Annotated in this window: 95 protein-coding genes, 1 tRNA gene and 1 riboswitch (2 of these 97 cut by a window edge); of the genes, 50 read left to right on the top strand and 46 right to left on the bottom strand. The window is 51.0% G+C overall.

The window, feature by feature from the left end; translation table 11 throughout:
* Nucleotides 1-542: the end of a hydantoinase B/oxoprolinase family protein gene (locus ACSTTO_RS13175; RefSeq protein ID WP_439273687.1), read on the top strand. The gene continues 3,058 nt to the left of window position 1, outside the view; 542 of the gene's 3,600 nt are visible here — the last part of the coding sequence; the start codon falls outside the window, past its left edge; it ends in the stop codon at nucleotides 540-542.
* A gap of 168 nt (nucleotides 543-710) precedes the next feature.
* Here ACSTTO_RS13175 and ACSTTO_RS13170 read toward each other — a convergent pair whose 3' ends face one another.
* Nucleotides 711-1,670, bottom strand: coding sequence for an NAD(P)H-dependent flavin oxidoreductase (locus ACSTTO_RS13170; protein ID WP_439273686.1), 960 nt, complete (start codon nucleotides 1,668-1,670; stop codon nucleotides 711-713).
* A 382-nt stretch (nucleotides 1,671-2,052) separates the two neighbouring features.
* Here ACSTTO_RS13170 and ACSTTO_RS13165 point away from each other — a divergent pair, with 382 nt between their 5' ends.
* Nucleotides 2,053-3,075 (top strand): hypothetical protein, encoded by a 1,023-nt coding sequence (locus ACSTTO_RS13165; RefSeq protein WP_439273685.1) that lies wholly within the window; start codon nucleotides 2,053-2,055, stop codon nucleotides 3,073-3,075.
* A 110-nt stretch (nucleotides 3,076-3,185) separates the two neighbouring features.
* The gene (locus ACSTTO_RS13160; RefSeq protein WP_439273684.1) at nucleotides 3,186-4,154 is read left to right on the top strand and encodes a class I SAM-dependent DNA methyltransferase; all 969 of its coding nucleotides are present in this window, start codon (nucleotides 3,186-3,188) and stop codon (nucleotides 4,152-4,154) included.
* A gap of 9 nt (nucleotides 4,155-4,163) precedes the next feature.
* Here ACSTTO_RS13160 and ACSTTO_RS13155 read toward each other — a convergent pair whose 3' ends face one another.
* The 4 genes from ACSTTO_RS13155 to ACSTTO_RS13140 form a co-directional block, all read right to left on the bottom strand.
* Nucleotides 4,164-5,015 (bottom strand): TIGR02186 family protein, encoded by an 852-nt coding sequence (locus ACSTTO_RS13155; RefSeq protein ID WP_439273683.1) that lies wholly within the window; start codon nucleotides 5,013-5,015, stop codon nucleotides 4,164-4,166.
* 1 nt (nucleotide 5,016) lies between these two features.
* Nucleotides 5,017-5,898, bottom strand: coding sequence for a sulfite exporter TauE/SafE family protein (locus ACSTTO_RS13150; protein ID WP_439273828.1), 882 nt, complete (start codon nucleotides 5,896-5,898; stop codon nucleotides 5,017-5,019).
* Nucleotides 5,899-6,541: 643 nt separating this feature from the next.
* Complete coding sequence (locus tag ACSTTO_RS13145; RefSeq protein ID WP_439273682.1) at nucleotides 6,542-9,805, bottom strand: peptidoglycan-binding protein; 3,264 nt, start codon at nucleotides 9,803-9,805, stop codon at nucleotides 6,542-6,544.
* A gap of 452 nt (nucleotides 9,806-10,257) precedes the next feature.
* A complete protein-coding gene (locus ACSTTO_RS13140; RefSeq protein ID WP_439273681.1) occupies nucleotides 10,258-11,004 on the bottom strand; it encodes an outer membrane protein in 747 nt (248 codons plus the stop codon).
* An 877-nt stretch (nucleotides 11,005-11,881) separates the two neighbouring features.
* On the opposite strand from ACSTTO_RS13140, the gene ACSTTO_RS13135 reads away from it, so the two are divergent.
* The 4 genes from ACSTTO_RS13135 (at nucleotide 11,882) to ACSTTO_RS13120 (ending at nucleotide 18,477) form a co-directional block, all read left to right on the top strand.
* Nucleotides 11,882-13,675, top strand: a complete 1,794-nt coding sequence (locus ACSTTO_RS13135) for an acyl-CoA dehydrogenase C-terminal domain-containing protein (RefSeq protein WP_439273679.1) — start codon at nucleotides 11,882-11,884, stop codon at nucleotides 13,673-13,675.
* 86 nt (nucleotides 13,676-13,761) lie between these two features.
* Nucleotides 13,762-14,967, top strand: a complete 1,206-nt coding sequence (locus ACSTTO_RS13130) for an acetyl-CoA C-acetyltransferase (RefSeq protein WP_439273677.1) — start codon at nucleotides 13,762-13,764, stop codon at nucleotides 14,965-14,967.
* A 14-nt stretch (nucleotides 14,968-14,981) separates the two neighbouring features.
* Nucleotides 14,982-17,186, top strand: coding sequence for a 3-hydroxyacyl-CoA dehydrogenase NAD-binding domain-containing protein (locus ACSTTO_RS13125; protein WP_439273676.1), 2,205 nt, complete (start codon nucleotides 14,982-14,984; stop codon nucleotides 17,184-17,186).
* Nucleotides 17,187-17,592: 406 nt separating this feature from the next.
* Nucleotides 17,593-18,477, top strand: coding sequence for a thermonuclease family protein (locus tag ACSTTO_RS13120; protein ID WP_439273675.1), 885 nt, complete (start codon nucleotides 17,593-17,595; stop codon nucleotides 18,475-18,477).
* A 61-nt stretch (nucleotides 18,478-18,538) separates the two neighbouring features.
* On the opposite strand, the gene ACSTTO_RS13115 is transcribed toward ACSTTO_RS13120, so the two are convergent.
* Nucleotides 18,539-20,188, bottom strand: coding sequence for a lysine--tRNA ligase (locus tag ACSTTO_RS13115; RefSeq protein WP_439273827.1), 1,650 nt, complete (start codon nucleotides 20,186-20,188; stop codon nucleotides 18,539-18,541).
* Nucleotides 20,189-20,431: 243 nt separating this feature from the next.
* Here ACSTTO_RS13115 and ACSTTO_RS13110 point away from each other — a divergent pair, with 243 nt between their 5' ends.
* A complete protein-coding gene (locus ACSTTO_RS13110) occupies nucleotides 20,432-20,842 on the top strand; it encodes a tellurite resistance TerB family protein (protein WP_439273826.1) in 411 nt (136 codons plus the stop codon).
* 29 nt (nucleotides 20,843-20,871) lie between these two features.
* On the opposite strand, the gene ACSTTO_RS13105 is transcribed toward ACSTTO_RS13110, so the two are convergent.
* Nucleotides 20,872-21,792: a transporter substrate-binding domain-containing protein gene (locus ACSTTO_RS13105; protein WP_439273673.1), complete on the bottom strand. Its 921-nt coding sequence runs from the start codon at nucleotides 21,790-21,792 to the stop codon at nucleotides 20,872-20,874.
* A 421-nt stretch (nucleotides 21,793-22,213) separates the two neighbouring features.
* Here ACSTTO_RS13105 and ACSTTO_RS13100 point away from each other — a divergent pair, with 421 nt between their 5' ends.
* Complete coding sequence (locus ACSTTO_RS13100; protein ID WP_439273671.1) at nucleotides 22,214-24,163, top strand: glycosyltransferase family 2 protein; 1,950 nt, start codon at nucleotides 22,214-22,216, stop codon at nucleotides 24,161-24,163.
* A 298-nt stretch (nucleotides 24,164-24,461) separates the two neighbouring features.
* Nucleotides 24,462-25,742, top strand: coding sequence for an ATP-binding protein (locus tag ACSTTO_RS13095; RefSeq protein ID WP_439273825.1), 1,281 nt, complete (start codon nucleotides 24,462-24,464; stop codon nucleotides 25,740-25,742).
* 35 nt (nucleotides 25,743-25,777) lie between these two features.
* Here the strand turns inward: ACSTTO_RS13095 and ACSTTO_RS13090 are convergent, their stop codons facing one another.
* Nucleotides 25,778-27,049 (bottom strand): GNAT family N-acetyltransferase, encoded by a 1,272-nt coding sequence (locus ACSTTO_RS13090; protein ID WP_439273669.1) that lies wholly within the window; start codon nucleotides 27,047-27,049, stop codon nucleotides 25,778-25,780.
* A gap of 306 nt (nucleotides 27,050-27,355) precedes the next feature.
* Here ACSTTO_RS13090 and ACSTTO_RS13085 point away from each other — a divergent pair, with 306 nt between their 5' ends.
* Nucleotides 27,356-28,363, top strand: a complete 1,008-nt coding sequence (locus ACSTTO_RS13085; RefSeq protein WP_439273668.1) for a glycosyltransferase family 2 protein — start codon at nucleotides 27,356-27,358, stop codon at nucleotides 28,361-28,363.
* A gap of 69 nt (nucleotides 28,364-28,432) precedes the next feature.
* On the opposite strand, the gene ACSTTO_RS13080 is transcribed toward ACSTTO_RS13085, so the two are convergent.
* Complete coding sequence (locus ACSTTO_RS13080; protein ID WP_439273667.1) at nucleotides 28,433-29,728, bottom strand: lipopolysaccharide biosynthesis protein; 1,296 nt, start codon at nucleotides 29,726-29,728, stop codon at nucleotides 28,433-28,435.
* A gap of 343 nt (nucleotides 29,729-30,071) precedes the next feature.
* On the opposite strand from ACSTTO_RS13080, the gene ACSTTO_RS13075 reads away from it, so the two are divergent.
* The 5 genes from ACSTTO_RS13075 to ACSTTO_RS13055 are packed head-to-tail and all read left to right on the top strand — an operon-like array spanning nucleotide 30,072 to nucleotide 36,220.
* Complete coding sequence (locus ACSTTO_RS13075) at nucleotides 30,072-31,634, top strand: GumC family protein (protein WP_439273665.1); 1,563 nt, start codon at nucleotides 30,072-30,074, stop codon at nucleotides 31,632-31,634.
* Nucleotides 31,615-33,030 (top strand): O-antigen ligase family protein, encoded by a 1,416-nt coding sequence (locus tag ACSTTO_RS13070; protein WP_439273664.1) that lies wholly within the window; start codon nucleotides 31,615-31,617, stop codon nucleotides 33,028-33,030. The genes ACSTTO_RS13075 and ACSTTO_RS13070 overlap by 20 nt, the downstream gene beginning before the upstream one ends.
* Complete coding sequence (locus tag ACSTTO_RS13065) at nucleotides 33,027-33,806, top strand: polysaccharide deacetylase family protein (RefSeq protein WP_439273663.1); 780 nt, start codon at nucleotides 33,027-33,029, stop codon at nucleotides 33,804-33,806. The genes ACSTTO_RS13070 and ACSTTO_RS13065 overlap by 4 nt, the downstream gene beginning before the upstream one ends.
* 39 nt (nucleotides 33,807-33,845) lie before the next feature.
* Nucleotides 33,846-35,090 carry a glycosyltransferase family 4 protein gene (locus tag ACSTTO_RS13060; protein WP_439273661.1) on the top strand — a complete coding sequence of 415 codons (1,245 nt, stop codon included), beginning with the start codon at nucleotides 33,846-33,848 and terminating at the stop codon, nucleotides 35,088-35,090.
* On the top strand, nucleotides 35,087-36,220 hold the full coding sequence (locus tag ACSTTO_RS13055) for a glycosyltransferase family 4 protein (RefSeq protein ID WP_439273659.1): 1,134 nt from the start codon (nucleotides 35,087-35,089) through the stop codon (nucleotides 36,218-36,220). Before ACSTTO_RS13060 ends, ACSTTO_RS13055 begins: the two co-directional genes overlap by 4 nt.
* Nucleotides 36,221-36,381: 161 nt before the next feature.
* Here the strand turns inward: ACSTTO_RS13055 and ACSTTO_RS13050 are convergent, their stop codons facing one another.
* Complete coding sequence (locus ACSTTO_RS13050) at nucleotides 36,382-36,939, bottom strand: GcrA family cell cycle regulator (protein ID WP_439273658.1); 558 nt, start codon at nucleotides 36,937-36,939, stop codon at nucleotides 36,382-36,384.
* Between the two features lie 655 nt (nucleotides 36,940-37,594).
* On the opposite strand from ACSTTO_RS13050, the gene ACSTTO_RS13045 reads away from it, so the two are divergent.
* The 3 genes from ACSTTO_RS13045 (at nucleotide 37,595) to ACSTTO_RS13035 (ending at nucleotide 40,896) form a co-directional block, all read left to right on the top strand.
* On the top strand, nucleotides 37,595-38,788 hold the full coding sequence (locus ACSTTO_RS13045; protein ID WP_439273657.1) for an aspartate aminotransferase family protein: 1,194 nt from the start codon (nucleotides 37,595-37,597) through the stop codon (nucleotides 38,786-38,788).
* Between the two features lie 12 nt (nucleotides 38,789-38,800).
* Nucleotides 38,801-39,727, top strand: coding sequence for an ornithine carbamoyltransferase (argF, locus tag ACSTTO_RS13040; protein ID WP_439273655.1), 927 nt, complete (start codon nucleotides 38,801-38,803; stop codon nucleotides 39,725-39,727).
* Between the two features lie 176 nt (nucleotides 39,728-39,903).
* A complete protein-coding gene (locus tag ACSTTO_RS13035; protein WP_439273824.1) occupies nucleotides 39,904-40,896 on the top strand; it encodes an Hsp33 family molecular chaperone in 993 nt (330 codons plus the stop codon).
* Between the two features lie 58 nt (nucleotides 40,897-40,954).
* On the opposite strand, the gene apaG is transcribed toward ACSTTO_RS13035, so the two are convergent.
* Together apaG and ACSTTO_RS13025 are read right to left on the bottom strand one after the other, a co-directional pair.
* Nucleotides 40,955-41,365 (bottom strand): Co2+/Mg2+ efflux facilitator ApaG/CorD, encoded by a 411-nt coding sequence (apaG, locus tag ACSTTO_RS13030; RefSeq protein ID WP_439273653.1) that lies wholly within the window; start codon nucleotides 41,363-41,365, stop codon nucleotides 40,955-40,957.
* 69 nt (nucleotides 41,366-41,434) lie between these two features.
* The gene (locus tag ACSTTO_RS13025; protein ID WP_439273652.1) at nucleotides 41,435-42,631 is read right to left on the bottom strand and encodes an O-succinylhomoserine sulfhydrylase; all 1,197 of its coding nucleotides are present in this window, start codon (nucleotides 42,629-42,631) and stop codon (nucleotides 41,435-41,437) included.
* 99 nt (nucleotides 42,632-42,730) lie between these two features.
* A riboswitch (SAM riboswitch) is annotated at nucleotides 42,731-42,810 on the bottom strand.
* A gap of 199 nt (nucleotides 42,811-43,009) precedes the next feature.
* Between ACSTTO_RS13025 and ACSTTO_RS13020 the strand changes: the two genes are divergently transcribed.
* The 11 genes from ACSTTO_RS13020 to ACSTTO_RS12970 all read left to right on the top strand — a co-directional run bounded on the left by ACSTTO_RS13020 (nucleotide 43,010) and on the right by ACSTTO_RS12970 (nucleotide 52,591).
* Entirely contained in the window at nucleotides 43,010-44,101 is a 1,092-nt protein-coding gene (locus ACSTTO_RS13020) for a 2'-deoxycytidine 5'-triphosphate deaminase (RefSeq protein WP_439273823.1), read from the top strand.
* Between the two features lie 142 nt (nucleotides 44,102-44,243).
* On the top strand, nucleotides 44,244-45,239 hold the full coding sequence (locus tag ACSTTO_RS13015; protein WP_439273650.1) for a GlxA family transcriptional regulator: 996 nt from the start codon (nucleotides 44,244-44,246) through the stop codon (nucleotides 45,237-45,239).
* Between the two features lie 91 nt (nucleotides 45,240-45,330).
* Nucleotides 45,331-45,597: a DUF6460 domain-containing protein gene (locus ACSTTO_RS13010; protein WP_439273649.1), complete on the top strand. Its 267-nt coding sequence runs from the start codon at nucleotides 45,331-45,333 to the stop codon at nucleotides 45,595-45,597.
* 47 nt (nucleotides 45,598-45,644) lie between these two features.
* Nucleotides 45,645-46,118 (top strand): CAP domain-containing protein, encoded by a 474-nt coding sequence (locus ACSTTO_RS13005; RefSeq protein WP_439273648.1) that lies wholly within the window; start codon nucleotides 45,645-45,647, stop codon nucleotides 46,116-46,118.
* A gap of 178 nt (nucleotides 46,119-46,296) precedes the next feature.
* Complete coding sequence (locus ACSTTO_RS13000) at nucleotides 46,297-47,655, top strand: MATE family efflux transporter (protein ID WP_439273647.1); 1,359 nt, start codon at nucleotides 46,297-46,299, stop codon at nucleotides 47,653-47,655.
* A 347-nt stretch (nucleotides 47,656-48,002) separates the two neighbouring features.
* Complete coding sequence (locus tag ACSTTO_RS12995) at nucleotides 48,003-49,301, top strand: cell wall hydrolase (RefSeq protein WP_439273646.1); 1,299 nt, start codon at nucleotides 48,003-48,005, stop codon at nucleotides 49,299-49,301.
* A gap of 211 nt (nucleotides 49,302-49,512) precedes the next feature.
* The gene (locus ACSTTO_RS12990; RefSeq protein WP_439273645.1) at nucleotides 49,513-49,914 is read left to right on the top strand and encodes an AtpZ/AtpI family protein; all 402 of its coding nucleotides are present in this window, start codon (nucleotides 49,513-49,515) and stop codon (nucleotides 49,912-49,914) included.
* 306 nt (nucleotides 49,915-50,220) lie between these two features.
* The gene (locus ACSTTO_RS12985) at nucleotides 50,221-50,970 is read left to right on the top strand and encodes a F0F1 ATP synthase subunit A (RefSeq protein ID WP_439273644.1); all 750 of its coding nucleotides are present in this window, start codon (nucleotides 50,221-50,223) and stop codon (nucleotides 50,968-50,970) included.
* A gap of 182 nt (nucleotides 50,971-51,152) precedes the next feature.
* The gene (locus ACSTTO_RS12980) at nucleotides 51,153-51,380 is read left to right on the top strand and encodes a F0F1 ATP synthase subunit C (protein ID WP_022711131.1); all 228 of its coding nucleotides are present in this window, start codon (nucleotides 51,153-51,155) and stop codon (nucleotides 51,378-51,380) included.
* Nucleotides 51,381-51,488: 108 nt separating this feature from the next.
* Nucleotides 51,489-52,100 (top strand): F0F1 ATP synthase subunit B, encoded by a 612-nt coding sequence (locus ACSTTO_RS12975; RefSeq protein WP_439273642.1) that lies wholly within the window; start codon nucleotides 51,489-51,491, stop codon nucleotides 52,098-52,100.
* 11 nt (nucleotides 52,101-52,111) lie between these two features.
* Complete coding sequence (locus ACSTTO_RS12970; protein ID WP_439273641.1) at nucleotides 52,112-52,591, top strand: F0F1 ATP synthase subunit B; 480 nt, start codon at nucleotides 52,112-52,114, stop codon at nucleotides 52,589-52,591.
* A 256-nt stretch (nucleotides 52,592-52,847) separates the two neighbouring features.
* On the opposite strand, the gene rnhB is transcribed toward ACSTTO_RS12970, so the two are convergent.
* The 8 genes from rnhB to ACSTTO_RS12930 all read right to left on the bottom strand — a co-directional run bounded on the left by rnhB (nucleotide 52,848) and on the right by ACSTTO_RS12930 (nucleotide 60,045).
* Nucleotides 52,848-53,540 (bottom strand): ribonuclease HII, encoded by a 693-nt coding sequence (rnhB, locus tag ACSTTO_RS12965; protein WP_439273822.1) that lies wholly within the window; start codon nucleotides 53,538-53,540, stop codon nucleotides 52,848-52,850.
* Nucleotides 53,541-53,653: 113 nt separating this feature from the next.
* A complete protein-coding gene (locus ACSTTO_RS12960) occupies nucleotides 53,654-54,838 on the bottom strand; it encodes a PA0069 family radical SAM protein (protein WP_439273640.1) in 1,185 nt (394 codons plus the stop codon).
* Between the two features lie 201 nt (nucleotides 54,839-55,039).
* The gene (moaB, locus tag ACSTTO_RS12955) at nucleotides 55,040-55,591 is read right to left on the bottom strand and encodes a molybdenum cofactor biosynthesis protein B (protein ID WP_439273638.1); all 552 of its coding nucleotides are present in this window, start codon (nucleotides 55,589-55,591) and stop codon (nucleotides 55,040-55,042) included.
* A gap of 39 nt (nucleotides 55,592-55,630) precedes the next feature.
* Nucleotides 55,631-56,644: a 4-(cytidine 5'-diphospho)-2-C-methyl-D-erythritol kinase gene (locus ACSTTO_RS12950; RefSeq protein WP_439273821.1), complete on the bottom strand. Its 1,014-nt coding sequence runs from the start codon at nucleotides 56,642-56,644 to the stop codon at nucleotides 55,631-55,633.
* A 19-nt stretch (nucleotides 56,645-56,663) separates the two neighbouring features.
* Entirely contained in the window at nucleotides 56,664-56,852 is a 189-nt protein-coding gene (locus ACSTTO_RS12945; RefSeq protein WP_439273637.1) for a hypothetical protein, read from the bottom strand.
* A 174-nt stretch (nucleotides 56,853-57,026) separates the two neighbouring features.
* Nucleotides 57,027-57,881: a S49 family peptidase gene (locus ACSTTO_RS12940; protein ID WP_439273635.1), complete on the bottom strand. Its 855-nt coding sequence runs from the start codon at nucleotides 57,879-57,881 to the stop codon at nucleotides 57,027-57,029.
* A gap of 79 nt (nucleotides 57,882-57,960) precedes the next feature.
* Nucleotides 57,961-59,142, bottom strand: a complete 1,182-nt coding sequence (gene nhaA / locus ACSTTO_RS12935; RefSeq protein ID WP_439273634.1) for a Na+/H+ antiporter NhaA — start codon at nucleotides 59,140-59,142, stop codon at nucleotides 57,961-57,963.
* 108 nt (nucleotides 59,143-59,250) lie between these two features.
* Nucleotides 59,251-60,045 (bottom strand): tRNA1(Val) (adenine(37)-N6)-methyltransferase, encoded by a 795-nt coding sequence (locus tag ACSTTO_RS12930; RefSeq protein ID WP_439273633.1) that lies wholly within the window; start codon nucleotides 60,043-60,045, stop codon nucleotides 59,251-59,253.
* Between the two features lie 272 nt (nucleotides 60,046-60,317).
* Here ACSTTO_RS12930 and ACSTTO_RS12925 point away from each other — a divergent pair, with 272 nt between their 5' ends.
* The 4 genes from ACSTTO_RS12925 (at nucleotide 60,318) to glyS (ending at nucleotide 66,911) form a co-directional block, all read left to right on the top strand.
* On the top strand, nucleotides 60,318-61,334 hold the full coding sequence (locus ACSTTO_RS12925) for a polyprenyl synthetase family protein (RefSeq protein WP_439273632.1): 1,017 nt from the start codon (nucleotides 60,318-60,320) through the stop codon (nucleotides 61,332-61,334).
* A 230-nt stretch (nucleotides 61,335-61,564) separates the two neighbouring features.
* The gene (locus tag ACSTTO_RS12920) at nucleotides 61,565-63,409 is read left to right on the top strand and encodes a tetratricopeptide repeat protein (protein ID WP_439273631.1); all 1,845 of its coding nucleotides are present in this window, start codon (nucleotides 61,565-61,567) and stop codon (nucleotides 63,407-63,409) included.
* A gap of 269 nt (nucleotides 63,410-63,678) precedes the next feature.
* The gene (locus ACSTTO_RS12915) at nucleotides 63,679-64,740 is read left to right on the top strand and encodes a glycine--tRNA ligase subunit alpha (RefSeq protein ID WP_439273820.1); all 1,062 of its coding nucleotides are present in this window, start codon (nucleotides 63,679-63,681) and stop codon (nucleotides 64,738-64,740) included.
* Complete coding sequence (gene glyS, locus ACSTTO_RS12910) at nucleotides 64,740-66,911, top strand: glycine--tRNA ligase subunit beta (RefSeq protein WP_439273628.1); 2,172 nt, start codon at nucleotides 64,740-64,742, stop codon at nucleotides 66,909-66,911. Before ACSTTO_RS12915 ends, glyS begins: the two co-directional genes overlap by 1 nt.
* A 91-nt stretch (nucleotides 66,912-67,002) precedes the next feature.
* Here glyS and ACSTTO_RS12905 read toward each other — a convergent pair whose 3' ends face one another.
* Nucleotides 67,003-68,097, bottom strand: coding sequence for a quinone-dependent dihydroorotate dehydrogenase (locus ACSTTO_RS12905; protein ID WP_439273626.1), 1,095 nt, complete (start codon nucleotides 68,095-68,097; stop codon nucleotides 67,003-67,005).
* Nucleotides 68,094-68,459 carry a DUF952 domain-containing protein gene (locus tag ACSTTO_RS12900; RefSeq protein WP_439273624.1) on the bottom strand — a complete coding sequence of 122 codons (366 nt, stop codon included), beginning with the start codon at nucleotides 68,457-68,459 and terminating at the stop codon, nucleotides 68,094-68,096. The genes ACSTTO_RS12905 and ACSTTO_RS12900 overlap by 4 nt, the downstream gene beginning before the upstream one ends.
* 298 nt (nucleotides 68,460-68,757) lie before the next feature.
* On the opposite strand from ACSTTO_RS12900, the gene ACSTTO_RS12895 reads away from it, so the two are divergent.
* A complete protein-coding gene (locus ACSTTO_RS12895) occupies nucleotides 68,758-69,234 on the top strand; it encodes a hypothetical protein (protein WP_439273622.1) in 477 nt (158 codons plus the stop codon).
* A gap of 51 nt (nucleotides 69,235-69,285) precedes the next feature.
* Here the strand turns inward: ACSTTO_RS12895 and pip are convergent, their stop codons facing one another.
* The gene (pip, locus tag ACSTTO_RS12890; protein WP_439273620.1) at nucleotides 69,286-70,242 is read right to left on the bottom strand and encodes a prolyl aminopeptidase; all 957 of its coding nucleotides are present in this window, start codon (nucleotides 70,240-70,242) and stop codon (nucleotides 69,286-69,288) included.
* 456 nt (nucleotides 70,243-70,698) lie between these two features.
* Between pip and ACSTTO_RS12885 the strand changes: the two genes are divergently transcribed.
* On the top strand, nucleotides 70,699-71,358 hold the full coding sequence (locus ACSTTO_RS12885; RefSeq protein WP_439273619.1) for a response regulator transcription factor: 660 nt from the start codon (nucleotides 70,699-70,701) through the stop codon (nucleotides 71,356-71,358).
* 86 nt (nucleotides 71,359-71,444) lie between these two features.
* On the opposite strand, the gene ACSTTO_RS12880 is transcribed toward ACSTTO_RS12885, so the two are convergent.
* Complete coding sequence (locus tag ACSTTO_RS12880; protein WP_439273617.1) at nucleotides 71,445-74,942, bottom strand: PAS domain-containing hybrid sensor histidine kinase/response regulator; 3,498 nt, start codon at nucleotides 74,940-74,942, stop codon at nucleotides 71,445-71,447.
* A gap of 323 nt (nucleotides 74,943-75,265) precedes the next feature.
* Between ACSTTO_RS12880 and mscL the strand changes: the two genes are divergently transcribed.
* Together mscL and ACSTTO_RS12870 are read left to right on the top strand one after the other, a co-directional pair.
* Nucleotides 75,266-75,682: a large conductance mechanosensitive channel protein MscL gene (gene mscL / locus ACSTTO_RS12875; protein ID WP_439273616.1), complete on the top strand. Its 417-nt coding sequence runs from the start codon at nucleotides 75,266-75,268 to the stop codon at nucleotides 75,680-75,682.
* Nucleotides 75,683-75,829: 147 nt separating this feature from the next.
* Nucleotides 75,830-76,918 carry an AbrB family transcriptional regulator gene (locus tag ACSTTO_RS12870; protein ID WP_439273615.1) on the top strand — a complete coding sequence of 363 codons (1,089 nt, stop codon included), beginning with the start codon at nucleotides 75,830-75,832 and terminating at the stop codon, nucleotides 76,916-76,918.
* A 33-nt stretch (nucleotides 76,919-76,951) separates the two neighbouring features.
* Here the strand turns inward: ACSTTO_RS12870 and hemA are convergent, their stop codons facing one another.
* On the bottom strand, nucleotides 76,952-78,196 hold the full coding sequence (gene hemA / locus ACSTTO_RS12865) for a 5-aminolevulinate synthase (RefSeq protein ID WP_439273614.1): 1,245 nt from the start codon (nucleotides 78,194-78,196) through the stop codon (nucleotides 76,952-76,954).
* Nucleotides 78,197-78,468: 272 nt separating this feature from the next.
* Here hemA and ACSTTO_RS12860 point away from each other — a divergent pair, with 272 nt between their 5' ends.
* Complete coding sequence (locus ACSTTO_RS12860) at nucleotides 78,469-79,182, top strand: TetR family transcriptional regulator (protein WP_439273613.1); 714 nt, start codon at nucleotides 78,469-78,471, stop codon at nucleotides 79,180-79,182.
* 28 nt (nucleotides 79,183-79,210) lie between these two features.
* On the opposite strand, the gene ACSTTO_RS12855 is transcribed toward ACSTTO_RS12860, so the two are convergent.
* The 5 genes from ACSTTO_RS12855 to proC all read right to left on the bottom strand — a co-directional run bounded on the left by ACSTTO_RS12855 (nucleotide 79,211) and on the right by proC (nucleotide 84,033).
* The gene (locus tag ACSTTO_RS12855) at nucleotides 79,211-80,683 is read right to left on the bottom strand and encodes an FAD/NAD(P)-binding protein (protein ID WP_439273612.1); all 1,473 of its coding nucleotides are present in this window, start codon (nucleotides 80,681-80,683) and stop codon (nucleotides 79,211-79,213) included.
* 103 nt (nucleotides 80,684-80,786) lie between these two features.
* The gene (locus ACSTTO_RS12850) at nucleotides 80,787-81,494 is read right to left on the bottom strand and encodes a polysaccharide deacetylase family protein (RefSeq protein WP_439273611.1); all 708 of its coding nucleotides are present in this window, start codon (nucleotides 81,492-81,494) and stop codon (nucleotides 80,787-80,789) included.
* A complete protein-coding gene (locus tag ACSTTO_RS12845; protein WP_439273609.1) occupies nucleotides 81,491-82,234 on the bottom strand; it encodes a glycosyltransferase family 25 protein in 744 nt (247 codons plus the stop codon). Before ACSTTO_RS12845 ends, ACSTTO_RS12850 begins: the two co-directional genes overlap by 4 nt.
* Nucleotides 82,235-82,415: 181 nt before the next feature.
* Entirely contained in the window at nucleotides 82,416-82,763 is a 348-nt protein-coding gene (locus tag ACSTTO_RS12840) for a BRA0787 family protein (RefSeq protein ID WP_439273608.1), read from the bottom strand.
* 451 nt (nucleotides 82,764-83,214) lie between these two features.
* A complete protein-coding gene (gene proC / locus ACSTTO_RS12835) occupies nucleotides 83,215-84,033 on the bottom strand; it encodes a pyrroline-5-carboxylate reductase (protein ID WP_439273606.1) in 819 nt (272 codons plus the stop codon).
* Between the two features lie 450 nt (nucleotides 84,034-84,483).
* On the opposite strand from proC, the gene ACSTTO_RS12830 reads away from it, so the two are divergent.
* Nucleotides 84,484-85,134, top strand: a complete 651-nt coding sequence (locus ACSTTO_RS12830; RefSeq protein WP_439273604.1) for a hypothetical protein — start codon at nucleotides 84,484-84,486, stop codon at nucleotides 85,132-85,134.
* Between the two features lie 237 nt (nucleotides 85,135-85,371).
* On the top strand, nucleotides 85,372-86,289 hold the full coding sequence (folD, locus tag ACSTTO_RS12825; RefSeq protein WP_439273602.1) for a bifunctional methylenetetrahydrofolate dehydrogenase/methenyltetrahydrofolate cyclohydrolase FolD: 918 nt from the start codon (nucleotides 85,372-85,374) through the stop codon (nucleotides 86,287-86,289).
* Nucleotides 86,290-86,398: 109 nt separating this feature from the next.
* Here folD and edd read toward each other — a convergent pair whose 3' ends face one another.
* From edd to zwf, 3 genes are all read right to left on the bottom strand, one after another.
* A complete protein-coding gene (gene edd, locus ACSTTO_RS12820) occupies nucleotides 86,399-88,213 on the bottom strand; it encodes a phosphogluconate dehydratase (RefSeq protein ID WP_439273601.1) in 1,815 nt (604 codons plus the stop codon).
* A gap of 229 nt (nucleotides 88,214-88,442) precedes the next feature.
* Nucleotides 88,443-89,156: a 6-phosphogluconolactonase gene (gene pgl, locus ACSTTO_RS12815; protein ID WP_439273600.1), complete on the bottom strand. Its 714-nt coding sequence runs from the start codon at nucleotides 89,154-89,156 to the stop codon at nucleotides 88,443-88,445.
* A 260-nt stretch (nucleotides 89,157-89,416) separates the two neighbouring features.
* Nucleotides 89,417-90,892, bottom strand: coding sequence for a glucose-6-phosphate dehydrogenase (zwf, locus tag ACSTTO_RS12810; protein WP_439273599.1), 1,476 nt, complete (start codon nucleotides 90,890-90,892; stop codon nucleotides 89,417-89,419).
* 336 nt (nucleotides 90,893-91,228) lie between these two features.
* On the opposite strand from zwf, the gene ACSTTO_RS12805 reads away from it, so the two are divergent.
* Entirely contained in the window at nucleotides 91,229-91,978 is a 750-nt protein-coding gene (locus ACSTTO_RS12805; protein WP_439273598.1) for a glucose 1-dehydrogenase, read from the top strand.
* Nucleotides 91,979-92,035: 57 nt separating this feature from the next.
* On the opposite strand, the gene ACSTTO_RS12800 is transcribed toward ACSTTO_RS12805, so the two are convergent.
* From ACSTTO_RS12800 to aceA, 4 genes are all read right to left on the bottom strand, one after another.
* A complete protein-coding gene (locus ACSTTO_RS12800) occupies nucleotides 92,036-93,334 on the bottom strand; it encodes an NAD(P)/FAD-dependent oxidoreductase (RefSeq protein ID WP_439273597.1) in 1,299 nt (432 codons plus the stop codon).
* 113 nt (nucleotides 93,335-93,447) lie between these two features.
* Nucleotides 93,448-94,881 carry a glutamine synthetase family protein gene (locus ACSTTO_RS12795; protein WP_439273596.1) on the bottom strand — a complete coding sequence of 478 codons (1,434 nt, stop codon included), beginning with the start codon at nucleotides 94,879-94,881 and terminating at the stop codon, nucleotides 93,448-93,450.
* A gap of 617 nt (nucleotides 94,882-95,498) precedes the next feature.
* The gene (locus ACSTTO_RS12790) at nucleotides 95,499-95,732 is read right to left on the bottom strand and encodes an SMc00767 family acetate metabolism repressor (RefSeq protein ID WP_439273595.1); all 234 of its coding nucleotides are present in this window, start codon (nucleotides 95,730-95,732) and stop codon (nucleotides 95,499-95,501) included.
* Nucleotides 95,733-95,911: 179 nt separating this feature from the next.
* On the bottom strand, nucleotides 95,912-97,201 hold the full coding sequence (gene aceA / locus ACSTTO_RS12785; RefSeq protein WP_439273593.1) for an isocitrate lyase: 1,290 nt from the start codon (nucleotides 97,199-97,201) through the stop codon (nucleotides 95,912-95,914).
* Between the two features lie 273 nt (nucleotides 97,202-97,474).
* On the opposite strand from aceA, the gene ACSTTO_RS12780 reads away from it, so the two are divergent.
* From ACSTTO_RS12780 to ACSTTO_RS12760, 5 genes are all read left to right on the top strand, one after another.
* On the top strand, nucleotides 97,475-98,902 hold the full coding sequence (locus ACSTTO_RS12780) for a helix-turn-helix domain-containing protein (protein ID WP_439273592.1): 1,428 nt from the start codon (nucleotides 97,475-97,477) through the stop codon (nucleotides 98,900-98,902).
* Between the two features lie 324 nt (nucleotides 98,903-99,226).
* Nucleotides 99,227-100,339, top strand: coding sequence for a polyamine ABC transporter substrate-binding protein (locus ACSTTO_RS12775; RefSeq protein WP_439273590.1), 1,113 nt, complete (start codon nucleotides 99,227-99,229; stop codon nucleotides 100,337-100,339).
* Between the two features lie 136 nt (nucleotides 100,340-100,475).
* Nucleotides 100,476-101,621 carry an ABC transporter ATP-binding protein gene (locus ACSTTO_RS12770; protein WP_439273589.1) on the top strand — a complete coding sequence of 382 codons (1,146 nt, stop codon included), beginning with the start codon at nucleotides 100,476-100,478 and terminating at the stop codon, nucleotides 101,619-101,621.
* Nucleotides 101,622-101,649: 28 nt separating this feature from the next.
* Nucleotides 101,650-102,561, top strand: coding sequence for an ABC transporter permease subunit (locus ACSTTO_RS12765; RefSeq protein ID WP_439273587.1), 912 nt, complete (start codon nucleotides 101,650-101,652; stop codon nucleotides 102,559-102,561).
* Nucleotides 102,561-103,385: an ABC transporter permease gene (locus ACSTTO_RS12760; RefSeq protein WP_439273586.1), complete on the top strand. Its 825-nt coding sequence runs from the start codon at nucleotides 102,561-102,563 to the stop codon at nucleotides 103,383-103,385. The genes ACSTTO_RS12765 and ACSTTO_RS12760 overlap by 1 nt, the downstream gene beginning before the upstream one ends.
* A gap of 78 nt (nucleotides 103,386-103,463) precedes the next feature.
* Here ACSTTO_RS12760 and ACSTTO_RS12755 read toward each other — a convergent pair whose 3' ends face one another.
* Together ACSTTO_RS12755 and ACSTTO_RS12750 are read right to left on the bottom strand one after the other, a co-directional pair.
* Complete coding sequence (locus ACSTTO_RS12755) at nucleotides 103,464-105,428, bottom strand: AsmA family protein (RefSeq protein ID WP_439273584.1); 1,965 nt, start codon at nucleotides 105,426-105,428, stop codon at nucleotides 103,464-103,466.
* 231 nt (nucleotides 105,429-105,659) lie between these two features.
* The gene (locus ACSTTO_RS12750; protein WP_439273583.1) at nucleotides 105,660-109,052 is read right to left on the bottom strand and encodes a PAS domain S-box protein; all 3,393 of its coding nucleotides are present in this window, start codon (nucleotides 109,050-109,052) and stop codon (nucleotides 105,660-105,662) included.
* Nucleotides 109,053-109,518: 466 nt separating this feature from the next.
* Between ACSTTO_RS12750 and ACSTTO_RS12745 the strand changes: the two genes are divergently transcribed.
* A tRNA-His gene (locus ACSTTO_RS12745) sits at nucleotides 109,519-109,595 on the top strand.
* Between the two features lie 159 nt (nucleotides 109,596-109,754).
* Complete coding sequence (locus ACSTTO_RS12740; RefSeq protein ID WP_439273582.1) at nucleotides 109,755-111,113, top strand: DUF6538 domain-containing protein; 1,359 nt, start codon at nucleotides 109,755-109,757, stop codon at nucleotides 111,111-111,113.
* Between the two features lie 52 nt (nucleotides 111,114-111,165).
* Here the strand turns inward: ACSTTO_RS12740 and ACSTTO_RS12735 are convergent, their stop codons facing one another.
* A complete protein-coding gene (locus ACSTTO_RS12735) occupies nucleotides 111,166-112,401 on the bottom strand; it encodes a DNA cytosine methyltransferase (protein ID WP_439273580.1) in 1,236 nt (411 codons plus the stop codon).
* Between the two features lie 165 nt (nucleotides 112,402-112,566).
* On the opposite strand from ACSTTO_RS12735, the gene ACSTTO_RS12730 reads away from it, so the two are divergent.
* Nucleotides 112,567-113,268: an Eco47II family restriction endonuclease gene (locus ACSTTO_RS12730; RefSeq protein WP_439273579.1), complete on the top strand. Its 702-nt coding sequence runs from the start codon at nucleotides 112,567-112,569 to the stop codon at nucleotides 113,266-113,268.
* Between the two features lie 413 nt (nucleotides 113,269-113,681).
* Here the strand turns inward: ACSTTO_RS12730 and ACSTTO_RS12725 are convergent, their stop codons facing one another.
* The 6 genes in view from ACSTTO_RS12725 to ACSTTO_RS12700 are tightly spaced (each overlapping or abutting the next) and all read right to left on the bottom strand, a layout consistent with a single transcriptional unit that may run on beyond the window.
* A complete protein-coding gene (locus ACSTTO_RS12725; RefSeq protein WP_439273578.1) occupies nucleotides 113,682-113,963 on the bottom strand; it encodes a hypothetical protein in 282 nt (93 codons plus the stop codon).
* Entirely contained in the window at nucleotides 113,960-114,250 is a 291-nt protein-coding gene (locus ACSTTO_RS12720; RefSeq protein ID WP_439273576.1) for a hypothetical protein, read from the bottom strand. Before ACSTTO_RS12720 ends, ACSTTO_RS12725 begins: the two co-directional genes overlap by 4 nt.
* The gene (locus tag ACSTTO_RS12715) at nucleotides 114,247-114,534 is read right to left on the bottom strand and encodes a hypothetical protein (protein WP_439273574.1); all 288 of its coding nucleotides are present in this window, start codon (nucleotides 114,532-114,534) and stop codon (nucleotides 114,247-114,249) included. The genes ACSTTO_RS12720 and ACSTTO_RS12715 overlap by 4 nt, the downstream gene beginning before the upstream one ends.
* Nucleotides 114,531-114,854: a hypothetical protein gene (locus ACSTTO_RS12710; RefSeq protein ID WP_439273573.1), complete on the bottom strand. Its 324-nt coding sequence runs from the start codon at nucleotides 114,852-114,854 to the stop codon at nucleotides 114,531-114,533. The genes ACSTTO_RS12715 and ACSTTO_RS12710 overlap by 4 nt, the downstream gene beginning before the upstream one ends.
* The gene (locus tag ACSTTO_RS12705; RefSeq protein ID WP_439273572.1) at nucleotides 114,851-115,237 is read right to left on the bottom strand and encodes a hypothetical protein; all 387 of its coding nucleotides are present in this window, start codon (nucleotides 115,235-115,237) and stop codon (nucleotides 114,851-114,853) included. The genes ACSTTO_RS12710 and ACSTTO_RS12705 overlap by 4 nt, the downstream gene beginning before the upstream one ends.
* Nucleotides 115,234-115,343 carry the end of a hypothetical protein gene (locus ACSTTO_RS12700; RefSeq protein WP_439273571.1) on the bottom strand. Its footprint extends 115 nt past the window's final position, so the window shows 110 of its 225 coding nt (coding positions 116-225); the start codon falls outside the window, past its right edge — the gene reads right to left on this strand; it ends in the stop codon at nucleotides 115,234-115,236. The genes ACSTTO_RS12705 and ACSTTO_RS12700 overlap by 4 nt, the downstream gene beginning before the upstream one ends.

Below are 115,343 nucleotides of genomic sequence, written 5' to 3'. Positions count from 1 at the left end.
CTGGCAATGTGGAGGTCAGTCAGGCGGTGACCAATTGCCTGTTTGGTGCAACAGGAGCCATGGCGGCTGCACAGGGCACGATGAATAATCTGACCTTCGGCAATGATCATTATCAATATTATGAAACCATATGCTCGGGCGCACCGGCAGGCCCGGGCTTTAATGGTGCTGATGCGGTTCACACCCATATGACCAATTCGCGCCTTACCGATCCGGAAATTCTGGAGACCCGTTTTCCGGTCATGCTGGAGGATTTTCATATTCGTGAAAATTCCGGCGGGCGCGGCAAATGGTGTGCGGGTAATGGCACCAAACGCACCATTCGTGCGCTGACAGAGCTGGATTTTGCCATTCTTTCCGGCCATCGCCGGGTGCGTCCTTTCGGGCTTGAGGGGGGCGGGGATGGTGAGACCGGACGCAATGAGGTGCGCCGCAAGGATGGCACGGTTGAGGTGTTGAAAGGCTGTGATCAGGTGGTGTTGCAGGCCGGAGAGGCCTTTACGGTGATAACACCGACAGGCGGCGGCTTTGGTGCGCCATAATTATCTGCTGCCATGTTTTGCTTATGTGAGATGACAGGGCAGGGCGCAGCCGGGCAAAATTGTGCGGAGCGGTTGATTGGCAACCGCTCCGTTACAGATATGAACTGCCGTTGTCATTACAGGGCTTTTGCATGCCAGTAAGATGGCAAATGCGTGCCTGAAGCGGTTTTACCCGCAGAGTGCGGCTTTGGCTTGCTTATATTCTTTAGCCCATTTGGCAATAAGCTTTTCTGCCGGCAAAATTTCCTTAACCGCATTGATACCCTGGCCGCATCCCCAGATATCTTTCCAGGCTTTTGCGCCGCTGCTTGCCTTGGCAAAATCCATTTTGCTCGGGTCGGCTTCCGGCAGATTATCGGGATCCATGCCGGCAGCCTCGATTGACGGGCGCAGATAATTGCCGTGAATACCGGTGAAATAATTGGAATAGACAATATCCTTGGCGCTGGATTGGGTGATCATTTCCTTATAGCCATCAACAGCATTGGCCTGGGTGGTGGCAATAAATGGCGAGCCGATATAGGCAAGATCTGCTCCCATAGCCTGCGCCGCAAGAATGGCAGAGCCGCTGGAAATGGCGCCGGATAAGGCAAGCGGCCCTGCAAACCATTCACGGATTTCTGCTATCAGCGCAAAGGGCGACAGGGTTCCGGCATGGCCGCCGGCACCGGCTGCAACGGCAATCAGCCCGTCTGCGCCTTTGCGGATTGCGGAATTGGCATGGCGGTTATTGATCACATCATGCAGCACAATGCCACCATAGGAATGAATGGCAGCATTAACCTCCGGCACGGCGCCGAGGGAAGAAATAACCACCGGCACCTTATATTTTACACAAAGTGCCAGATCCTGCTCAAGCCGCTGATTGGAGCGGTGAACAATCTGATTTACAGCGAAAGGCGCTGCAGGCAGATCAGGATGCGCTGCATTATAATCCCGTAATCCTTCCGTAATTTCTGCCAGCCATTCATCAAGTTGTGCTGTGGTGCGGGCATTGAGTGCCGGAAATGCGCCGATAATACCGCTTTTACATTGCGCCATAACCAGCGCCGGATTGGCAATAATGAAGAGAGGCGCACCAATTGCCGGTAAGCGCAGATGCTGTTTGAGAATGTCGGGAAGAGCCATTGATACAAATCCAAAATTTTGACGTAAACGTAAAAGTCATATTGTTGGAAGCTATGTCCGCTTGTCAAAGGAAAAATGGAAAACCGGCATTGAAATGCTTGCGGCTTGTATGTGTTTTACTAAAAAATTTTGTGAGAAAATATTTTCTATGCTGCTTTTATGCCCTGAAAAGGCTTGGATTTTTTGCAATAAATAATCTGAAAATAACGTAATCGGATGGATTTTTTGTAAAAAATCTATGTGGAACAATATGTTAAAGCTGTTTATAATCTTTTTTCTCACCTGAACGGTTGGGATTTTATAAAGCTTAAAAATCAGTTAATGCGTATATCCGTTAAATTTTCTGCATAAAGCAGAACCGGAAGCCTGGAAAGGATAGTTTTTGCAAGGGATCGAAAGTGCAATACGCAACGCTTTGGCCAAGGCGGATTCGACTGATCCGGCAATGCGCCAGCGGATTTACGAATCTGTCTGGAGTGCGCATGAGCGCGCTATGGCCGCGAATGCGAGGCTTTCCGATCAGCAGCGCACCGAGCGCCGCGACGGTTTGAAAAATGTTATTTCCCGCGTTGAGCAGGAGATGCGGGCGCTTGGCCTGCGCCCTGCCGCGGCAGAAAGTCAGGCCGCACCGCAATATGACGGCGGGCTGGGCATGCCTGATCTTGATCGTGAGGATATCCGTCCCCGAAACAACCAGAAGAAGAATAACCATAAGAAAATGTCACGCCGCCGCGCGCAATCGCACGAGCCTGACCTTGGTTATGAGCCGGATATACAGCCTGCGCCACGAAAAAAGCGCAAAAATTCCCGTTTCCTGTCACTGGTTTTGCCGCTGGGTCTGCTGCTGACAGCGGGTTTTATCGGCTGGTCATTTTATAACAGTTTTGTACCTGTAAGGTCAGGTCCTTTGTCCCGTCCTGCCATCAGTTCCGGGCCTGCCTTGCAGGGTAATGAGGCAGATCGTAAGGACTGGCAGACTTTATTCACCGCCGCTCAGGCGGATCGCATTTCCGTGCAGGGCAGGGCAACGGTAGAAATTGGCGGCTCCGGTAATGCCCGTTATGCGCGTATCAAATCACCAGGTACTGCGGATACGGTCAGTTTTGATATCGGCAAAGGCGTTTTGGATCAGCTTCGCGGTAAACAGGCAACTTTTGAGGTGATCCTGCGCAGTGATGACGGCGGCACCGTGCAGATGTCGGTCAGCTGTGATTTTGGCGCATTGGGCAATTGCGGGCGCAAGCGTTATGATGTGACAGACCAGCAAAGCAGCCTGTTATTTGATATGACAATGCCGGAAACAAAACCAGCCAAAGGCAGCGGGCGCATCATTTTTATCAGCGATATGAGCGGTGCGGGCAAGAGTGTTGATATTTACGCAATCCGGGTAAAAACCACGCCCTGACATAGCCCTTCCTGTGGCAGATTTGTGTAAGTCACAGACATGATAAAAAAACGCTTGTCAAAAGCCGCGTATCACTGCATACCGCCTGCCGCAACATTATGCGGAAAACAATGGCGCGAGCATTTTTATCTTCCGGCGATCTTATAGCGGATCGCCGTGCTCATTATGCGGTCATGATGTCTGAGGCGGGCGACTATGCCGCCGCAGCCGATTTGATGCGTCAGGCGCTTGATTATGCAAATTCCGGCTGCGGGCAATGGCCTGCGGGCATGTTTTTACTCAGCGAAATGTATGAAAAAGCCGGGCAGACCGATGAGGCGGTTGCCTTGTGGCGGCAATTGCTCAAGCTTGATCCGCAAGATCGTTTTGGCGCGGGGCTGAAACTGGCTCAATCGGGTTTGGGCAAAACGCCTGATGCCGCGCCGCCTGCATATATTGAGGCGCTTTTTGATGCTTATGCACCGGATTTTGAACATGCCCTGGTGGAAAAGCTGCATTATTGCGCGCCGCAAAAACTGGCACAACTGATCCGTAAACATTATCCGGAGCGGATTTTTCAGCATATTCTTGATCTTGGTTGCGGTACCGGCTTGATGGGCGGTGAGATATATCGCAGCGCTGATCTTTTAAGCGGCGCCGATCTTTCTGAGGCTATGCTCAAAAAGGCAGAAGAAAAGCAGATTTATGCGCGTTTGATCAAGGCAGATGTCAATCAGTGCCGGTCATCGGATCTTGTTGATGATAATCTGCCCCGGCCTGATATGATTTTGGCTGCGGATGTGTTTATTTATATCGGCCAGCTGGAGCGGGCATTTGCCCTTGCGGCAGAATGTTTGCGCAAGGGAGGGCTATTTGCCTTCTCGGTGGAAACACATGACAGGCCTGATAGCGAAGGTACGGCCGGTTCATGTGAGGATATGATTTTACAGCCTTCACTGCGTTTTACCCATTCTGCCCGTTATATTGAAAATCTTTTACAACAATGTGGTTTTGCCCTGTTAGAACGCCAATTATTTCCGATACGGCTTGATCGGGGGGAATATCTTCCGGCTTATGTTTTTCTGGCGCAAAAATCCTGAAATATTTTATCAGTCATTGCGGAATAAAAGCTGACCGAGCCAGCCGGTGAGACCGGCGAGAAAGACAGCAAACAAACCATAAGCAAGGCTATATTGGTGGGCGGCTTCATAAATCCGTTGTTCAAAGCCGGCCTTGACGATATTAAGATGTGTATTGGCCTCACCAATAAAAACACCATGCCGGAACAAGAGGGCACGTGCCTTGTGGCGGCCGACAGGCACATTGGCTGAAAGCGATAAAGTGGCGCGGAACAAGGTTTGTGATACAAATTCCACCGCGCCGACCTTTTGCGTATAAAGCCCCTGATGTGATTTAATCTCACGCAATTCCTGGCCAAAGCGGGCGGCATTTGGATAATTCAGGGTGCCATATTCCGGATTAAGCGCGAAATAATTAACACCAAGCGATAATTGCCGGTAAGTGCGCTCATCGGTAATATCCTGCAAGGGTCTGGTGGATGCCAGCGAATAGGACAGCGGTACGGAAAGAAAAGTTTCAGAATCCGCATTAACCCAGATGCCGAGATAACGGGATTTTTCACGTACCACAAGATTGCGCTGCGGCCCTTCCAGCACCACAATAATATCATAGCGCCCCTGCCTGCGGATCAGCGGATCAGCATTGTCCAATGCGCCAAAAATTGTAAGATTTGTGCCGCTGAAATTGGAAGCAATGGCGATTGTCTCGGTGGAAAGGCCAATCTCGATCGTTTCCGGCAAGGGCAGCGGTTCCTGTATATTCTTGATATTTGCCAGTTCATATCCGCGCTCCTTGCGCGGGGCGGCAATGCCGGCCTGTGCTGACAGGGCAAAAACCACTATGCCCAGAAGGATGATGGTTTTGTTGAGAGAATGCCGCATCTTATTCATCCGCAAAACCGATGGAGAATACATTATCCGGCTGGATAAACAGGCTGAAAGCCAGCCGCAATGCAACGGCCAGCACCAGCAAAGCCAGCAACATGCGCAATTGCTCACCGCGCAATTTGCGTCCGGCGCGCGCGCCATATTGCGCGCCGATCACGCCGCCGATCATCAGGAGAAATGCCAGCACAATATCAACCGTATGGTTATTGGTTGCCTGCATCACGGTGGTAAAAGCAGTTACGAAAGTGATCTGAAACAGGGATGTTCCGACAACCACATTGGTAGGCACGCGCAAGAGATAAATCAGTGCGGGCACCATGATAAAGCCGCCGCCAACCCCCATAACCGAGGACAGAAGACCAATTGCAAAACCGATTGCAAGCACGGGAATGACGGAAACATAAATCATGGAAGCGCGGAAACGCGCTTTAAACGGCATGCGGTGGATCCAGTTATGTTGCCCCGGGCGGCGGGCATCAGGCGCCTTGCCCTGTTTGCTCTGGCGCAGGGTGTGCCAGCTTTCAACCGCCATCAATCCGCCGACAGAACCAAGCAAAATGACATAAAGCAGCGAAATGATCAGATCGAGCTGCCCCAGATTGCGCAGGAGCGAAAACAGATGAATACCGGCCAGAGAGCCGAGCAAGCCGCCAATAACCAGCAATATGCCAAGCTTGAAATCCAGCGTGCGGCGTTTGAAATGGGAAAGCGCGCCGGAGACAGAAGAGGCAATAACCTGATTGGCGCCGGTTGCAACAGCAATAGCAGGCGGAATATTGTAAAAGATCAGAAGCGGGGTGATGAGAAACCCGCCGCCAACACCAAACAGGCCGGATAAAAACCCGACAGCAGCCCCCATGCCGAGAAGAACCAGCATATTGACTGAAATTTCAGCGATTGGCAGATAAATACCCACGACCGACTACCGTTTATTTGTTGCTGCGGTGGTTATCTCTATAAGCCTTTTGCGGCTTGCGGGGATTGCACCTGCAGGTCTTTCCGAATGCTGTATAAAAGCCTGTCGGCTCTGTGATTATATCGGGTGCCTATCGGCAGACTTTGCAGCTTTTCGATGGCAGTCGCGATGATTATCGGTGAACTGACAGAATTATGAAGACTTGAATACTGATATAGCGTTCAGGTCTTGAAACAGGGAATGCTCAGGCTTTTGCGCTCCAATGGCGGCAACGCATCTATCTTTGCAAAAAACTGTTAATTTTCTGCGCCTTTGCTTGCGCCAAGTCAAACCTTCACTGTGCATAAGATGATGCGAAATAAGTGCAGGCAAAGTAGAGGAGGAAATGTAATGGCACAGTGTTGCATGAAGGACGCAATCTGAACGGTATTTTGCGTAAAATAAAAGCCGCTTACCGGTGTAAAGCCATGTTAAAATTGAATCACAGCCATGGCACAGCCGGCTGGATAATCAGGGCAAAACAAAAGACGGGGCATAAGAGTGAATGCCCCGTCTTGTTAAATTGCTTAGGTTTAGACTGATATGGCTGCAGCCTTGTGGCAAATCAGCTGTTTTTTGCCAGCAAGGCTTCAACCAGACGCTGATCAACCTCACCGGTTGCCTTCATGCCGTTATCTTTCTGGAAAGCGGCAATTGCGTGGCGGGTCTTTGCCCCCATTAACCCATCTGCCGCACCGGTATCATAGCCGTTTTTTTGCAGAATCAGCTGAATATTGCGCACAGCCTTTTTCATATCCACCGAAGCTGTGGTGACGGTTTTTTCATCATTCCAGTCCGCCGGAATTGTTACATTATTGGCTTCCTCAATCAGCGGCTTAGGCTTCCACAGCCTGACGAGTTTGGTGGCACGCTCAAGCTGATCAGGTCTCATGGATTTGGCAATCTGATCACGTTTTTCAGCGGCATCCGCATCGCCGGCATCAGCGGCAAGGGCAAACCATTTATAGCTCTCTTCCAGATTTTGCGGCATGCCAAGGCCTTTGGCAGCAAGAATGCCAAGATTAAACTGGCTGTCTTTTATGCCAAGCTCTGCAGCCTTGAAAAACCATTTTGCCGCTGCCAGATTATCGGCCTTGCCATCTGTGCCCATAGCATGGAGGACTGCAAGATTATGCATGGCACTGGCATTGCCCTGTTTTGCGGCCTGTTCGTAGAAGCCGGCAGCCTTTGCGATATCGCGCGGCATGCCAAGGCCTTTTTCGTTAAAATTACCAAGGCGGTATTGTGCAGGCGCAAAGCCGCGCTCTGCCGATAATTCATACCATTTGGCCGCTTCTGTGAAGTTGCTTGTCACACCAATCCCGTCTGTATAACGCACACCAATTGCGTAGAGGGCACGGGCATCGCCGTTTTCAGCCGCCTTGCGCAGGGCATCAGGGCCGGCTTCCGGCGCAATGGCCGGGATCGGCTTGAGTTTTTCAACAGCGGTCTCAGCTTTTTCTTCTGCCTTTTCCCTCACTTCCGGCTCAGGTGTGGCCGCAGCCGTTTCTTTGGGAGAAATGGCCTGTGTGGTAATATTATCCGGCTTTTGGGCGCTGTCAGGCATCAACACTGCCGGTTGGGCAGGCAATTGTGCAAGTTTTTCCTGTTCAGGCGCGGATGCAATGTCAGGCTTTGCCGGCATTACAGAAAGAGGCTTTGCAGAAAGAGGCTGGGCAGGCAGGGGCTGGCCGCTTTTTTTAGCTGCCGGCTGAGTTATGGCAGGCTGGTTGCGGCTTGCATCCGGCTGTTGTTTTGTCAAAAAACTGTCGCGCTCTGCCAGATATGAATGGCCAAGCTGCAGGCCGGTGCCTGCCATGATGATGGCGCAAATAGCCAGCAGCAGCGGCTTGCGTAAAGAGCGTTTTGGCTTGTTCTGTTCAGCAACCGGCTCTGCGCCTGCACAAAGATCATCCTTGCACGGCGTATTGCCGGTTTCTGCCGGCTCATCCTGATCGCGCAGGCGTCCGGTTTCTTCTGCCGCGGCCTGCAGGGTGCGGCGTGCGGCGCTGATAAGCTCGGCCTTGCCGCCATCTTGTGAAGACATGCCGGCATTACGGCCGCGCTGTTCATCGCGCACACGGCGGATAATGGCATTGAGATCCGGCATGGCAGCCAATGTCTGGGCGGCCGGTATATGTTCTGATTGTTCAGACGTCTTCAAGGGACGGGTTTGGGATAGCAGGCTGCCGGTTCCGGCTTCAGGCTGCAGATCCGCATCGTCAATATAAAAATCATCTGCATCGGCTGAAGGCGCAGCTTCCGGCTTTTTGCCGCGTACAGCCTTTGCAAGCCCGCTCAAAAAGGATTTTTTTTCTGCAGGTGCGGCTTCATCACCTGCGTTGTTGCGAATAAGCGCATTATTAAGACCGGTAAAAGGCGCGCTGTCCTGCTCAGGAAAAGAGAATTGATTGATAAATCGCTCTTTATTTTCCTGTATATTCAGTGATGCAGGGCGCAGATGTGGCGCCTTATGCAGGCTGCCTTTTTCAATTTGCGCCAGACGATCGGCAATCTTCAGCAATGTATCCTGAACGCGCTCAAAGCTACGGCTGTTTTGCGCATTGGTATCGCGCGTCAGTTTTTCCAGTGCTTTGAGGTCATTGGCCAGTTGGCGGGCAAGTTCTGTCTCTTCGGCCGGGCTTTTGTGCACAGCCTGACGAATTGCCTCTTCCGCAGCTTCCCGCGCGGCATTGAGCACCGTATCACGGCTGATATCAATGGACCGCTCAATCTCATCAAGGCGCGGCTTGATTTCCGCCAGTTCCGGCACAAGCCTTTCAGGTTTGCCAAGATGCTCGGTGATAAAGGCAAGCTGTTTTTCCAGATTGCGCAGCAATTGCTGATCTGCAGCCTCTGCAACAGGGGTGTTCTGTATAAAAGCAGTCTGCTCGCTGACCTGACGGGTAATATGATCAAGCCGGTTTTCCAGTGCTTCGATGAAGCGATCATCATTGAGGGCGTTTTTATGCAGGCTGTTTTGATATTGCTCATCAAGATAATCGGTCAATGCTGCAAAGCGGCGGTCCAGTTCTTCAGCAATACGAGCCTCTTCCGCCTGCGGGCGCTGATAGCTGGCGGCAAGGATAGCGCGGCTGATTTCATTCAGCCTTTCATCCAGTTGCTGCAGCGAGCGGTTTTGATCATCCGGCAATTGCACAATCATCCGGCGTATATCTTCCAGCCTTGTGCTGATGGCATCAAGCGCGGGGTCTATAGCCTGCTGCGCCTGCAGTTTTTCTGATTGCTCCTGCGCAAAATTATCAAAACGCTCATCCAGCGCATCCCAGCGGTGGCTCATACGGCGCAAGGTTTCCTCACGCGCCAATGTTTCCACTGTGCGTTTGAGTTCTTCAAAATCACGGCGCATAATCCTGTCCGTATTATCGCTTTGGCTGATATTGCCTGTATAACGGCTGGTGCCTGCAATAAAACGCTCCGCTGAGGAAAGCGGCTGATGGCTGCTGCCGGAGGTTTGCAAATGATCGCTGATAGCAGCGGCCTGTTTTAATTCATCAATTGCGCGCAAACGCTGCAATTCTTCTGCAATTTCAGCAAGGGCATGCTGATGCGGATTATCTGCTGTTGAAGCTTTTTGTGCAGGCTGTGCAGCGTAATCCTGAGGTGAAAAACCGGCCTGATGTTGCAAATCCTGCATTGGTTCTGCGCCGGACTGTGCGGGCAGGGGCGTATTTTCCTCATTATATTTGCGGCTGCGCAAATGATCTTCCAGAGCTGCAAGAGTGCGGTTCAGCTCATCAAGTGATGCAAGCGGGCGGCGCTCGCGGCGCATATTCAGGCTATCGAGGGGGGATTGCTGATTTGTCATCGCCGATTACACTCTTTCAACTGTGCCGCTTTTGATATTTATCTTTAAATATTTATCCAGCGGATGGGTCACATGATGCGTTTATGGCTGTCCGCAATTTTCAGGCCGGCACATAAACGGCGCATAATACGGATTTTGCCGTGCCCCCAATTTTGTCGAAACGTGGTAAATAAGCGGTTAATTTTTGAAATTATTCTTTAACTTTTAAAAAGATTTACGCTTGAGGGTATTAAAATAAGCCTCATTGAAAGCATCCGCATATAGCGCCGGCTTTGTGCGGGGGGGGGTATTGGCAGGAGAAGAATATGCAATATGCCTGAAGTTTAATTTATAAGAGATGCAGCTCTGCAGCTGTTTAAGCAGATTATAGTGCAAAGACTGTAACAGAAAAAAGCCCTGCCTTGGAGAAGACAGGGCTAAAACTTAGACTGTGATCATAAATGGCCGGCAGATCAGAACTTGTAATTTACGCCGAAACGTACTTCGTTGAGGTCTGTCTTGAAACGGCGTTCATTGTATTGGGTCTTATATGGATCGTAAAGTGTTACGTTTTTCTTGCCATAATTGGAGTAGAGATATTCAGCTTTAACTGTCCAGTTGTCTGTAACAGCATATTCTACGCCGGCACCTACAGTATAACCAACGCGGGTTTTGGAGGCTTTATCTTCAAATTTACCGTTATTAGCTTTCCCACCGCAACCGGTTGTGTTCGAAACGCGAGCAACATCACAACCAAGGGTATGTTTTGCTTCGGCAAAAGCAATACCACCGGTTACATATGGCAGGAAACGATCAACTGCATAACCAAGACGGGCACGAACAGTGCCATGTGTGCCGATTTTGTCTTCGCCATAGTAAGAGTCGTATTGGTTGGTGTCTCGTCCATCCCATGACTTTTTGATCTTGCCGAAAGAAACATCGGCTTCTGCACCAAGAACAACATTGTTGTCGAACTGCCAGTTGTAACCAGCCTGAAGACCACCAAAACCACCTTTCGGTTTAACCTTACTGGCTTCCGGATTGTTCACATCATGCATAGAAGCCCAGCCGTAACCGCCATGGGCACCGATATAGCCACCTGTCCAGCTGAAAGCAGGATATTCAACCGGTGCAGGCTCTGGCGCAGAAACAATCGCATCTGCTGCAAAGGCATGGCCGGCAAATACGGTCATTGCGAGAAGGGCTGCAAATTTTTTCATGTCTATAGTCCGTTTGTTACAAAGATTGCTGTAACAATAGCCGTGAAAAAATTAATGAAAAGGCGGAAAATATAGTTCACAAATCCTTAACCATTATATTTAGCGGAACTAAAATATAATTGTTTTACGATAATTTAAGCGGCAAAAATATATTTTGATAAAAATTTTCGCAATAATTCAACATATTACGTTTAATGAGAATTAAAGAATATTGGATGACGCAATAGTCTTTTTATCTAAACCTGCAGATATGATGCAGGTTTTGTGAGCCGGAGAGTGTTGCAAAAATGCCCCGCTTTTCAGGGGGGAGAGGCTCATTTTATCTGTGCAGGCTGAGAAAAGACTCGCTTTTCACGGAATCGCAGCCTTTAATTGCTTTTCAGATCCGGGGTAAAATAATCCGCGCTGATGCCGCGCCGGTTTTCGCTTTTTTATCACTGTGGAAGCGGATTTATACGGTAATCGGTGTTAAAACGGCAGGTTGAAAGGCCCTTCATTATCACAAACCTGCATATAAGTGTTATAAACACGGAAAATTTAAACCTCGGAATTGAATTTTGACGTTTACGGAAACGTCAAAATTGACTAGTCTGCGTTTAACGGGTCAGATTTCTTGTGGTTAAGAGCCGTAAAATGACATCCCTTTATGGGAGGCTGCTGTTTCGGCTTGTGATAAAAAGGCTGTTTGCAGCCGGATACAGGCTGAATGGCTGCCCGGGAGGAGTGGCAAAACCGCAGAAAGTGAATGGCACGGCTGGGTGTTTTTAATGCCCTGATATTGGAAGAATGTAACTTATGCGCAAGCCTTGTTGCAAATTCAGCCTAGGTTTGCCGGGCAGCATCTGCATGATTGCTGCTATAAAACTGGAGGAAGTGCATGCCAATTTATCGCGCACCGGTTCGTGATACGCAGTTTATTCTCAATGATGTGCTGGATATTGCGTCCTGCAAGGACATACCAGCCTATGCTGAAATGAGCGGCGATGTGACAGAGGCGATTTTGCAGGAAGGTGCAAAACTTGCCGAACAGACATTGTTTCCGCTTAACCACAGCGGTGACCGTGAAGGTTGCGAGCGGCTGCCGGATGCCTCCGTTAAGGTTCCGCAGGGCTTTAAGGAAGCCTATGATGAATATTGTGCCGGTGGCTGGGTTGGCCTTGCCGCTCCGGAGGAATTTGGCGGGCAGGGGCTGCCATATTTGTTGCACTCGGCGGTTGGAGAATATATGTCATCAGCCAATATGGCGCTGATGATGTATCCGGGGCTGACGCAGGGCGCAATTGCCGCCATTCTCACCCACGGCACGGATGAACAGAAAAAGACCTATCTGCCAAAGATGATTGAAGGGCGCTGGTCGGGCACGATGAACCTGACCGAGCCGCATTGCGGCACGGATCTTGGCTTGCTGCGCTCGCGGGCTGTGCCGCAGGCTGACGGCTCTTACAAGATTACCGGTTCAAAGATTTTCATCTCTGCCGGTGAACATGGCATGACGGAAAATATTATCCATCTGGTGCTTGCACGTATTGAAGGCGCACCGGAAGGGAACAAGGGTATTTCGCTGTTTATTGTGCCGAAATTCAACCTTGATGCCAATGGTGATGTGGCAGGGCGCAATGGCGTTACCTGCGGCTCCATTGAAGAAAAGATGGGGATTCACGGCAATTCCACCTGCGTGATGAATTATGATGATGCAACAGGCTTCCTCATTGGCGGGGAGAATAAAGGCCTGCGCGCCATGTTCACCATGATGAATGAAGCACGGCTTGGTGTGGCATTGCAGGGGCTTTCAATTTCTGAAACTGCTTATCAGAATGCCGCTGATTATGCGCGTGAGCGCCTCCAGGGCCGTGCGCTCACCGGTGCGGCCTGTCCGGATAAGAAGGCAGATCCGATCATTGTGCATCCGGATATCCGTCGTGCTCTTCTCACCATTCGCGCCTTTAACGAGGCCGGCCGCGCTTTGGTGCTGAGCACTGCCTTGCAGGCAGATATTGCCCATCACTCTTCTGATGAGGCAGCCCGTCAGGCGGCTGATGATTATGTTGGCCTGCTCACACCGGTGCTAAAAGGCGTGCTGACCGATAAGGGCTTTGACCATGCGGTCATGGCGCAGCAGGTTTTTGGCGGCCACGGCTATATTGAAGAAAACGGCATGAGCCAATATGTGCGCGATGCCCGTATCACCATGATTTATGAAGGCGCCAATGGTATTCAGGCGCTGGATCTGGTGGGGCGTAAACTGCCTGCCAATGGCGGCCGTGCCCTTATGGCCTATTTCAAGGAAATCGGCGATTTCTGTGAAGAAAACCGCAGCGATGAAGCCTTGTCCTTCTTCACCAAACATTTGAAAAAAGGCCTGAATGATCTGCAGGGCGCATCTATGTGGCTGATGCAGAATGCCATGGCCAAACCGGATAATGCCGGTGCGGCTTCCACAGATTATATGCATCTTTTCGGTTTGGTGGCGCTTGGCTTTATGTGGGCAAAAATGGCCAAGGCCGCACAGGCCCGTCTGAATGCGGGTGACGGCGACAAGGCCTTCCTTGAAACCAAGCTTGTCACAGCCCGTTTTTATATGGAACGTATTATGCCGGAAACTCAGTTGCGTCTGGCGCGCATTCAGACCGGCGCTGATACGCTGATGGCATTGCCGCAAGATGCGTTTTAAGAACCGCTGAAAGGCTGGTGGCTGTATCAGGAAGCGGCATGGCGCTTTTTGATACAGCACTGTGAGATTTGGGAGTTAAATGAATTATGACCGCTTTTATTTATGATCATGTGCGCACACCGCGCGGGCGCGGCAAAAAGGACGGCAGCCTGCATGAAGTGCCGGCCGTGCGCCTTGGCGCAAAAGTGCTGGAGGCCTTACGCGATCGCAATGGCATTGATACAGCCAAAGTTGACGATATTATCTTTGGCTGTGTTGATCCGGTGGGGGAAGCAGGGGCGGTTATTCCGCGCTCGGCAGCTTTTGAGGCCGGTTACGATTTCAAGGCGCCGGGCATACAGATTTCACGTTTTTGCGCATCCGGCCTTGATGCCATCAATTTTGCCGCAGCCAAGATTGCAGGCGGCAGCGATGAGCTGGTGATTGCCGGTGGTGTGGAGAGCATGTCCCGCGTTGGTATGGGGATGTCCGGCGGCGCATGGTATATGGATCCGTCGGTTGGTTTTCCGGGCTGGTTCATGCCGCAGGGCGTTTCTGCTGATCTTATCGCTACAAAATATGGCTTTACCCGTGAAGATGTGGATTCTTACGCGGTGGAAAGTCAGCGCCGTGCGGCGGAAAGCTGGGCAAAAGGCTATTTTAAAAACTCCGTTATTCCGATCAGGGATATAAACGGCCTGACCATTCTTGATCATGATGAGCATATGCGCCCGGGCACAGATCTTGCGGCTTTGTCGGGTCTTAATCCTTCTTTTGTGATGCCGGGGGAAATGGGCGGCTTTAACGCTGTCGGTATTCAGGCGCATCCGGAGGTTGAGGCTGTCAATCACGTGCATCATGCCGGCAACTCATCGGGTATTGTTGATGGTGCGGCAGCTGTATTGGTTGGTTCCAAACGCGCCGGCAAAATGCTGGATATCAAGCCGCGCGCCCGTATCCGCGCCTTCACCAATATTGGTTCGGATCCGGCATTGATGCTGACAGGCCCCGTGGATGTGACAGAAAAATTGCTGGAACGGGCAAAAATGAAGCTCTCGGATATTGATCTGTTTGAGCTTAATGAAGCTTTTGCGGCTGTGGTGCTGCGCTATATGCAGGCCTTTAATATTCCGCACAGCAAAATCAATGTGAATGGCGGTGCGATTGCCATGGGGCACCCTCTGGGGGCGACCGGCGCAATGATTCTCGGCACTGTGCTTGATGAACTGGAACGGCGCGATCTCAACACGGCACTGGTAACGCTTTGTATCGGTGCGGGTATGGGCACGGCGACCATCATTGAGCGTGTGTGAGGGAGTTGAGACCAATGACAAATTACAAGAATTTTAAAGTTGAAACCGGCGCTGACGGTATTGCCGTTGTCACATGGAATATGCCGGACAAGAGCATGAATGTGCTCACAGAAGAAGTGATGACCGAGCTTGACAGCATCATTGATCAGGTTGTGGCGGATGCTGCGGTCAAAGGTGCGGTAATCACATCGGGCAAGGATACATTCTCCGGTGGGGCTGATCTCACCATGATGCAGAAAATGCTCAGCATTTTCAAAAAGGAACAGAAGCAGGATCCCGATAAAGCTGTTGAGAACCTGTTCAATAATGTTGGCCGGATGACCGGTCTTTACCGCAAGCTTGAAACCTGCGGCAAGCCTTGGGTTGCCGCAATTAACGGCACCTGTATGGGCGGCGCACTGGAATTGTCGCTGGCGTGCCATGGCCGTGTTGTGTCGGATGCGGAAGGCGTTAAACTGGCATTGCCGGAAGTAAAAGTCGGCCTGCTCCCGGGGGCAGGGGGCACGCAGCGTGTGCCGCGTCTGGTTAATCAACAAGACGCATTGCAGATGATGACCACCGGTTCAAGCCTTAATCCGGGACGTGCCAAGGCAATGGGGCTGGTGCATGAAGTGGCTCCGGCTAAAAAACTGCTTGAAACCGCCAAGAAGATGATCCGCAACGGTTTGAAGCCGGTGCAGCCTTGGGATGAAAAAGGCTTCAAACTGCCCGGTGGTGCAATTTATTCTGCAGCCGGCGCCAATCTCTGGCCTGCGGCGACAGCTATTCTGCGCCGTGAAACCTCCGGCAATTATCCGGCAGCTCTCACCATTCTCAAATGCGTTTATGAAGGGCTTCTGGTGCCGTTTGATACCGGCCTGAAGATTGAACAGCGTTATTTCACCCATATTCTGCAGACAACAGAAGCGCAGTCGATGATCCGCTCGCTCTTTGTATCCTTGCAGGAACTGAATAAGGGTGCACGCCGTCCGGAAGGCATCAAGCCGACAAAGTTCGAGAAAATCGGCGTTATTGGTGCCGGTTTCATGGGGGCAGGCATTGCTTATGTAACCGCAAAGGCCGGCATTCCCGTGGTATTGATCGACCGCACATTGGAAGCGGCTGAAAAGGGCAAGGCGCATTCTGCAGATCTCATTGCCAAGGAGATGCAGAAAGGCCGGATGACAGCGGAAGATAAGGACAAGCTTCTGGCGCTTATTACACCATCTGCCGATTATGCGGCGCTTGATGGTGCCGATATGGTGATTGAAGCCGTATTTGAAGACCGCGATGTTAAAAAAGCAGCAACCGAGCAGGCAGAAGCCGTGCTGGGGCAGAATGCAATTTTTGCATCCAATACCTCGACCTTGCCGATTACCGGTCTTGCCAAGGTTTCGCAGCGTCCGAAAAACTTCATCGGCATTCACTTCTTCTCACCGGTTGACAAGATGATGCTGGTGGAAGTGATCATGGGCAAAAAGACCGGCGATAAGGCGCTGGCAATGGCGCTTGATTATGTGCGTGCGATCAAGAAAACACCGATTGTTGTCAATGATACACGCGGTTTCTATGTCAATCGCTGTGTGCTGCGCTATATGTCTGAAGCCTATAATATGCTGGTGGAAGGCGTTCCGCCTGCAATGATTGAAAATGCTGCCAAAATGGCCGGCATGCCGGTCGGGCCGCTGGCGCTTAATGATGAAACAGCAATTGATTTGTCACAAAAAATCCTGAAGGCCACTTTGGCTGATCTGGGTGAAAAAGCTGTTGATCCGCGTCATGTCGAGCTGGTTAATACGCTGGTGGATAAATATGGCCGCCTTGGCCGAAAGAATGGCAAAGGCTTCTATGATTATCCGGCAAAACCTGCCAAGAAATATCTGTGGCCGGAGCTTGCCACGCTTTATCCGCAGCAGGATGCTGATAAAGTGGATGTGGAGGTGCTTAAACAGCGTTTCCTTGTCACGATTGCTTTGGAGGCAGCCCGCGTGATGGAAGAAGGTATTGTGACAGATCCGCGTGAGGCTGATGTCGGCTCTATCCTTGCTTTTGGTTTTGCCCCTTATACCGGCGGCACCCTGTCCTATATTGATGGTATGGGTGCAAAGGCTTTCGTCAAGCTGGCGAAGAAACTGCAGAAAGATTATGGCGCACAGTTTAAGGCACCTAAATTGCTGACCGATATGGCAGAAAATGATGAGACCTTTTACGAGCGTTTTAATCCCTATAAGGCTGCATAAACCGGCATCGGATAAGGCATCTTGCAGCTATGCGGGGCATGCCTTGTGAGAATGCACCAGGTTTTGCAATTGGATATGGCGCGGATATTCTCCGCGCCATATTTATTTCCGGTCATGGCTGATGCCAATATTTTCATATCCTGACATATGTCAGCGATTGACTTGCCGGCAAAGAATGCTCAATTAACACCATCCGGTCCGGCACCCGTGCCGGCTTGATCTCATAATATGCAACAAGTGCGGATATTATGCAGCAGACGGCCGCCCGTTCTGGCCGTCAATACAATCTCTGGCGGGAATTCTTGGACTGGCCGCCACAGATATGCTTACATTTGCGCAAGCTTATAAAGGGCGAAAGGCAATCCGGCATCTCTGCCGCACTGTATGGCAATAAACGGGAGTGATTATGCGTAAACCGGCAACCCTCCGGACAATTTTGCCGCCATTACTTGCTTTTGGTGTTGGCGCAACATTGTTTGCAGCCTATGTCGCGCCGTTTTATGGTGCGCTTGATCACGAGGCTGGCAGTGGTGAAGGCGCTATTATTATTGAAAATTTTGATATGCCGGAAGATATGCAGTTATCCGGCCAATCAGGCGGTCAATCAGGCGGCGATGAAGAAAAGGTGAAAAACCCGCTGCCTGATGCTTCCGGTGCCATGCAGAATAAGCCGCTGGAGCGGATAGAACCGCGCCCGCCCTTAAGTGCTTTGTCACTGGCAACACCGGTGCAGGAAAAGCCTGCTGAAACAGCACCCTCTGAAGAACAGGCGGCAGAGGGCGGTCTGTTTTATCGCCCTGTGGCATTGGCTGCCGGCAGGCTGGCTGTCGGTAGCCGCACAATCGAGCTTAACGGTATTGATATTGTGGAGCCGGACGCAGTTTGTGCAGATATTAACGGCGATATCTGGCAATGCGGAATGCAGGCGCGCACGGCTTTCCGTTCATGGTTACGTGGCCGTGCCGTGGCCTGCAATATGGATGGTGTGGCGCAGGATCAGCCATTGATCCGCACCACCTGTTCATTGGCCGGAACCGATATTGCCCGCTGGCTGGTGGAAAATGGCTGGGCGCGGGCAACTTTTGGCGGCGCCTATACTGAAAGTCAGACACAGGCTGAAAAGAAGCTTCTTGGCGTTTTTGGCCGTAAACCTGCAACGCATATGCCGGAATCCTCCGCCACAGTGCCGGAGGATTCTATGCCGGCTGATCCGGAAAATACTGCCCCTGCACCTTCTATGCCGGCACAGGAGACAGGGTCTGATCTGCCATTTCCGCCTGTCCCGCAATAATGAATGTAAATAAGCCGCGTTTTTTAAAAAACGCGGCTTACTGATTTATAGGCTCCGGTGTTCAGGCGCGTTTTAGCGCCTCAGCAATCAGCCCGCGTGTTTCATCAATGCCGTAAAGCGCAACGAATGAACCAAAACGCGGGCCACGCTCCTGACCGATCAATACTTCATAGAGCATCTGGAAGAAGGAGACAGAAACACCAGGGCCGCCATCGGGGCTCTTCTTATTGTGGTCCTGATAACGCTCAATTACGCGTGCGACATCCAGAATAGCATTCTGGATTGCCGTTCCGTCAGCATTTTTATTCAGAGCATCAAGTGCTGCATCAAGATTATGCAATGCCCCGCATTCAACCTCATCCGGCGCACGGAATTTCTTGGTTGGTTTCACAAAATCATTGAAGTAGCGGATAGCATATTCCACCAGGGCGTTGAGCTCCGGATGTGTTTGCGGTGAGGCTCCTGGTGCATAACGTGAGATAAAGCCCCATAAAGTAGCGGCATTCTCTGCATTGGATGCACTGACAAGATTGAGCAACATGGCAAAAGGCACCGGCAGATCAATCTTTGGCGGGTTGCCGTAATGCAAATGCCAAACCGGATTATTGAGACGGTTGGCCCAGTCTTGTTTTTCATAGGCAGCCAGATAGGAAAAATATTCATCCACGGCTTTGGGAATTACATCAAAATAGAGCTTTTTTGCCGTTCTTGGCTTTTGATACATATAGAGGCCAAGGCTGGTTTCCGGCGCGTATGTGAGCCATTCATCAATGCTGATACCATTGCCTTTTGACTTGGAAATTTTTTGGCCAAGATCATCAAGGAACAGTTCATAAACAAAATGCTCCGGTGCACGGCCACCAAGAATTTCGCAAATGCGGTCATAGATCGCCTGATTGGTCTGGTGATCTTTGCCAAACATTTCAAAATCAACGCCAAGGGCTGCCCAGCGCATGCCAAAATCCGGCTTCCACTGCAGCTTCACATTGCCGCCTGTTACCGGCAGTGTAATTTCAGTGCCGTCTTCATCGTCAAAAGTTATGGTGCCTGCTTTGGCGTCCACCTTTTTCATCGGCACATAAAGCACACGGCCTGTCGTCGGGGAAATTGGTAAAAACGGGCTGTAGGTTGCCTGACGTTCCGCGCCTAATGTTGGCAGCATCACGGCCATAATATCGTCATAACGCTTGGCTGCGCGCAGCAGCACTTCATCAAAACGGCCGGATTTATAATATTCCGTGGCGCTTGCAAATTCATAATCAAAACCGAAAGTGTCCAGAAAGCGGCACAGCATGGTGTTGTTATGATCGGCAAAACTCTTGTAGTCGCCGCCAAAAGGATTAGGCACGGCAGACAATGGCATATGCAGATAAGACTCAAGAAAAGCCCTGTCCGGCACATTATCCGGAATTTTGCGCATGCCATCCATATCATCGGAGAAGCAAATCAGCTTTGACCTGACCTTGCCCTGTGTGAGAATGTGGAAAGCATGGCGCACCATGGATGTGCGCGCAACCTCGCCAAATGTGCCAATATGCGGCAAGCCGGAAGGGCCGTAACCGGTTTCAAAAATCACGGTGTCGGGAAAACCGGTCTTCTCATAGCGTTTTATGATTTTCCGAGCCTCTTCAAAGGGCCACGCTTTCGCCTGTGCTGCTGCCGCAATCAGGTCGGGCGCAAGGTCGGTGTGGTTTGAGCGGTCGGTTATCATCATATCTTTCCTGACAGGAGGGTTGGTTGCAATATCCGCATTTTTAAACGCTGCGGAATATCAGGTCTATGGTGAGATACAGGTTTCGTCAATGATTTGATGTGCTTTCTGGCAGGTGATATGCATCTGGTGTGGAAATTGCACTTCTGTTATGGGAATTTATGCATCGTAAGCAGAATTGAGCACTTGTTAAATCATGGCTGCTAGGGTCTGCATAATGAAAAAGCCGTTGCAGGAGTTCTGATAATGAAAATTACACCGCAGGAAGCTCTGATCTATATTATGGTAACAGTATCAGCTGCAGATACGCGGATGACAGATGCGGAATTATCCTCTATCGGTAATCTTATGCGCCGTCTGCCGGTTTTCACCGGATTTGATGCTGATAAAGTTCCGGAAATTGCAGAGCGATGCTATGAGCTTCTTACAAAGGATGACGGGCTTGACCGCATTCTGGATATTGCTCACCAGGCATTGCCGGAAAAACTCTATGAAACAGCCTATGCGCTGGCGGTAGAGGTGGCTGCGGCTGATTTGCATGTGGAACAGGAAGAGCTGGCTTTTTTGCAATTAATGCGTGATCTGTGGAATCTGGATGAGCTGAGTGTTGCTGCCATTGAGCGCAGCGCACGTGTGCGTTACCGTAAATTGTAATTTTCAGCCTGTTGCAGCCGGTATTATGATTAGTAAAAATCTACCGGAAAATAGCGCAGATATAAATCATCAAGCACGCCCTTGCGCTCCAGCGCATTAAGCGCATTGTTGAAAGCAATGCGCAGATCATCATCCTGTTTGCGCAGCGCAATTGCCATTCCCTTGCCAAGAAATTCCGGCGCCGGATAAGCGCCGCCGACAAAATGACAGCAGGATAAATCCTCTGCTATATCCTTTTCTTTATCGCCTTCAAGCTTGTTGCTGTTCTGTTTTATGCGGGCGGGGTTCATCTGCAGGGAGAGGCTCATAGCATCGCCAAAAATCAATTGCAGCCTGCCATTACGCAGATCGTTATACATCTGCGTTTGGTTTTTATAGGGCACAGCTTTTGCCTTGGGAAAATAGCTCTTCAATAAGGCTTCATGGGCTGTGCCGGCCAAAACACCGGTTGCCTTGGCATCAGGTGAAAAAGCGCTATCTGTCATCTTATTCTGCTTTGGGGCTATAAAGCGGGCAGGCAGGCTGAAATAGGGGCGGGTAAAACTGAAACTTATCCGCTTTTCGCGGTCAGGCATCAGGCCGGCAATCAACGCATCTGCCTCATTATTGCGCAGTGCCGGCAAAAGTTCATCCCAGGGGCGGGCTTCAATCTGGCAACGATTGGTGGCAGATAATTCCTGACAAATTGCGCGAACCAGATCAATATTATAGCCGCTCAGACGCCCCTGACCGGAGAGAGTGTTGAAGGGGAAAAAATCCGTTCCGGTGATAAAACGAATCTGGCTTCTTTGTGAAATATCCGATCTGGCCGGTTTTTGATTGTCACTTGCCAGACGTGGCGGCGCGGCCTGCGCCATCACATTGCTGAGAAGCAATGTGAGTGCAATATATCTTGCATAAATATGCAGGCTTGCAGCTATGCGCCGGAGAGACATGATTCTACGCGCCATCTTTACTAGAGCATTGTGACCTGAAATGTGAAGCGGTTTGGCATTTACCCAATCTGTTAAAACAAATATTTAAGAGCGGTTCCAGCGATTTTATTTAACCGGAGCGGGCAAGGCATTTTTAGCGCGTGATGTGATTATAAATTTTCTTCATTTAAAATAAAATAAATAATATATTATAATAATATACTTTATAATTTTGTTTTAATTTTAATATTGTTGATGTTCAAAGAAGTGTATAATGTATTTTTTACAGTTGATATTTTAATATTTTTAGTATTATTATTAATTTTGCGATAAATGTCGAATTATTATATGTAAAATTAATTAAATTCAGAATCCTTTATAAGAGACGTTCTGAATAGCATGCTGTGTAAAATGCCTGTAGAAATTAAGACCGGCCGGTTATTTCCTGAGGGGCGGAATGACGACCCATATCTTGTTTTCTCAGCCGTCTATAAGGCTTTGCGCTGCTTTTTCTGCGCGGCTGGTTGCGGCCGGAATTTGTAAAAGTGATATTATTGCCGCTTTTTCTGGCGCTGTCAGGCACCACACGTCTTTTAATGACGAGCTGATACATCGCGGAGCCGTGTCGGAAAGGCAGCTTTACAGCTTGTGGGCTGAGGAAACGGGACTGATCTATGATGAGGCGCCACGGGCGGAAAATATATTGCTGCGGCCATTCGACGGGCCTGCGCGTCTTGGCAATATACGCCATGTTCTTGTTGCCGGTGCCGGGGGGCGCAGCCTGCTTTATATGGCGCCGGATATAAAAGAACTGGCGTTGCTGAAACTTTATTTAAAACAATATCCGCAAATGCGTGACCGTTTCAGATTATGTCCGCCGTCAATTCTGGTAGCACTTTTGCATCATCGTTATGGCAAGGCAGCAGCCGGCCATGCGCAGGCCATGACCCCGCAGCATCTTTCTGCGCGTTTTGTGCTCAATGGCTGGCAGGGCTTCTGCTTTGGCTTGTTGCTTGTAGGTCTGTTATGGCTGTTTCTCACACAGGGCGGCGCATATTTTCCATTGCTATATTGGGTACTGACGCCATTTTTTTTCGCCTGTGTGGCAATCCGTTTATGTGCCGCTTTTTGCGCGCGGCCCTTGTATATAGACGCATTACCACTTTACAGCCTGCAGGAGTTGCCGGTCTATACGGTTTTGGTGCCTCTGTATAAAGAGGCTGGCGTGGTACCGCAGATTGTGCGCTCTTTAATGGCGCTTCATTGGCCTGTTACCAAGCTGGATATCAAGCTGGTTTGTGAGGCCGATGACAGTGCCACATTGGCCGCACTGGCCAGACAGAAACTGCCGCCGCATTTTGAGGTTCTCAAAGTACCGGCAATAGGCCCGCGCACCAAGCCCAAAGCCTTGAATTATGCCTTGCAATTTGCCCGTGGTGCCTTTGTTGTTGTGTATGACGCTGAGGACAGGCCGCACCGTGATCAGCTTCTGGAGGCATGGCAGGCATTCAGAAGCGGTTCTGCGCGGCTTGCATGTGTGCAGGCGCCGCTGGTGATCAGTAATTTTCAGGTTAATTATCTGACACGTTATTTTTCATTTGAATATGCCGGTTTGTTTCGCGGGCTTTTGCCATGGTTTGGCCGGCGCGGCGCTGTTATGCCGCTTGGCGGCACATCCAACCATCTGCGCCGGGATGTGTTGCGTAAAGTGGGCGGCTGGGACAGTTTCAATGTCACAGAGGACGCGGATCTGGGGATGCGGCTGGCGCGTTTTGGTTATCAGGTGGGGGTAATCAACCGCCCGACAATTGAAGATGCACCTGAAAACTACAAAGACTGGAAAACACAACGCACGCGCTGGTTTAAAGGCTGGATGCAGACATGGCTTGTGCATATGCGGGCACCGCTAAAAACCTGCCGTCAGATTGGTATGGCACGTTTCAGCCTTTATTTTCTTTATACAACCGGCTTGCTGCTTTCTGCGCTTTTACACCCCTTTATGTTGCTCAGCCTGTTCTGGGGCGGTGTTCTTGTGGCTGAAGATCCTGATAATCAGGCGGCAGCAGCTATGCTGATTTTTAATGGCATGAACTTGATAACAGCCTATCTGGGGTTTCATATTTTATGCCGGAAAACGCTGCGCCATGAAGAAAAACACCGCTATTTTTATCTCTGGGGTGTTCCATTTTATTGGGTATTATTATCTGTGGCGTCATGGCGTGCATTATATCAAATGTTTACAGCGCCGCATCATTGGGAAAAGACACCGCATTTCCCAAGCCGTTTTTTTGAGCCCACACCGGAAAAGCATAAGCTTGCGCCATTTGCTGCCCGTTCTTTAGGGCAATCCTGCTTGAGAAAACAGACATTTTCATCCTTGTCACAAGCCGGTAATGCAAATCACTGATAATTGCTAAAATCTTACCAGTTTGGATTTGGCTTTGCCTCTGTTTCTTATGCGGGAGGGCTGATAGACGGGCGCGATTTTAGCCGGATTTATTTCTTTTGGCGGCAAAATAATCTGGCGTCACAACCAGCCTCGTTATAAGGGATTGAGGCGTAACGCACTGCCTGCATACATGCAAGATGACAAATGTAAGGGCAGGATGGCAGATGTAAGGGCAATTTGCAGATAGATGGCAACAGGTCAAAAACAATATAATGGGCACACTGCGCCTGCAGTGGCAAATATTGGGGACGGGGAAATGCGGCAGGGCAGATTACGCAGCCTTATCAATCATATGCGCCGTTGCGTGCCTTCGCTGTTTATCTTGTTCCCGCTATTATTGTTGTTGCTTTATTGGGGCGTTTCGCTTCTCATTGCGCTGATTATCTGTTGCTTGTTGTATGGAACGCTGGCTGTTGCCATGGGGCTCAGTGCCCCGCAACCGGTTGCTGTTGCCGTTAAAACCGGCAAAGGGGATGGGCCTTTATCACGCCTTTCCGGAGAGCGGCTTGCCGATTTTTTGCCGGATCCACTGGTGCTTTTTGATGCTGATGGCACAATTCTTTACATCAATCATGCTGCGCGGGAGGCTTTTCCGCCGCTTGCACGTGATACATCCTTATATTTGTGTTTTCGTTCACCGGAAATGCATGCGCTTATACAGGGCATTCTTGCGGATGGTCAGGCGCGATCTACAGATTATCTGGAACGCCTGCCGCTGGAGCGCTGGTATCGTGCATCGGTCATGACATTTGAAACGGCTGAGGGCGAAGCGGATTGTTTCATTCTTATATTTCGGGATCAAACAGATCTGCGCCGTATTGACCGGATGCGCGCGGATTTTATTGCCAATGCCAGCCATGAATTGCGCACGCCCCTGGCATCTTTGCGCGGGTTTATCGAGACTTTGCAGGGGGCTGCAAGGGATGATGCTGCTGCACGTGATCGCTTTTTAGGAGTTATGCAAAAGCAGGCAGACCGCATGTCGCGTCTCATTGATGATCTTCTGTCTCTGTCGCGCTTGGAGATGAAAGCGGCTATTCCTTTAAAAGAGCGGGTGGATATTGGTCTGATCCTGAGCCATGTTGTTGAAACACTCTCGCCAATGGCCACTGAGGCTGGTGTGCGCATTGAGTGGACAAAGCCGGATCATCCTGTCTGGCTACCGGGGGATAAGGATGAGCTTATTCAGGTATTTCAAAATTTGATTGAAAATGCCTGCAAATACGGCCAGTCAGGCAAGCGTGTTGTGGTAACGCTGGATGAGTATGACAATAAACCGATACCTAATGAAGCGGAGAATATGCGCGGCTTTTCCGTTCGTGTCGAGGATTTCGGCCCCGGCATTCCCGCGGAGCATATCCCGCGTCTGACTGAGCGTTTTTATCGTGTGGATGTGGACAGCAGCCGCTCTCATAAAGGTACGGGGCTGGGGCTGGCAATTGTCAAACATATCCTTACCCGTCATCGCGGCCGTTTAATTATCCGTTCACAATTGGGGAAGGGTTCGGTCTTTACGGCTGTTTTTACCGGTAATTGAAAACCGGCAATTCCGGCGCAAAATGCAGGGCAAACTCACTTATACTGAAAAAACCGTATGATCCGCCATTTGAACGGCCGTATTTTCTGCCAGAGCGATGTTGCGCGCAGCGCAGCCATAGACCTTTGGCGTATATAATAGATTTTGCCTTTCAAACTGTTGCATAATACCATGCGCATCAGCGGAATAGTCAGATTGCAATTGCGCAATTTCCACTCTTCATCGCCAACACCAAGATCCAGGCAATCATAGCCTTGTTTTTTCAGGTCTTTAAGCAACAAATAATGCAGAATATGACCGGGCGAATATTTGGCCCAGCCTTGCAGATCAGAGGCAATCATAATGCCGTAATAATGCGGGCCGCTGACTAAGCCCCACATAGTGGCAATAATTTCGCCATCCAGTTTGAGTGCCGAGAAATGTAACACGCCGGCATCATGAAAAGCCTGTGTGGCCGCGATGAAATAATGGCGTTTTTCCGGATATTGTTCAAAGCCGGGGACTTGCGTTGCTATAAAACGCTGTTGTTTTGCCTCAAGCATAAAATTCAGGAAATTTTGCCGCTCGGCATCACTTTGTGCCACCACAAATTCACATCGGCCGATTTTTTCAAGATTGCGCAATTTGCGGCGCAGTGCCTTGGGGCGCACAAGGCTTTGTTCAATGCGCTCCCAATCATGGGTCAGAACAGTGGCATGGCTGTTGGCGCCATTATTATGGTTTGCCAATAAGAACAACGGATTATGCAGCTTGCCCAGTTTTTCCGGCATATTATTGAAATCAGCAAAATCAAAAGGCGGCAGGGCTTTGATAATTTGCTGCCACAGATTTTCAGCCTGCAAACGCGTCCATTCTATGCCGCAGGAAAATATAATGGGCGCATTATAATCGGCAACGCCCTGATCGGTGAAGGAAAGTATCTTGACGCCATTGCGTTTAAAAATGGCGAGCGGCAGAAAAATAACCGGCAGGCCATCTTCTGTGCGTACTTCAATAAGGCATAATTGTGCTTTTAGAACAGGTGCATAGGTTTGTTCCCATATTTTCAGAAAAGTTGTGGTCTGAAAAATATGATAATTGGGGCTGGTATGCGTTTGGAGCTTTCCGGGGGCGTCTTTTTGTGCGGAAGGCCATTCGGCAGAAACATCATCCGCCTTGTGATAACAACGGATATTGTAGCGGGTATAAAGCAATACAAGCGGATTGCCGGTTGGAGTGCTGCGGTTTTTCTCAGGCATGCCCATAGCCTTGGTCAGGCTGATATTCATCTCATTAACAAGAAGCCGTGCTGAACCGGAAAATGCCATATTATTTATCCCGCTCCATTGATAATTGAGAAGGCCAAAGCGCCGCAGATACAATCATCCGTCGCGAACAAGGGTACGCTGACGCAATTGTGTAAATAATCTCTTAGAGAAAATTATATATGACATAATTACCTTAATAATTTACAGAAAAGGTAAATCCTGAGTTAATATTTATATATTTTTGCGTGTATATAAGTAAAGTAAAATATTATAGATTTATACTTCCGGTCATTATTAATTGTATTTTATCATTCTTGTGCCTATATGCGGCTGAAAATTGTAATGATCAGGCAGGCAGAGGTTAGAATGACGGTCTCAATCATTATTAAGGCGCTGAATGAAGAGCGGCGGATTGCAGCGGCGATTGAGAGCGCTCTGGCGGCTTTGCCGGACGGGCAGGGCGAGGTTATTCTGGCTGATAGCGGCTCCAGTGACAAAACTGTTGAGATTGCCCGTCAATATCCGATTATCATTGCGCAGATTGAAGCACCGGCAAAGCCCAGTTGCGGGCTGGGGCCGCAATTGGGCTTTCAATATAGCCGCTATCCTTATATTTGCCTGATTGACGGCGATATGGAAATTGCGCCTGATTTTATCAAGCCTGCAATGCAGTTTTTGCAGGAAAATCCGCGTGTTGCCGGTGTTGCCGGCCATGTTGTTGAGCAAAATCAGGACAGTTTGGAATATGTGCGCCGTGATCAGGTGAAGGTGGCCTATAAAGGTGTGGGCGTGGTGGACCGCATCAATTGTGGCGGCCTCTACAGGCGTGAGGCGATTGAGGAAGCAGGATATTTTTCTGATCGTAATCTGCATTCCTATGAGGAATATGATCTTGGGGTGCGTCTGCGCACAAAAGGCTGGACATTATACCGTCTTGACCGGCGCTTTGTTTATCATACCGGTCATGAGGTGAATGCCTATAACCTTCTTGTCAGGCGTTGGCGGTCAAAATATATCCGTGGTATTGGTGAGTTATTGCGTGGCGCTGTCGGCAAGCCATATTTGAAAAATCTTTTTGCTGAATTACCTGAATTGCGCTTGTGGATGATGGTTTATGGCTGGATTTTTGCCATGATCATGGTGCTGGTTCTAATTTCGGATATCAGGCTTGCATTGCTGATTGACCTGTGCTGGCTGATCGGTGCTGTGCTGTTAATGGGTATCAGGCATAAGAATTTGCAAATTGGTCTTTATTCGGTAGTGGCGTGGTTTTTTCATGCCGCCGCCTTGCCGCTGGGTTTCTTTTCACCACGGATTGATCCGGCAGCCACTATTGAAAGCAAGATCATTCATAAGCCGGAACAGGCATCCTGATCAGGGTGAAACCAGCCTGGAAGTGCCGGTTCTGCCACGCATAAGGTTTTGTCAGTCTGTTAAAACATTTTAACGCGCACTTGTTGTTTGCCGGCGGATCAGCCGGCGCAACATCCACCAGACAGCGGCAGCGATTGCAAATTCAATCAGATAGATTGAAATAAATGTACCCTGCGGCGGCATTGCCCATGTGGCAAGCGCCAGAACCGGCGCGCCTAGCAGATTGCCAATATTGAGAATAACCGCGCGATAGCCATGTTCGCCGGCTGCGCCCATGGTTTCAACCCCGATTGACCAGAGCGCATAAGGTATGATTACCCAGCACAGGATCTGTGTGAAATAGACCATCAGCTGATATTCATGACCGAAGATCAGCGGCAGATAAGGGGCAAGGCAGTAAATAACAATTGCGGTAAAAAAGGCGATGCCAAGCGCAATAAACAACGCCTTTTTTGCCAGAGGCCAGGCTTTGTCGATCCCGTTGGCGCTCAGCCGTGCCAGCCGCGGATAAAGCAGCCGGTTCATAGCGTCAATATTAAGATAGCTGCTGTCAACAATGCGCCTTGCAACACCATAACTGCCGATAATGGCAGGGGAGAGCAACAGGCCGAGCAGCAATAAATCTATATTCTGGCGCAGGGAGCGGAAAATAAACGGTGTTGCGAAGAAAATGCCAAGTTTTATCTCTTCCCGCACCAGACGAAATTGCGGTTTGCCAAGGCGCAGTAATATTGCCCAATAGACCAGCAAAACCAGCAAATGGCAGAAAAACTGCCACCATGCCCAGCCATGAATCGTGCTGACACCAAAAACCACGCAACCAAATATTGCCGCCAATGTACGAGCAAAGGCAAAGCCGACAACAGAGAGATTGGCAGCCTTGAAATTGCTGTGGCCGATATAGATTGCCTCTACCAGTAGGATAAGGCGCAGCAATACAATATTGGTAATAAGATAAAGAAACATATCTGTATTGCTGGTAACCGGATCATCAGAAAATGTAATCCAGAAGGGTAAAATAATCATACCGGCAGCCACCAGCAATGCGCCGCTGATCGTGATAAGAATGAGATTATGCCCGAGCATAGCCGGATATATGGCTTTGTTCTGCGCAACACGGCGCAGCAGACATTCCGCCCCGCCCATACCACAGACATGAACTGCTATGCTGGTAACCGCCATGATGGTGATAAACAGGCCAAATTCTGATGCACCGAGAAAGCGCGCAAGTACGGCAAAGGTAACAAGCTGAGCTGCGCTTGCCAAAATCAGGCTGCCGCTGGAGGCCATATAGGAAAGGAGAGAAGGAAGATAATGGCGAACCCGTGCAAGCAAACTGCCATCCTTCAATTCCATATTCTTCATTCTCTTTATGCCCCGTAACCTCTTTGGATATAAACCGCTCTAGAATATTTAGCCGACAATTGAAACCGTTTTACAAAGGTAAATTTTAGAAAAAATATAATATTTACCGCTTATATTACTAATATTTGAATACACATGAAGTAAATTATAAATTCAGGAAAATCCCAATATACCCTATTTGTTAACCATTTTTTTTTAAACATATTATCGGGGCATGCACAGGATTGTGTTGCACTGATCCGCGGTGATTTCGAACCCGTCTGACAGGGCTGGATTCAGGGTAAAATGCTCCGGCAATGATAAATCTGGTAATGTCAAACTGATCACGATAGTGAAGCGCTCTATGTATACTTTGCAAGAACTGGCACAAAAGGCAAAGGCCACCTCCGGCGAGAGTCGGGGCTCTCATCCTGCAGTGCAATCTTATGCAGGTCAGTCGCGGGCTTATACAGCAGCGCAGGCCCGTTCATATGATCAGGTTGAAAGCGTGAATGATCCGGCAGTCATGTTGAGTGAGGGGCTGGCCTCGGTAACATTTACCGCGCTGGTTGGCTGGATATTGCGCTATTGGGTGCTGATTTTGCTTCTGGCTCTTTTAGGTGCCGCGGCCGGTATTGGTTATGGCAAGTTTTCAAAGCCGCGTTTTAGCGCCACAACAGATATTCTGGTTTCTCCTTCCAATCTTCAGGTTGTGCCAAATGATGTATACATGCCCAGCATGCAGGCCGAAAGCCAGTTGATGGATGTGGAAAGTAAATTGCGCATCCTGACAGCCGTCAATGTGCTGCAGCGCGTGGTTGATGAGCTGAAATTGCAGGACGATCCGGAATTTAATGGCACTGAAGCCGGATTTTTGAGCGGAATTTTCGGAGCTTCTTCCAAAACAGATGCTGGTATTGATCCGCAACAGGCGAAAAATATTGCGGCATTGCGTGAATTATCCTCGCGTGTTGACGCGCGTCGTCCGGAGCGCTCTTACTTGATCAATTTAACAGTATGGGCGCATGAGCCTGAAAAGGCAGTTCTGCTGGCCAATGCAATGGCGACAGCCTTTCAGGAGGAGGTGGCGCAGAATGAGCAGGACGGAGCTGCCCGTGCCGCCCGCGCTCTTGCTGAACCGCTGGATGAGCTGAAAAAGGCTGCAACAGAAGCCGAGATGAAAGTGGCGCAATTCCGCAATGCACAGGGGTTGCAGGCCAGCACAAATGGCGAGCTGGTGAGCACGCAGTCTTTGACCCAGATCAATACCCAGCTTATCAGCGCCCTGACACGTCAGGCCGAGGCCAAATCACGCTATGATGAATTGACTGGTGCTAAAAATCAGGCGCTTGACCCGTCAAGCACCCTGCAATCTCCCACACTGACTGCCTTGCGCACACAATATGCAACATTGAAGCAGCGTCTGGATGCAATGGCCATGACTTACGGGCCCCGCTACCCTGAGCTTGTGAGCGCGCAATCCCAATTGGCCGGATTGCAGGCGCAGATCACACAGGAAACAAACCGCATTCTGCGTGCGGCAAAGCTTGATCTTGATCAGGCAAATTCAGTGGTTGAATCGCTGCGCCGCCAGACAGAAGGCGCGCGTTCTGTCGTGTCACTGGATACGGATGCGCAGGTTACGCTGAATGATCTGGAACGGGATCGTCAGGCAAAGACAACGCTTTACCAGACTTATCTGACCCGTGCGCAGGAAATTGCCCAGCGCCAGCAAATTGACGCTACCAATATCCGGATTGTCTCGCCGGCCTTGCCGCCTAAAAGCCGCTCCTGGCCTCCGGGAACGGCACTGCTTGCCATTGGCGGTGCAGTTGCAGGCGGCTGTATTGGTGTTGCCGTGGCTATGATGCTTGGTTTTGCCGGATTGATGCGCGGACAGCGTCGCCATGTCTCTGTTGCAGGTTGATCTTCACTCTAAAAGAGCCGGAAAATTAGCTGATCTGCCGGTATATATGCCCGGTCAGGCTGGCGCTGTGCAGCCGGATATAAAAAATATTCTGGCAGTCATTTTGTTTATGATGCAGTTTTTCTATTTATGGGTGACTGTATCTCCCTATGCACCGGAATCAGCCTCCGCAACGGTTGAGTCAGCGCCTAATCTGCTGAACCAGCTTTTTGCAATTGCTTTGCTTGGCGGTGCGTTTTGTTTTTTTGTTTATAGCCCGCGCAGGGCGTTAATTCTGCAGCCAAGGCTTTTGACAGGGCTGATGCTGGGCTGGCTATTTGTGACGGCGATATTTTCGCCGCAGCCTTTTGATGCTTTCAAGCAATTTGTGCTTTCGGCAATTCTTATGATCAATGCCTCTGTCATGTTATTGCTGCCGCGCTCTGAAGAGCAATTTGCCAAAATGATGATAACAGGCTTGTTTATCATGCTGGGCTTTGCCTATTTTGGTGTTATATTCAAGCCGGCACAGGCAATTCACCAGTTTTCAACACAGCTGGGCGATGAGTTGCTGGGCAATTGGCGCGGCCATTTTATTCATAAAAATGTTGCATCCGCGGCTATGGCTATCAGCGGTTTTTATGCCTTTTACGTGAAGGATAAAGGCTTTCGGCTGGCAGGCTGGCTGATCCTGATTTTATCCGTGTTTTTTTTAACACATACGGGGGGAAAAACCTCCACGGCGATGTTTCCGCTGATATTATTGATTGCATTTGTTTTTGAAAAATTGCGCTGGACACGCTGGCTGATCGTGATTGGCGGTGTGGCTGTGATGAATTTTCTGACTGTCGGGGCAGCATTGCTCCCGCCGGTTTATGATTTTGTGGAATCGCTTGGGGTTGATCCGACCTTTACCAATCGCGCTGATATCTGGCGGCTGGCTGTGCGGCCGATTGCCGACAGGCCTTTTCTGGGGCATGGTCTGCATGGTTACTGGTTATCTGATGCGCTGGTTCATAATGATACGGTTGAAAACTGGGCGCCCACAGCATTTAACGGGCACAATGCCTGGGTTGATGTTTTGATCAACTTGGGAATATTCGGTTTTATCCTGTTATTCTTTCTGGTTCTGTTGATGCCTTTATTTTATATTGGGCGGATAAGCCGGAAAAACGCCTATTCACCCCTTGTGCGGCTTTATGTTCGCATCTGGCTTTACGGATTGTTTGGCAGCGCGCTTGAAAGTGCGTTTTTTGAAACCGGCAGTTTGTTGTGGATGAGCATGATGATGGTTGTCTTCGGCCTTCGGCTGCAAGTGGTGGCAGTGCCGCTTGCTGCAGCAGGCAAGGTGGCAGTGCAACAAAAAAAATCTCAACCGGCTGGATCGGCCTTGGCCGCAAAGGGGCCTGAAACGTGAAGAAAAAATTGCAATATTGGGCAGGGCGAATACAGGCATATGCCATGCGCCGTCTTGCTGCCAGAACATTCAATGTGGCAGCGGATAAACCGGTTGTTTCTTTTACCTTTGATGATGTGCCCGATAGTGCCCTGCACGAGGGGGCTGCGCTTTTGGAAAAATATGGATTGCGCGGCACATTCTATATTGCCGGCGGCCTTGCGGGGCGGGTGGAAACTGACCGCAGCCTGATTGATGAGCAGGGCATCCGCACTTTAGCGCAACGCGGCCATGAAGTGGGGTGTCATAGTTTTGCCCATCGCAATACGGCAAGGCTCAGTCTTGCGCAATTGCAGCAGGATATTGAGCAAAACAAAGCGTTTCTTAACCGTGTTTTGGGCGCTGTGCAAAACGGGCAGGGGCGCAGGCTGAATTTTGCCTATCCCTATAATGCGGTTTCATATTTTGCCCGTGCATGTCTGGCGCGCAATTACCGTTCCTGCCGTGCGGGTGAAAACCGGATCAATCGCGGCGCCGTTAGCCTGCAGATGCTCTATGGTATGGAGATTGGCGGGCCGCAAGAGCAATGCCTGCAATTGAAACAGCAGATTGATGCGCTGAAGGCGCAACCGGGCTGGCTGATTTTTTTCACCCATGATGTGGCGGCAAACCCCACAAGCTATGGCTGTACACCTGAAAATTTTGAAGAGCTTATACGCCATACAGTTGATAGTGGCTGTACGGTTTTAACGGTTGATGAGGCGCTGGATTATTATACGCAGCGGCAACCGGCATAAATATGATGTTTGGCCGCAAGGCTGGTGACAGGATGAGATATGAAAGCTGATCATAAGCCGCAACGTCTGCTGGCTATTAATAATTATTTCTACCGGCGCGGCGGCGCAGAGGCGATTTTTCTTGATCATATCCGTATGTTTGAGGAAATCGGCTGGGATGTTGTGCCTTTTGCCATGCAGCATCCCGATAATCTGCCGTCAGACTGGGCGCGTTATTTTGTATCTGAAATTGAATATGGCCGGCAAAGCTCGGCACTGACAAAACTGCGTCAGGCGGCAAAAATCATTTATTCCCGCGAGGCGCAGCAGAATTTGAGCCGCTTGCTGGAGGTTGCAAGGCCCGATATCGCCCATGCGCATAATGTTTATCACCATTTGTCGCCAGCAATATTTGCCACGCTGAAAGCGCAGAATATTCCGGTGGTGATGACGGTGCATGATCTTAAACTGGCCTGCCCCGCTTATAAGATGCTGGTGGATGGCCATGTGTGTGAGCAATGTAAAGGCGGGCGGATTTACAATGTTGTTGCCAATCGCTGTATCAAGGGTTCGCTGCCTTTAAGCGGTCTGGTGTTTGTTGAAACCGCAATCCACCGCATGCTTGGGCTTTATCGCAATAAGGTTGACCGCTTTGTTGTGCCAAGCCGTTTTTATCGTGAAAAGCTGATTGAATGGGGCTGGCCGCAGGAACAGCTGGTCTATATTCCTAATTTTGTTGAAACCAGGCATTTGCAGCCGGTTTATGAGGCGCAGGATTATTTTCTGTTTGCCGGTCGTCTGGCACCGGAAAAGGGGCTTGGCACATTAATCCGCGCTGCGGCAAAAGCGGGTGTAAAACTGGTGGTCGCAGGCACAGGGCCTGATGAGGCAGAATTGAAGGCGCTGGCTGCAGAGCTTGAGGCGCCGGTTGATTTTGCCGGCTATGTAACCGGTGAAAAACTGCACCGCCTGATCGGCGAGGCAAGGGCGCTGGTGCTGCCGTCTGAATGGTATGAGAACGCGCCGGTCAGTATTCTGGAGGCTTATGCGCTTGGCACACCGGTGATCGGGGCGCGCATTGGCGGTATTCCCGAGATGATCCGGCAAGGGCAAACGGGGCTGATTGCTGAAGCGGGCAATGCGGATGATCTGGCAGATCAATTGCGCCGCATGGCTGCTTTGCCCGATGCGCAGCGCAAGGCCATGGGGCTTACGGGGCGTGAATGGATCTTGAGCGATTTTTCCGCTTCTGCTTATCGCAACCGTATGCTCGAGCTATATGCCTCGCTTGGAGTAGGCGCATGACTGCACACCAAAAACCTAAAGTGATGATGCTGGGGCTGCGCGGCGTGCCGCAAATACAGGGCGGGGTGGAAAAACATGTGGAGGAGCTTGCCCGTGTTTTTGTTGAAAAAGGCTGGGATGTCGAGGTTTTGGCGCGCAAGCCCTATGTGGCGCAAAAGAAACCCTATCAATGGGAGGGCGTGCAGGTAACCCCGCTCTGGGCGCCGGTCTCCGCTAAATTTGAAGCAATCGCCCATACATTTCTTGGCGTGCTGGTGGCGGCTTTCAAAAGGCCGGATATTTTGCATATTCACGCAATCGGCCCTGCTTTGCTCACCCCGTTGGCACGGTTGCTGGGGCTTAAAACTGTCGTCACGCATCATGGGTTTGATTATAACCGTGATAAATGGGGCACCTTGGCGCGCAAAATGCTGAAAACCGGTGAATGGGCGGGCATGCGTTTTGCCGGTGAGCGCATTGCGGTTTCCGGTCATATCGCCAGGGCAATGAGTGATCGTTACCATGTGCCGGTGCAATTTGTGCCCAATGGCGTAACCCTGCGCGCCAATACAGGGCAAAGCAATATATTGCAGAAATTCGGGCTGGAAGCCAAAAAATATGTGATCATGGTGGCACGTATTGTGCCGGAGAAAAACCAGCATGATCTTATTGCTGCCTTTGCTGCCATGCAGGCATCGGGCTTGCACCGGGATAAGAAACTGGTGCTTGTCGGTGCGGCAGATCATCAATCGCCCTATGCCCGGCAGGTGGAAAAACTTGCACATGATACACCCGGTGTGGTGTTAACCGGCGTGCAGCGGGGCGATGATCTGGCGGCGTTGTTTGGCCATGCGGCTTTATTTGTGCTGCCATCAAGCCATGAGGGAATGCCCATTGCCCTGATGGAAGCCATGGGATACGGGCTGCCGGTGCTGGCCAGCAATATCACTGCCAATCTGGAAGTTGGATTGCCAAAAGCGGATTATTTTACTTTAGGTGATGTTGAGGCGCTCGCAACACAAGTGGCGGGCAAGCTTGACCAGCCTTTCAGCGCCGAACAGGCTGCACAGCAAAGTGCGGATGTGGCTAAAACCTATGGCTGGGCAGGAATTGCCGATCAGACTTTGGCGGTTTATCGGCGTCTGCTCTGAATTTTACCTGTATACTTCTTACAAGTTTTGTGAATTCAGGCTTTGGCTTTTTATCAGGGCGGCTCCGGTTGAAATGAAACGCCGGAGCCGCTTTGACAATTTTATTCTCTCGCATCAGCGCGCAAAGGCGCGGCATATTTTCAGGTGCCGTAAATATTGCCTTAGCGGGCGCGGCGGCGCTCCGCTGTCGGCTGGAATGCAAGCTTGGAATGATAGCTGCAATAGGGGCTGGATTCTCCGGATTCATGGCCGCAAAAATGAAAATCTTCATGCAGCGGGTCACCGATCGGCCATTTGCAGGTGCGCTCGGTAAGTTGCAGCAGGGTCAGGTGGCGGGAGATTGGCACAACCACATTTTCATTTGGCAGGATAGCCGGTTCGGCAACGGCATCCGCCAGAACCTCGGCCTGCAATGCTGCAGCACCTGCCGTTTTCATCACGGTGGCGCGCATAGCAGGCTGTGGCGCGGCGCTGGCATTGCCGGAAGGGGCGCTGGCGGTATTGGCCGCACGTGGTGCTGCAACCGGTGCTGCTGCGGTTTTTTTGCTGCGCGGTGCGGCAGTTGTGGTTTTGCCGCGTCCGGAAAGTTTAAGCCGGTGCACTTTGCCAATCACCGCATTGCGGCTCACACCGCCCAGCTGGGCTGCGATCTGGCTTGCACTCAGCCCCTCACTCCACAACTTCTTGAGAAGCTCGACGCGTTCATCTGTCCAGTTCATTGTGGCTCAGGCTCCGTTCTTTATAATCTTTATAGCGTCCGGCTGACATTTTTCAGCGCCTGATCAAACAGGCGTCATATGTACCGGACAGCTGGCGCTGTCGCACTTAATCTAGTCTTGCTTTAATATGAAACTACCTTAAGCAAGGACGCAGTGACAAGCACGGCATCCGGTGCTGAAATGGTTTTCCCCAACCTTGGGGGTCAGCGGGCATTTAATAGGCCGGTTTTTTTAAAATACAAGGTTTTCGTGCAACACTGGCAGGTTTATTTTATATCTATGCCTCTGAACGGCTAATGTGAAGGGGGGATATGCTGAAAGCCTGATCTTTTAACCGTGCCATGGTTGCAAGGGCGGTTTTGTACTATGTGCAAAATACGTAATATGTATAAAATACAGGGGCAGCGTCATTTTGCGCCGCCCGATATTGTATTTTCAGGTAAATGAAACAGCGTCTTTTGATTGACATTTAATTCATGCCGAACAATAGTGCATTGTCGAGCCGCCCCGAGGGCGGCTTTTTGATTTCATTTGCGCACAACATCACACCTCCCCGCGGGATCTGCCACATGGCAGTTTTTAAAAATTTTTGGAGAACGGGGATGGCTGGTGGTGCTGCCGCTTCAATTTTAAAGGCTTTGGAGGCCTTATTGGCATGACGACTGCGACTGTGCACCCGCTTTACGACACCTATAATCGTGCAGCGTTGCGCTTTGAGCGAGGGGAAGGCGTTTGGCTGATTACCGAGGAGGGGGATCGCTATCTGGATTTTGCAGCGGGCATTGCTGTTAACTCCCTTGGCCACAGCCATCCGCATCTGGTAAAGACATTGCAGGAGCAGGCTGCAAAATTGTGGCATTTGTCCAATGTCTATGAGGTGCCGGGGCAGGAACGTTTGGGTAAGCGCCTTGTTGAGAATACTTTTGCCGATAAGGTATTTTTCACCAATTCCGGTGCAGAAGCACTGGAATGCGCCATCAAAACCGCCCGCCGCTATCATTATGCCAATGGAGAGGCAGGGCGCTACCGCATCATTACTTTTGAAGGCGCGTTTCATGGCCGCACCCTTGCAACCATCGCAGCCGGCGGTCAGGCCAAATATCTGGAGGGCTTTGGCCCTAAGGTTGATGGTTTTGATCAGGTGCCGTTTGGTGATGAGGCTGCCCTGCGTGCCGCAATCACAACTGAAACCGCAGCTATCCTGCTGGAACCGGTGCAGGGGGAGGGTGGTCTGCGCGTTTTCCCGAATGAGTTTCTGCGTCTTATTCGTCAGATCTGTGATGAAAACGGCTTGTTGCTGATTTTGGATGAAGTGCAGACCGGCGTTGGCCGCACCGGCAAATTCTATGCCTATGAATGGGCGGGCATTGAGCCTGATATTCTGGCAACTGCCAAGGGTATTGGCGGCGGCTTTCCTATGGGGGCCTGCCTTGCAACGGCAGAGGCAGCCAAGGGCATGGTTGCCGGTGTTCACGGCACCACTTATGGCGGCAACCCGCTGGCAATGGCTGTTGGTGAGGCGGTGCTTGATGTGATGCTGGCAGACGGCTTTTTTGAACATGTCAATGAAGTGGCCTCGCAGTTCCGGCAGGGCATGGCGTCAATCATCGACCGCTATCCGGATGTGTTTACGGAAGTGCGCGGGCGCGGCCTGATGATCGGCCTCAAATGTGCCGTGCCCAATACAGATGTTATTACCGGTCTGCGTGCAGAGAAAATGCTCAGCGTTGGTGCGGGTGATAATGTTGTGCGCCTGTTGCCGCCGCTCACAGTAACGGCGGATGATATGCGTGAGGCACTGAACCGGATTGAAAATGTCGCAGCCAAGCTTTCCAAAGCTGCTGCGTAAACGGTGATAATAATGACAAGTGACAAGACTTTAAGGCATTTTACCGATCTCTCAGCAGTAAGCCCGCAGGATCTGCGCTTTATTCTGGATGAGGCGCGCGCCCGCAAGGAACGTTTGAAAGCCGGTGAGCGTGACAAGCCGCTGGAAGGCAAGGTTCTGGCGATGATTTTTGAAAAACCGTCAACCCGCACCCGCGTATCCTTTGATGTGGGCATGCGTCAGCTCGGCGGTGAAACAATCATGCTGACCGGTTCGGAAATGCAGCTTGGCCGCAGTGAAACCATTGCGGATACGGCAAAAGTCCTGTCACGCTTTGTTGATGCTATCATGATCCGCACCACCTCGCATGATCGCATGCTGGAGCTGGCTGAACATGCGAGTGTGCCGGTGATCAACGCATTGACGGATGATACCCATCCCTGCCAGATCATGGCCGATATTCTTACCTTTGAAGAGCATCGCGGCCCGATCAAAGGCCGCACTGTTACCTGGAGCGGTGATGGCAATAATGTGCTGCACTCCTTTATTGAGGCGGCGGCACAGTTTGATTTTCGTCTGAATATTGCCACCCCCGCCGGCAGCGAGCCCTTGCCGCATTTTCTTGACTGGGCAAAAACACGCGGTGCAAAAATCTTCTCCACCACCAATGCGCAGGAAGCGGCTGCCAATGCTGATTGTGTGGTAACGGATACATGGGTCTCTATGGGGCAGGAAGATAATGCCCGCGGGAACAATGTTTTCATGCCTTATCAGGTTAATGCCGCCTTGATGGCCAAGGCCAGTCCGGATGCCCTGTTCATGCATTGCTTGCCGGCGCATCGTGGTGAGGAAGTCACCGATGAAGTGATTGACGGCCCGCAATCGGTTGTGTTTGACGAGGCGGAAAACCGGCTTCATGCACAAAAGGCGATTTTGACCTGGTGCCTTGAAGGACGCTGATCCTTCCCTATCTATAAACCAACTTGACAGCCGGCATGGTGCCGGTTTGGGTTGCACGCATTTGCGGCTTGCAGTTTGGTGAACACCCTGCAGGCCGCCTGCCATTTTGCGGGGCGGATTTGCTGCCTGTATAAAGAGATGTAAAGATGAACCACCAGACCAGCACAGACCAGATAATGCTAAAGCCGATGCCCGATCCTGTTTCCCTGTCCGGTGATGATGTTGTTGTGCCGTTTCAGGTTGAGGGGCTGGATGTGCGTGGCCGCACCGTTCAGCTCGGGCAGGCGCTTGACAGTATTTTGAAGCGCCATAACTATCCGGAAGTTGTCTCCCGTCTGCTTGGTGAAGCTGTTGTTTTAACAGTCTTGCTTGGCACATCGCTGAAATTTGAGGGTAAATTCATTTTTCAGACCCGCTCTGACGGCCCTGTGGATATGCTGGTGGTGGATTTTCGCACGCCGGATGCAATCCGCGCCTATGCCCGTTTTGATGAATCTCGTGTGAGTGAATTTGTGGCTTCGGGAAAAACCAGACCTGAAGATATGCTCGGGAAGGGCACATTGGCGCTTACCGTTGATCAGGGGGAGTTTACCCAGCGTTATCAGGGGATTGTTGCGCTGGACGGCTCATCGCTGGAAGATATTGCCCGCAATTATTTTATGCAATCGGAGCAGATTGCAACGGAAGTGCAGCTGGCTGTTGCGCGTTTGCTGGAGCGCGGTGCTGACGGCAAGCCAACGGAACAATGGCGCGCAGGCGGGCTGATGGTGCAGTTTTTGCCGCAATCCGAATTACGCGCCCGCCAGCGTGATCTGGATGGCGGCGATAATCCGGACGGCTCTGCGACAACACAGGCGAGGGTTGAGGATGAGTGGCAGGAAGCCCGTTCATTGGTTGCAACCATTGAGGATTCTGAATTGACTGATCCGCAGGTGCCGTCAGAACGCCTGCTGTACCGGTTGTTTCATGAGCGCGGCGTGCGTGTCTATGAGGGCACCAAAGTGGCAGATCGCTGTGCCTGCTCGCGGGACAAGATTTTTGGCGTGCTGAAAGGTTTTTCGGCAGAGGAACTTGAACACAGCACGGAAAACGGCAAAATCTCGGTGACCTGCGAATTCTGCTCCACACACTATGATTTTGATCCGGCAGAAATCACCGCCGCACAATGACAGGACAATATAAAAACAGTGCCTGCCGGATCCGGCAGGCACTTGCCATCCGTATATTTTAGTTCAGGACGGGTTTATACCCCGGCATATCGAGTGAAAATGCGGGAATGGTAATGGGAAATAATTTTCCCTCATCTGTACTGCCGGCCTCATGATTTTGCATCATATAGCTGCCGGACATCATGCCGGAAGATGTTGTGAGCGGGCATCCGGATGAATATTGATAGCTGTCACCCGGTTTCAAAAACGGTTCCTCACCCACAACGCCTGGGCCGTGCACTTCTTCCGTGCGGCCATTGGCATCGGTGATTTTCCATGAGCGCGAGCGCAATTGCACCGCAATATCAGAATGATTGATAATGGTAACGCGATAAGCCCAGACAAACCGCTGTTCATCCGGAGAAGATTGCTCTTCCAGATAAAACGGCTCAACAATAACCTCAATATTATGCGTAACCGCGCGATACATGGGCAACCAGCCGTAAAATCATCAGATTAAGGTAAGAGGCTGCGGATTATCCCGCAACCCCGTGATCTTTTAGCCTTGAGCGGCCTTCAGCGCAAAGTCAATATCCTCCAGCAGATCTTCTGTATCTTCAAGGCCAATGGAAAGTCGCAATAAGCCATCAGTAATGCCAAGTTCAGCTTTGGCCTCATCGCTTAAGTTTTTATGTGTGGATGTGGCCGGATGGGTGATCAGGCTTTTTGCATCACCAAGATTATTGGAAATGCGAATGACTTCCAGCGCATTTTCAAAGGCAAAAGCTGCTTTTTTGCCGCCCTTGAGCTCCAGCGCAATCATGGTGGAGCCGCCGCTCATCTGCTTGGCAATAATATCGGCCTGCGGATGGTCTTTGCGTCCGGGATAAATCACGCGGGCAACGGCATTTTGTTGCGCCAGAAAATCGGCAATCTGTGTAGCTGAGCGGGTCTGTGCTTCTACGCGCACCGGTAAGGTTTCCAGCCCTTTCAGCATCGCCCATGCATTGAACGGGCTAAGCCCCGGGCCGGTATGGCGGAAATAATCCTGCAGCACTTCTGTTGTCCATTCACGGTCGGAGAGAATAACCCCGCCAAGACAGCGCCCCTGACCGTCAATATGTTTGGTAGCAGAATAAACCACAATATGGGCGCCCAGTTGCAGCGGCTTTTGATAGAGCGGTGTGGCAAACACATTATCCACAATCAGCCTTGCGCCGATTTGATTGGCAAGTACCGCAATTTTTGCAATATCCATCACTTCCAGTGTCGGGTTGGTCGGGCTTTCCAGAAACATGACTTTGGTATTGGGGCGGACGGCATTTTCCCAGTTTTCAAATTTCACGCCGTCAATCAGGGTAAATTCCACACCATATTTGGGCAGCAGGGTTTCAATAATATAGCGGCATGAGCCGAACATGGCCTTGGCAGCCAGCACATGATCACCTGTTTTTACCTGACAAAGAATGGCCGCGGCAACTGCTGCCATGCCGGAAGCGGTGGCGCGGGCTTCTTCAGCGCCTTCAATAGCGCACATGCGTTTTTCAAACATATCGGTGGTTGGATTAGCATAGCGCGAATAGATAAAGCCGGGATCCTCACCGGTAAAACGGGCTTCACAGGCCTCGGCACTGTCATAAACAAAGCCCTGTGTTAAAAATAATGCCTCTGATGTCTCGCCATATGGGGTGCGGGTTGTGCCGCTATGGACAAGCTGAGTTGCGGGGCGGAATGTGCGGATATGTTTCTTTGTCATCGGTCCAACCTGTAATAAGGCCATATGCAGGATAACCGGCAGGGTGCGGAGCGCACTGGCCAATAAAAAACCGGCCTTTGCCCGAATACGCAAAAAGACCGGTTATGAACCGCGGCCATATTTAGCGAATTCTTTAACGTGGCTGCAAGCCGGCCGGCCAAATCACCACGGTAATTTTGTAAGACTATTGCGTTTATGCTGTCAAGAGCGGCATTTTGCCCGAAAATTTAAAAATGCGTATGGATGATCTGCAAAAAGCTGAATTTATGGTAGTTGTCTTTTAACTGTTAAAGGCTATGGAACAGAGAATGCCGCAGCCCGCCCGCCTGAAAAAGGGGTGCGTTTTTGCTGCGGATTCTTTGTGCAGGACTGGACAAAATAATGACCCGAGATAGCGGAATATTGGCAGACAGCGATATTGCAGCCTTGTTTGAAACAGGGGCGCTTAAGGCCGGACGCGCGCTTGATTCTGATCAGATACAGCCTGCAAGCCTTGATCTGCGGCTTGGTGCCAAAGCCTATCGGGTACGTGCTTCTTTTATGCCGGGGCCCGATACGCCGGTGATGGATAAGCTGGAGCGGCTGAAACTGCACGAGATTGATCTGCGTGAGGGGGCAGTGCTGGAAACCGGCTGTGTTTATATCGTGCCGCTTCTGGAAAGTCTGGCACTGCCGGCAGAACTTTCGGCTTCTGCCAATCCTAAAAGCTCGACAGGGCGACTTGATATTTTCACACGTGTTATCACCGATAATGCGCAGGAATTTGACAAGGTCTCTGCCGGTTATCACGGGCCGCTTTATCTGGAGGTCAGCCCGCGCACATTTCCCATTGTGGCACGTACCGGCTCCCGCCTGTCACAAATTCGTTTTCGCAAGGGCTCGTCTTTGCTGGGTGAGGAGCAACTGGCCGCATTGCATGCGCAGGAAATATTGGTTGCTTCCGCAATGCCGAATATATCCAATGGTGGTATTGCCCTGTCAATTGATCTTCAGGGGCAGGAAAACGGCCTGATCGGCTATCGTGGCAAACATCATACATCGGTTGTTGATGTGGATAAGCGTGCGCAGCATGATGTGCTGGATTTCTGGGAGCCGATTTATGATCGGGGCACGCATGAGCTGGTGCTTGATCCGGATGAGTTCTACATTCTTGTTTCGCAGGAGGCGGTGCATGTGCCGCCGCTTTATGCGGCAGAGATGACCCCGTTTGACCCGCTGGTGGGTGAGTTCCGTGTGCATTATGCCGGTTTCTTTGATCCGGGCTTTGGTAATGTTGCAGCAGGCGGCAAAGGCAGCCGCGCGGTGCTGGAGGTGCGAAGCCATGAGGTGCCGTTCATACTTGAACATGGCCAGATTGTCGGCCGCCTGATTTATGAACATATGCTCAAGCGGCCAAAGGCGCTTTATGGCAGTGATCTTGGTTCCCATTATCAGGCGCAGGGTTTGAAGCTTTCCAAGCATTTTCGCTGAATATTGGCGCATTCAGGCCGCAAGGTGCGGAAATATTCGCAAAGTCTTTACAAAAGCCGCGGCGGACTTTATCGCTCAAAATGCATCTGTCCTTTAAGGATAGGCGGATTTATGCGTTTTTGGGGGAGTGCTGCGCAAAATCATGGTAACAGAAACACACCGCACAATAAAAACCGCAGGGAGTGAGCCTCACCGGCTGATGCTGGGTATTATTGTGTTGCCGGGTTTCACTTTATCTGCGCTTAGTCTGTTTCTTGATCCTTTTCGTCTGGCCGCTGATGACAAAGACAAAAGCAGACAGATCCGTTGTGGCTGGAAAATCTGCACCTTGACCGGCCTGCCTGTCGTTTCAAGCTCTGGCCTTGCAGTTGAGCCGACCGCACCGATCGGCGCACTTGATGATTGTGATTATATTGTGGTGGTTGGTGGTGTTTTGCCCCATTACCGGCCGGGGCAAAACAGGCTGATTGAGCTGTTGCGCCGTATGGACAGGCAGCGCAAAAATGTGGTCGGGCTTTGTACGGCTGCCTTTATTGTGGCAGAGGCCGGCTTGCTGGAGGACAGAAAGTGCTGCGTCAACTGGTTTCATAAAGAAGATTTTCTGCAATTATTTGATGGTTTTACCGCTGATACCACGAGCCAGTTTCATCGCAGCGGCGCGCATTTTACCTGTGCAGGCGGTTTGGGGGCGGCATCTTTGGCGTTGTCGATTATTCAGGTGGAAATATCCGAGGAAATGGCGCGCAAAAGTGCATCAATCCTGATGTTTCCTTATGAATTATTATCTTCCGAGCAGCCGGCGCTGAGTTTTAATGGCGTTCGCTCGCCGATGATCCGCAAGGCCATTCGTATTTTTGAAGAAACACTGGAAGAGCCGCTGGCCATGGCCGATGTGGCACGCAGGCTTGGTATTTCAACACGCCAGATGGAGCGGGGGTTTAAAACCGGACTTGGTAAAACCGCTTTTCAGGTGCGCGAGGAATTGCGGGTGCAACGTGCCAAGGAATTGCTGATGGCGGGCGGGTCGTCTCTGCTTGAGGTGGCCGTTGCCAGTGGTTTCACGGATACGCGCAGCATGAACCGTTCTTTTCTGCGTCAGAAGCAGAGCTTGCCACGCACTTATAAAACCGGACGCTGAAGCTTTCAGTCTGGTTTTAGGCAGCGGTTGCAAGGCTTGTCATTGGTCATATTCGTGCTTATTTGTTGTTTTTAACAAAGGAGTTCTGTTTATGTCGGATCGTGCTACCCGTTTTCTGGGCGATACGCCGGGGCGTGTTCTCATCAAGCTGATTGTGATTTCGCTGGTTGTCGGTGTGGTTATGCACGCTTTTAACTGGACGCCTTATGATATTTTGCTCAATATTCGCGATTTTTTTGTAAGCCTCTGGAATATGGGCTTTTCTGCCTTGTCACGCTTTGCGGATTATTTGTTGCTTGGCGCGGCGGTTGTTGTGCCTGCCTTTATTCTGCTCAGAATTATCAGTTATAGAAAATAGCTGACTTTGTGCAGCCTCTGTGTTCTGCTTTCTCATTGATGGTTTGGATGACTGATCGTTTTTTGCTCACGCGCCGTTATCTTCTGGCTGGTGGCGGCGCATTTTTATTGTCGCCGTCCGGCTTGGGCATTTCATCTGCCTTTGCCGCAACAGATGTGACAATACAGATAAACAGGCTGCGCAAAAACTATGGCGTGCCGCCATTGCAACCTGATGAAAGGCTGGATAAAGCAGCACTTTATCAGGCAAAATTGATGGCCGAATATGGCAAAATCGGCCACAATATCGGCTGGAGTAACACATTTACAGCGCGGTTGAAACAGGCGGGCATTCGCGGCCCTGCTGCTGAAAATGTGGCATCAGGCCAGAAAGATGTGGCCTCAGTACTGGATGCATGGCTGAAATCAGCCGGCCACCGGCGCAATCTTCTTGATCCGCTTTTTACCCGTTTTGGCCTTGCCTATGCCTTTCGTGAGGATAAACCGCATTATCTTTACTGGGCAATGCTCTATGGTGTGTAATCCTTGAAAAGGGAACGGAATATAATTTCCGGTCAATAGCAGAATCCAGCTGACCGGCGGGGAAAAACAGGCTATAAATCAGCAGGATTTTCTGCGCCGCTGAGAATATATTTGCTAAGAGTAATCGGGGAACGGGCAGTAAAAACACGCTTAATATATCTCAAATCTGTGTGGTGTTATGTTTAAGCCCGATAGTGATGCGCTTGCGCAGTCTCTCATCCGTCCGTTTGATGTCACGCATCGCATGGTGTTGTCCATCGCCGTGCCGATGACACTTGCCGGCATGACAACACCTTTGCTGGGGCTGGTTGATACCGGCGTGATCGGTCAGCTTGGCAATGCGGGCATGCTGGGCGGACTGGCCATGGGGGCGCTGGTTTTTGACTGTTTGTTTTCGATATTCGGGTTTTTGCGTTCGGGCACAACCGGCCTGGTGGCGCAGGCTATGGGACGCGGTGATACGGAAGAGGAGCTTGTTGTTTTCTGGCGCGCGGTGATTGTGGCGCTGATGGCAGGCCTTTTGATGATTGCCTGTTTGCCGTTCACACTTTATGCCGCCAATGATATTCTTAAACCCGCCTCGGATACCGCAAAAGCACTCAATGAATATGTTTCAATCCGCATGATTTCAGCGCCGATGGCTCTGGTCAATTTTGCAGTACTTGGCCTGTTGCTGGGGCGGGGCAGGGGCATATTCGGGCTGGCACTGCAGTTTTTGCTCAATGGGATTAATATTATTCTCGCACTTGTTCTCGGCCTTGGTCTTGGCTGGGAAGTATCAGGCGTGGCATGGGCAACAGTGGCGGGCGAGACGATTGCCGCATTGGCCGGCATGGGGCTTCTTATCTGGCGCGGCGGCGCGCTGCACCGGCTTGATATGACCCGCCTGCTAGATAAAGCCGGCCTTTGGCGGATGATTGTTATCAGCCGTGATATTATGATCCGCTCCTTGTTGTTGATGTCGACTTATGTGTTTTTTGCCCGCGTGGGCAATGAACTTGGCACAATCACACTGGCGGCCAATGCCGTATTGATGAATTTTTATCTGGTTGTGGGCTTTTTTCTTGATGGCGTAACCATAGCCGCCGAACAATTGGCGGGACGGGCATTGGGCGCACGCTACAGCCCTGCATTCCGCCGCTCCATTCAGCTTACATTCTTATGGGGGCTGATTATGGCGCTGGTTATGGGGGCAGGCTTCCTGCTGTTTGGTGAGTGGCTGATTAATGTTCTGACCACCGAGCCGCATGTGCAGACCATGGCGCTTTACTATTTGCCATGGGTGTCACTCACGGCCTTGACCGGCCTCTATGCTTTCCAGATGGACAGTATTTTCATCGGCGCATCCTGGTCAAAAGATATGCGCAATATGATGTTTTTGTCACTGTTTGTTTTCTTTGGCGTGCTCTACGGCACACGCGACTGGCTTGGCAATCACAGCCTGTGGCTGGCGCTGAATATGTTCCTGCTTATTCGCGGCATCACTTTATCGGCAATGCTGCCGCGGCGTTATCGTGGTGAATTTCCATTGGCCTGAGCAGCGTTTCAAAGACAGAGCTTTTAGTTAACGTTTGTTGATTTTCACCCGTCATGCTTGTGCTGCATGGCGGACGGATGTGGTTTATCTGCGGAAAAGACAATAATTTTTGACCGGCTTGAATAATATTTTTCTTACAAAGGCGTTGGGTTTTACAGAAAAATGCACGGGAAAGGCGCCGGATTATCAAGCAAAAACAAGGGGGATAAGATTGGGCTTGATTGCGGTATTAATTTAAAATTAACGAATAAAATCAATGCATAAACTTATTTCATGTTAACGAAGCATCAAGGTTAATAGACCATTATTTGCGCATAGTCATTTTATTGATTGAGTGGAGTGTTCCGGTGCGTAGTGTAGCTTTGCGGGCCCTGTTTGGCCGTTCCGGCAATGAGCCAGCACAGGTCTGGTATTATCCTTCTGAAGGATATTGCCCGCAGGACGGGCGCTATTATCCTGTTGCAGTCACACTGAAACAAAAACGTAAATCTGCAACCCTGCCCGTGCTTTTTGCCGGAGTAGGATTATTTTTCTATTCAAGCAATGTCATCGCCTATCAGGATATGGCCAGCATGATGAGCGCGGCGGAAAATCCGGAACACCGCTGGATGGCCTATATGGTTGATGCTCCTGCCGGTTCTGTGCACAAGGCGGAGATGCCTTTTATAGATTCATCCGTGATAACCGGCAGCCTGAGCGCGGCGGCCGATATTAACGGTGTGGGCCGCGTGGTGATAAGCGGCAGAACAGCGGGCGGCAAACGCGGGGTTGATGATCCTGATCCGGATGAAAATCGCATCAGCCGCGCTGATAAGCAGGGGCGTCTGGTATCGGTGCAGACCAGGGCGCCGGCGCGGATGTTTAATGCCGGCTCGCTTGCCGGGCAGGTTTCATCGGTGAGTCCCAGGCTGCTGCAACCGGTAGCCGGTAAAAAAGATATAAAGACCGCATTTGTAAAAGGTCCGATTCGCGGCAAGGAAGTTGAAATTACGCTGGCCTTCCATCGTCCGGAGGTGAAACCCGCTATTGCGGTGCCAACGGCACTGGCATCATTGATTACCAATGACAAGCCGGATGTATTGGCGCTTGGCTATGCGCCATCAAAGCCGGATTATGCCAAGACCTCACCTTTTGAGAGTATTCTGACGCCTGAGAAAAACAGCGGCCGGTTTATTCCGCCCATCAGCACGCGCGATCATAATTGGGCGGCAACGCCTCTGCCGCCTGCTGTTTTTAGTGCGGCTGAGCAAAAATGCCTTGCAGAAGGCATTTATTTTGAAGCGCGCGGCGAGCCGTTGAAAGGGCAGGCGGCTGTGGGGCAGGTTATTCTTAACCGTGTGCGCAATCCGGCCTATCCGTCAACAATTTGTGGTGTGGTCTATCAGAACAGGGATTGGCGCAATGCTTGCCAGTTTTCCTTTGCCTGCGACGGGCAGAAGCACCGTGTCACTGAAGCCGGTCACTGGCGTATTGCACAACAAGTGGCCAAGGCGGTAACCGCAGGGCAGATCTGGCTGCCGGAAGTGGGCTCTGCAACGCATTATCACGCTGTTTATGTGCGTCCTCGCTGGGCTTCCACTATGGAAAAAGTCAAAAAAATTGGCCTGCATATTTTCTATCGCACTTATGGCGGTGGCTGGAGCTGAATGGACAGGGATTCGGCGCTTTGATGGCAGGTGAAAGGCGGCATTTAGGCGCTGCATGTGTTGTGCTTATGTTAAGTATATGATTTAACAATGCAAAAAACCTTCAACTTCTATGCAGACAGTGCCTTGACGAATGGGCTGCCTGTTAATATGTTGCGGCCGACTTCACAGTAGGGTGAAAACGACCGTTTTCTTGCCAGAGGAGGCATGAATGGCCGCCGGGAATATGCCCGAAAAGCCACAGCAATCCGATAAAGCGGCAAGCAAGGCCGATGATCCTGCTCGGGCAAGTCTGGATGATCGTTTACGCAAGCTTGAGAGCCATCTGGCGGCCAAGGGCGTGGGTGAAAAATCTGCAAATGGCAAACAGGCCGCAAATGGCTCAACTCAGATGGGGCAGGCTGTCAAGCTTTCCAGTGAGTTTATTGCCGGCATTGTGGCGGGCGCTGGTTTGGGATGGTTTATTGATCAGGTGGCAGGCACAACGCCGTGGGGCTTGATCATTTTTCTCTTCCTTGGTTTTGGCGCCGGTATTCTCAATGTTTTGCGTTCCGCAGGTTATGTCGCAGAAAACGGCAATAATGTGGGCGGAAAGCAACAGAAAGAAAAATAATGTGCATAAAGGTGTCTGCCTGAATGCATCATGTTCAATAAGCCTGTAAAGGCAAAGGGGCGCTTGAGGCAGGAAATGCTTATTAAGTGCCGTAAAACTTATATATGCGGCTGCTCTGCGCTTGAGGCTGCGGGCGGCTGCGGAAATAAACGGGGTGGCTGTGCATATATGGTTTTCTCCGGCCTGTTGGGGTTCCCCCTGCGGTTAATTTGCCTTCGGGCATGGACAAATTGCCTTCGGGCATCAAAAATCGCCTTCGGGCATGAATGAAACGCCTTCGGGCACGCGTTGACAGGTGAGGTTAAGGTGGCAAACGATCCGATCCATCAGTTTGAGGTTTCCAGATGGATTCCTATCGATGTCGGCGGTGTCGATCTGTCGTTTACGAATGTTTCCGCCTTTATGGTGCTGACTGTCGTAACCGCTTCCGCTTTTCTGTTTCTGACATCAGCAGGGCGCGGCATTGTTCCGACACGTCTGCAGTCAGTTTCTGAGATGGCCTATGAATTTGTGGCGGGATCGCTGAGAGATTCCGCCGGTTCACAAGGTATGAAATTTTTTCCGTTTGTGTTCTCATTGTTCACATTCATCCTTGTGGCAAATTTTATCGGCCTGTTTCCGTATTTTTATACGGTAACCAGTCAGATCATTGTCACTTTTGCTCTGGCGCTGCTCGTTATCGCTATTGTAATCATCTATGGTTTCTTCAAACACGGTTTCGGCTTCCTCAGGCTGTTTGTGCCAAGTGGCGTGCCGGGCATTATTGTGCCGCTGGTTGTTGCTATTGAAATCATCTCTTTCCTGTCGCGTCCGATCAGTCTTTCTGTGCGTCTTTTTGCTAACATGCTTGCCGGCCATATCACACTGAAAGTGTTTGCAGGCTTTGTCGTGTCTATGGCTTCAATGGGTGCGCTTGGTGTTGGTGGTGCTGTGTTGCCGCTGATCATGACTGTTGCGATTACGGCTCTGGAATTCCTGGTGGCATTCCTGCAGGCCTATGTGTTCACCGTTTTGACCTGCATGTATATCAATGATGCGGTTCATCCGGGGCACTGACCACTGAATTGGCTGCTGCCCGATATCCGGACGGCAGCCTGTCTATCCTACAAATCAGGCTCTGCATCTTAGATGAACTGTGCGCAACACATCATTTGATTTACAGGTCGCTCTGAAATATCGCCGGCGGGTTTCCGCCAGAACTGAAATCCGCATTTATATCAATCCAGAAGGAGCTTATCATGGAAGCGGAAGCAGCAAAGTACATCGGTGCAGGTCTGGCCTGTTTCGGTATGGCCGGTACGGCTCTCGGCCTTGGCAACATTTTCGGTAGCTTTCTTTCGGGTGCACTGCGTAATCCGTCTGCCGCTGACAGCCAGTTCGGCCGTCTGGTATTCGGCTTCGCTGTGACAGAAGCTCTGGGCATCTTCTCGCTGCTCATCGCGCTTCTTCTCCTGTTCGCAGTTTAATTTTAAGCTGCCGGATTCAACCGGCCGCATATGTTTGTCTTTATAAAGATATGCGGCATATGCGGCTGGTTCTCGTTTATTAAGCCTGACTTATAAGGGGAAAATTGGATGTTCGTGTCCACGGCATTTGCCCAAACCGCTACCGATTCTCAGCCGGCGCCTGTGTCGGGAACTGACAGTGGCAGCCCTGTGGTGCACACCGAAACAGGTGTGGCGCACGAAGCCGGTAAAGGCGTGTTTCCACCATTTGATTCCACCCATTATGCATCGCAGCTGCTTTGGCTTGCGATTACTTTCGGGCTGTTCTATCTGTTTATGTCGCGCGTTGTGCTGCCACGTATTGGCGGTGTGATTGAAACCCGCCGCGACCGTATTGCCCAGGATCTGGAACAGGCTGCACGCCTGAAAACCGATGCGGACAATGCTATAGCCGCCTATGAGCAGGAACTGGCAGAAGCACGTAAGCGCGCTGTGATTATTGGCCAGGAAGCCCGCGACAAGGCAAAAGCTGATATTGAGGCTGAACGTAAAACTGCCGAAGCATCGCTTGAAAAGAAATTAGCCGAGGCTGAGACCCATATCGCTGCCATAAAAAACAAGGCAATGAATGATCTGAGCGCGATTGCTGAAGATACAGCGGCAGAAATCGTTGAGAAATTGCTCGGCGTCAAAACTGACAAGGCTGAAATCACAGCTTCAGTTAAAGCTGTCAGCGCGTAAGGGAGACCATTATGGATGCAACATTTTGGGCCTTTATTGGTCTGGTTATTTTCCTGGCGCTGCTGGCTTATCTTAAAGTTCCGGGCATGATTGGCCGCTCGCTGGATGAGCGTGCAGCAAATATTGCCAAAGAGCTGGATGAAGCGCGCACCTTGCGCGAAGAGGCGCAGGCACTTTTGGCGGAATATCACCGCAAGCGCAAGGAAGCCGAAAAAGAAGCCGGTGAGATTGTTGCAAGTGCACAGCGTGAGGCTGCCGCTCTTCTGAGCGATGCAAAGGCAAAATCTGAGGAATATATTGCCCGCCGCAACAAGCTTGCTGAACAGAAAATTGCGCAGGCTGAAAGTGATGCGGTTAATCAGGTGCGTGCATCGGCTGTTGAAATTGCTGTTGCCGCTGCAAGTACATTGATTGCCACTAAGGTTGATGCAAAAACCGCAGGTACCTTGTTCAAGTCCTCATTGGAACAGGTTAAGGAAAACTTCAATTAAGTTTCTGTCAGAGTTTCTAACAGACTATAATTTATTGAAACGCCGCATTCAGCGGCGTTTTTTATTTCAAGCCCAATGTCGGTGAAGCATAGTCTCTATGCTCTGTTTTGCGCTCAGGATGAGATAAAACGCTATGCGCCGGCACACCCTGCCTGCCATTGTTGATTATATGAAAACTTGCAAGGCGGCAGATGTTTTGGCAGCAGTTGATATCGGTACAGGGCAATACACTTATGCATAGTGTTGGTCAGCAGGGTTAACCTTTCAGCCAGCGGCCCTTGATCGGTGCAAAACTATAGCGATGCAGCCCGTTTACAGGTCCGAGATCTTCAATGGCTGCCCTGTGTGCCGCAGTGCCGTAGCCGGCATGTTTGCCGAGCCCGTAAGCAGGATGAACCAGGCCGGCACGCTCCATCATCCGGTCACGTGTAACCTTGGCAATAATCGATGCTGCCGCAATTGTCAGTGAGCGTTGATCACCTTTCACCAATGTGTGTGCAGGGCAGGGCAGGGCTTCAGGTATTTTATTGCCGTCAATCAATGCATAATCCGGTTTGATCGCCAGCGCATCTGTGCAGCGTTTCATTGCCAGCAGTGAGGCGGCAAGAATATTGCTACGGTCAATGGTATCGGCACACAGGCTGCACAGGCTGACAGCCACTGCCTGTTGCATAATATGATCAAACAGCTGATTGCGTTTTGCGGCAGACAACCGCTTGGAATCATCAAGCCCTTGCGGCAGGTTATCCGCATTCAGTATCACGCAGGCCGCAACCACAGGACCGGCCAGCGGGCCGCGGCCGGCTTCATCCAGCCCTGCGATTAATTTGTATCCTGCAGCCTGTAATTGCTGTTCATGATAATAATCCGGCGTAAACTGATCAGGCTTGTGGCCGGATTTTGAATGCTTTTTTGAAAAAAGCGGAGAATCAGAAGGTGCTTTGCTCATAAAGCGAGATTGCATTCTTGCTGATTCTCCGCAAGGCCACATTGCAAAGGGATGGAACAATGTGGCTGCTGCCGGTAAAATAAAGGCGGCGTTTACCGGCATTTTGCTAGGCGTCAAAACAGTGAAAGCTGGGTGCCGTTTGGTTGTGGCGGTGTGAAAAGATCACAGCGCAGGCGGTATTTATGCATATTGAGCCCAAGTTTTTTGCAGCTGATTTCAAAGCGGCGGCCAATCTGCCACGCATAGGGGCCTTCACCGCGCATGCGCTTGCTCCATTCCGCATCATAATCCTTGCCCCCGCGCATAGAGCGCAGCAAAGACATGACATGACGGTAACGGTCGGGAAAATAGCGCAGCAACCAGTCCTTGAATAAGGGTGCCACTTCATAGGGCAGGCGCAGCAGCACATAGCCTGCTTCACGCGCGCCCATAGCGTGGGCACATTCCAATATGCGCTCAATTTCATGATCATTAATTCCGGGAATAACAGGGCCAAGCATAACCGAAACAGGAATGCCGGCTTCGCTCAATTGCCGCACGGTTTGTAGCCGCAGCCCCGGTGTGGCGGCACGTGGCTCCATTTGGCGCGCAAGTTTTGCATCCAGCGTGGTGATTGAAATGGCAACTTTGGCAAGACCGCGCTCTGCCATGGATTGCAGAATATCCAGATCCCGTATCACAAGGGCGGATTTGGTGACAATGCCGACAGGATGATTGGCACCATCCAGCACATGGAGAATGTCGCGCATAATACGCCATTTTTTCTCTATCGGCTGATAGGGATCAGTATTGGTGCCAATGGCAATGGTTTTCGGGGTATAGCCTGATTTTGCAAGCTCCTTTTCCAAAAGCCTTGCAGCGTCCGGCTTGGCAAACAGCCTGGTCTCAAAATCCAGACCGGTTGAAAGCCCCATATAGCTGTGCGATGGGCGGGCAAAGCAATAAATGCAGCCATGCTCACAACCGCGATAGGGGTTAACAGAACGGTCAAAATGAATATCAGGCGAGTCATTGCGGGTGATAATGCTGCGCGGCTTTTCAATCTGAACCTCGGTTTTAAAAGGTTCGAGCTCTTCAAGGGTATTCCAGCCGTCATCATCGGCAAGGCGGGTCTGGTTTTCAAAACGTCCGGAGGGGTTAATGCCGGCGCCGCGGCCTCTGCGGCGGCTGTGGTCAATCCGCAAGCCGGAAGCCTCAATAATTGCATTGGCCTGATCTGTGCGCTCTGCGCCAAAAACGGCGGAGCGGGAGAAAACGGCCTGATCAGCCGGTTCGAAAACCTCCTGTAAAATTGCCATAGCTTTCTCCTTGCCGGCCAAGACTTAAAAAGACCTGACCGGAGCCCAAAATAAAACCGTGCTTAATGTGAGCGGTGCCTGCGACTCGGTTGCACCATGAATGCGTTAAAATCTAACCGCAAAAATAGAACAAATCAAGAACTATTTGGTGGCAGTTATAAGTGGCAGTTATAAAAGGAGCCATATGCTTGAAGATAAAGCTCATTTATTCTTGCGTTTCAAATGCTCATCAAGACGGGGCATTATCTCAACAAAATTGCACGGACGATGGCGATAATCGAGCTGTTGGGCGAGAATGCCGTTCCATGCATCGCGGCAGGCGCCGCCTGAGCCTGGCAGCACAAAAATGAAGGTCTGGTTGAGCATTCCGGCTGTTGCGCGGGATTGAATGGTAGATGTGCCGATATTTGCAAATGATATCTGGTGGAAAATTGCTGAGAACCCGTCCATCTTCTTATCAAAAAGCGGCTCCAGCGCATCCGGCGTAACATCGCGGCCAGTAAAACCGGTGCCGCCGGTGGTGATAATCACATCAATGGCAGGGTCTTTTGACCAATGCACAACCTGATCGCGGATTTTTTGCACATCATCAGGCACGATTTTCCGGTCGCAAAGCCGGTGGCCTGCTTCTTCGATACGGGCGCAGAGATAGGCGCCGGAAGTATCTGTTTGCAGGATCCGGCTGTCTGAAACCGTGAGAACAGCAATGCCAACCGGAATGAATGGGCGTTCATTTTGAGAGACTGCAGACATAATCACGGCTCCTTCAAAATCAGGGCTTTGCCGCCTTTGTTATTGACGACCGCCCGGGCTGGCTTGTTGGCTGGCCTGTCCGGCAAGCCCTGTTCGGATTGGCTTGTCCGGCAAGCCCTGTCCGGAATGTTCAGGATGAGATGATAATGTGTTTGTATAGCAGATAAACCAGTGCGGATAATGCTCATGCAAAAATACCGCTGCCTGTTGCGCTGCGGTCTGTGTAGCATAAATTCCGAAACATGTGGCACCGGAACCGGACATCTGCGCCAATAAGGCACCGCTTTGGCGCAGCAATTGCAAAATTTGCGGCAATTGCGGAGCCAGCCTCATAGCCGGTTCAAAAAGATCATTGCGTGTGGATGCAAGATAGTTGCACAGATCCGTATGATTGCGGACAGAGTGCAAATCCGGCAATGGCGGATTATCGCGTTTTTGCAATTGCTGAAAAATCTGCGGCGTGGCGATGGCAGTGCCGTCATTGACAAGCACCAGCGGCAGTGCCGGCAGGTCGGGAATTGCCTGTAGCTCCTCGCCGATACCGCGCGCAATCACGCCGCCGCCGTAAAGCTGACCATGCAAACACATTGGCACATCAGCGCCAAGCTGCAGGCAGATATGTTGCAGAGTGGCCGGATCCGGCCTGATGTTCCACAGGCGCAGCAACAATGTCAAAACAGCCGCGGCATCACCGGAGCCGCTGCCTATGCCGGAGGCAACGGGCAGTTTTTTTTCCAGATGAATGGCAACAGCCGGCGCCTGATGGGGATAATATGCGCGCAATAGATCGCGGGCTTTGATGGCAAGATTCTTGCCATCAACCGGCAGATTTTGCCCGAACCGGCCGCAAAGGGTAAAATTGTCTTTTTCTGCTAAGCGCACTGAGATTGCATCACCGTAATCTGCAAAAGCGACCAGGCTGTCCAGCAGGTGATAGCCATCTGCCCGCCTGCCGGTAACATGCAGCGCAAGGTTTAGTTTGGCATAGGCCGTGGCATGCAGTGTGGGGGCTTCATCAGTGTCGTTCAGAGCGCCGGCATGTTGGGTGGGCATATCTGGCATGGTGAAGAGATCAGTCTTTGTTTGCCGGGCGGTAAACACCGGTTTCAGGATCCTGCACAAGGGTGCCGCTCGCACCTGTTCTGGCCTCCTGTTCGGCCTGACGCACACGCCGGGAAACACGTTCCGCCTCACGTTTGAATGAGCGATAGCCGTAGATTGCCGCCGCAACAAGAAGGATCAGAAAAATCAGCTGTGGCATGGCCGGCTCCTTTGAGAGCATATCCTGAAAAATACCAAATGATTTTCAGACAGAATATGCATAATAACCAAAAGCTGGAGCACCATTATATTTCAGGCATAAACTGATAATGCTCCGGCAGAGAGGCAGAATTTCCTGAAATTTAATCAGCATGCAGTGATATTTCAAGCAATACTACAGCCCGTAGCGCGACCACAGGGCTTTTTCTTCCATTGCCGTTATCAGGCCGGAGCCGGCCTCGCCAAGCATCCGGCCATAGGCAATGCCGCCGCTATTTTTGCGCCCCAGCAGGCCGCGTGGTGCCTGTATCAGTTTAAGGCTGGTTTTTTCACCGTAGATTTGCCGCAGATGTGCCCGCATATCGCCAAGCCCGTCAATCAGCCCCAGTTTTAATGCGGTTATGCCTGTCCAGAACTGGCCGGTAAAAATATCTTCATGATCGCTGAGTTTTGCGCCGCGCCTTTCTTTAACCATAGCGATGAATGTTTCATGGATTTCCAGTTGCAAAGCCTTGATATGTTCAATATCAGCGGGCTTTTCCGGCTGAAACGGATCCATGGATACCTTGTTTTTGCCTGCCGTATGCACGCGGCGTTCAACGCCGATTTTCCTGATCAGTTCAGTAAAGCCGAAAGAAGCAGAAACCACACCGATTGAGCCCAGTATTGAAGAGGGATCAGCAATAATTTCATCACCGGCAATGGCTATCATATAGCCGCCCGAGGCTGCGACATCCTCAACAAATACATGAACCTTCTTGTTTTTCTCCTGTGCCAGATCGCGGATGCGCTTATAGATCAGCCGCGATTGCACCGGTGAGCCGCCAGGCGAATTAATGCTAAGCGCCACGGCAGGGCTGTGTTTGAGGGCAAAAGCCTTATCAAGCTGCTGTGCGATCCCCTCCAGCGAGAGCGCCTGCCGCAGCGGGCTGTTGCTGCTCATAATTGCACCGGAAAGCCGGACAACCGGAATTTCAACCTGAGAAGATCTGAAACGGCGCGGAATGAAGCGGTCAATGCAGGTCGGCACAATAAATCTCCGTAGGAAGACTGGGTATAAAAATGTTTTCACCCGCTGTTATAGCGATAGCGGGTGAAAACTGAACCTGTTATTTTGCTGCGCGCTCACGGGTGGTGATGTGCAGCAGAAGCCAGCCGCAAAGCGCCGATATGCTGGAGCCGAGCAGGACGCCGATTTTGGTTTCATTATGCAAAAGCACATTGTCGAAAGACAACAGGCCGATAAACAGGCTCATGGTAAAGCCGATACCGCATAAAAGCGCCACGCCGTAAAGCTGCGACCAGCTTGCCCCCATCGGCTTTGCGGCAATGCCGGCACGGATCGCCAGCCATGCCGCGCCAAAAACGCCAAATTGCTTGCCCAGAAACAGGCCAAGCGCAATGCCAAGTGTGAGTGTATCGCCAAGAATGGACGGGCTCATGCCAGAAAAAGACACGCCTGCATTGGCAAAGCCAAAAATCGGCACGATAACAAAACCAACCCATTTGGCCAGCGCATGCTCAAGAATATGCAGCGGCGAGCTCATATCATCGGGGCGGCCGAGTGCTGGCTTGATCGGAATGGTCATGGCTGTGAGCACACCTGCAACAGTGGCGTGAACCCCTGACCGCAGCACAAAGAACCACAGCACAAAACCAAGGATAAGATAAGGCGCAAGCCGCATCACGCCTGCCTTGTTAAGGATGAACATCAGCACAAAAATGCCCGCCGCACCGGCAAGATAGAGCGTGGAAATCTCGGATGTGTAAAAGACGGCAATAATTGCCACCGCCGCCAGATCATCAAGAATGGCAAGTGTTGCCAGAAATACTTTAAGGCTGGTCGGAACACGCGGCCCGAGCAGGGAGAGCACGCCCAGCGCAAAGGCAATATCCGTGGCAGATGGAATGGCCCAGCCGCGGATGGTATCCGGATTAGACCAGTTGAAACCGGAAAAGATCAGTGCAGGAACAATCACCCCGCCGGCGGCCGCAATGCCGGGCAGGGCTCGGTTAGACCAGCTTGCCAGCTGACCATCGAGAAATTCTCGTTTAATTTCCAGTCCGACAAGCAGAAAAAACACAGCCATCAAGGCATCATTAACCCAATGCAGCACGCTCATGGGGCCTATTTTGCTTTCCATAATGTTGAAATAACTTTCAGCAAGCGGTGAATTGGCAACAATCAGCGCAAGGGCTGCAGCAATCATTAAAACAATACCGCTCGCGGATTCACTGTCCAGCCAATGTCGGAGCGTTGAGAAGGGGCGCTTGGTCTGGCTTTGTGTCATGCGATATTGCCTTTTCATTACAGGTCATCAAGCCTGACCGGTCTGCCTTCTTGATGACATTAAAAATTTCTGATTTCTGGAAATGCGCTTGCGCATAACAGAAACCGGCTATTGCAGGCCGGAACATCCGTTAATGACGCTTTGAGCGCGCAGGGTGAATTCATGGCCGGAACTTTTATGCAAAATTAATGCCGGCGCAAGGAAAACCGGTGCCCGACTGCCTTTTATTCCCGTAATTACCACGCGAATGGCCGTTTCTTCAGGCCTTGCATGCACAGGCAGGATGGTTATGTGCCCGAAACGGCGCTCAAGAGACGCGAATATATCCCCCAGATTGTCGGGGCGGGCAATGATGGCAATCTGCCCGCGCGGGCGCAAAATGCCGGAAGCCGTGCGTATCCAGCTCTCAAACATCCCTTCATGCATGATATGAGCCTGGGCTTTCAACGTATCAGGTGTTGCACGGTCGCGCGGATTGTTGAAAGGCGGGTTCATAATAACAAAATCAAAGCTGTTATCGGCAAGTCCTGCGGCGTGGCGGGCAGGGCGGGGCATTGTTACATCTGCCTGCAGCCATGCAAGGCGCGGGCGCAAATGCGCATTTTCAGGCAGGGTGCAGGATTTTTCCGCATAGAGCAGCATGTCTGCCGAGCGTTCAATCAGGGTTACTTCAGCCTTGCTGCAACGGGCGGCAACGGCCAGTCCGGCAGCGCCGGCGCCGGCGCCAAGATCGGCAACACGGCCGCTGAAACCATCCGGCACGGCTGCGGCCAGAATCATGGCGTCAATGCCGGAGCGATGTCCTTTCAGTGCAGGCTGTATCAGCCGGAACGCACCGCGGTGAAAGGCATCTGAAGTTTCGCCATAGGGCAGTTGCCTGTCATGAGGGGGCGTTGCGGGCATAAAATATTACTTTCTGACTTTTTAAAAGAGCGGCTCAGGGCTTTTTTAGCTGATTCTGTAATATGGTCGTGAAGCTGCCATTTTACTATATACTGGGGATTTGAACTCTTTTTACTGCGTTAAAGTGCTTTATTGTGCCGCGCTGTTTTGTGCAACACTTGCCTTTGTCAGGTCTTTTGGTGCATTTGTTGCTTGAGCATAGGGGCGGCCTTGAATAATGTGCATTACAGAACGGGTCGCAAGGTTCGGCCGCGTGAACTGGAGATAAAGCATTGGGTGTGGTTCTCAATCTCGATGAGAAAAAAAATCAGCAGGCGTCCATTCAGAAGCTGATTGATCTGACAAGAGCGGATATGGGACGTGTCAATGCGCTTATCCTGTCCAAGGCCGGCTCCGATGTCGAAATGATACCGGAAGTGGCCAATCATCTTATCTCATCCGGCGGCAAGCGTTTGCGCCCGATGATGACACTCGCAGCCGCCAAAATGTTCGGCTATGAGGGTGAGGGTCATGTGCAGCTCGCCACAAGTGTGGAATTTATGCATACGGCAACATTGCTGCATGATGATGTGGTGGATGAGAGCGATCTGCGCCGCGGCAAAAGCACGGCACGCATGATCTGGGGCAATCAGGCAAGCGTTTTGGTCGGCGATTTTCTGCTTGGTCAGGCTTTTAAAATGATGGTTGATGTCGGTTCGCTGGAGGCGCTGGACGTGCTGGCAACATCTGCTGCCGTGATTGCTGAAGGCGAGGTGATGCAGCTTGCCGCAGCCAAAAACATGGAAACCACGGAAGATGAATATCTGGCCGTGATCAAGGCTAAGACGGCGGCGCTGTTCTCGGCTGCGGCAGAAGTAGGGCCGATTATCGCCGGTGCCGGCCGTTCGGATCGTTCAGGTCTGCGTTCCTACGGGCTTAACCTTGGCCTTGCATTTCAATTGATTGATGATGCGCTGGATTATGGCGGTACTGCAGCCGATCTTGGCAAGAATGTCGGCGATGATTTCCGCGAGGGTAAAATCACCATGCCGCTCTTGCTGAGTTATCGGCGCGGCTCTGATGAGGAGCGCGCTTTCTGGAAATCTGCCATTGAACAAGGCAATAATGATGATGAAGCCTTGCAAAAGGCCATCGGCCTGATGACCAGACATGGCGCGATTGCTGATACGGTGCAGCGTGCCCGTCATTTTGGCGAGATTGCCCGCGATGCATTGGCGCCATTGCCGCAAACAGCACAAAAAGATGCATTGATTGACGTGATTGATTTTTGCATCAGCCGTGTAAACTGATTATTGACCGGTGCGGGCGCATGGTTCCGCTGCCGGTCTTTTAAAAAAAGACTGTCTCTTCTCCGGCCATATAAAAAACACGCCTTTGCCGGATATTTCGTCCGGTTCAGTGGCGGCTTGCGGCAGACATCATGAAATTTTGTCGCAAACCGCATTTAATCAAAGGACAGGGCGGCATTTTTGCCGGTAAAGCCGGCAGCTCTGGAAACGTAATGCAAGGGGACGCGCCTATGCGGCGGAATATAGTTAAGGCTCAAACCCTGGTTCTGGCTTTGATGGCAGGAGCAGCCTTTGGCGCGGTCATGCCGGCCGCAGCCAAAAGCACAGCAGAAAAGCCGGCACAAACGCAGGCAGCGCCTGTGATTGTGCCGCATGCAAGCTCATTCCCTGGTGCCTATCTTGCCGGGCGTATTGCCGAGATCGACAATAATCTTCCCGTTGCCATTGCCTATTATCGTCAGGCGCTGGTGTTTGATCCGTTTAACCAGTCGATGAAGCGTGATCTGTTATTGTCCTATCTTACCGATGGCCAGCTGGATGAAGCGCTGCCCTTTGCGCGCGCTTTGAAAAATGTGCCGGAAGTGGAGCGTTTTTCACGTATTGTTTTAGCGATTGAAGCATTTAACAATAAGCATTACCGCACAGCCCGCACTAACCTGAACCTTAGTCAGCAATCGGAAATGGATCGTCTGGCAACCGGATTGATGGGCGCGTGGACATTCTTGGGTGAGGGGCGGCCAAAAGATGCGCTTTCTGCCATTACCAAACTGGACGGGCCGGTTTGGTATGATTTGTTTAAAACCTATATATCAGCCCTGATTGCTGACAGTGCGGGGCAGCCCAAAACCGCTGATAAATTTTATGCACAGGCTGTTGCTGATAAAGAGGGCGGCAGCGCCGCGCCGGATACATATGAGCGTATCATTTATGCCTATGCGGATTTTAAACAGCGCCAGGGGGATAAGGCTGGCGCTATCAGGCTGGTGGAAGAGGCCGAGCAAATTCTCAGCGGCCGTGTGATTCTGCGTGAGGTGCGTACAAAGCTGGAAAAGGGTGAAAAGCTTGAGCCGCAATTGCGCAGCCCCCAACAGGGGGCGGCAGAGGTGCTGTATTCTCTCGGCACAGCTATCAATCGGGGCGGGGCAGAGGCTTTTGCCACGCTTTATCTGCAGATGGCCGGCGGTTTGCGTAAAAACCATGATGCGACATTGTTCCAGCTTGGTGATATTGCCGCCAAATTGCGCCAGCCGGAAAAGGCAATTCAATATTATAGCCGCGTTGCGGATAAATCTCCGTATAAACGTGATGCGGAAATGCAATTGGCGCTTAATCTGGCCGAGATCGGCAAAACCGATGAGGCGATTGAGCATTTGAAAAATAACTTGCGTGAAAATGATAAGGATAACCGTTCTTATCTCGCGCTTGGCGGTGTTTATGCACAAAAGGAAGACTGGGCAAATGCAGCCAGAACCTATGATCAGGCTGTGGCGGAAATTAAAACACCGGAACGGTCGGACTGGTCGGTCTTTTATCAGCGCGGCATTGCCTATGAGCGCCTGAAGGAGTGGGACAAGGCTGAGCCGAATTTCCGTAAAGCGCTGGAATTGTTTCCAAACCAGCCGCAGGTGATGAATTATCTTGGCTATTCATGGGTTGATCGGGGTGAAAATCTGCAGGAGGCTTTGCAGATGATCCGCAAGGCTGTCGAGATGCGCCCGCAGGATGGTTATATTGTCGATTCCCTTGGCTGGGCCTATTATAAGCTTGGGCGTTATCAGGATGCGGTTGCGGAACTGGAAAAGGCCGTGAAGCTGCGCCCTGAAGACCCGACAATTAACGATCATCTTGGGGATGCCTATTGGCAGACGGGGCGTGGTCTTGAGGCTACATTCCAGTGGAATCACGCCATTGCCGGCAAGCCGGAACCGGCAGACCTTGCAAGGATTGAAAAAAAGCTGAAAACCGGACTGACACAGACCGCCAAGGCCGATGTGAAAGCGCCGGATGCTGCGCCGGAAAATCAGCCAAAATCTGACAATTCGCCTCAGCCAGGCAGCCCTGCTGCAAAGCCGTGACAATGCACAATGATAATGAAAGTATGTTACCGGCAATGATTGGCTGTAAGATGCGTTTCAAGCCTTGACCGTTTAATGCGGAATAATTAGGACAAACTATCTGTTTTCGGCGGGCTGGGCTGGCAGGCTCAGTTCCCACCGTTTTATCTATGCATAATCTGCGGGGCTTATCAGCCTGCCTGATCGGCTGCCCTGATCTGCCGTTTGCGTGAAATGCTTTTATGAGGCCGCCCGTGACTCGTATCATGACCAGCACATTGCCTGACCATTTGCACCCGACCCGCTCTTTTCAGGGCTTTATTATGGCGCTCCAACATTATTGGGCAAGCCATGGCTGCACTATTTTGCAGCCTTACGACATGGAAGTCGGGGCAGGGACACTGCATCCATCCACCACTTTGCGCGCATTGGGGCCAAAGCCCTGGAATGTTGCCTATGTGCAACCTTCGCGCCGCCCGAAAGATGGCCGCTATGGTGAAAATCCAAACCGTTTGCAGCATTATTATCAGTATCAGGTTTTGCTCAAGCCAAGCCCGCCCAATTTGCAGGAACTTTATCTTGGCTCGCTGAAAGCCATTGGCATTGATACGGATTTGCATGATATCCGCTTTGTTGAGGATGACTGGGAAAACCCGACCACCGGCTCTTGGGGGCTTGGCTGGGAATGCTGGTGTGACGGGATGGAAATCTCGCAATTTACTTATTTTCAGCAGGTCTGCGGGATTGAGTGTTCGCCGGTAGCTGGTGAACTGACCTATGGGCTGGAGCGTCTTGCCATGTATGTGCAGGGCGTGGACAATGTTTATGATCTGAATTTTAACGGTCTGGAAGGGGCAGACAAGGTTACCTATGGCGATGTTTTCTTGCAGACCGAGCAGGAATATTCGCGCTATAATTTTGAGCTTGCCAATACGGATATGCTGCATCAGCATTTTATTGACGCGGAGGCAGAGTGTAAGGCTGTGCTCGCTGCTGGTGCAGTAAAACAAGAGGCGTGGAGCGCCGCAGGCGCGAGCGGGAACAAAAAACAAGAGGCGCGGAGCGCCGCAGGCGCGACAGGGAGCAAACAAGAGGCGGCGAGTGCCGCAGGCACGAGCGGGGGATTACACAAATGCGTGTTTCCGGCTTATGACTATGCAATCAAGGCATCGCATATTTTCAACCTGATGGATGCGCGTGGTGTTATTTCGGTGACCGAGCGCCAGAGTTATATTTTGCGTGTTCGCAATCTGGCGCGCCAATGTGGTGAAGCCTTTTTGCTGACGGATGCCGGTGGCGTAAATTATAAGCCTGATGCCGCTAGCACTAATCATAAGAATGAGACACGCTGATGCCTGATTTATTATTAGAACTTTTCTCCGAGGAAATTCCGGCACGCATGCAGCGTAAGGCAGCGGGTGATTTGAAGAAGATGATCACCGATGGTTTGGTGGAGGCTGGTTTAACCTATGAGGCGGCAACGCCTTATTGGACGCCGCGCCGCCTGACTTTGGATATTCGCGGGCTGACTGTGCGTTCAAAAGATGTGCATGAAGAGATCAAGGGGCCGTCTGTTTCAGCGCCTGATGCTGCTGTTCAGGGCTTTTTGCGCAAAGCGGGTTTGAGTGATGTCAGTGAAGCGCATGTGCATAATGATCCGAAAAAGGGTGATTTTTACGTTGCCCGTATCACCAGATCCGGCCGTCTTGCTGAAGAGATTATTGCCGAACTGGTGCCTGATGTAATTCAGAATTTCCCGTGGCCGAAATCCATGCGCTGGGGCAAGGCTTCGGCTAAAGCCGGCGCCTTGCGCTGGGTGCGGCCGCTGAAATCTATTGTCTGCCTGTTTGGCCCTGAGACGGAAGAAACCGTGGTGGTGGATTTTGAAGTGGGTGGTGTGCGCTCCGGCAATGTCACCTACGGGCATCGTTTTATGAGCGATGGCCAGCCGATTACGGTGCGCCGTTTTGATGATTATGTTGAAAAGCTGGAAAAAGCTTTTGTGGTGCTTGATGCCGAGCGCCGTAAAGAGATTATTCTCACCGATGCGCGCAATCTAAGTTTTGCCTCAGGTCTGGAACTGGTTGAGGATGAAGGCCTGCTGGAAGAAGTGTGCGGTCTGGTTGAATGGCCGGTGGTTTTGATGGGGGAATTTGAGGAAGAATTTCTCTCCATTCCGCCGGAGGTTATCCGGCTGACCATTCGCGCCAATCAAAAATGTTTTGTCACCCGCAAGCAGGGTGAAACAGAGGCGCTGTCCAATAAATTTATTCTGGTTTCCAATATTGCAGCCTGTGACGGCGGCAGGGAAATTGCTTTTGGTAATGGCAAGGTGGTGCGCGCACGCTTGTCGGATGCCTTGTATTTCTGGCATACGGATCAGGCGGATCTGCCCGATCTTGATAAATTGGGCGCTTCTGCGCAAAAATTTGATCTTGACCTGAAAAAACCGCTTGATCAGCGCATGGCACGTCTGGATGCGCTGATTGTTACCTTCCATGCCAAGCTTGGCACGCAAGGCGAGCGTGTGGCGCGTATCACGACATTGGCAGCATTTATCGCACCGCTGGTTGGCGCGGATGTGGCACTGACAAAACGTGCGGCCACCTTGGCAAAGGCTGATTTGCAGACGGAAGTTGTTGGAGAATTTCCTGAATTGCAAGGCGCAATGGGGCATAAATATGCGCTTCTTCAGGGGGAGAATTCTGGCGTTGCGCAGGCTCTGGAAGATCATTACAAGCCGCAAGGCCCGTCTGATCGCGTGCCGCGCGATCCGGTTTCTGTTGCTGTGGCGCTTGCCGATAAGATCGACACACTCGCCGGTTTCTGGGCGATTGATGAAAAGCCGACCGGCTCGAAAGATCCTTATGCCCTGCGTCGTGCGGCACTGGGGGTTATCCGCCTGATTTTGGAAAATGATGTCAGGGCAGAATTGAAGACATTGATTGCGCAGGCTGAAAAGCCGATGGCGGCAATTGCGGGGCTTTCAGCAAAAGATGTCGGGGCGGATCTGCTTTCCTTCTTCCATGATCGTTTCAAGGTCTATTTGAAGGATGAAGGGGCGCGTCATGATGCGATTGATGCGGTTTTATCGGCTGATGCTGATAATCTGCTGCTTGTTGCCCGCCGCCTTGAGGCGCTGATTGTTTTCATCAATACGGAAGATGGCAAAAACCTGCTGGCTGGCACTAAGCGCGCTGCCAATATTCTGGCGGCGGAAGAGAAAAAAGGCGCTGTTATCGGCGCTGATATTGATGCCGCACTCTTCAATACAGATGAGGAGAGGGCTCTGTTTGCGGCAGTGCAATCGGCAGAAGTGAAAGCGGCTGAAGCCATTGCGAAGGAAGATTTTGGCGGTGCCATGTCAGCTATGGCTGAATTGCGTGCGCCGGTTGATGCTTTCTTTGATAAGGTGATGGTCAATGATGATGATCAGGCCGTCCGGGGCAATCGTTTGGGCTTGCTGGCCAAAATCCGTTTTGTTACCGGACAGGTTGCGGATTTTTCAAAGATCAGTGCGTGAGTGCTGAGAGATAATGCGTGCTGATAGATAAAAAGAAAAGCCGGCGCGGTGAGAACTGCTCCGGCTTTTTTTATTTGGCTTTTAAAAAAGATTATGCCGGAATATCTTTAGCCGCCCAGATGGCTGTATCACTGTCGCGCAGCTCAGAAATATTGGCAACACCTGCCTGTTTCACCAATCCGGAAAGCTCTTTAACAATTGCCCTTGGCGCAGCAGGGCCGCGATAGATCATGCCGGTATAAAGCTGCACCAGATCCGCGCCGGCTCTGATTTTGGCAAGCGCGCCGGCGCCGCTGTCCACCCCCCCGACGCCGATAATCGGCATGGCTTTGCCAATGCGCTGGCGCATTTTGGCAAGCACAATGGTTGAGCGTTCAAAAAGCGGTGCGCCGGAAAGGCCGCCGGCCTCTCTGGCTTGCGTTTGATTGATCAGATTGGCGCGCGATAAGGTTGTGTTGGAGATAATCAGCCCGTCCAGCGGGTGGGCAAGCACGGTTTTGGCAATATCATCGAGGCCGCCTTCTGTAAGATCGGGTGCGATCTTTAAGAATACAGGACGTTTCAGTGTGTATTTTTCTGCCTGTCTGTCGCGGGCTTCCAGTATTTTTTCGAGCAGAATATGCAGGCTGTCCTTTGCCTGAAGATCGCGCAGGCCCGGCGTATTGGGCGAGGAAATATTGGCGGTGAAATATTTGGCCACACTGTAGAAACGCTCAATACCGGCCACATAGTCAGCCACACGGTCCTGTGCATCTTTATTGGCGCCTATATTGACGCCAACAATGCCATTGCAGCTGTTGCGCTGGCTAAGGCGCTTATAAGCCGCTTCATGCCCCTCATTGTTGAAGCCAAGACGATTGATGACCGCGCGGTCTTCCGTAAGGCGGAAAATACGCGGCTTAGGATTGCCTGCCTGCGGGCGCGGGGTGATTGTGCCAACTTCTGCAAAACCAAAACCAAGTTTCAAAAGCGCATCCGGTACTTCTGCATTCTTGTCAAAACCCGCAGCCATGCCAAGCGGATTGCGGAATTTGAGTCCGGCAATACATTGTTGCAAGGCAGGGTCATCCGGTGCGGAGCAGGAGAAAATGCCGGTCTTGAGCGCGGCAACGGACAAGCCATGTGCCTGTTCGCCGTCCAGTGTAAAAAGAGCGCGACGGGCAATATTTTCAAAAAAACCGCTCATTGTTCCAACTCCGGAAATTGATGTTTGCCGCCGCCCCCAAGAGGCAAATCTTTTACCCAGCGCACTGCCGTGAGCGGGAGATTGGCATAAAGATGCGGAAAGGCAAGGCCGCCGCGGGAGATTTCATAACGTAAATTATCGCCAAGCTGTGCTGCATCCACCGCAATCAAAAGCAGATCCGTCTGGCCTGCAAAATGTTTGGCAGCCGTTTCCGCAACAGTTTCCGCTGTGGAAAAATGGATATAACCATCCTGCAGATCCACAGGCGCTCCGGTGAAGTGGCCGGTTTTTTCTGCTCCGGCCCATTGGGCGCGGGTGGTGATTTTATAGATAATGTGATGAGCGGTATTATTGTTTGGCATTAAAACGCTATATTTGTGGACGGATGATACAGATGCGCATCAATATGCATTTCCGGCAAAAGATTAATCCGGCTGCTTTTACGGCAAAATCAGGCTGCAGGCCAGCTTAAATTTTTAACAAGGTGTTAACCTGCCGGCTTAACCTTCCTGAATAAGCCTTATTTTTGCCCTGAACAGGCTGGAAACTGCCATTTGCAGCCCCATATATTATGAACAGTTTATAAGATAGGCCTGAAAATAAGAACCGGAATTTGTCTGTCTTTCAGATCTGGTTGCCATGCTGCGAGGGAGTAGACCAATGCAAAAACAATCCGCAATTGCGCTGTCTGTTGCCAGAGAAGACAGATCGGCATTTGTGCTGCGCAGTGCTGTGCTCTCGGCTTTGACAGGGCTTGCATTGATGCTGGGTTTTGGCGCAACACCTGCTCCCGCACAGGATACGCAGCGTTATTCTATGGAGAAGACGCAATCGGGCATTGTGCGGCTTGATCGCCAGACCGGTGAATTTGTGCTGTGCAAGGAGCAGGCGGGCAAGATTGATTGTGCCCAAGGCAATCTTGCAGGCCTGAGCGATAATGAGCGTATTAAAATTCTGGAAAAACAGGTGGCTGATTTGACGGCCCGCATCACAAAACTTGAAAAGACAGGGACGGAAAACAGCGCGTTGCCAAGTGAGGAAGAGTTTGAAAAAGGCCTGAGTTATATGGAGCGTTTTATGCGCTCTTTTATGGGTGTTGCAAAAAGCCTTGATGAGCCGGCTCCCAACCGCACTTAAGATTATATTGAAAAAAGCGCCTTTTGAGGCGCTTTTTTATTCTGTAAAATATCAGCCGATACCTGCATAGCGCCGCGTGGCGGCGATCAGTTCATGAATAATGCCGGGCTCCGTCACAGCATGGCCTGCATCTTCCACAATGCGCAAATCCGCTTCCGGCCAGACTTTTTTCAAATGCCAGGCATTAATAAACGGCGTACACATATCATAGCGGCCATGGATGATAACGCCCGGAATATGGCGGATGCGATCGGCATGGCGCAGCAACTGGTCATCGGTTTCAAAAAAGCCGCGATTTTGAAAATAGTGGCATTCAATACGGGCAAAAGCGATGGCAAAGTGATCCTGGGCAAAGGCATTTTCCCGCTCCGGATCAGGCAGCAGAGAAATGGCAGAGCCTTCCCAGCGTGCCCAGTGCCGTGCGGCCTCAATCTGCACTTGCGGGTTTGGATCCGTCAGACGGCGGTAATAGGCACCCACCATATCGCCGCGCTCTGCTTCCGGAATATGCAGCTGATAGGCTTCAAAACGATCCGGATAGATAATGGACGCACCATTGGTATAGAGCCACTCCACCTCAAAGCGGCGCGCCATGAAAATACCGCGCAATACCAGCTCGCTCACACGCTCAGGATGTGTTTGCGCATAGGCAAGGCCAAGTGTGGAGCCCCATGAGCCGCCGAAAACCTGCCATTTTTCAATGCCGAGATGGGCGCGAAGATGCTCCATATCCGCCACCAGATCCCAGGTGGTATTTTCCCGCAATTCCGCATGGGGGGTGGAGCGGCCGCAACCGCGCTGGTCAAACAGGATAATACGATAGGCAGAGGGATCATGCAGGCGGCGCATGGTTGGCGAAATGCCGCCGCCCGGGCCGCCATGCAGCATGATAACCGGTTTGCCATTGGGGTTTCCGCATTCCTCAAAATAAATCCGGTGCAGTGGCGAAACCTGCAGCATCTCTTCCCGATAGGGGGTAATTTCCGGATAGAGGCTGTGGCGTGTCATGGATTATCCTTTTTACTTATTATAAGATCAACACAGGCTGCATATTCACTTTTGGTGAAACCGGCCTGATTATTGCGGCAATTTATCCGGCTATGTCAGAAACGCTATAACAGCGCCCTTTCACGGCCTTGAAAATTTTACTTGCATATAAAGCAGGCATCACCGTAACTGACAATACGGCACCTTCACGGCAAAAATGAAAAAACACCGGCATTATTGCCCGTTTTATTGCTGTAATACGTAAAAAATGTTTGTCATCTGCACTAGGGCAGGCTTTATTGCACTTTTATTACAAAAATTGCCCCCTGATCTTATATTTATAGCGTGATAAATTGGGCAGATCAAAGGAGGGAGGGCAATATTCCGGCTTAATCATTCCTGTTTGCCTTAAAGAACAGGGGCGGGAGATATTTTGCATGAACTGTACTGAGGGAGCAGGTAAGGGGTAATGCATATATGAGTGTGAATTTTATCATTGCTGATGATCATCCTCTGTTTCGTGGCGCATTACGGCAGATATTGCAGGATGGCTTTCAGCCGGACACAATTGCAGAGGCAGACAGCTATCAGCAATTGCAGGATGTTGTGGCAAAGGCGCAGGATATTGATCTGTTGTTTCTGGATCTTACCATGCCCGGTGTGAGCGGTCTTTCCGGCCTGATCAATCTTAAAGCGCAATATCCTGAATTACCGGTGATGATTGTTTCGGCAACGGATGATGTGGCAACAATACGCCGCGCAATGGAGTTTGGCGCTTCCGGATTCGTATCAAAATCAGCCGGCATGGAGGAGATAGGGCTTGCCGTGCGCACAGTGCTGGCTGGCGGTGAGTGGATATCCGGTGATCTGGAGCTTGGCGCGGAAAATGATGAGGAGATTGCCGATCTTATTACCCGTATCCGCGCGCTTACTCCGCAGCAGACCCGCGTTCTCTCCATGCTTGGGCAGGGGCTGCTTAATAAACAACTGGCTTATGAACTGAATATTTCCGAGGCAACGGTGAAGGCGCATGTTTCTGCCGTGTTGCAAAAACTTGGTGTCGACAGCCGCACACAGGCGGTTATCCTGCTTTCCAGACTGGGTTCGGGTTTTACCCTGCTTGATACTGCGCATTGATATGCGCTATCCGTTGATCTGTTCCGGAAATTTCTGGATGCCGGGGCAAAATATTGTTCTGCCCAGGCCTGCACATCCGGGCAATGCTAGCGCAAATGATAATGCGCCAGCATTGCCCGCAGGGCTGCAGGCTTGAGCGGCTTGTGCAAAACATGGATATTATCTTCATGCGCCCGCAGTTTTACCTCCTTTGAGCGGTCTGCCGTTACCAGAACGGCTGGTATCTGCCGGCCAAGCGTCTCACGTATATAGCCGATCATATCCAGCCCGTTTTCACGGTTGAGATGGTAATCGGCAAGAATAATATCAGGCATGGTTTTTACTGCCGCAGCCGAGCGCAGATATGTGCTGCACCATTCTTTCAGCTGCGTGCCATCGCGTATCAGGGTTATATCGCAGCCCCATCCGCTTAGTAAAATGCGCATACCGTCCAGTATGAGCGGATCATTATCAATGCAGAGAACACGCATATTCTCAAGCGCGGCGCTGCGGCGGCGGGCGGGCATGTGGTTATGGGCAGTCTCGCCCGCACTTTCCTGTGAGACAGGTATAATCAGGCTGAAACAGGTGCCTTTGCCATGTTCAGAGCGCAGGTGAATAGACAGGCCGAGCACACGCACAATCCTGTCCACGATGGAGAGCCCAAGCCCGAGCCCCTCTGCCTGATTTATCCCCTCATCAAGGCGGTAGAATTCACGAAATACCAGTTTTTGCTTTTCTGGCGCAATGCCAATACCGGTATCTGCCACTTTAAGTTCAAGATTGGCGCCGCGCCGGCGCGCACCAAGCAGGATTTTTCCGCTGCGGCTATATTTGATGGAATTGGAAATCAGATTTTGTAATACACGGCGCAGCAGATTGCGGTCACTGCGGATGGTGAGGGAGCAGGGCACCACACGCAATTGCAGGCCTTTGGCCGCAGCAAGCGGAGTAAAATCCGTGGCCACCTGCTGCAACAGCCGGTCAAGGCGAAACAGTGATAATTCCGGCTTGAGCGTGCCGGTATCAAGGCGGGAAATATCCAGAAGCGCACCCAGAATACCTTCAACAGCCTCCAGTGAGGAATCAATATTGCGGGCAAGTTGCGCCTCTGCCGTGCCAAGCCGCTCGCTCAGGGCGGTGCTGTAAAGACGGGCGGCATTGAGCGGCTGCAAAATATCGTGGCCGGCGGCGGCCAGAAAACGGGTTTTACCAAGATTGGCTTCTTCTGCCAGTTTTTGCGCCTGCACAAGCTGCTTGTTAACTTCCATCAATTCTGTGGTGCGGTCGATAACCCGCTGTTCCAGCGTTTCGTTCAGCCGTTTCATGGCATTATCCGCCTCAACCGCGGCTGTAATATCCGTATAGCTGGCCACAATGCCGCCATCGGGCATTGGATTGGCGGAGACTTCAATAATTTTGCAGCTTGAGAGCAACAATACCCTGCAGGGTGTATGGGCATGTTCCAGCGCGCGCATCATGGCTGTGGCATCGGTCTCATGAATTTCGCCCTGATTTTGCAACCGGTCAAGCACATCGGAAATCGGCGTGCCAACCTGTGTGAATGTATCCGGCAGTTGCAGCATATGGCGGAACTGGCGGTTCCAGCATGTCAGGCGAAAATCCTTGTCCAGAACAGTAATACCCTGTTCCATCTGATCCAGTGCTGTTTGCAGCAGGTCGCGGTTATGTTGCAGGGCTTCAGAAGCATCATCAAGCAGGCGCAGCGTATCGGGGGCGGTGTTATCCTGCCGCTGTAAAAGCAGGGATAAAACCAGACGCGCCGAGGATGAGCCAATGGCACTGCCGAGAATCTGCTCGGCAAAACGTATCAGCTGCACATCGGCCACAGCGTGGTTATCCAGCGGTTGCTCACCATTATGCTCATAACGGCTGAAAGCCTGTGCCACGCGCTCTTCGCCAAGATAACGGGCAATTGTGCGTTTGATCTCGCCCACGGTTACACTGGTGCGAAAACGGCGCAATGCGGGCACGGTTTTCAGATTGCGTGGAATGAAAGTGCTGGCCTGAATGCGCTCAAGCGGGGTGGAGGGGCGTGAAAGTGAGCCGATAATAAACAGGATGGCATTGATGCTCAGGCTCCATAATGCGCCATGGGTGAGGGGCAATGCCTCGCTGCCAAACAGGGCTTGCGGGCGCAAATAGGGCAGGCCGAACAGCCCTTGCTGCAAAATCGGCGCATCGGGATGGGATAAGGTTGGCAGCAGCAACGTATAGGCCCACACGGCAAAGCCGCCGAGCATTCCTGCAACCGCACCGCGTGCATTGGCATTGCGCCAGATCAGCCCGCCGATGAGCGGCGGGGCAAATTGCGCAATGGCGGCAAAAGAAACAAGACCGATGGAAGCCAGCCCGAAACTGCTGGAACTGGCACGGTAATAGCTGAATGTGACCGCCAGAATGACAATAATGGTTGCGCGGCGTGTATAGAGAATATGGCGTGATAAATCACGTTGCTGATGTTTGTTACGGCGGAAAACATAGCGGATAAGCAAAGGCAGCAGCAAATGATTGGAGATCATAACCGAAAGCGCCACACAGGCGACAATCACCATGGCTGTTGCGGCAGAAAGGCCGCCTACAAAAGCCAGCATTGCAAGAAAATGCGAGCCCGCAGCAAGCGGCAGCGCCAAAACATAAAGATCTGCATTGGCTGATGAACCGAGATTGAGAATGCCCTGCAGGGCAACAGGCAGGACAAAAAGATTGATCAGGATAAGATAGACGGGAAACAGCCAGCGGGCGGTGCGCAGTTCTTTTTCGCTGCGGTTTTCAACAACGGTAACGTGAAACTGCCGCGGCAGCATCAATACGGCAGCAGCACTTAAAACAGTATGAATAACCCATGTGCTGGGGCTGGTTTGCGAGATCAGCGCGGTTAAGTGAATATTGTGGCCGGCAAGTGCCTGCGGCAAGGCAAAAGGCGAGCCGAACAGAAAAAATGTGGTTGCAATGCCGACAATCAGAAAAGCAGCAATTTTAATAACCGATTCCAGGGCAATTGCCAGAATAAGGCCATCCTGATGCTCTGTTGCATCTGTGTGGCGGGTGCCGAATAAAATGGCAAAGACCGCCAGCAGCGCGGTGACAAATAATGAAATATCACCAAAAATATAAACAATCGGCTCATAGGTGACCTGATATTGCGCCAGCACCATATCAACACTGCCGGAAATGGCCTTGAGTTGCAGGGCAATATAGGGCATGGAGCCCACCAAAGCGATACAGGTGCCAATGGTGGCGACACTGGTGCTTTTGCCGTAACGGGCAGCCAGAAAATCGGCAATGGAAGTGATGCGCTCTGCCTTGGCAAGCCGGACAATATGGCGCAGAAACGTGTTGCCGAGTGTAAAAACAAGGACAGGCCCGATATAAATGCCAAGAAATTCCAGCCCGCGTTCTGCCGCCAGCCCGACCGAGCCGAAAAACGTCCATGACGTACAGTAAACAGCAAGGCTGAAGGCGTAAATATAGGGCCTTGGCTTACTGCTCCAGAAGGCCGCTCTGCGATCGCCGATACTGGCTACGGCAAAGAGCAGGATCAGATAGAGAAATGCTGTGCCGATAATGATCCAGCCGTACATATCTGCCTTTCCCCATATTGCGGCTTGCCGATTGCATCATAATAAAAAAACTGTATATGGGCGCAAACCATGCCGGTTTCGGCCCGTGGATTTATATCTCTGCTATGCCACAGAATGAAGCCGGAACATATCCTGAATACCTTTGAATAGTGTTGTATGATACTGAATATTGCAAAAGAACCTTATGTTTTCCTGTAATGCTATATGATTATAAGGTAATATGCTGTCTTGTGATCTTGAGCATATAATATTCTCTGTTAGCTTTATTCCTGTGCCTGCAATAAAACTGAAACAAGCGCCTCCATTATCAAAAAGGATAATCCATGCTAAAAGAATTTCGCGAATTTGCACTTAAAGGCAATATGGTAGATCTGGCAATCGGCGTCATTATTGGCGGCGCATTCGGCGGTCTGGTCAATTCTGTTGTCAATGATATTATCATGCCGGTGATTGGCCTTATCACAGGCGGCATTGATTTCTCCAATATGTATATCCAGCTCGCCGGTGATCCCAAGTCCACACTGGCCGCCGCGCGTGAAGCCGGCGCAACAATCGCCTATGGTAACTTTATCACGCTGCTGATCAATTTCCTGATCATTGCATGGGTTCTGTTTATTGTTGTTAAGGCTATGAACCGTATGAAGAAACAGGAAGAAGCCAAGCCGGAGCCAGAGGCTGAGATTCCGGCAGATCAGCAATTGCTGACAGAAATCCGCGATCTTCTGGCAAAGAAAGCCTGATCGGATTGTAAAGAAAAGACCGGCTCCTTGCGGAGCCGGTTTTGCATACAGAGCCTGTTTTTATCCGGCTTTTTCAAGAGTTGATCCTGTATTGCAGAGATACTCTTCTGTTGCCGGATATAGCGGCGATTTTTTTAAGACCTCGTCATGCCGGATGTAACATTCTCCATGCTGAAAACCAGCCCGATATCTTTTATTGTAACATTTGCAATTGCCGGTTCCGGCGCGGCAACGGCTTATTTCGCAGGTTTTCCCATTCCTTTTCTTCTGGGGTCAATGGCTGCAATTACGATTGCATCTTTATGCGGTCTGCATATTTTTCTGCCGTCATGGCTGCGCAATGCGGTTTTTATCATGCTCGGCGTGCAGGCAGGATCCGGTGTGCGGCCTGAAACACTGAACCAGATTGGTGAATGGCCGTTAAGTTTTGCGTTATTATTTGTTATGCTGGTTGCAGTCACCGGCTTCACCTTCATATTGTTGCGCTATGTATTTCGCTGGGAGGCGCAAACGGCATTTTTCTCATCGCTTCCCGGTGCTTTATCCTTTGTTATGGCGGCCGCCAGTGAAACCCGCGCTGATCTGGTCAAAATTACTATTATCCAGACTGTGCGCCTGTTGCTTTTGATCGGGCTTTTGGCGCCGGTGCTTAATGTGCTGGGGCAGTCTGCGCCGCATATTGATGTGGCGGTCTCGCACACGCAGCAGCAGGCAGATTGGCTGTTGTTGCTTGTTGCAGGCAGTGCGGGGGCGCTTGCCGGTCATTACAGCCGCCTGCCGGGCGGCATGATGCTGGGTGCCCTGCTTGCCAGTGCGCTGATTTATGGCACAGGCTTTGTAACCGTGCAGATACCACCGGAAATGGCGGATTTGGGCATGGTTGTTCTTGGTGTGCTGATTGGCTCGCGGGTGGGGGCGCAGCATCGCGGTGCGATTATCCGCTATTTGCCGGTGGCATTATCTGCTTTTGTTATAGGGACAGGCACGGCGGCCATTGTCAGCGCGCTGGCATGGCTTGCCACAGGTTTGCATCCGGCGCAAATTGCCCTGGCTTTTGCGCCGGGGGCGCTGGAAGCATTGACGGTTATTGCTTTTTCTCTTGGGGTTGATCCTGCCTATGTTGCCTCTCATCATGTGGTGCGTTTTATGATGATTGCGCTTTTTGTGCCGTTTGTTGCGCGGGCGTTGAAAAAAACGGATGCGCAAAAGCAATCAGCCGCCCGGGCAGAAGCTTAGACGGCTGATGATGAGGTGACTATAAGTGCCGGATCAGGCGGTTTGTTTCAGCGGCTGGCCGGTAAAATCGGTGGCATAGGGAATATTCAGCGTTTGCCAGACTTCCAAAAGGGCCTCTTTTAACCTGTTGATCAGCTCTTCACCATGCACAGGTGTTGGCGTGATGCGCAAACGCTCTGTGCCGCGCGGAACCGTTGGGAAATTGATCGGCTGGATGTAAATGCCGTGTACTTCCAGCAAACGGTCGCTTGCTTTTTTGCAAAGGTCGGCATTGCCGACAAAAAGCGGAACAATATGCGTATCGGTGGGCATAACCGGCAGACCTGCACGCCTCAAGGTATCTTTGGTCAATTGCGCATTTTTTTGCTGCAGTTCCCGTTCACGGTTGGAGGTTTTTAAATGGCGGATAGCCGCAACCGTGGCGCTGGCCAGAGCCGGCGGCAATGCCGAAGTAAAGATAAAACCTGGCGCATAGGAGCGCACAGCATCAATCACAATGCCGGAACCGGTAATATAGCCGCCAAGTGTGCCGAAAGATTTGGCCAGCGTGCCTTCAATAATATCAATGCGGTGGCTCAGCCCCTCCCGTTCGGAAATGCCGCCGCCGCGCGCGCCGTACATGCCCACGGCATGCACTTCATCCAGATAGGTCATGGCATTATATTTTTCGGCCAGTTCAACAATCTGTTTAAGCGGTGCCACATCGCCATCCATGGAATAGATGGATTCAAAGACAATCAGCTTGGCGCGCTCTTTGCCTGCTTGCTGCAGCAATTCTTCAAGGTGGCGCACATCATTGTGACGGAAAATCTTTTTCTCCGCACCGGAATGGCGGATACCGGCAATCATTGAAGCATGGTTCAGCTCATCAGACAGAATGAGGCAATCCGGCAACAATTTGGCAATTGTGGAGATAGAGGCATCATTGGAAACAAAGCCGGAGGTAAAAACCAGCCCCGCCTCCTTGCCGTGCAGATCGGCAAGCTCATGTTCCAGCTCGACAACCGGATGATTGTTTCCGGAAATATTGCGCGTACCACCTGCACCGGAGCCCTGCTTGAGTGCAGCCTGCGCCATAGCGTTCAGCACATCCGGATTTTGCCCCATACCCAGATAGTCATTGGAGCACCAGACAGTAATTTCACGCACCTGCCCCTGATGGCGCCAGATTGCCTGCGGAAAGCGGCCGACAATGCGCTCAAGGTCAGCAAAGACACGGTAACGATTTTCAGTGTGAAGGCGGTCAATGGCCGCTTCAAAAAACCGGCTATAGTCCATAGGGTATATTCCTTTTCTTCACCGTTACCTAATCCTTTCATGCGCAAAGGTCTATAAGAATGCCTGCGGTAAATAGACCTAGGGGCGGCATCTTGCATTGATTTTGGTCAATTCCGGCAGGTTTTATTGTTTGCAAAGGAAGAATATGATGAAAAAACAGTTTGTTTGCTTTATTTGAAACAATTTGTTGCAAATTTTTTAAACACGTTTTAGTGAAATATATGACTTAAGTTTGTTTTCCTCCACAGGGCAGAAAGCGGAGACAGGTTGAGATGACAAAGAACAGTACAGGCACGGTAGCTGTTGCGGGGGCATGCCGCGCCGGAAGGCCGGCGCGTATCTCGCTTGAGGATATTGCCCGTGTTGCACTGGAGATCGGCCTTGATGATGTGACAATGATTGCCGTAGGCCAGGCGCTGGGCGTTGATCACTCATCGCTTTATCGCCATGTCAAAGGGCGCAAGGATTTGCTGCTTGCTGCTGTGGATCTGGCTATTGCGGAGCTGGATTGGCGCAGCAACACACCGCATTGGCGTGAATTTGCGCTGGTGGTTGCCAATGCTGCATGGGAGCTGTTTGACCGGCATCAGGGGCTGGCCGATGCCATGCGGGAACTGGATGTTTCACCATCATCGGGCATTCGCTCTTTTGCGGAAATTGCCATTCGTTTCGAGGAATACGGCTTTTCTGCCGATGAAGCAGTGTTATTGCTCGATAGTATTTTTGACATGACGCTTGATTTTTTCACAGGCTGGCGCAGGGCTTATCGCAGCAAGCGTATCGGGGAGCGCGGCATAGAAAATGTTGTGCGTTCATGGCAGGCAGAGGCAGATCGCAATCCTGATGCTGTGCGCCCGATTGCGATTATGACCGCCATGATGACCGATGATCCGCGCAATTGGTGGGACAGAAAGATGTTTTTATTGCTTGAGGGCGCGCAGGCAATTTTTGACCGCCGCCAGATGATCTATGAGGCGGCAGAATAAGGCAGGATAAACAAGACTGAAAATTATGTCAGGTTTTTGTGCCTGATAAAGCCTGTTTTATCACTTCGGCCAGCCTTTGGGTGTAGCGCGCCACTTCAGGCGCGCCCATCAATTCGCCGAATGTGCCGCGTGCCAGCGGCCCTGCAATAAACAGATCTTGCTGAACTTTGCCGCTGCATGTAACCGCCCGCATTATAATATCTGTATGCAGGCCAAGCCCTGTGGGATCCATGGCTATCAATCCGGCTTCATGCAGGCTGGCAAGCGGCGGACATTGGCTGATAATATCGCCATGTGCCGGACCGGTTGTGATAATCACTGCACCAAAATGCTCTTTTATATGCTGCTCTTGCCCGCGTTTGCGGTAGCTGATGAGAAATCCGTCACCATCTGTTACAGCCTCGCAGACATGAGCCGCAATAAAACACAGCCTGTTTTCACGGCTTCGCTGTTCCAGAATATTATCGGTTTGTATGGCCAGCCGGAAACGATGCGCATCCCAATAGGTGCGCAAATGCCGCACAATACGCTGTTTTTCACACAATGGCAGCGCCTGCCATATTATGCTGCCCTGATCGCGCAGGGCATCAATCACCGCTTGCCATGGTATGGAGTGGTTTGCGGCCTCGCGGATGGTTTTCCGGATTTTATGCAGCAATTGCGTGGCAGATTGCAGCGGCGGATTGATAAAATCGCCATAAAGGCGCGGCGCGGCAACCCCGCCACTCCGGCGGCGTATATTGGGACGCGAGCGCAGGCCATGGCGGGATAAAACCGTGATCTTGCCGCTATGGCCATGAGCACTGAGGCCGGCAACCATATCGGCAGAGGTCAGGCCGGCGCCAATAATGAGAACAGGCGCTTTTGCCCCCTTTTCTGCAATGAGCCGTTCCAGCGCGCAAGCCTGATAGGGATTCCTGATCAGGCCGGCAGTATTTGCGGGTAATTTGCGCAAACCTGCGGGCAGGGCAGGCAGGGGGTGGGAAGCAGCAATCACCAGATAATCGGCCTTGATGAGCTGTCCGTCCTCTGTGTTCACCAGATAGCTGCCATCATCATCTTTTCCGGCATTAATGGCTTTTGTCTGCAGATGCCGCACGCGCCCGCTATCGAGTAAAGGTTGCAACTGATCGGCCATATATCTGCCGAACAGGGAGCGGCGGGCATAAATGCCGTTTTCAGTCATCGCCTGCGGGTCATTTGCAAATGCGTTATTTGCTTCCGCCCAACGGGCAAAATGCGCTTTATCATGATAAAAAATGCTCATCCGCTCTGACAAGACATTGAGCCGGAAACTATCTTCATCCGTGGAATAAGCGAGCCCCGCACCAAGTGTTTCACGCGGTTCAATAAGTATAATCTGCACTTGCTGCGCATCGGTGATGGCGGCAAGGTGATAGGCAAGCGTTGCTCCGGAAAAACCGCCGCCAATAATGACAACGGATCGGGGCAGTTTATCGGGCCTTGAAAAACCGGCGCTGGAAAATGGTAATGCGTACAAAATACAAATATCCGGCTTGATGTATTGCCACGAAAGACAGGCTTTTTATGGCAATAAAATCTGTTTGTGCCAGTAATAGGATAAAAATATTCCTGATCGCAAGTCATCGGGCGAGGAGTTTTTTCAGAAACAGCAATCCATTATCCGTGCGGCGGATAAAGCGCCGCGGCAGGCCAAAAGGGTCATCGCCGGTTCTGGCGCGCCCGCGTTTGGTGGTTGTGGCATATTGATAGCCTGCTTCACGCACAATTTCGCGGATTTGTGCGTTTTCACCGCCATAGGGGTAACAAAAATTGAGAATCTCCGTACCCAGTATTTCTTCCAGCCGGGTCTTGCTTCCGGCAATCTGCCGCTCGGCCTCTTGCTTTGTGGCATCGGGCAGGTAGATGTGATCCAGCGTATGAGCGCCAACCTCATGGCCGTTGGCCGCCCAGTCCCGCAATTGCTCTGCGGTCATACAGGGAATTTCAACGGCGCCATGGGGGATGTCCCATTCATTGCGTCCGCCGATCTGATTGGCAACAAAATAATTGGTAGCCGTAAAGCCGAATTCACGCAGCACCGGCAAGGCATGGTGGTAAACATTATAAAATCCGTCATCAAAGGTGATAACGGCAATTTTGCCCTGCTTTTTCCCCTCAAGATATGGGCGTGCATCGCGCATGGACAAACCCTGGTAGCCTAAACGTTTCAGCCATTTCATCTGCCTGCGAAAATCTTCCGGATGCACATGCAGGCTGCGAAAAGGCTTATCGCGCGATGGCGGCACATCAACAGAGTGATAAATCAGGATAGGTACAGAGGAGGTCATTTAGGCAATCCGTTTTTACGGGAATAGACAGTAACGTTGCGCCGGTAAAAAGGCCGCATCAGTTCTCTGTGCAGTTTATGCGTTAAAGAGCGGCGCTGTTTCAAGGTGCTGCCGCCTAAATTGGACGAAATTTCCTGCACGCCGCCGGGAATAACGGATAAGGGATGCAGGCCGGTGATCCAGGTCATCTGGGCAAAAGTATCCACAGGCCTGTCAAAATAGCGGGTTTTTTCCAACAGAATGCTTGCAGCATCACGGCTGATCAATTGAGCGACCATGCCAAGCCCTGCAGGCACAGGGCGTATGATTTTTGTGGAGCGGTTCTGATATATGGTTTTTCCTGTTTCACGGTCTGCACGAAAGGGCAGGCGTATGAGCTTGCCCTGATCAAGCGTATCAAGAGCCGCGGCAAATGCATCCGGAAAATCATCTGTCAAAGCCACATCATCTTCAAACACAAATGCGCCGTCCAGATTCTGATCTATAATAGCCTGCCAGCTTTTGCGGTGGGAGAGAAAACAGGCAATCTCACTGCGGCTGAGACGAAAGGGGTAATAGGGCTTGTGCAGGCGTGGCTTGTAGACGGCGGCGATGTCATCATCGCTTAAATTTTGCGCATCAACAGCATTGATAATGTGTGCAGGCAGCGGCAATTGCGCTTGCAATGCTTCAACCTGCCGGCGGCGCTCTGAGGCGCGCTCCAGATGAATGATAAATGCCTTGATCTGCCGTTGTTGCATAGAGGAACCCTTGCCGTATATTTGCGGATTTTACAGGTTCCGTATAGGCTGTGAAAATGCAGTCCGCCGGACAGATCCTGAAAGAGTAAAATACTCTGAAGACAGCCTATATAGCATATATGTATGAAAACAGAGCAAAAATGTAAGGCAGGCATATAAGCCTGCCTTTTTATTGCTGTTGTTAATTATAAACAGGATGAGCCGGCAGATATCGGGTATGATTACGCATTGCGAGGCGCAATAATCCTGCGGCTTGTGCGTAAGTTGTCGGAAAATCCTCTGGCTGATATTGCATAATATGAGGAATTGCGGCGTGCAGCGCCTGTAAAACATGTTGCGGCAGCTGGTCTGTGCACTGGGCAAGGCGGCGGAAAACCACACTGATACGCACAGATTTTCCGTAAATCGTCACTTGCGGCTCTTGCCCGCGCAAGTCCCAGTCTTCATAGGCATTCAAGGCTTCATAAAAACCGTTCAACAAATAGATGGATGCATGCCCATTATATAGCGGCGGCAGTAAACTTGACATTCCTGTCTCCTCCGTGGGTGCGTTGCCGCATTTTGCATTTGTAAAAGATGCGGCAATGAATGAAAAATTTGTGCATCGCCAAAACAGACGATGCTTTTAAAAGGGATGTTTCAGGCTGATCTTTTTTTAAAATGAACCTGAAGAACATTGCCTGTTGTGAGCGGAGAGCCGGATTATCGCAAAATTATATGACAATTTTATAATATGTGCGTATTTATAATATGTGCGTAACCGGCCGGTGTCCGACCCTGAAAGTGATTTAAAAAATATCACTGTCCTTAAGAGTACCGCAAAATATGCTGTGGTAAATACATATGCTACGGATCTTTCAGATATATCGATAAAAGAGAAAAATATTTTAACATGCTTTGCACAAAAGGTTTATAAGCCTATATATGCTTTGACTGATAAATTAAAATTCGGGCTAAGAACTTGTTATTTTTGCCCGGTTTCAGCTTTTGCCAAGCTCGGCAGAGCGTTGTTTGGCGGCATTAACCGCATCGGTAATAAGCGTTTGCAGGCGGTTCTCTCCCATCAACACATCCAGTGCAGCGGCGGTTGTGCCATTGGGGCTGGTGACATTGATACGCAGTTGTGAGGGGCTTTGTGTGCTTTCCTGCGCAAGGCATGCAGCACCATAAACCGTTTGCATGGCCAGCATCGCGGCAATATCCTGCGGCAGGCCTGCCTGAATTCCCGCTTCGGTCAAACATTCGATGAAGTGAAACACATAAGCAGGGCCGGAGCCGGAAACCGCGGTGACCGCATCCATGAGATTTTCCGTTGCAATTCGTGCAACCCTGCCGCTGGTTTGCAGCAATTCTTCGGCAAAGGCGAGGTCTTTTGCCTGAACATTGCTATTGGCAAAAGTTACCATCATGCCTTTGCCGATTGCTGCCGGCGTGTTTGGCATGCAGCGGATAACAGCGCAATTTATGCCAAGCAGGCTCTCAAATTTCTCTACCGGTATCCCAGCAGCAACGCTGACAAAAGTGGCCCTGGCAGCATAGGCTTGATAAGCCGGCAGAACAGTCTGAATAATTTGTGGTTTAACAGCAATAATAATCAGGCGCGGGCAAAGGGAGGCGGGGATTTGTTTATGATCCTCCAGAGTGCGCACACCAAGCCCGCAAGCGCGCTCACGCAAGGCTTGCGCCGGTTCAACAACAGTCACATCATCAGGCTGTAATTTGCCGGCTGCCAGCCAACCTTGCAGCATTGCATAGCCCATATTACCGCAACCGACCAGAATTACGCTGTTTGTGCTCATTGTCTGTCCCTCATCTGATTTGCACATTCATAGTCGGTTTTTGCCGGAAATGGCAATATAGCACGCCTGACTGGTGTGAAATTGCAGGATTATAAAATTTATTTTGCCGCAGCAGTTGCCAGAAGCGTTAAGGTTTTGTTAACCATATGACAGAGTGATTTGCACAGGCCTCGGCCGCGCTGCAAAGGCGTACAGGGTTGACGTAATTTACGTGTAAATGCGTTGTGTCCGGCATGTCGCTTATCTGCGGATAGTTTGAAGAGTTTTATGACCGGTTCTGATGTTAATCAAGGTCGGTCAAACCTTACCGGCTTCTGTTTTCAGGGCTGGCAAGGGCTTCAGCTGTGTTTGCAAATATCATTTTGCGGTCTTTCGGTTTCTGCCGGTGGCCTATGTGTAGATTTTATGAATTGCTGTGTGGATAATTTAAAACAACGGGACGGCAGCGTTATGGAAGATGATCGTAAATATTCCGGAACATTACCGCTCTTGGCTTATGCTCCGCAGGATTTTGGCTTGCAGGCGCAGCACTCCCGCGCCTATCGCGCACGGGCTGCAATGGGGCGCACCGGGGTGCAGCCCTTGCGCAGCCATCTGCAGGCGCCGCACAAACCGGTTGTGGCAGAGCTTGAAGCTGAAACAGTATCATCTTCCGCCATGTTTCTCAAAAATTTATGGCAGCGTGTCAGCAGCCTGTTCAGGCAGAGCGTAAAACAGGCCGATAAGCAGCAAGCCAACCGGCAGCCGGTTGATGCCCGGCAGGCGGGGTCAGCACGTGCCATTGGCCGTGATATGCAGCCTGTGCGCACCATGGCCTTGCAGGAAGGAACAGAAAAACGCCCGCAGTCAGCGGCGGCGGTTTCCGTCCGGCATGGGGAAATGGCTGAGGCAGCTAACGAGCGCCATCCGGTTTCCAAAACCTATGCGGCGATGCGCAAGGCCAGTGCGGATATTCCTGCGGAGGAAATTTCTGCTGATGTGCAAGCCATTCCTCAGGCGCCTGATCTGGCACATGCATTGGCTGAAGTGCGCCAGTTATTGCATGAACATGAGAGGCTGGCCAAGGCCAGACAAAATGATGCGGGGGCTTTCCGCGGGTAAGACTGTTTTAAAAACAAGCCGGCAAAACAACGCAGCCATAGCGTTTTTTCATGGCGAGCAAAGTGTTTTTTCATGACGGAATAATTGTCTTTTTATGGCGGAATGAAGATAGTGTGATCGTTTTTTGATTGTCATCATCCTGCGGGCGCAGTAATGCGGGGCAGGGATGCATGGCGCACTGTTTACAGACGGCAGGAGCGTAGGTTTGCACAGATTGTTGTCTGGCGGAGTTAGGAAATGACAACTGAGACGAACGGCGCAGAAATAATCGACGGTAAATTATTGGCAGAAGATGTGGTTGCGCGGGTTAAAACCGCAACCGGTGATCTTTTATCGGCCACCGGTATTCAGCCCGGTATTGCTGTGATTATTGTCGGGGAAGATCCGGCCAGTCAGGTTTATGTTGCTTCCAAAGGCCGCAAGGCGCGGGAATGCGGTTTTCATTCCGTGCAGCACACGCTGGACGCGGAAACATCCGAGGCGGATTTGCTGGCGCTGATCGGAAAACTTAATAATGATGCTGCCATTCATGGTATTCTGGTGCAATTGCCACTGCCAGGACATATTGATGAGGGGCGCATTATTCAGGCAATCGCACCGGAAAAGGATGTGGACGGTTTCCACTATATCAATGTTGGCAAGCTTGGCACCGGTGCGCTGGACAGTGCCTTTGTGCCCTGCACGCCTGCCGGTTGCATGATCATGATTGAGCGCCGGTTGGGGCACGATTTGTCCGGCCTGTCTGCCGTGGTTGTGGGGCGCTCCAATATTGTCGGCAAGCCGATGGCCAATCTGCTTTTGGCAGCCAATGCCACTGTAACAATTGCTCATAGCCGCACCAGAGATTTGCCGGCGCTGGCACGCACAGCCGATATTCTGGTGGCAGCGGTTGGCCGTCCGCAAATGATCAGGGGCGATTGGATCAAGCCTGGCGCAACCGTAATTGATGTGGGCATTAACCGCATTGCCGCACCGGAAAAGGGTGAGGGCAAAACCCGCCTTGTCGGTGATGTGAATTTTGACGAGGCTGTAAAGATTGCCGGTGCGATCACGCCGGTACCGGGCGGCGTGGGGCCGATGACAATTGCCATGTTGATGGCCAATACGCTGGTGGCAGCCTGCCGTAAAGCCGGTGTGAATCCGCCAAAATTCTGATCAGCCTGATCTGTTGCGGAATTCAGAGCGGCTGCGGCCGTTCTGTTCTGACCGTAATCTTTGATTTTAAAAAAAACGGCGCTGCCTTATGGCATGCGCCGTCTGGTTTTTAAAACACGGATGCTCCCTGATCGGCATGGCCTGCAATCTGCCGGAAGGCAGAAAACAACTCCCGTCCCGTGCCATAATGATTGCGGCTCAGATCCGGCATAGGGACAATGCGGTTTTGCAATTCCTCATCACTGACCAGAAGGTGCAATATGCCTTTTGTGGCATCAAGGCGGATAAGATCGCCTTCCTGAATTTTAGCAATTATGCCATGATCCAGCGCCTCCGGTGTAACGTGGATGGCAGAAGGCACCTTGCCGGATGCACCGGAAAGGCGGCCATCGGTAACAAGTGCCACTTTCTGACCGCGATCCTGCAAAATACCAAGCACGGTCATCAGCTTGTGCAGTTCCGGCATGCCGTTGGCTTTGGGGCCCTGATAGCGCACAACAGCGATAAAATCGCCCTCCAGCAAGCCGGCCTTAAAAGCATCCTGCAATTCAGCCTGATCGTGAAAAATTTTCGCCGGCGCCTCAATTATATGGCGTTCCGGCTTCACGGCTGAAATTTTGATAATGGCCTTACCAATATTGCCGGTCAGCAGTTTAATGCCGCCATCTGCCTGAAAAGGCGCCTCTGCCGCGGCAAGGATTTTGGGGTCGCCGCTGACCTGCGGCGCTGGCTTGCGAATAACCGTGCCGTTCTCGCCAAGATAGGGCTCAATAGCATAATCATGCAGCCCTTCGCCCCATACTGTGCGCACATTTTCATGCAGCAAACCGGCGGTAAGCAATTCGCGGATAAGATAGCCCATGCCGCCGGCTGCGTGGAAATGATTTACATCAGCAAGGCCATTGGGATAAACGCGGGCAAGGAGCGGCACAATGGCGGAAATTTCCGCAATATCATGCCATGTCAGCTTGATACCCGCTGCCGCAGCCATGGCAATAAGATGAATTGTGTGATTGGTGGAACCGCCGGTTGCATTCAGACCGACAATCGCATTCACAAAAGAGCGCTCATCCAGCATGGCGCCCACAGGCGTATAGGCGTTGCCGCAGGCGGTGATTTGCAAAGCGCGCTTTGTGGCTTCCCTGGTCATGGCATCACGCAGCGGCGTGTTGGGGTTGATAAAAGAACTGCCCGGAATATGCAGCCCCATAATTTCCATCAGCATTTGATTGGAATTAGCCGTGCCGTAAAAAGTGCAGGTGCCGGGGCCATGATAGGATCTGGATTCAGATTCCAGAAGTTGCGCGCGGCTCACCTTGCCCTCTGCATAAAGCTGGCGGATACGTGCTTTTTCATCATTGGGCAGGCCGGATGTCATGGGGCCTGCCGGAATGAATATTGCCGGAAGATGGCCAAAAGTGAGTGCGCCGATGACCAGCCCCGGCACGATCTTATCGCACACACCGAGATAAACAGCAGCATCAAACATATCATGTGAAAGACCGACAGCCGTAGCCATGGCAATGACATCGCGCGAGAACAGCGATAATTCCATGCCCGCAAAACCCTGCGTTACGCCGTCACACATAGCCGGCACGCCGCCTGCCACCTGTGCAACGCCGCCTGCCTCACGCGCAGCCTGTTTGATAAGCTGCGGAAAGGTCTCAAAAGGCTGATGTGCCGAGAGCATATCATTATAGGCTGTAATTATGCCGATATTGAGTTGCTCATCACCGGCAAGGCTTGCCTTATCCGGTGCATTGCAGGCAGCAAAACCATGGGCAAGATTGGCGCAACCAAGCATTGTGCGCACAGGTTTGCGGCTTGCAGCTTCACCGATCCGCTCAAGATAGGCCTCGCGGGTGGCACGCGAGCGTTCTGTTATGCGTGCTGTAACATCCTTGAGGGTTTGATTGACGGTCATTTCAGTCTCCCGCGCCGGTCAGACCGGCAATATTTAATCACTTTATTTAGTTTTTTAAACCGATTTAATACACCTGAACAGATGTGAGCGGAAGAGGCGGCAGGGGCAGATGCGTCTATAAAACGCACGACACAGACAGGCCGGCTGAAAGGCGTGAAAAGAATTGTCAGGCCTTATTTCTTACCCTGAAACTGGCGGAATACAGTGATCAGGGTAAGGCGTTTTGTGTTCATGGTGCCCAATAGAGCTGAAGCGGATGTTTTGCATGGGCAAAAATGGCCCGCACAGGCATGGCCATAATATCATCTCCGGCAAGGGCTTCTTCCAGAATGTTGAGTTTTTGCTGCCCTTCAATATGGAGGATCAGCAAATCTGCGCCCGCAATAACCGGTAATGTCAGGGTCAGGCGTGGTTCGCCTGCGCCTTCTGCCTGCATTGGCAGCACAACCGCGCGGGTTTGCGGATCAAGCGCCTGATCCAGCCTGCTGCCGCCCCGGAAAAAAGAGGCCGTATGGCCGTCTGTCCCCATGCCAAGCACCACCACATCAAAAGGTTTTGGCAGGGCATCAATGCGGTTTGCTGCGGTAACAGCGGCAACGCTTGCAGTTTGTGCCGGCCCGTAAAGCCCCACAAAGGCAGCTTGCGCGGCACTGTTTTGCAAGAGATGGTCGCGCACCAGCTTTTCATTGGAACGCGCATGATCAGGGGCTACAAAACGCTCATCAACAAGCGTGATCGTGACCTGTTTCCACGCCACATTCTGCATGGAAAGCGCTTCAAACAAATGAACCGGCGTGGTGCCGCCGGATACTGCGAGAACGGCCTGTCCTTTAGCCGCTATCGCTTGATTGAGTTGATCCGCAATCGTCTCGGCTAATTGCAGCGCCAGGGCGGAAGGGTCTGCAAATTCATGCCGTTCAAGAGTGGTTATGTCATTCTCCATCAGTCTTGCTGCATATAGATTACATTATAAAAATCCTATGCAAAACATTATTTTATCTCTTTAACAGAATAAGCCCCCCGCATGGGATTTTATTTTGTTTTTTGAGAGGCGGTTATATTTTTATTTTGCCTGTTGCTGTGGTCGTGCCCGTCTGATTTTTTTAACGCATATCTTTATCTCAAAACCGGTTCCCACTTTTGAGAGATATGCTTCAGAGACTGTCGTGCCCGTCTCGTCAGAGACTGTCGTGCCCCGTCTCGTCAGAGACTGTCGTGCCAAGTGCGGCCGTCACGCTCGATCAGGGCAATGGAGCCGGAAGGCCCCCATGTGCCTGATGTATAGCCCTGCACCTTTTGTTCATTGGCCTCCCAGGCGGCAAGGATCGGATCAATCCAGCGCCATGCAGCCTCCACCTCATCGCGGCGCATAAACAAGGTCTGGTTGCCGCGCACCACATCCATGATCAGGCGTTCATAGGCATCGGGATTGCGCCCGTCAAAAGAGGCGGCAAAACTCATATCCAGCGGAATATGGCGCAGACGCATACCGCCGGGGCCGGGATCCTTGATCATGATCCATTGTTTCACACCCTCATCGGGCTGCAGGCGGATAACCAGCTGATTGGCAACAATATGTCCGGCGCTGTTTTCAAAAATTGAATGGGGGATGGGTTTGAATGTAACCACAATTTCTGAAACACGTGTGGCAAGCCTTTTGCCGGTGCGCAAATAGAACGGCACATTCGCCCAGCGCCAATTGCCGATCTCTGCTTTGAGCGCCACAAAAGTTTCTGTATTACTGGTGCTGTTTTCCAGATCTTCCAGATAACCCTTTACAGGTCCGCCGGCAGAAGCGCCGGCGCGATATTGGCCGCGCACTGTGTTTTCCTGTGCGTTCTCCTCATTAATAGGAATGAGCGAGCGCAGCACCTTGACCTTTTCATCATGAACAGCATCGGCTTCCAGCGAGGCCGGCGGCTCCATGGCCACGAGGCAGAGCAATTGCAGCATATGGTTCTGCACCATATCACGCAATGCGCCTGCAGTGTCATAATAGCCGGCGCGCCCTTCAAGCCCCACCGATTCCGCAACAGTAATCTGCACATGGTCGATATGGGCAGAGTTCCACAGCGGTTCATAAAGCGCATTGGCAAAGCGCAGCGCCATCAGGTTTTGCACCGTTTCCTTGCCCAGATAATGATCAATACGGAAAATCTGGTCTTCACGGAACACGCTGCCGATTGTGTCATTCAGCAGGCGGGCAGAGGCCAGATCACGGCCGATCGGTTTTTCAACCACAATACGGCTATGTTCGCTCACCAGATCATAGGCCTGCAAACGCTGGGCAATATCGCCAAACAGGCTGGGGCTGACGGCGAGATAAAAGGCGCGGATATCTGCCGGTTTGCTGTTGATCAGTTTTTTGAGTGCCGCCCAGCCAAGATCAGATCTCGCATCTACCGCAACATAGGAAATGCGCTTGAGAAACTCCTCAATCTGCGCTTCATCAATCTCGTCCTTTTTGACATGGGCATTGATCGCATTGCGGGCAAAATCCTTATATTGCGCATCACTCATCTCACTGCGCGAGACACCGATAATGCGCGTAGGCTCAACAAACTGGCCGGCTCGCTGGCGCTGATAAAGGGCAGGGATCAGCTTGCGTTCAGTAAGATCGCCTGAGCCGCCGAAAACGATACAGTCAAAAGGGTCTACCGGAATGATCTGGCTGGTCATAAACCTGTCTCTTATTCGCTTGGTTGAGGTGTGCCGGTGCGGCAGGGTAAGAAGAGAAAGTGTCGGGATTGCGCCGCTTGCCCGAATGATGGTGAAAAGTGATTTGTCTATATTCTAGCGAAATACGGCGCTTGACAAGAGTGGTTTGTTAAATCGATTTAAATTATATTTGAAGCGGATTGAATTTTGGTTTTGGCAGGCCTGTTACAAATGATTGATCTGCCTCAAGGAGAACCGGTTATTCCCCTTGGCGCGTAAATATTCTAAGCATGAGCAGTGATTTGCCGGCCTGATATGTTTGCAGGCTTTTTTTCATGAAGAATTCTGGAGAAGATGATGGCGCGTTTGAAAGATAAGATTGCAATTGTTACCGGTGCCGGTTCCGGCTTTGGGGCGGCTATTGCGCGTCGTTTTGCCCAGGAAGGTGCAAAGGTAGTGGTTGCTGATATTAATTCAAAACGCGCCAATGATGTGGCTTCGGCAATTGGCCAGCATGCGGTTGCACTTGCCGCGGATGTATCGCGCAAGGATGATATGGAGCGGCTTGTCGGTAGCACTTTGCAGCATTTCGGCCGGCTGGATATTATGGTCAATAATGCCGGCTTTGCCTATAAATCCATGCCGTTAACCGATGTGCCGGAGGATAGTTTTGATCTTATTAATGCTGTGAATATGAAGGCACTTTACTTTTCGTCACTCGCAGTTGTGCCGGTTATGCGCAAATCGGGCGGCGGCTCGATTATCAATATGGCATCCATCAGCGCCAAGCATCCGCGTAAAGGGCTGACATGGTTTAACGCCTCCAAGGGCTGGGTGCTGAGCGCCACCAAATCCATGGCGCTGGAGCTGGCAGAGCATAAAATCCGCGTCAATGCCATTTGTCCGGTGGAAAGTGAAACGGAAACCCTGAAAATCGTTTTGGGGCTTGATACGCAGGAAGCGCGTGAGGAGATCCGCAGTTCTATTCCGTTAGGGCGCCTTTCCAGCCCGGAAGATGTTGCCAATGCCGCCTTGTGGCTGGCCGGCGATGAGGCTGCCTTTGTAACGGGCACCTCTGTGGATATTGATGGCGGCTACAGTATCTGAACACCGTCCGCATTGCGGGATGAGGAACATTTCATCATTTCATAAAACTGAAATATCCTAAATCCGATCCATCATTGCAAACCATGACAAAGCAAGAAAGAGCATGGGCGCACGCAATGTGCGCCCGCCGGGAAAAGGCGGCACTTTGAGAATTTCAAACTGGCGCAGCCTCTCGCGGTTGCCTGTTGCCGCTTCGGCATAAAGCTTGCCCATGAAATGGCTGAGCATAACACCATGGCCGGAATAGCCGCCGGCACTGATGACATTGGGCATAACCTCGCGCACAAAAGGCTGGCGCGGCATGGTGATGCCAACCGAACCGCCCCATGAATGGGTAATCTCAATATCTTTGAGCTGCGGATAGATTTCCGCAATCTGGCGGCGGATATGTTTGGCAATGTCGCGCGGATTATCTGCCGTATAGGCCTCGCGCCCGCCAAATAACAGGCGCCCGTCTACAGAGCGGCGGAAATAGCGCACCACAAAACGGGAATCATCAACCGCTTCCCCGCCCGGTAAAACACCGTAATCAGCATCCAGCGGCACCGTAGCGCCGATAAAGGAGCGGATTGGCATCACATGGGCGGCGCTCACCGGTTCCAGATCGCCGCCATAGGCATTAACGGCAATCAGCGCCTTCTGAGCATTGATAAGGCCGCGCGTGGTTTTGACAATAACGCGGCCATTGGCAGAGGTAATGCCGGTGGCCTTGCTGTTTTCAAACAATCTGGCGCCGGCTTGTGCTGCGGTTTTTGCAAGGCCAACCAAAAGTTTCAATGGATGGATATGGCCGGTGCCACTGTCATAAGTGCCGGCATAATAGCGGTGCGAGCCAAGTTTCTCGGCCACTTCCTCACGCTCCATAAACCGCATATGCGGATAGTTGAAACGCGAGGCGATCAGTTCGCAATGCTGCCTGTAGTGTTTTTCATAGCGTTGTTTATGCGCAACAGAAATCTGCCCGGCTCTGTAATCCATATCAATCTTATGGTGCGCGGAAAACGTCATAAGATGATGTTTTGCCTCTTCCGCCAGATCAAACAGGGCTTTGGCATGGTCAAAACCATATTGTTTTTCAAGGTCTTCCGCCCATGTTCGCTGGCCGGTATTGAGCTGGCCGCCATTGCGTCCGGATGCACCGTCGCCAAAGCGTGCACCGTCAACAAGCACCACGTCAATGCCTTGAACAGCCAGATGATAGGCCGCTGAAAGACCGGTATAACCGCCGCCGATAATCACGATATCGGCTTGTTGCGAGCCGTCAAAGGCCGGATAGGCCGGTCTTTCAGGAATGCTGGTTTCATACCATGACAGTCCGGGCGAAATCGGGCTTTGATAATGCGATGACTGTTGCATGGGCTGCCTTGAAAATGCCGTTACAGGGGCTGCGAGTCGAAAAAATCGCATTGCCTCTCACGTTGTATCAACTTGATGATTGTGGCAATGCGACCAAATAAATGGGGGGGGATTTATACGTTGAGCAGCAAATATTCCCGCTCCCACGGGCTGATCACTTCCATAAAGGTTTCAAACTCAGCGCGTTTGATTGCCGCATAGGTGGTGGCAAAGCTCTCTCCCAGCAAGGCTTTAAGCTCTGCATCCTGCTCAAACAGTGTGACAGCCTCAATCAGGCCGCGCGGCAGTTCCACCTCATTGCGGTTAACCGATGTTGCAACCGGCGCATCGGGCATAATCTTGTTTCGCAGGCCAATCAGCCCGCAGGCAAGTGATGCGGCAAGCGCCAGATAGGGATTGGCATCGGAGGAGGGGATGCGGTTTTCCACGCGCCGGGCCTGAGGATCAGAGCGCGGCACGCGCAATGCCGTGGTGCGGTTGTCATAGCCCCATTTTACATTAACCGGTGCCGAGGCATCCGGTGTGAGGCGGCGATAGGAATTCACATAAGGGGCAAACATCACCAGCGCATTGGGAATGTGGCGCTGCATACCGCCGATAAAATGCCGGAAAGCCTCGCTTTCGCTGCCATCCTCATTGCTGAAAATATTTTTGCCGGTTTTTTTATCAACAATGGATTGATGAATATGCATGGCAGAGCCCGGCTGCCCCTGAATGGGTTTGGCCATAAAAGTTGCATACATATCATGTTTAAGCGCGGCTTCACGAATGGTGCGCTTAAACATGAAAGCCTGATCGGCAAGCTCCAGCGGATCGCCGTGGCGCAGATTGATTTCCAGCTGACCTGCGCCTTCTTCATGAATAAGCGTATCAATTTCCAGTCCCTGCGCTTCAGAGAAATGGTAAATATCGTCGATTAATTCGTCAAATTCGTTAACGCCGGCAATGGAGTAGCCCTGTCCGCCGCCAATGGCGCGGCCTGAGCGGCCAACCGGCGGGGTGAGCGGATAATCCGGATCAGGGTTTTTTCGCACCAGATAAAATTCAATTTCCGGCGCGACAACCGGCCTGAGGCCAAGCCTGGCATATTCATCGACCACGCGTTTGAGCACATTGCGCGGAGTAAATTCTGCCACGCGCCCGTCCTGATAAACGAGATCGCACAGGACCTGTGCCGTTGGATCGGTTTCCCACGGCACAACAGTGAGTGTGGAGAGATCTGCAACAAGGCGCAGATCGCCGTCATCTTCCGGATAGACAAAACCATGGCCGTCATCGGGATAATCGCCGGAAATTGTAACCATAAAAACCGCAGATGGCAGTGCCAGTGTGGAATTGGAGATAAATTTCTTTGACGGCATCATCTTGCCGCGGGCAACACCGGCCTGATCCGGCGTGATACATTCGATATCTTCAATATCGCGCCATGCCAGCCATTCAGATGCTTCTTTCCAGTTTTTGACACCGCGCAGGGATTTAACATAGGCAGGTGTGCCGCGGCGTACAGGTTTACGCGTTTTCTTCTTCTCGGGTGTGGTGGCAGGCATTAATCACCAGATGGCTGTTTGCGATAAAGCTATATATAGCCCTATCACAGCTTTTTGACAAACCGGCTAAATTTTCCCCCTGTGAGGCAGGTTTTGGTTTTGAAATGTTTTTTATAATTTTATTGTCCGCATTTAGCGGAAAGCAGACTGCCTGAGCCGCACTCCGGTTTCTTTTAAAACCATGCGTGACGGCTGGTCATGATATCAGGCAGCCTGCTTATTGTGCGGCTCTGAAAATTACCCTTGAGGAAATGCAAAAAAAGGGTAACGGGGAGACAGAACCGGATCTGGAATATGAAACCTGCCTTGCCGCTGGTTGAACCGGCAAGACAGGCACGGCACGAGCCAGAGTGGCTGCATCTGTGCCGTTGAGAGCATGTTGCGGAGTTATAGATGGTTTTGTTTTTTGTTTTATGGTGTTTTTTAAAATTTACCCCGCAAACTTGAGGTTTAATTTCGTGTTACGGTAACGGGCATTAAAAGGTCTCCCCACTGGCCTGCGCCGTCCCGCATTGCGTAGCATGCAAACTAAAAACCGCATTGCGTAGCATGCAAACTAAAAACCGCATTGCGCAGCATGCAAAGTGCCAAAATACATGGCGGCGCAGGCTTGAAGTTTAATTTCTTGTTACGATAACGGGCGTTAAAAGGTCTCCCCACTGGCCTGCGCCGCCATGATGGCGGGCAGAGCGCACCAGCTCAACAGATACTCCGGCATCAACCGCTTTCATAACTGCGTGGTTGAGGCGATGAAGATCATTGGCGAGCATGCGGATTGCGGCCTTCTGGTCTTCTGTCATAGCCGAAGCTTGTTCTTCGGCCCGTTCTTTAACCTGTGGCTTGGTCATCATGGTTTTTATCCTTTGGTTATGATCAGGTGTTGAGCTGAAGTCGCGGGTTAAGTGAATCCGTAGCCGATGGGTGAAGGAGGGGATACGGCTACGGATTGGTTTGGCCGTTCAGGGCCGGGTGTTACAGAGCCGGTGATGCAGGAAGTGACTGGAGTCCGGCTCTGTTTTCCTCCTGCTGCTTATTCGGCAGCAGGGCGGAACTGGTCATGCTCTGTTGATTCAGCCATAGCGGTTGTTGAAGACTGGCCGCCGGTGATCGCCATGGAGACGGCATCGAAATAGCCGGTGCCAACCTCACGCTGGTGTTTGGTTGCTGTATAGCCTTGTGCCTCTGCGGCAAATTCGGCCTGTTGCAGCTCGGAATAGGCTGCCATCTGGCGGTCTTTATAGCCGCGCGCCAGTTCAAACATGCCGTAATTGAGCTGGTGGAAGCCGGCAAGCGTGATGAACTGGAATTTATAGCCCATCGCTCCCAGTTCACGCTGGAATTTGGCAATGGTTGCATCATCAAGATTGGCTTTCCAGTTGAAAGACGGCGAGCAGTTATAGGCCAGAAGCTTGCCCGGATGTACTTTGTGCACACCTTCAGCAAATTTGCGTGCCTGTTCCAGATCAGGTTTTGAAGTTTCACACCAGATCAGGTCGCAATGCGGCGCATAGGCAACGGCACGGGCAATGCATGGCTCAAGACCGTTCTTCACATGGTAGAAACCTTCAACTGTGCGCCCCTTGTCATAATCAACAAATGGCTGGTCGCGCTCATCAATATCCGAGGTCAAAAGCTTGGCGGCTTCCGCATCGGTGCGGGCAATAACCAGTGTTGGCACGCCCATAATATCAGCGGCAAGGCGTGCGGCATTGAGGTTGCGGATATGCGCAGCCGTCGGGATGAGAACCTTGCCGCCCAGATGGCCGCATTTCTTTTCTGAAGCCAATTGATCTTCAAAATGCACACCGGCAGCACCGGCCTCAATAAAGGCTTTCATGATTTCAAAAGCGTTGAGCGGGCCGCCAAAACCGGCCTCAGCATCCGCAACGATCGGCGCAAACCATGTATCAACGGATAAGCCTTTGCCCTCGGCGGTTTCAATCTGATCAGCGCGTTGCAGGGTGCGGTTGATGCGCTTTGCCAGTTCAGGCGCTGCATTGGCCGGATAAAGTGACTGATCCGGATACATGGCGGAAGCTGTGTTGGCATCGGCTGCAACCTGCCAGCCAGAGAGGTAGATGGCCTTGAGGCCGGCGCGCACCATCTGCATGGCCTGATTGCCGGAGAGCGCACCCAGCGCATTGACGAAATTTTCCTCATGAATGAGTTTCCACAGGCGGTTGGCGCCATTTTCAGCCAGCGAATATTTGATTTCTACCGAACCGCGCAGCCGCTTTACATCTTCAACAGTATGTGAACGCTGCAAACCGTCGAAACGGCCTTTTGGAGCGGAGGGAACCAGATCGTAAAAATCAGTCATAATCAGACATCCTGTAAAAATTTGTCATGAGACAAGAGAGTGAAGTGTATTTCAGAGATGAATACGTGTTTTATCTGTTACCAGATTTACAGGTTTGAAGTTGATTTGCGAGAAAATTGCGAATTCAAGGCAAAATATTCAGGTTATGCTGTGTTGTTTTGACAAGTTGGTTCTGTAAATTTGTAAGTTATGTAAATTTGACAAATGCGAAAAATTAGTCAAATTCTTTACAAGGTGGGAAATATTGAGTGAGTCACAAAAAAGGTGAGGCCAGTGGCGGAACGCAAGATTTTTGCCGGAGCACGTATCCGGCGTATCCGTAATGAGCGCGGGTTGACACAGGTGGCCATGGCCGAGGGGCTGGATATTTCTCCCTCTTATCTCAACCTTATTGAGCGCAATCAACGCCCGCTCACAGTGCAATTGCTTCTGAAACTGGCCTCTGTCTATAAGGTTGATCTTGATCAGTTGCAGGAGGAAACCGGCTCGGCGCTGGCCGGGTTGAAAGAGGTTTTTTCTGAACCCTTGCTGGCAGGGGAACTTCCGGGAGATCAGGAACTGATTGATATTTGTGAATCTGCTCCCAATGCGGCTGCGGGCATTGTCAAGCTGTTCCGCGCTTATCGTGAGCAGCAGCAGCGGCTTAGTGATCTCTCGGATATGATGGCGCGGGAGGGCAAGGCGCTGGCGCTGGCGCCTGCACGCCTGCCGCTGGATGAGGTGCGCGATGTGCTGGCAAGAAAAGCGAATTATTTCGAGCGGATCGAAGCTGAGGCGGATAGTTTTTCGCGTCTTTTAAAATCGGAAGATGGTTTGCTGCCGGCGCTCAAACAATGGCTGAAGCGTGAACAATCGGTGACAGTGCGCACATTGCCGGCCGCAACCATGCCAAATTGGCGGCGGCGCTATGACCGGCATTCGCTGCGCCTGTTTATATCTGAGCGTTTATCTGTTTTCGATCAAATCCGCGAAGTGGCGATGGAGGCGGCTTCCATTCGTATGCAGGTGGTGATTGGTGCGGAGCTGGAAGATCTGAAATTGAGCTCTGCGGAGGCAAAACGTATCGCCCGCACAGAGCTTTTACGTTATGCCGCCCATGCTTTGATGATGCCTTATACGGCTTTCAGGGAGGCGGCGCAGCGGGCAAAATATGATCTGGATGTGTTGCGTTCCCGTTTTAATGTTTCCTATGAGCAGGCGGCCTGCCGTTTAACCACATTGCAGCGGCAGGGATCTGCGGGAATACCGTTTTTTCTGCAGGAGATTGATCAGGCCGGCCACAGGCTGCGTATTATGGGTGCGCAGGGCTTTCCGCAGGCGCGCTTTGGCGGAAATTGCCCTAAATTGCAGATTTACAATGCTTTTTCACATCCGCAGCAATTGCTGGTAGAGCAGGTGGAACTGCCGGACGGGATGCAATATCTCACCATCAGCCGCACGATTGAAGGGCCGCAGGCAGGCTTTGGCGAGCAGCCGCGCCGCACGGCGCTGATGCTCGCTTGTGAGGCATCATTGGCACAGGATACGGTCTATGGCGCTTATCTGGCGGGTGTTTCCTCCGGTAGCGGGGTTAATCCCGTAGGCACTGTCTGCCGTTTATGTGAGCGGCAGGCCTGCCTTGCCCGTGCCGAGCCGCTGCTCACCCGCCCTTTGGCGCTGGATGAAATGGTATCCGGCTTTTCTGCCTATGATTTTCAGTAACAGTCAGTTTTCGTTATGGAAGGATAAAGATTCGCACAAACAGTCCGTGGCCTGCAAATGATGCATATGATTGATTCATAAAATATAAATTCTTGCCTTTACAGCTGGATTATTTTGCAGGCTTGCGCGATTTTTGCGCTTTCAGGGACACACAAAGTTTAAAATTGTGTTTATATAATTCAAAAAATTCATGCTTTGGCCGTTAAGCGTCATCTTTCCGTTGACGAAGCGCAATTAATCTCAAAAGGTAACAGGAATGCACATTGACGGGCAATGTGCACGGGACATCTTCTGCCTGTTGGGCTTTTGTGTACGGAGTGACTGATGAAGATCAAAGCTCATTTGCTTTCCTATGTATCGGCCGGTTGTGTGGCGCTTGCTGCATTGCTGCCTGCACTTCCTGCCTCCGCGCAGGAGCGGGTGCTGAATATTTACAACTGGTCTGATTATATTGATGATTCCATCCTGAAGGATTTTGAGAAGGAAACCGGCATCAAGATCGTTTACGATGTCTATGATTCCAATGAGATCCTTGAGACAAAGCTGCTCGCCGGCAGTTCAGGCTATGATATTGTTGTGCCGTCTGCCGAGTTTCTCGGCCGTCAGATTCCTGCCGGCGTGTTCCAGAAGCTGGATAAGGAAAAACTCCCTAACCTGAAAAATATGTGGGATGAAATCTCCTCCCGCACCGAGGTTTACGATCCTGGCAATGAATATTCGATCAATTATATGTGGGGCACAACGGGCATTGGCTATAATAAGGCCAAGATCAAGGAAGTGCTCGGCACGGATGAAATTGACAGTTGGGATGTTCTGTTCAAGCCGGAAATTTCTGCCAAGCTGAAAGATTGCGGCATTTATCTGTTGGATTCAGGCAGTGAAATGCTGCGTCCGGCCATGCATTATCTGGGCTTTGACAGCAATAAGCCAACCGCGGAAAGCTTTGCCAAGGCGGAAGAGCTTTACCTTGCCATCCGCCCGAATATCCGCAAATTCCACTCGTCAGAATATATTAATGCGCTGGCCAATGGCGATATCTGTATGGCAGTTGGTTATTCCGGCGATATTTTTCAGGCGCGTGAACGTGCGGAGGAAGCCAAGAACGGTGTGGAAATCGGCTATGCCATCCCTAAGGAAGGCGCGCTGATGTGGTTTGACCAGATGGCCATTCCTGCTGATGCCAAACATGTTGAGGAAGCGCATGAATTTATCAATTATATCATGCGTCCGGAGGTGATTGCCAAGGCTTCCGATTTTGTGTTCTACGCCAATGGTAACAAGGCTTCACAGCAATTTATTGATAAGGATTTGTTGAATGATCCGGAGGTCTATCCCGGAGAGGATGTGATGAAGCAATTGTTTGTGCCATTGCCATATCCGCCTAAAATCAACCAGATGGCCACCCGCGCATGGACCAAAATTGTAACAGGTCATTAATTCAGGCAAGGAGACAAACGGGGCATCTGCCCCGTTTGTTTTAGAGCATTTTCAAGCCAAAAGTGCAAAGCGGTTTTGTGTCTGGATAATGCGCTGGAATATGCATGTTCAAGACCCGCAATATGAGGGGAAGAGAATGAAATCTTTTGGCAGTTTTCGCCGCAAATTTGCACCCTGGAATGATCCGGCGGCAAAGCCCTTTATTTCATTTGAGAATATTGTCAAAAAATTTGACGATGTGACAGTGATTGACAATTTGTCACTGAATATTTTTAACCGCGAGTTTTTTGCCCTGCTTGGTGCATCCGGCAGCGGCAAGTCTACCCTGATGCGCATGCTGGCCGGTTTTGAAGAACCAACCAGTGGCCGCATCATGCTGGACGGGCAGGATCTGCGCGGTATTCCGCCCTATAAGCGCCCGGTGAATATGATGTTTCAGTCTTATGCGCTGTTTCCGCATATGAATGTTGAGCAGAATATTGCCTTTGGCCTGAAACAGGATGGCATGGCCAAATCGGAAATGGCAGACCGTGTGAATGATATGCTGAAACTGGTGAAGCTGGAGAAATATTCCAGACGCAAGCCGCATCAGCTTTCCGGCGGCCAGCGCCAGCGTGTGGCTTTGGCGCGTGCGGTTGCCAAGCGCCCGAAAGTGCTGCTTTTGGATGAGCCTTTGGGTGCGCTGGATAAAAAGCTGCGTGAGGAGACACAGTTTGAGCTGATGGATCTGCAGATGAATCTCGGTCTTACTTTTCTGATTGTGACCCATGATCAGGAAGAGGCCATGACCATGGCTGACCGTATTGCCGTGCTGGATAAGGGGCAGATTATGCAGGTTGCCACGCCGGCTGAGGTTTATGAGGCGCCGAGCAATAAATTTGTTGCTGATTTTATCGGTAATATTAATCTGCTTGAGGGGGAGGTGGCGCATTGCGCCAATGGGCTGGCCCAAATTGACAGTGTTGCCAATAATCTGACAATCCGCACCAAAACCACCAGAGAGCTCACCAAAGGGCAGAAAGTCTGGTACGCAATTCGCCCGGAGAAGATTACCCTCAGCCGTGAAAAGCCGGAAGACGCATCGGTCAATGCCCTGCAGGGGGAATTGTGGGATATCGCATATTTTGGCGATATGAACGTGTTTCATGTCCGTTTGCCCAATGGCCGCACCATCAAGGCTTCAAGCATGAATGCGGTGCGCCGCACAGATGATCCGCTGGGTTATGATGAACAGGTCTGGGTCTCTTTTGAGGATGATGCCGGCATGGTTCTGGTTGCCTGATCACCCATTGCAGACATAGGGGTAGTCCATGCAAAAAATTATTGCAGCTATTGCTTCCAGAGCGGTGATCGCCGTGCCCTATATATGGCTTGGCCTGTTTTTTCTGATCCCGTTTTTTATTGTTTTCAAAATCTCCTTGTCGGAAGTGGCAATGGCTATTCCGGCTTATGATCCGCGTTTTTTCTGGAGCGACGGCCTTGCCGGTATCTGGCAGAAAATACAGCAATTCTCTGTTGATAATTATATCTGGCTGACCGAGGATTCACTCTATTACAAGGCTTATCTCTCCAGTTTATGGATTGCCCTTGTCTCTACATTCCTGACCCTGTTAATTGGTTTTCCGCTGGCTTACGGTATGGCGCGGGCACCGCTGACACTGCGTCCGACCCTGCTGATGCTGGTAATCCTGCCGTTCTGGACCTCGTTCCTGATCCGTGTCTATGCGTGGATTGCTATTTTAAAACCGGAGGGCTTGCTCAATCAGCTGCTTTTATGGGCTCATATTATTGATAGCCCGCTGACAATTCTCAATACCGATACAGCCGTTTATATCGGCATTGTCTATTCTTACCTGCCTTTTATGGTGCTGCCGATCTATTCCGCATTGGAAAAAATGGATTATTCGCTGATTGAAGCCGCGCAGGATCTGGGCTGCACACCGCTGAAAGCTTTCTGGAAAATCACTTTTCCGCTGGCGCTTCCCGGTGTTGTTGCCGGTTCCATGCTGGTGTTTATTCCGGCCATCGGTGAGTTTGTGATTCCGGATCTTCTTGGCGGTTCCGGCACATTGATGATCGGGAAAACCTTGTGGAGCGAGTTTTTCTCCAACCGTAACTGGCCGCTTTCTGCCGCGGTTGCAGTGGTGCTTTTGGCAATTCTGGTAATACCGATTGTTCTGTTCCAGAAAATGCAGGCACGGGCGCAGGAAGGGGGTAAATAATGCAATCTTCATCCTGGTCACGTTTTAATATCGTCTCGGTGGTTCTGGGTTTTGCCTTTCTCTATTTGCCGATTGTGTTACTGGTGATTTATTCTTTCAATGAATCGCGTCTGGTTACAGTCTGGTCAGGCTTTTCAGTGAAATGGTATATTGAGCTGTTTAAAAATCAGGGGCTCAAGGATGCCGCATGGGTTACTGTGCGGGTCGGGATATTATCGGCAACAATTGCAACGGTACTTGGCACATTGGGCGCTCTGGCACTGACACGCTATACGCGCTTTCGCGGGCGTACGCTGTTTTCAGGTATGATTTATGCGCCGCTGGTGATGCCGGAAGTGATTACCGGCCTGTCGCTGCTGCTGTTGTTCGTGGCGGTTGGCTTTGACCGTGGTTTCTGGACGGTGACACTGGCGCATATCACTTTTGCCATGTGTTTTGTGGCGGTGGTGGTGCAGTCGCGTCTGGTAAGTTTTGACCGCTCGCTGGAGGAGGCGGCAATGGATCTGGGTGCGCCGCCGGTCACAACCTTTATGAAAATCACGCTGCCGATTATTCTGCCTGCTGTGGTCTCCGGCTGGATGCTGGCCTTTACCCTGTCGCTGGATGATCTGGTGATTGCAAGTTTTACCTCAGGGCCGGGAGCAACCACATTGCCGATGAAAATCTACAGTCAGGTGCGCCTTGGTGTAACACCGGAGATTAATGCGGTCTGCACCCTTTTGATTGCGCTGGTGGCAACGGGGGTTATTATAGCTTCCGTTATCAATAAGCGCCGCGTTGTGCAGCGCATGCGTGATGAACAGGCAGCCTTCCGCCAAAGTTAAAGATCCGGCTTTTCCGCTTAAAGGCTTGTGAAAAGCCGGATTTTTGAAAAACTGTTTTGGCCTGGCGTCTTGTTTCTTTTACCGTGTGGAAGAGATAAACGGCCTGTCCCACGAGCCGCCAACAAAGAAATGCAGATTTTCTGCCGGCAATATTTGTGGTGCAGGTTCCGGTTCTATCGGTTCGGCCGGTTGCGGCGCGGCTTCTTCGTGATTGGCAGGGTTCTCTGTATTTTGCGGCAGGGTCAGCGTGCCGGATAGTGCAAGGCTGCGATCGGTGAGAGGAATAATGCCTGAGAGGGAGAGGGTGCCTTGCGCGGTTTCCGTTCTGGCATTTTCCAGTGTTGCGGCGCCTTCGCCAAGCATAGCCTTGACCTGAAATTTCTTAAAATCAAGGCTGACCTTGTCGCGCCGCTGCAGGGCAAAAAAGCCCTCACTTCTCAGCTTGTCGATAAAGTCATTAAGATCAAAACCCAGCAGGCGGCCATTGTTTAAATTAAAGCTTATCTGTCCGCGGGCATTCTGCACCATGCTTTGCAGGCTGCGGGGAATGGTCTCTACATTGAGCGAGAGATTGCCATGCCCGCTCAAAATAGGATCATTGAGGCCGATAGCCACAAGAAATGCATGACTGTCAATATTGGCAGTATTCAGCCGCAAGGTGATTTTATCTTGTCCCTGATCTGTTTGCGCAAGATGGATATTGGCCTGTAGTGATCCTTTAAAAGCCTTGGCATCGCCAATATCAAAAATGGCTTCACCATTGCGGATTTGCAGGGCTGCGGCAAGGCCGGTCATTTGTGCCGTGCCGATGGTGGCATCCTGTGCCGAAAGCCGGATATCCAGATCAGCACTGTTCAAAAGGGCAGTATCAATCATACGTTGCGGGCCATAATACCGCAGCGGAATGCTCTTTGGCTGATCATCTTCACGCACTTTGGTAACAAGCGTGGTGACAGTGCGGATAAATGAAGCGGCCTCCAAAGTCTGAAAAGCCAGCGTGCCGGTAATCATCGGGCGTTCCTTGCCAAGGCTGATTTCCGCAGCGCCTTTGGCAGGCATATTATTGAGGTTAAGAGCAATATCTTCCAGCTTTATGCGCTGTGGTGTGGCACTGATATTGGTCTCAATGCTGAAAGCATCCTGAGGGGTGGTTTGCCCCTCATTGCCGGCATTATATCCTGCGGTATAGCTGGCATCAGAAGAAAGACCAAGCCAATGCAGGCTTTTAATAAGTGAAGGGCTTTTCAGGCTGAAAGCCCCCTCGCTGAACAGGTTTTCGGCAATATTGGTGCGGCCGTTAAAGCTGATATTTAAAGGTTTGGAATTGATCTGGGCGCTGATCTGGCTCATACCATTTGCCATAAGCGGTAATGGCTGGGCAATATTGAGCGTATAATTCAGTGTCTCCCCGTGCCAAACTGCATCCCCTTTTATAATTGCATTATTGGTGGTTTGCGGCCAGTCAATGCTGGCATTAATGGCGCTGACAGTTTGCTGCGGTTCTCTCTTACGGGTTGAAAAACCAATACTGCTGTTTTCAAAAACAAGTCTGCCAAAAGGAATGCTGAGAAGTCTCTTGTCATCAGGATTGCCGGTGCTGATACTGCGCGCTTGCCGGATGGCAGCACCAAGCCGGCCGGAGGAGGAAGCCAGCGTATCAATAAATTGCGGCAGGTCTTCAACCGGTTCACTTAAATTGAAATGGGCATTGATCAGGCGGGTTTCTGAAAAAGCCACACGGCCAAACAGGGCATTGAGTGGTGATATTTCTGCTTCAATGCGTTCTGCCACCATAAAGGGCGCAACGGCTTCACCCGTTTTACTCAGCGTGACATCACTGAGCGAGGCACGCAGAACCGGAAAAAACCGCAATTGCGGCGGTTGACGGATTTCCACACTATAGCCGGTCCAGGCACTGATATTTTGTGCCAGATGCAGGCGGATGGCATCCGTTGAAACAATATAAGGCAGTGCCGCAAGCGCGCCGGTAAACACCAAGGCCAAAATAAAAATAACCGCCAGTACAGGACGTATCAGTTTCATTGTGTTCCGATCATGGCTTGGGCAGCAGATTTGTCCGGCACGGCCGTTTATGCAAGTGGTAAAATGGCTTATAGTTCATAGATGCACCAACAATAGAGCGCATTGTGAAAACTGTGAAGCGTCTGTGTAAAAAAACACTCTGGAAGACCGGTTTCTGATCCGGTCTTTGGCATAACCCGCGCATCAATGATACAGATTAATATATCAATGATGCGCAAAGATTTTAAAACCTTAGCTGGCCAGCACGCGGGTTGGCGGAAAAATGATTTCCGCTGTTGTACCCTGACCGGGGCTTGATTCAATGACAAATTGTGCGCGATTGGCTTCTACCATTGCTTTGGTCAGCGGCAGGCCAAGGCCTGTGCCCTGTTGCCGCCAGTCCCTGATATCTGCATCATAGTGGCTTTGCACATTATGATGGCTCACCTGACGAAACGGCTTCAGCGCCTGTTCAAGCTCGCTTTGGCTCATGCCGATACCGGTATCGCGCACCCGCATCACCACATTGCCATCTGCTTCATAACTGGTGGAAACAATAACCTGCCCGCCCTGACCGGTAAAACGGATGGCATTGGAGAGAAGATTGAGCGCAACCTGACGAATAGAACGGGCATCAGCCACAATATCCGGCAAGACGGCAGAAAAACTGGAGCGGATAATCACACGCTCACGGTTGGCCTGCGGCTGCATCAGAGCCACAGCTTCAGCCAGTGCATCATTGAGTGCCACAGCTTCAAATTCCAGATCAAGCGCACCCGCCTCGATCTTGGAAATATCGAGAAGATCATTCACCAATGCCAGCACATGATTGCCGGAACGGTGAATATCCCGCAAATATTCACGGTAGCGTTCATTGCCGATCGGGCCGAATTTTTCTTCGGCCATTAATTCGGAAAAACCGATAATCGCATTGAGCGGGGTGCGGATTTCATGGCTGATACGCGCCAGAAACTCAGTTTTATGGCTTGAGGCGCGCTCAGCTTCCTGGCGGGCAGAGGTCAGCTCCTCTTCAGCACGTTTCCACTGGGTAATATCGCGCATAACTGCGCAATAGCCCTTGGAGGCCGGCAGTTTGCCAATGGTCATAAACAGCGGAATAAAGCGCCCCTGTGCTTCGCGGCCGATAACCTCGCGCCCGTCATTAAGCAGGCTGGCCACGCCATCGCCTGACAGGCCATGAATATAGTCAATCGCGGCACGCTGGCTTTCAATCGCAAACAGAACAGCAAAGGATTTGCCCGTTAATTCATTGATATCATAGCCAAACAAGGCGGCTGCAGACTGATTGAGCGAGCGGATTTTTCCATCCTGCCCGATAATCACCACGCCATCAGTTGCGGTATCAAGAATGGAGGTTAATTCATCAATCTGGGTTTGCAATGCCTGAAAATCCGGCTGCATTGGCTGATCTGCCGTTTTATTTTCAACCATTTGCGGCGCATTTTCATTGCGTGATTTGGCGGCTGAATCATCGCCCTCATTATCGGTTTCATCTTCGGGGGCGTGCAGCGCCAGTTCCGTTTGTAACTGATGCACCGGATTTTCAGTTTTAACCGCAGAGAGAAAGGCCGGGCGGCTTTTTGTCTGTCCGGCATGGTCATCATTATCGGCCTGCAAAATGCGCTCCGGCAAAAGGCTCAGCATCAATGCACGGTTACCCTGCCATGGCACTGATTGCAAATGGGCTTCAACCACCTTGTGGCCGCCATCGGCAAGGCACAGGATCATGCCGTTGATATTGCTGTCATCAGGCTGTGCAAACAGGGCATCAATGCCACCTGCATGGCGCAGATCATCCAGCGATGTATAGCCTGTCATGTCAAAAAATGCCTGATTGGCAAAATGCAGGCGATCGGCATTATGTATCAGCACCGGCACCGGCAAGCCGCTCAGCACATGGAGGTCTTCCTCATCCTGCCGCGCAGATGGGAGGGAGGCTGCTATATCGCCATTTTGTGCGCCGGTTTGGCTGGTTTGATTGTGATTGGCCGGCGGCATATCATGCGGATAGGGGATATCCTCTGTTTGCTTTTCCGGAACCTGCCGGCCATTAACAGGCGCTGCTTTGGTGTGTTCAATGCCGGTATCATCAGCGGTGGCAGCTTGGGCAATTTGCGAATTGTCTTCACTTGTGTTGCTTGCGGGTGCTTTTTGCAAAACTTCACGACGCAGGCGCTCGGCAATCTCACGAAATGCGTTGCGCTCTGTTTGTGATAAGCCGCTGGCAGGGCGTGCAGGGTGAATTTCCGCTGCCGGGGCAGGTTTGCTGTTCTGCTCCGCAGGGGCAGCACTGTTGTGCCCGCGTGTCTGCGAGGCGCGCAATGCTTCCATCAGAATGATTCTTTCGCTGGTCAGCGGTTTTTCCGGTGCTTTGCGGTTGCTATCCGGCTGCGCATTCTCGGCATCAGCCGGCTTATCCGCTTCAGATATATCCTGCAAGAGAGGACTGCCCGCAGCATCGGGCTCAGTTTTGGCCTGAACTGTCTTATCCTGAACTGTTTTATCCGGGGCAGTCTGGATAAGTTCCGGGTAAATCACGCCAAAACCGCTGAAGCCGCTAAATGTTCTGTCTCGGCTGAAAATTGGCAGTGCCGCCAGATCCACGGCAATGCGCTGATTTGTGCCTTCAACCGGCCAGAAAACTCTTTTGCCAGACCATGTTTCCTGTTTTTCCAGCAAGGCAGAGATTGCGCCATCATCATCAAAGCCTAAATTTTCCGCAACATCAGAAAATTTTTTGCCAAGAATATCTGCCATATGCTTTCCAACAATATTGGCAAGCTCCGGTGAAATCTCACTAAACCGCCCCTGCGCATCAACCTGCCACACAAAATGCGCTTGCGCAGCATTCTCTGCCGGTTCCTGTGCCGTTGCCTGAATTGTTGTTTGTCTTGTCTGCGGTGCTATTGCCGGTGTTTTCGCCCCATTGGCTGGCGGCAATTCTGCTGCAAGGGCAGACTTGTCTTCACTATTGGCCTGTTCAATACTGGCTGGCAGGGTCGTTTTTTCTGCGATGAAGAGATAGGCGGCTTTTTCATCTTGCCTGTTCAGCCTGATCATTGCCGCAGGTATTGTGGTTTGCCCGGCGCGAACCCGCCGTTGTATAAAACCTTCCTGCTCGTTTTGCACTTCAATTATCAGGTCTGCAATCGTGTTGCGGCTGACATCAAGCGCGGCAAATTCCGCATCTGTAGAAATGATTGTGCCATCAATGCCGATTTTTGCCATGTGATAACAAGGCAAGGCAGGCGGCGTTTCATCCTGTGCGGTTACCGGTGTTGTCATCAGCAAAGCCGGCTTTTCTGCTGCCGGAATGATCAGGCGGCTTATAGTATATGGCAGCAATCTCTGTTGCAGGCCGCCGGCAAGGCGCAGCATAATTTTGTGTGCGGCATCATCTTGCAGCTCAAGGGCTGCGATCTGGCGCCGTGTCTGCATAGTGAATTGCGCATCGCTGCCGGCTATATTGGCAATATTATCTATGCCGAGCAATTGCGCTGCTGCTGCATTGCCCCACAGGATTGTTTCAAGGTTTTCAGACAAAACAAATATTGCGTCTTCTCTTGCGAGCGCCGCACGAAATTCGGAAAGAGGGATCAGCTCCATTAAATCCAGATGCTGCATAGATTATACCCTTATCCGGCAGATATTATAGGTCTTTAACCGTATTTATTGCCTGTTTTAAAACATTTATCTGTAAACGGCAATTATGCCCATGCCTCAGATATTGCTGCTGATATCACCACAAATAGGGAGGGGATGACAAATATTTTCTTAATTTTTAGTTAATGTCCCCAGTTTCAAATATGCCATATTTATCTCTGTTTACGCTATGGGAGAACAGTTCTTTTGCCACTCTGTTTTAAATTTACCATTAGTCAATAAAGCGTCTCCGTGGCATAATAATGATACCGGTCATTTGATGTATATTGCTTGCCGGTTAAGAGAGGGCTGTAAGGGCTGTGTGCCGGATGTTTGTGCAGATGCCTATATTTTCACAAAGTTTTTGTGATAGGTGCTTGCAATATGCTTTGAATTTACGTATCTGAGCCCTGTCAGCATTTAAGATGATTCATTGCTGAATTGGTACGCGGTCGTAGCTCAGTTGGTTAGAGCGCAGGATTGTGGCTCCTGAGGTCAGTGGTTCAACTCCACTCGACCGTACCATTTAAATCATGAAAATATCCCGTAACATGTTGAATTTGCAGCGTAATTTAAATTGCTTGCGCCAGGCGGATTGCTGTCGTCTCATTTTCAGGCTACATATGAATGCACAAACGGGTGCACATATCGGTGCACATATGCTCAAAATATGTGGTTTTCAACATGGGTCGCCGAATTGATGACAGCAGTCCTGACCGCCATTTAACGCTGATCAGGGGTATTTATTATTACAGGCGGCGCGTGCCAGCCAGTGTTGCCGCGCGTGATAAGCGCGCGCCAGTTGTCAAGCAATCCTTGACAACAACTGATCTTGTGGTTGCCCGTGCAAAGCGTGATTTGCTGGAAAAGGCTGACGGGGAGCTTTGGGCTTCTCTTGTGGTGGGTGGTGATGCCACTGCAGCCAGAGCAAAATATGATGCCGCCGTGAAGCGGGTTGAGGCGCTTGGCTTCACATTCCACACGGCAAGAGAGATAGCCTCTGAACCGCTGGATGCAATTTTGAAGCGCATTGAAGCATTGCTTGCGCCGCCCAATATGCAGGGCACTGTTGCATCTGCTGTTCTTGGCTCGGTGGATGAGCCTAAAATAACCCTGTCAAAAGCGTTTCATATATACCGCTCGCAGATTGCGGCCGATCAATTGCGCGATAAAAGTGAAGCGCAGCGGCGCAAATGGCAGCAACAAAAACAATCTGCGGTTAATTATTTTATCGAGATCAATGAAGATAAGCCGATTGATGATATAACCCGTGCAGATGCACTTAAACTGTATAATTTCTGGCTGCAGCGCATTGCGCCGGAAAAGGGTGAGGCAACACATTCGGCAACGGCCGGCAATCGTATTATCTCTGATCTGCGCATTATCTATGGCCGCTATTATACGCATATCGGTAAAAAAGACCGTGATAACCCGTTTGCCGATCTTGGCTATGTTGAGAAAAAGAAATCGCGGCCGCCATTTACTGCCGCCTGGATCAGGGAGAAAATTCTTATAAAAGGTGCCTTGGCAGGCATGAATGATGAGGCGCGCGGGGTTGTGCTGGCCTTGATTGAAACCGGCGCGCGGCCAAGTGAGATATGCAATCTCTTGCCGGAGCATATTCATGCCAATGCTGAAGTGCCCTATATTGAAATTACATCGGTTGATGAGGGGGAGGGCAAACGCGAAATCAAGACAGAATCTTCAAAACGCCAGATCCCGCTTGTTGGTGTTGCGGTGGAAGTCTTTAAAAAGCATCCGAACGGTTTCCCGCGTTATCGGCATAAAGAAACGCATATGTCGAATACGCTGAATAAATATTTCAAAAACAATGATTTGTTTCCAACTGAAAAGCACAAGATTTATTCATTCCGGCATGCGTTTGAAGACAGGATGAAAGAGGCCGGCCTTGATGCGGAACTGCGCCGCCTGCTGATGGGGCACACAATAGACAGGCCGAATTACGGGGCGGGCGGCTCGCTCCATTGGCGGCATGCGGAATTAAGCAAGATTGCGCTTCCGTTTGATAGTGAGATTGTTTGATACGGTGCAGGCCTAACTACTGATGCATTTAGATCCGGTCGGGGCACTACAATTAAATATTTTCTATTTGATTTAGCAGTCTCACCGCTGCGCGTCCTACCGCATATGCGAGGTTTACGGGCACTGCATTTCCAATTTGTTTATACTGCGCAGTCACAGTACCTTCAAATTTCCATTCATCTGGAAAAGTTTGAATGCGCGCATATTCGCGCACTGTAAGCGGCCGTGTTTCTTCTGGATGGCAACGTTCAGTCTGTTTTTGTGCTGGAGCTGTCGTTAGTGTCAGGCTCGGTTCGTCCCATGATAGACGGCGTGCCATCCCTGTTTTCCCGCCTCCGAGATAAAAGCTTTTCTGCATGTATTCTTTTTGAAGGTCGATGGGCAGATCACGCCAGTAACCGCCAGATGGCACCTTCGACATGATTTCTTGTTTTCTCGCCGGGTATTTTTGTCCCTCTGATGGCGGTACATCGCACGGGTAAAGCTCTCCTGCTTTAAGGGCATCCTTCATGGTCATGATGCGCTTGTATGGAGACGGCCATTTAAACTCGACTTTTTTAGCTAAATCTTTGCGGATTCCAATTAAGAATAGGCGCTCTCTTTTTTGAGGAACTTGATAGAAGATAGCTTTTAAGACGCGCGGCTCAACAAGCTCATAGCCGAGCTCATTGATAACATCCTTAATTGCTGCAAGGGTTTTACCATCTTCGTGGTTTAAAAGGCCGCGAACGTTCTCAGCGATGAATACTTTCGGGTTGGTTTCTTTTACTGCTCGGGCAAATTCAAAAAAAAGGGTTCCGCGAGTGTCCTCAAATCCGAGCTTCTTTCCGGCATAAGAAAACGCTTGGCATGGAAAGCCGCCAGTCAAAATATCGACTTTGTCTTTGAACTCTGTGAAGTCTACCTGTGAAACATCTCCTTCAACAACATTCCACCCAGGGCGGTTTTTGCGAAGAGTTTTGCAAGCATGTGGGTCGATTTCATTTAATAGGACGGATTCAAAACCAGCCTTTTCCATACCCAATGCCAAGCCACCACAGCCGGCAAACAACTCTACAAGTTTATAATGCCGGATTGGTTTTGTTTTGAATTCTTCGTCCCAGCGGCTGTTAAAGAGCATCTGGACAGGTTCCAGATGCTCAATTTGGTCTCTATGATAGACTCTGTAATTATTCTCCGGATGGCGCTGAGGGACAAGAAGTCCTTTAGTATCCCACCGTCGCAGCGTGTCTTTAGAAACACCCATAATATCAGCGACTTGAGCCAGTGTATAATAATTAGAATCCATTTGTAACCATCCAAACCTTATGCATGGTTATCTTTATGTGCGTGGTGCGTAATTGTCAACGGTTATGGTCATCAGCACAAGCTAATGTTTTTATTGAATTTTTTTATTGGTTATTAATTAACAATTCAAAAATAAGAATACTTAAAATGTATCTTGGAGGTAGTTTTGAGTAAACTTGCTTATATTTCTGATCAAAATTTAGATGCAGCACTTAAAAAATTATATGATAGAGCGCAGGCTGGTTTAAAGCGCGCAAAAGATGATTTTGATAGAAATGTTATTGATCCATTTTCATTAATATTCGAAATGGATCAGTTTGGTATTGCCACGCCAAATGACTGGGTGCGTTTTGAAGAAAGACGTCAAGCGCAAAAAAATTTAGTGCAAGCTGTAGGTAATTTTCATCAAGATATTTTGGGGTCGGTAGAGGGTTGGATTAATACAGGACATGGTGGTGGCGTTGATTTAATATCAGAAGAAAATAGAATTCTTGCAGAGGTTAAAAATAAACATAATACAATCAAAGGGTCAGATAGAACGGGGCTATATGATAGTTTAGCCGATGAGGTTTTGCCTAAAAACTCTAAATACCACGGATATACGGCTTACTATGTTGAAATAATCCCAAAAGGTGAAAAGCGCTTCGATAAACCGTTCACGCCTTCAACAAGACAAACTGGGCTGCAAAAACCAGCTAATGATAAGATCAGAACGATAGATGGAGCAAGCTTTTATAAACTGGTTACCGGTCGCGACCATGCTTTGAAGGAATTATTTGAAGTTTTGATGACTGATTTATCTAATAAATATAATTTAGATAAAGCCAAGAAAGATGTAATTTATAGCTATTTTAATAAGGCATTTTAATTGTAGAGGTTCCGACTTGATCTGACAGTTATCCGTTTTGTGGTGGCGTCTGTCAGGTTAAATTCAGCCTAGGAATTTTTCCTGCCAGATTGCTATATAGTTGATCATTGTATTAAGCGGTGCATCCTTGCCAGTTCTCATCTGTCAGTTCCGGGCTGTTTACGGCATCCCAGTCTTCTTTTGTGTAGCTCTGTCCGGTAGTGAATTCTTTCTGCAGGATCGCGTACATTTCACATTGGAAGCTATGTAGTCTAGTGCGGGTGTGATTTATCAGGCCGTGCACTTATAAACTGGACTTGAGAATTGGTTTGATTCCACCGATTTCGAGTGGGACATTATTCAACCTTGTTGCCGAATAATGCAGCGCTGCCGCTGTGAGTGGCGTTATCCCTTCCGCCATGCGGTTCTTGTGGTTACCTGCGCAGTTGCGGCTGCTGGCTGGCGGCGCTCATTGCTTTTCGCGGTATTATTTTGTTGTTTGGGTTTTCCTTCAGCTGGCGGGCGCGTTCAAAAACCTCTTCCATTTTGGCTTCGGTCTTCTTGCGCTGTTCCAGCTCTGTTTCCAGCCGCTCATATATCGGCAGGCATTTTTTGCCCTCTTCGCCAAGCTCAATCATCCAATAAGCAAGAACATCCATCGCACGTTCAATGCGCGCTATGGTTATCTTCTCATCCTGGGCGTGGCGGCCTGTCATTTGCCGGCTCCCGCAGTGGTGCCGCCGCTCAAAATCTTGTCGGTCAGCTTGCCGCCTTTTGCAATATGCGCACGGGCAATCTCTACCGCTTCTTTAAAGGTCTTGAGCTCGCCATCATTGTTTAAAAAATCTCCCGGCACATTCAGCATGTCATCATAGGTTGGTGCGCAGGCAGCACATAAAAAGCATTCATAGCCCACATGGCGCGGCGCTTCAGGGGCAATAGCAGCCGCACATTCTTCACATTGAACTGTATCGGGGTAAAAATCTGCCTCTGGCTTGTTCATACCGCGCCTCCTGTGCAGCCTGATGATTTCAGCGCACGCACCGCGCCTGCAATCACTCTGCACGCATGCCTCTCTGAAAATGAGCTAAGCGGCTGGCCTGTGGCATATTGCGGGGATAGAAACTCATCCTGTATCCGCTCTATCTCTTTAAGCACCTCATTAAATGCTTGAATTCGAGCCGCGGCAGCCCCATCATCAGCCTCCTCGCACTCTAAGGCAGGCCGGCTTTGATTGGCGGCATTTTCTTTGTTGTGTGCAGATGAAGTTGATGGCAGAGTTTTCATACCGCGCCTCCTGTTGGTGTTTGAAAAAATAACGGTGGCGAACCGCAGGGGGATTGTGGGGGCAAACACGATCCGCCACCTCTCACTCCTTCATGGGAACGACACAAAGGAATGATTTGAATGGGGGCAAATTTACACTTGCGCCTTATCGCAGTCAGGCGGTGCGCATGATACATGTTGGTTGGAAATACGAAACGAGATGGGGTGTGGTTGCGATAATCAAGCGTGATCAGGGCTACGAAATTATCTTCGATGGTGACAGTCTTGGTGCTGGTTACAGGAATGCGCTGATGGCGATGGATGATCTTGTGGGTGGTCATACCTTCCTCCCATCTTGTGGACGCGATACTTCATCTATGGGAATACCTGATGATTTCTCATACTGGGAGCGGGTATTCGTTAGAAGATAATTAGCAAGTATATTTTGCAGTAATCTCGCCTCTTCCTGCTTCATTTGTATTCGGATGATTTCTCCATTTTGAGAATGGAAGGAGAGGGAGAGCATGCTTCTGTCGGCAGGGTAATTTGAGCCGCGAATTATAACCGGCTCTCCTAAACGTCGGACTAATTCTTCATTAGTGTATGTGTCGGCGCAACCGATGAAAGTTTCGCCGTGCGCGGCTGTAGTCTCCACAGGGGCTGTTACTAGAGGATTTTCTAGCAACGTGTCGCATAATGGGGCGGTCTCATTGCGTGCAGTCATGACAGCACCGTTTTGACAGCGCGCGCACGGGCAATGTGTGCAGCTTTGAGCCCGTAGCGGGTGATATCTTCGGAGGAATAGCCGCGCAGTTTGAGATTGTCCGGTG

Origin of the sequence: Pseudochrobactrum albidum (genome assembly GCF_051851455.1) — a bacterium.
In the GTDB taxonomy this organism is placed as follows: domain Bacteria; phylum Pseudomonadota; class Alphaproteobacteria; order Rhizobiales; family Rhizobiaceae; genus Pseudochrobactrum.
The sequence above is the reverse complement of the archived record's forward strand: the minus strand, read 5'-3'. Positions and strand labels throughout refer to the sequence as shown.

Excerpts from the sequence above, each read along its gene's own strand:
- ACSTTO_RS13135 (WP_439273679.1), top strand. The coding sequence starts at position 11,882 with ATGCCAATTTATCGCGCACCGGTTCGTGATACGCAGTTTATTCTCAAT.
- ACSTTO_RS12980 (WP_022711131.1), top strand. The coding sequence starts at position 51,153 with ATGGAAGCGGAAGCAGCAAAGTACATCGGTGCAGGTCTGGCCTGTTTC.
- ACSTTO_RS13170 (WP_439273686.1), bottom strand. The coding sequence starts at position 1,670 with ATGGCTCTTCCCGACATTCTCAAACAGCATCTGCGCTTACCGGCAATT.
- ACSTTO_RS12755 (WP_439273584.1), bottom strand. The coding sequence starts at position 105,428 with ATGAAACTGATACGTCCTGTACTGGCGGTTATTTTTATTTTGGCCTTG.
- ACSTTO_RS12975 (WP_439273642.1), top strand. The coding sequence starts at position 51,489 with ATGTTCGTGTCCACGGCATTTGCCCAAACCGCTACCGATTCTCAGCCG.
- ACSTTO_RS12775 (WP_439273590.1), top strand. The coding sequence starts at position 99,227 with ATGAAGATCAAAGCTCATTTGCTTTCCTATGTATCGGCCGGTTGTGTG.
- edd (WP_439273601.1), bottom strand. The coding sequence starts at position 88,213 with ATGACCGTCAATCAAACCCTCAAGGATGTTACAGCACGCATAACAGAA.
- zwf (WP_439273599.1), bottom strand. The coding sequence starts at position 90,892 with ATGACCAGCCAGATCATTCCGGTAGACCCTTTTGACTGTATCGTTTTC.
- ACSTTO_RS12870 (WP_439273615.1), top strand. The coding sequence starts at position 75,830 with ATGCCGGATGTAACATTCTCCATGCTGAAAACCAGCCCGATATCTTTT.
- ACSTTO_RS12895 (WP_439273622.1), top strand. The coding sequence starts at position 68,758 with ATGCAAAAACAATCCGCAATTGCGCTGTCTGTTGCCAGAGAAGACAGA.
- ACSTTO_RS12720 (WP_439273576.1), bottom strand. The coding sequence starts at position 114,250 with ATGAACAAGCCAGAGGCAGATTTTTACCCCGATACAGTTCAATGTGAA.
- ACSTTO_RS13150 (WP_439273828.1), bottom strand. The coding sequence starts at position 5,898 with ATGCTGGTTCTTCTCGGCATGGGGGCTGCTGTCGGGTTTTTATCCGGC.
- ACSTTO_RS12990 (WP_439273645.1), top strand. The coding sequence starts at position 49,513 with ATGGCCGCCGGGAATATGCCCGAAAAGCCACAGCAATCCGATAAAGCG.
- ACSTTO_RS13120 (WP_439273675.1), top strand. The coding sequence starts at position 17,593 with ATGCGTAAACCGGCAACCCTCCGGACAATTTTGCCGCCATTACTTGCT.
- ACSTTO_RS13010 (WP_439273649.1), top strand. The coding sequence starts at position 45,331 with ATGTCGGATCGTGCTACCCGTTTTCTGGGCGATACGCCGGGGCGTGTT.
- ACSTTO_RS12945 (WP_439273637.1), bottom strand. The coding sequence starts at position 56,852 with ATGCCACAGCTGATTTTTCTGATCCTTCTTGTTGCGGCGGCAATCTAC.
- ACSTTO_RS13125 (WP_439273676.1), top strand. The coding sequence starts at position 14,982 with ATGACAAATTACAAGAATTTTAAAGTTGAAACCGGCGCTGACGGTATT.
- mscL (WP_439273616.1), top strand. The coding sequence starts at position 75,266 with ATGCTAAAAGAATTTCGCGAATTTGCACTTAAAGGCAATATGGTAGAT.
- ACSTTO_RS13105 (WP_439273673.1), bottom strand. The coding sequence starts at position 21,792 with ATGGCGCGTAGAATCATGTCTCTCCGGCGCATAGCTGCAAGCCTGCAT.
- proC (WP_439273606.1), bottom strand. The coding sequence starts at position 84,033 with ATGAGCACAAACAGCGTAATTCTGGTCGGTTGCGGTAATATGGGCTAT.
- ACSTTO_RS12840 (WP_439273608.1), bottom strand. The coding sequence starts at position 82,763 with ATGTCAAGTTTACTGCCGCCGCTATATAATGGGCATGCATCCATCTAT.
- ACSTTO_RS12770 (WP_439273589.1), top strand. The coding sequence starts at position 100,476 with ATGAAATCTTTTGGCAGTTTTCGCCGCAAATTTGCACCCTGGAATGAT.
- ACSTTO_RS13130 (WP_439273677.1), top strand. The coding sequence starts at position 13,762 with ATGACCGCTTTTATTTATGATCATGTGCGCACACCGCGCGGGCGCGGC.
- ACSTTO_RS13000 (WP_439273647.1), top strand. The coding sequence starts at position 46,297 with ATGTTTAAGCCCGATAGTGATGCGCTTGCGCAGTCTCTCATCCGTCCG.
- ACSTTO_RS12790 (WP_439273595.1), bottom strand. The coding sequence starts at position 95,732 with ATGATGACCAAGCCACAGGTTAAAGAACGGGCCGAAGAACAAGCTTCG.
- ACSTTO_RS12845 (WP_439273609.1), bottom strand. The coding sequence starts at position 82,234 with ATGCAACAACGGCAGATCAAGGCATTTATCATTCATCTGGAGCGCGCC.
- pip (WP_439273620.1), bottom strand. The coding sequence starts at position 70,242 with ATGACACGCCACAGCCTCTATCCGGAAATTACCCCCTATCGGGAAGAG.
- moaB (WP_439273638.1), bottom strand. The coding sequence starts at position 55,591 with ATGTCTGCAGTCTCTCAAAATGAACGCCCATTCATTCCGGTTGGCATT.
- rnhB (WP_439273822.1), bottom strand. The coding sequence starts at position 53,540 with ATGAGCAAAGCACCTTCTGATTCTCCGCTTTTTTCAAAAAAGCATTCA.
- ACSTTO_RS13155 (WP_439273683.1), bottom strand. The coding sequence starts at position 5,015 with ATGCGGCATTCTCTCAACAAAACCATCATCCTTCTGGGCATAGTGGTT.
- ACSTTO_RS12880 (WP_439273617.1), bottom strand. The coding sequence starts at position 74,942 with ATGTACGGCTGGATCATTATCGGCACAGCATTTCTCTATCTGATCCTG.
- ACSTTO_RS13090 (WP_439273669.1), bottom strand. The coding sequence starts at position 27,049 with ATGGCATTTTCCGGTTCAGCACGGCTTCTTGTTAATGAGATGAATATC.
- ACSTTO_RS13015 (WP_439273650.1), top strand. The coding sequence starts at position 44,244 with ATGGTAACAGAAACACACCGCACAATAAAAACCGCAGGGAGTGAGCCT.
- ACSTTO_RS13075 (WP_439273665.1), top strand. The coding sequence starts at position 30,072 with ATGTATACTTTGCAAGAACTGGCACAAAAGGCAAAGGCCACCTCCGGC.
- pgl (WP_439273600.1), bottom strand. The coding sequence starts at position 89,156 with ATGGAGAATGACATAACCACTCTTGAACGGCATGAATTTGCAGACCCT.
- ACSTTO_RS12970 (WP_439273641.1), top strand. The coding sequence starts at position 52,112 with ATGGATGCAACATTTTGGGCCTTTATTGGTCTGGTTATTTTCCTGGCG.
- aceA (WP_439273593.1), bottom strand. The coding sequence starts at position 97,201 with ATGACTGATTTTTACGATCTGGTTCCCTCCGCTCCAAAAGGCCGTTTC.
- ACSTTO_RS12710 (WP_439273573.1), bottom strand. The coding sequence starts at position 114,854 with ATGACCACCCACAAGATCATCCATCGCCATCAGCGCATTCCTGTAACC.
- argF (WP_439273655.1), top strand. The coding sequence starts at position 38,801 with ATGACAAGTGACAAGACTTTAAGGCATTTTACCGATCTCTCAGCAGTA.
- ACSTTO_RS12905 (WP_439273626.1), bottom strand. The coding sequence starts at position 68,097 with ATGAGCGGTTTTTTTGAAAATATTGCCCGTCGCGCTCTTTTTACACTG.
- ACSTTO_RS13080 (WP_439273667.1), bottom strand. The coding sequence starts at position 29,728 with ATGAAGAATATGGAATTGAAGGATGGCAGTTTGCTTGCACGGGTTCGC.
- ACSTTO_RS12795 (WP_439273596.1), bottom strand. The coding sequence starts at position 94,881 with ATGCCTGCCACCACACCCGAGAAGAAGAAAACGCGTAAACCTGTACGC.
- nhaA (WP_439273634.1), bottom strand. The coding sequence starts at position 59,142 with ATGACACAAAGCCAGACCAAGCGCCCCTTCTCAACGCTCCGACATTGG.
- ACSTTO_RS12765 (WP_439273587.1), top strand. The coding sequence starts at position 101,650 with ATGCAAAAAATTATTGCAGCTATTGCTTCCAGAGCGGTGATCGCCGTG.
- ACSTTO_RS12885 (WP_439273619.1), top strand. The coding sequence starts at position 70,699 with ATGAGTGTGAATTTTATCATTGCTGATGATCATCCTCTGTTTCGTGGC.
- ACSTTO_RS12725 (WP_439273578.1), bottom strand. The coding sequence starts at position 113,963 with ATGACAGGCCGCCACGCCCAGGATGAGAAGATAACCATAGCGCGCATT.
- ACSTTO_RS13095 (WP_439273825.1), top strand. The coding sequence starts at position 24,462 with ATGCGGCAGGGCAGATTACGCAGCCTTATCAATCATATGCGCCGTTGC.
- ACSTTO_RS12705 (WP_439273572.1), bottom strand. The coding sequence starts at position 115,237 with ATGACTGCACGCAATGAGACCGCCCCATTATGCGACACGTTGCTAGAA.
- ACSTTO_RS12950 (WP_439273821.1), bottom strand. The coding sequence starts at position 56,644 with ATGCCCACCCAACATGCCGGCGCTCTGAACGACACTGATGAAGCCCCC.
- ACSTTO_RS12800 (WP_439273597.1), bottom strand. The coding sequence starts at position 93,334 with ATGCAACAGTCATCGCATTATCAAAGCCCGATTTCGCCCGGACTGTCA.
- ACSTTO_RS12735 (WP_439273580.1), bottom strand. The coding sequence starts at position 112,401 with ATGGATTCTAATTATTATACACTGGCTCAAGTCGCTGATATTATGGGT.
- glyS (WP_439273628.1), top strand. The coding sequence starts at position 64,740 with ATGCCTGATTTATTATTAGAACTTTTCTCCGAGGAAATTCCGGCACGC.
- ACSTTO_RS12760 (WP_439273586.1), top strand. The coding sequence starts at position 102,561 with ATGCAATCTTCATCCTGGTCACGTTTTAATATCGTCTCGGTGGTTCTG.
- ACSTTO_RS13035 (WP_439273824.1), top strand. The coding sequence starts at position 39,904 with ATGCTAAAGCCGATGCCCGATCCTGTTTCCCTGTCCGGTGATGATGTT.
- ACSTTO_RS13100 (WP_439273671.1), top strand. The coding sequence starts at position 22,214 with ATGACGACCCATATCTTGTTTTCTCAGCCGTCTATAAGGCTTTGCGCT.
- ACSTTO_RS12900 (WP_439273624.1), bottom strand. The coding sequence starts at position 68,459 with ATGCCAAACAATAATACCGCTCATCACATTATCTATAAAATCACCACC.
- ACSTTO_RS12715 (WP_439273574.1), bottom strand. The coding sequence starts at position 114,534 with ATGAAAACTCTGCCATCAACTTCATCTGCACACAACAAAGAAAATGCC.
- ACSTTO_RS13070 (WP_439273664.1), top strand. The coding sequence starts at position 31,615 with ATGTCTCTGTTGCAGGTTGATCTTCACTCTAAAAGAGCCGGAAAATTA.
- ACSTTO_RS13045 (WP_439273657.1), top strand. The coding sequence starts at position 37,595 with ATGACGACTGCGACTGTGCACCCGCTTTACGACACCTATAATCGTGCA.
- ACSTTO_RS13060 (WP_439273661.1), top strand. The coding sequence starts at position 33,846 with ATGAAAGCTGATCATAAGCCGCAACGTCTGCTGGCTATTAATAATTAT.
- ACSTTO_RS13160 (WP_439273684.1), top strand. The coding sequence starts at position 3,186 with ATGGCGCGAGCATTTTTATCTTCCGGCGATCTTATAGCGGATCGCCGT.
- ACSTTO_RS13025 (WP_439273652.1), bottom strand. The coding sequence starts at position 42,631 with ATGACAAAGAAACATATCCGCACATTCCGCCCCGCAACTCAGCTTGTC.
- apaG (WP_439273653.1), bottom strand. The coding sequence starts at position 41,365 with ATGTATCGCGCGGTTACGCATAATATTGAGGTTATTGTTGAGCCGTTT.
- ACSTTO_RS13050 (WP_439273658.1), bottom strand. The coding sequence starts at position 36,939 with ATGAACTGGACAGATGAACGCGTCGAGCTTCTCAAGAAGTTGTGGAGT.
- ACSTTO_RS13085 (WP_439273668.1), top strand. The coding sequence starts at position 27,356 with ATGACGGTCTCAATCATTATTAAGGCGCTGAATGAAGAGCGGCGGATT.
- ACSTTO_RS12830 (WP_439273604.1), top strand. The coding sequence starts at position 84,484 with ATGGAAGATGATCGTAAATATTCCGGAACATTACCGCTCTTGGCTTAT.
- ACSTTO_RS13005 (WP_439273648.1), top strand. The coding sequence starts at position 45,645 with ATGACTGATCGTTTTTTGCTCACGCGCCGTTATCTTCTGGCTGGTGGC.
- ACSTTO_RS13115 (WP_439273827.1), bottom strand. The coding sequence starts at position 20,188 with ATGATAACCGACCGCTCAAACCACACCGACCTTGCGCCCGACCTGATT.
- hemA (WP_439273614.1), bottom strand. The coding sequence starts at position 78,196 with ATGGACTATAGCCGGTTTTTTGAAGCGGCCATTGACCGCCTTCACACT.
- ACSTTO_RS12960 (WP_439273640.1), bottom strand. The coding sequence starts at position 54,838 with ATGGCAATTTTACAGGAGGTTTTCGAACCGGCTGATCAGGCCGTTTTC.
- ACSTTO_RS13145 (WP_439273682.1), bottom strand. The coding sequence starts at position 9,805 with ATGACAAATCAGCAATCCCCCCTCGATAGCCTGAATATGCGCCGCGAG.
- ACSTTO_RS13140 (WP_439273681.1), bottom strand. The coding sequence starts at position 11,004 with ATGAAAAAATTTGCAGCCCTTCTCGCAATGACCGTATTTGCCGGCCAT.
- ACSTTO_RS12920 (WP_439273631.1), top strand. The coding sequence starts at position 61,565 with ATGCGGCGGAATATAGTTAAGGCTCAAACCCTGGTTCTGGCTTTGATG.
- folD (WP_439273602.1), top strand. The coding sequence starts at position 85,372 with ATGACAACTGAGACGAACGGCGCAGAAATAATCGACGGTAAATTATTG.
- ACSTTO_RS12860 (WP_439273613.1), top strand. The coding sequence starts at position 78,469 with ATGACAAAGAACAGTACAGGCACGGTAGCTGTTGCGGGGGCATGCCGC.
- ACSTTO_RS12750 (WP_439273583.1), bottom strand. The coding sequence starts at position 109,052 with ATGCAGCATCTGGATTTAATGGAGCTGATCCCTCTTTCCGAATTTCGT.
- ACSTTO_RS12930 (WP_439273633.1), bottom strand. The coding sequence starts at position 60,045 with ATGCCCGCAACGCCCCCTCATGACAGGCAACTGCCCTATGGCGAAACT.
- ACSTTO_RS12805 (WP_439273598.1), top strand. The coding sequence starts at position 91,229 with ATGGCGCGTTTGAAAGATAAGATTGCAATTGTTACCGGTGCCGGTTCC.
- ACSTTO_RS13055 (WP_439273659.1), top strand. The coding sequence starts at position 35,087 with ATGACTGCACACCAAAAACCTAAAGTGATGATGCTGGGGCTGCGCGGC.
- ACSTTO_RS12740 (WP_439273582.1), top strand. The coding sequence starts at position 109,755 with ATGGGTCGCCGAATTGATGACAGCAGTCCTGACCGCCATTTAACGCTG.
- ACSTTO_RS12850 (WP_439273611.1), bottom strand. The coding sequence starts at position 81,494 with ATGACCTCCTCTGTACCTATCCTGATTTATCACTCTGTTGATGTGCCG.